The organism is Lactobacillus sp. B4007 (assembly GCF_026535895.1).
Classification (GTDB): Bacteria; Bacillota; Bacilli; order Lactobacillales; family Lactobacillaceae; genus Lactobacillus; species Lactobacillus panisapium.
This window is the reverse complement of record NZ_JAFNPA010000004.1, coordinates 1-115,343: the sequence shown is the minus strand read 5'-3', so window position 1 is coordinate 115,343 and position 115,343 is coordinate 1. Positions and strand designations below refer to the sequence as shown.

The 115,343-nt window shown below is 37.0% G+C and carries 104 protein-coding genes, 3 tRNA genes, 4 pseudogenes, 1 CRISPR repeat array, 2 riboswitches and 1 other annotated feature (1 of these 115 running past the window's edge); of the genes and pseudogenes, 45 read left to right on the top strand and 66 right to left on the bottom strand.

Features of this window, described 5'->3' with window-relative positions; all coding sequences use genetic code 11:
- From J3U54_RS07445 to J3U54_RS07420, 6 genes are all read right to left on the bottom strand, one after another.
- A protein-coding gene (locus tag J3U54_RS07445) for an ABC transporter substrate-binding protein (protein WP_164715402.1) crosses the window boundary here: on the bottom strand, window positions 1-978 show its 5' portion. 225 nt of this gene lie to the left of the window's left edge; only the first 978 of its 1,203 coding nucleotides appear in the window; it begins with the start codon at window positions 976-978; its stop codon lies off the left edge, out of view.
- Between the two features lie 441 nt (window positions 979-1,419).
- The gene (locus J3U54_RS07440; protein WP_267385618.1) at window positions 1,420-3,213 is read right to left on the bottom strand and encodes an FtsX-like permease family protein; all 1,794 of its coding nucleotides are present in this window, start codon (window positions 3,211-3,213) and stop codon (window positions 1,420-1,422) included.
- Between the two features lie 62 nt (window positions 3,214-3,275).
- Entirely contained in the window at window positions 3,276-5,078 is a 1,803-nt protein-coding gene (locus J3U54_RS07435; RefSeq protein ID WP_267385617.1) for an FtsX-like permease family protein, read from the bottom strand.
- Between the two features lie 10 nt (window positions 5,079-5,088).
- Window positions 5,089-5,838, bottom strand: coding sequence for an ABC transporter ATP-binding protein (locus J3U54_RS07430; RefSeq protein WP_220232662.1), 750 nt, complete (start codon window positions 5,836-5,838; stop codon window positions 5,089-5,091).
- A gap of 132 nt (window positions 5,839-5,970) precedes the next feature.
- On the bottom strand, window positions 5,971-6,585 hold the full coding sequence (locus J3U54_RS07425) for an ECF transporter S component (RefSeq protein ID WP_220220600.1): 615 nt from the start codon (window positions 6,583-6,585) through the stop codon (window positions 5,971-5,973).
- A gap of 135 nt (window positions 6,586-6,720) precedes the next feature.
- Entirely contained in the window at window positions 6,721-7,512 is a 792-nt protein-coding gene (locus J3U54_RS07420) for a DUF4931 domain-containing protein (protein ID WP_220235073.1), read from the bottom strand.
- Between the two features lie 110 nt (window positions 7,513-7,622).
- Here J3U54_RS07420 and J3U54_RS07415 point away from each other — a divergent pair, with 110 nt between their 5' ends.
- On the top strand, window positions 7,623-8,834 hold the full coding sequence (locus J3U54_RS07415) for a L,D-transpeptidase family protein (protein ID WP_220220598.1): 1,212 nt from the start codon (window positions 7,623-7,625) through the stop codon (window positions 8,832-8,834).
- Between the two features lie 136 nt (window positions 8,835-8,970).
- On the opposite strand, the gene J3U54_RS07410 is transcribed toward J3U54_RS07415, so the two are convergent.
- Together J3U54_RS07410 and J3U54_RS07405 are read right to left on the bottom strand one after the other, a co-directional pair.
- Window positions 8,971-9,855 carry a zinc ribbon domain-containing protein gene (locus tag J3U54_RS07410; RefSeq protein ID WP_103752799.1) on the bottom strand — a complete coding sequence of 295 codons (885 nt, stop codon included), beginning with the start codon at window positions 9,853-9,855 and terminating at the stop codon, window positions 8,971-8,973.
- Window positions 9,856-10,119: 264 nt separating this feature from the next.
- A complete protein-coding gene (locus J3U54_RS07405) occupies window positions 10,120-12,663 on the bottom strand; it encodes a M1 family metallopeptidase (protein ID WP_267385616.1) in 2,544 nt (847 codons plus the stop codon).
- Between the two features lie 159 nt (window positions 12,664-12,822).
- Here J3U54_RS07405 and J3U54_RS07400 point away from each other — a divergent pair, with 159 nt between their 5' ends.
- Window positions 12,823-13,188, top strand: a complete 366-nt coding sequence (locus J3U54_RS07400; RefSeq protein ID WP_374106529.1) for an aggregation promoting factor surface protein — start codon at window positions 12,823-12,825, stop codon at window positions 13,186-13,188.
- Window positions 13,189-13,433: 245 nt separating this feature from the next.
- Here J3U54_RS07400 and J3U54_RS07395 read toward each other — a convergent pair whose 3' ends face one another.
- From J3U54_RS07395 to J3U54_RS07325, 15 genes and pseudogenes are all read right to left on the bottom strand, one after another.
- Window positions 13,434-13,934 (bottom strand): PTS system mannose/fructose/N-acetylgalactosamine-transporter subunit IIB, encoded by a 501-nt coding sequence (locus J3U54_RS07395; protein WP_103752796.1) that lies wholly within the window; start codon window positions 13,932-13,934, stop codon window positions 13,434-13,436.
- Between the two features lie 94 nt (window positions 13,935-14,028).
- A complete protein-coding gene (locus tag J3U54_RS07390; RefSeq protein ID WP_220235072.1) occupies window positions 14,029-14,943 on the bottom strand; it encodes a serine hydrolase domain-containing protein in 915 nt (304 codons plus the stop codon).
- A 14-nt stretch (window positions 14,944-14,957) separates the two neighbouring features.
- Window positions 14,958-15,785 (bottom strand): PTS system mannose/fructose/sorbose family transporter subunit IID, encoded by an 828-nt coding sequence (locus tag J3U54_RS07385; RefSeq protein WP_174683353.1) that lies wholly within the window; start codon window positions 15,783-15,785, stop codon window positions 14,958-14,960.
- Window positions 15,772-16,539, bottom strand: a complete 768-nt coding sequence (locus J3U54_RS07380) for a PTS mannose/fructose/sorbose/N-acetylgalactosamine transporter subunit IIC (protein ID WP_103752793.1) — start codon at window positions 16,537-16,539, stop codon at window positions 15,772-15,774. The genes J3U54_RS07385 and J3U54_RS07380 overlap by 14 nt, the downstream gene beginning before the upstream one ends.
- 11 nt (window positions 16,540-16,550) lie before the next feature.
- Window positions 16,551-17,015, bottom strand: coding sequence for a PTS sugar transporter subunit IIB (locus J3U54_RS07375; protein ID WP_103752792.1), 465 nt, complete (start codon window positions 17,013-17,015; stop codon window positions 16,551-16,553).
- A gap of 13 nt (window positions 17,016-17,028) precedes the next feature.
- Window positions 17,029-17,436, bottom strand: coding sequence for a PTS sugar transporter subunit IIA (locus J3U54_RS07370; RefSeq protein ID WP_267385611.1), 408 nt, complete (start codon window positions 17,434-17,436; stop codon window positions 17,029-17,031).
- A 200-nt stretch (window positions 17,437-17,636) separates the two neighbouring features.
- A complete protein-coding gene (locus J3U54_RS07365) occupies window positions 17,637-19,343 on the bottom strand; it encodes a PRD domain-containing protein (RefSeq protein ID WP_416381982.1) in 1,707 nt (568 codons plus the stop codon).
- Window positions 19,344-19,535: 192 nt separating this feature from the next.
- Window positions 19,536-20,179: pseudogene (locus J3U54_RS07360) on the bottom strand (sigma 54-interacting transcriptional regulator); the annotation flags it as partial.
- A gap of 209 nt (window positions 20,180-20,388) precedes the next feature.
- Window positions 20,389-20,643: a hypothetical protein gene (locus tag J3U54_RS07355; protein ID WP_103752789.1), complete on the bottom strand. Its 255-nt coding sequence runs from the start codon at window positions 20,641-20,643 to the stop codon at window positions 20,389-20,391.
- A 169-nt stretch (window positions 20,644-20,812) separates the two neighbouring features.
- Window positions 20,813-21,631: an alpha/beta hydrolase gene (locus J3U54_RS07350; protein WP_267385609.1), complete on the bottom strand. Its 819-nt coding sequence runs from the start codon at window positions 21,629-21,631 to the stop codon at window positions 20,813-20,815.
- Window positions 21,628-22,389: a YibE/F family protein gene (locus J3U54_RS07345; RefSeq protein WP_220220592.1), complete on the bottom strand. Its 762-nt coding sequence runs from the start codon at window positions 22,387-22,389 to the stop codon at window positions 21,628-21,630. Before J3U54_RS07345 ends, J3U54_RS07350 begins: the two co-directional genes overlap by 4 nt.
- Entirely contained in the window at window positions 22,386-23,510 is a 1,125-nt protein-coding gene (locus J3U54_RS07340; RefSeq protein ID WP_416381981.1) for a YibE/F family protein, read from the bottom strand. The genes J3U54_RS07345 and J3U54_RS07340 overlap by 4 nt, the downstream gene beginning before the upstream one ends.
- A gap of 121 nt (window positions 23,511-23,631) precedes the next feature.
- Window positions 23,632-24,390, bottom strand: a complete 759-nt coding sequence (locus tag J3U54_RS07335; protein WP_267385606.1) for a transcriptional regulator — start codon at window positions 24,388-24,390, stop codon at window positions 23,632-23,634.
- Window positions 24,391-24,416: 26 nt separating this feature from the next.
- Window positions 24,417-25,502, bottom strand: coding sequence for a D-alanine--D-alanine ligase family protein (locus J3U54_RS07330; protein WP_267385605.1), 1,086 nt, complete (start codon window positions 25,500-25,502; stop codon window positions 24,417-24,419).
- A gap of 235 nt (window positions 25,503-25,737) precedes the next feature.
- Window positions 25,738-26,790 (bottom strand): helveticin J family class III bacteriocin, encoded by a 1,053-nt coding sequence (locus J3U54_RS07325; protein WP_103752783.1) that lies wholly within the window; start codon window positions 26,788-26,790, stop codon window positions 25,738-25,740.
- Between the two features lie 108 nt (window positions 26,791-26,898).
- On the opposite strand from J3U54_RS07325, the gene J3U54_RS07320 reads away from it, so the two are divergent.
- Window positions 26,899-27,885, top strand: a complete 987-nt coding sequence (locus tag J3U54_RS07320; RefSeq protein WP_103752782.1) for a CAP domain-containing protein — start codon at window positions 26,899-26,901, stop codon at window positions 27,883-27,885.
- Window positions 27,886-27,934: 49 nt separating this feature from the next.
- Here the strand turns inward: J3U54_RS07320 and J3U54_RS07315 are convergent, their stop codons facing one another.
- From J3U54_RS07315 to J3U54_RS07290, 6 genes are all read right to left on the bottom strand, one after another.
- Complete coding sequence (locus tag J3U54_RS07315) at window positions 27,935-28,411, bottom strand: nucleoside 2-deoxyribosyltransferase (protein WP_267385604.1); 477 nt, start codon at window positions 28,409-28,411, stop codon at window positions 27,935-27,937.
- A 103-nt stretch (window positions 28,412-28,514) separates the two neighbouring features.
- Window positions 28,515-29,342: a hypothetical protein gene (locus J3U54_RS07310; protein ID WP_220235065.1), complete on the bottom strand. Its 828-nt coding sequence runs from the start codon at window positions 29,340-29,342 to the stop codon at window positions 28,515-28,517.
- Between the two features lie 11 nt (window positions 29,343-29,353).
- A complete protein-coding gene (locus J3U54_RS07305) occupies window positions 29,354-30,037 on the bottom strand; it encodes a TetR/AcrR family transcriptional regulator (RefSeq protein ID WP_103752779.1) in 684 nt (227 codons plus the stop codon).
- Between the two features lie 139 nt (window positions 30,038-30,176).
- The gene (locus tag J3U54_RS07300; protein WP_103752778.1) at window positions 30,177-31,157 is read right to left on the bottom strand and encodes a ribose-phosphate diphosphokinase; all 981 of its coding nucleotides are present in this window, start codon (window positions 31,155-31,157) and stop codon (window positions 30,177-30,179) included.
- Between the two features lie 128 nt (window positions 31,158-31,285).
- Window positions 31,286-31,942 (bottom strand): alpha/beta fold hydrolase, encoded by a 657-nt coding sequence (locus tag J3U54_RS07295; protein WP_103752777.1) that lies wholly within the window; start codon window positions 31,940-31,942, stop codon window positions 31,286-31,288.
- Entirely contained in the window at window positions 31,939-32,784 is an 846-nt protein-coding gene (locus J3U54_RS07290) for a glycosyltransferase family A protein (protein ID WP_103752776.1), read from the bottom strand. Before J3U54_RS07290 ends, J3U54_RS07295 begins: the two co-directional genes overlap by 4 nt.
- A gap of 141 nt (window positions 32,785-32,925) precedes the next feature.
- Here J3U54_RS07290 and J3U54_RS07285 point away from each other — a divergent pair, with 141 nt between their 5' ends.
- Window positions 32,926-33,897: a DUF1002 domain-containing protein gene (locus J3U54_RS07285; RefSeq protein WP_103752775.1), complete on the top strand. Its 972-nt coding sequence runs from the start codon at window positions 32,926-32,928 to the stop codon at window positions 33,895-33,897.
- Here the strand turns inward: J3U54_RS07285 and J3U54_RS07280 are convergent, their stop codons facing one another.
- Entirely contained in the window at window positions 33,898-34,689 is a 792-nt protein-coding gene (locus tag J3U54_RS07280; protein ID WP_103752774.1) for a ribonuclease H family protein, read from the bottom strand. It lies immediately after the preceding gene.
- 70 nt (window positions 34,690-34,759) lie between these two features.
- Between J3U54_RS07280 and J3U54_RS07275 the strand changes: the two genes are divergently transcribed.
- Together J3U54_RS07275 and cls are read left to right on the top strand one after the other, a co-directional pair.
- Complete coding sequence (locus J3U54_RS07275; RefSeq protein ID WP_103752773.1) at window positions 34,760-35,692, top strand: alpha/beta hydrolase; 933 nt, start codon at window positions 34,760-34,762, stop codon at window positions 35,690-35,692.
- Window positions 35,693-35,715: 23 nt separating this feature from the next.
- Window positions 35,716-37,173 (top strand): cardiolipin synthase, encoded by a 1,458-nt coding sequence (gene cls, locus J3U54_RS07270; RefSeq protein WP_103752772.1) that lies wholly within the window; start codon window positions 35,716-35,718, stop codon window positions 37,171-37,173.
- A 109-nt stretch (window positions 37,174-37,282) separates the two neighbouring features.
- On the opposite strand, the gene J3U54_RS07265 is transcribed toward cls, so the two are convergent.
- Window positions 37,283-37,924, bottom strand: a complete 642-nt coding sequence (locus J3U54_RS07265; RefSeq protein ID WP_267385603.1) for a nitroreductase family protein — start codon at window positions 37,922-37,924, stop codon at window positions 37,283-37,285.
- A 140-nt stretch (window positions 37,925-38,064) separates the two neighbouring features.
- Window positions 38,065-38,541, bottom strand: a complete 477-nt coding sequence (locus tag J3U54_RS07260) for a hypothetical protein (RefSeq protein ID WP_103752770.1) — start codon at window positions 38,539-38,541, stop codon at window positions 38,065-38,067.
- 134 nt (window positions 38,542-38,675) lie between these two features.
- Window positions 38,676-38,916: a binding site (T-box leader), on the top strand.
- A 58-nt stretch (window positions 38,917-38,974) separates the two neighbouring features.
- Here J3U54_RS07260 and asnA point away from each other — a divergent pair.
- The 3 genes from asnA (at window position 38,975) to J3U54_RS07245 (ending at window position 41,714) form a co-directional block, all read left to right on the top strand.
- Entirely contained in the window at window positions 38,975-39,988 is a 1,014-nt protein-coding gene (gene asnA / locus J3U54_RS07255) for an aspartate--ammonia ligase (RefSeq protein WP_103752769.1), read from the top strand.
- 129 nt (window positions 39,989-40,117) lie between these two features.
- Window positions 40,118-40,822, top strand: coding sequence for an NAD-dependent protein deacylase (locus J3U54_RS07250; protein WP_103752768.1), 705 nt, complete (start codon window positions 40,118-40,120; stop codon window positions 40,820-40,822).
- 112 nt (window positions 40,823-40,934) lie between these two features.
- Window positions 40,935-41,714, top strand: a complete 780-nt coding sequence (locus tag J3U54_RS07245) for a TerC family protein (RefSeq protein WP_103752767.1) — start codon at window positions 40,935-40,937, stop codon at window positions 41,712-41,714.
- Window positions 41,715-41,820: 106 nt separating this feature from the next.
- Here J3U54_RS07245 and J3U54_RS07240 read toward each other — a convergent pair whose 3' ends face one another.
- Window positions 41,821-42,195, bottom strand: a complete 375-nt coding sequence (locus tag J3U54_RS07240; RefSeq protein ID WP_267385602.1) for a DUF488 domain-containing protein — start codon at window positions 42,193-42,195, stop codon at window positions 41,821-41,823.
- A gap of 43 nt (window positions 42,196-42,238) precedes the next feature.
- On the opposite strand from J3U54_RS07240, the gene J3U54_RS07235 reads away from it, so the two are divergent.
- The 3 genes from J3U54_RS07235 (at window position 42,239) to J3U54_RS07225 (ending at window position 45,617) form a co-directional block, all read left to right on the top strand.
- Window positions 42,239-42,871, top strand: a complete 633-nt coding sequence (locus tag J3U54_RS07235) for a DNA-3-methyladenine glycosylase (protein ID WP_267385601.1) — start codon at window positions 42,239-42,241, stop codon at window positions 42,869-42,871.
- A gap of 83 nt (window positions 42,872-42,954) precedes the next feature.
- Window positions 42,955-43,131, top strand: a riboswitch (Lysine riboswitch).
- Window positions 43,132-43,242: 111 nt separating this feature from the next.
- Window positions 43,243-44,868: an ABC transporter substrate-binding protein/permease gene (locus J3U54_RS07230; RefSeq protein WP_220220575.1), complete on the top strand. Its 1,626-nt coding sequence runs from the start codon at window positions 43,243-43,245 to the stop codon at window positions 44,866-44,868.
- Window positions 44,868-45,617 (top strand): amino acid ABC transporter ATP-binding protein, encoded by a 750-nt coding sequence (locus tag J3U54_RS07225; RefSeq protein WP_220232641.1) that lies wholly within the window; start codon window positions 44,868-44,870, stop codon window positions 45,615-45,617. The genes J3U54_RS07230 and J3U54_RS07225 overlap by 1 nt, the downstream gene beginning before the upstream one ends.
- A 68-nt stretch (window positions 45,618-45,685) precedes the next feature.
- On the opposite strand, the gene J3U54_RS07220 is transcribed toward J3U54_RS07225, so the two are convergent.
- Together J3U54_RS07220 and J3U54_RS07215 are read right to left on the bottom strand one after the other, a co-directional pair.
- Window positions 45,686-47,005, bottom strand: coding sequence for a replication-associated recombination protein A (locus tag J3U54_RS07220; RefSeq protein ID WP_267385600.1), 1,320 nt, complete (start codon window positions 47,003-47,005; stop codon window positions 45,686-45,688).
- A 143-nt stretch (window positions 47,006-47,148) separates the two neighbouring features.
- The gene (locus J3U54_RS07215; RefSeq protein ID WP_267385599.1) at window positions 47,149-47,832 is read right to left on the bottom strand and encodes a dihydrofolate reductase family protein; all 684 of its coding nucleotides are present in this window, start codon (window positions 47,830-47,832) and stop codon (window positions 47,149-47,151) included.
- 162 nt (window positions 47,833-47,994) lie between these two features.
- Between J3U54_RS07215 and J3U54_RS07210 the strand changes: the two genes are divergently transcribed.
- Window positions 47,995-49,500: an SLAP domain-containing protein gene (locus J3U54_RS07210; protein WP_267385598.1), complete on the top strand. Its 1,506-nt coding sequence runs from the start codon at window positions 47,995-47,997 to the stop codon at window positions 49,498-49,500.
- Between the two features lie 63 nt (window positions 49,501-49,563).
- Here the strand turns inward: J3U54_RS07210 and J3U54_RS07205 are convergent, their stop codons facing one another.
- Window positions 49,564-51,693, bottom strand: coding sequence for a BspA family leucine-rich repeat surface protein (locus J3U54_RS07205; protein WP_267385597.1), 2,130 nt, complete (start codon window positions 51,691-51,693; stop codon window positions 49,564-49,566).
- 176 nt (window positions 51,694-51,869) lie between these two features.
- Here J3U54_RS07205 and J3U54_RS07200 point away from each other — a divergent pair, with 176 nt between their 5' ends.
- Window positions 51,870-53,360 carry an SLAP domain-containing protein gene (locus tag J3U54_RS07200; protein ID WP_103752758.1) on the top strand — a complete coding sequence of 497 codons (1,491 nt, stop codon included), beginning with the start codon at window positions 51,870-51,872 and terminating at the stop codon, window positions 53,358-53,360.
- A gap of 65 nt (window positions 53,361-53,425) precedes the next feature.
- Here the strand turns inward: J3U54_RS07200 and J3U54_RS07195 are convergent, their stop codons facing one another.
- Window positions 53,426-55,267, bottom strand: coding sequence for a BspA family leucine-rich repeat surface protein (locus J3U54_RS07195; RefSeq protein WP_267385596.1), 1,842 nt, complete (start codon window positions 55,265-55,267; stop codon window positions 53,426-53,428).
- Between the two features lie 198 nt (window positions 55,268-55,465).
- On the opposite strand from J3U54_RS07195, the gene J3U54_RS07190 reads away from it, so the two are divergent.
- Window positions 55,466-57,004 carry an SLAP domain-containing protein gene (locus J3U54_RS07190; protein ID WP_267385595.1) on the top strand — a complete coding sequence of 513 codons (1,539 nt, stop codon included), beginning with the start codon at window positions 55,466-55,468 and terminating at the stop codon, window positions 57,002-57,004.
- Window positions 57,005-57,392: 388 nt separating this feature from the next.
- Entirely contained in the window at window positions 57,393-57,680 is a 288-nt protein-coding gene (locus J3U54_RS07185; RefSeq protein WP_220235055.1) for a hypothetical protein, read from the top strand.
- Window positions 57,681-57,804: 124 nt separating this feature from the next.
- Here the strand turns inward: J3U54_RS07185 and J3U54_RS07180 are convergent, their stop codons facing one another.
- The 7 genes from J3U54_RS07180 to J3U54_RS07150 all read right to left on the bottom strand — a co-directional run bounded on the left by J3U54_RS07180 (window position 57,805) and on the right by J3U54_RS07150 (window position 64,059).
- Window positions 57,805-58,989, bottom strand: coding sequence for an MFS transporter (locus tag J3U54_RS07180; protein ID WP_267385594.1), 1,185 nt, complete (start codon window positions 58,987-58,989; stop codon window positions 57,805-57,807).
- 104 nt (window positions 58,990-59,093) lie between these two features.
- Window positions 59,094-60,014 carry an HNH endonuclease gene (locus J3U54_RS07175; RefSeq protein WP_103752753.1) on the bottom strand — a complete coding sequence of 307 codons (921 nt, stop codon included), beginning with the start codon at window positions 60,012-60,014 and terminating at the stop codon, window positions 59,094-59,096.
- Between the two features lie 115 nt (window positions 60,015-60,129).
- The gene (locus J3U54_RS07170; RefSeq protein WP_090094091.1) at window positions 60,130-60,270 is read right to left on the bottom strand and encodes a hypothetical protein; all 141 of its coding nucleotides are present in this window, start codon (window positions 60,268-60,270) and stop codon (window positions 60,130-60,132) included.
- Between the two features lie 149 nt (window positions 60,271-60,419).
- A complete protein-coding gene (locus J3U54_RS07165) occupies window positions 60,420-61,067 on the bottom strand; it encodes an ABC transporter ATP-binding protein (protein WP_267385593.1) in 648 nt (215 codons plus the stop codon).
- Window positions 61,064-63,163 (bottom strand): hypothetical protein, encoded by a 2,100-nt coding sequence (locus J3U54_RS07160; protein ID WP_267385592.1) that lies wholly within the window; start codon window positions 63,161-63,163, stop codon window positions 61,064-61,066. Before J3U54_RS07160 ends, J3U54_RS07165 begins: the two co-directional genes overlap by 4 nt.
- A gap of 122 nt (window positions 63,164-63,285) precedes the next feature.
- Window positions 63,286-63,420 (bottom strand): hypothetical protein, encoded by a 135-nt coding sequence (locus J3U54_RS07155; RefSeq protein ID WP_258562412.1) that lies wholly within the window; start codon window positions 63,418-63,420, stop codon window positions 63,286-63,288.
- 282 nt (window positions 63,421-63,702) lie between these two features.
- Window positions 63,703-64,059: an iron-sulfur cluster biosynthesis family protein gene (locus tag J3U54_RS07150; RefSeq protein ID WP_267385591.1), complete on the bottom strand. Its 357-nt coding sequence runs from the start codon at window positions 64,057-64,059 to the stop codon at window positions 63,703-63,705.
- A 211-nt stretch (window positions 64,060-64,270) separates the two neighbouring features.
- On the opposite strand from J3U54_RS07150, the gene J3U54_RS07145 reads away from it, so the two are divergent.
- From J3U54_RS07145 to htpX, 3 genes are all read left to right on the top strand, one after another.
- Window positions 64,271-65,371 carry an SLC13 family permease gene (locus tag J3U54_RS07145; protein ID WP_267385590.1) on the top strand — a complete coding sequence of 367 codons (1,101 nt, stop codon included), beginning with the start codon at window positions 64,271-64,273 and terminating at the stop codon, window positions 65,369-65,371.
- A 107-nt stretch (window positions 65,372-65,478) separates the two neighbouring features.
- A complete protein-coding gene (locus tag J3U54_RS07140) occupies window positions 65,479-66,048 on the top strand; it encodes a LemA family protein (protein ID WP_103752750.1) in 570 nt (189 codons plus the stop codon).
- A 16-nt stretch (window positions 66,049-66,064) separates the two neighbouring features.
- A complete protein-coding gene (gene htpX / locus J3U54_RS07135) occupies window positions 66,065-66,961 on the top strand; it encodes a zinc metalloprotease HtpX (RefSeq protein WP_220220556.1) in 897 nt (298 codons plus the stop codon).
- A 57-nt stretch (window positions 66,962-67,018) separates the two neighbouring features.
- On the opposite strand, the gene J3U54_RS07130 is transcribed toward htpX, so the two are convergent.
- Window positions 67,019-67,957 (bottom strand): AraC family transcriptional regulator, encoded by a 939-nt coding sequence (locus J3U54_RS07130; protein WP_267385589.1) that lies wholly within the window; start codon window positions 67,955-67,957, stop codon window positions 67,019-67,021.
- Between the two features lie 167 nt (window positions 67,958-68,124).
- Window positions 68,125-68,215, top strand: a riboswitch (TPP riboswitch).
- A gap of 36 nt (window positions 68,216-68,251) precedes the next feature.
- On the opposite strand from J3U54_RS07130, the gene J3U54_RS07125 reads away from it, so the two are divergent.
- Together J3U54_RS07125 and J3U54_RS07120 are read left to right on the top strand one after the other, a co-directional pair.
- Window positions 68,252-69,619, top strand: a complete 1,368-nt coding sequence (locus J3U54_RS07125; RefSeq protein WP_267385588.1) for an ATP-binding cassette domain-containing protein — start codon at window positions 68,252-68,254, stop codon at window positions 69,617-69,619.
- An 8-nt stretch (window positions 69,620-69,627) separates the two neighbouring features.
- A complete protein-coding gene (locus J3U54_RS07120; RefSeq protein WP_267385587.1) occupies window positions 69,628-70,281 on the top strand; it encodes an energy-coupling factor transporter transmembrane component T family protein in 654 nt (217 codons plus the stop codon).
- Between the two features lie 54 nt (window positions 70,282-70,335).
- On the opposite strand, the gene J3U54_RS07115 is transcribed toward J3U54_RS07120, so the two are convergent.
- The 9 genes from J3U54_RS07115 to yycF form a co-directional block, all read right to left on the bottom strand.
- Window positions 70,336-71,745, bottom strand: a complete 1,410-nt coding sequence (locus tag J3U54_RS07115) for a glycoside hydrolase family 32 protein (protein WP_267385586.1) — start codon at window positions 71,743-71,745, stop codon at window positions 70,336-70,338.
- Between the two features lie 301 nt (window positions 71,746-72,046).
- Window positions 72,047-72,283, bottom strand: coding sequence for a LacI family DNA-binding transcriptional regulator (locus J3U54_RS07110; RefSeq protein ID WP_228706351.1), 237 nt, complete (start codon window positions 72,281-72,283; stop codon window positions 72,047-72,049).
- 84 nt (window positions 72,284-72,367) lie between these two features.
- Complete coding sequence (gene rlmH / locus J3U54_RS07105; protein ID WP_267385585.1) at window positions 72,368-72,847, bottom strand: 23S rRNA (pseudouridine(1915)-N(3))-methyltransferase RlmH; 480 nt, start codon at window positions 72,845-72,847, stop codon at window positions 72,368-72,370.
- A 491-nt stretch (window positions 72,848-73,338) separates the two neighbouring features.
- Entirely contained in the window at window positions 73,339-74,550 is a 1,212-nt protein-coding gene (locus J3U54_RS07100) for a S1C family serine protease (protein WP_103752744.1), read from the bottom strand.
- A 57-nt stretch (window positions 74,551-74,607) separates the two neighbouring features.
- Window positions 74,608-75,405 (bottom strand): MBL fold metallo-hydrolase, encoded by a 798-nt coding sequence (locus tag J3U54_RS07095; RefSeq protein WP_103752743.1) that lies wholly within the window; start codon window positions 75,403-75,405, stop codon window positions 74,608-74,610.
- A 15-nt stretch (window positions 75,406-75,420) separates the two neighbouring features.
- Window positions 75,421-76,242, bottom strand: coding sequence for a two-component system regulatory protein YycI (locus J3U54_RS07090; protein WP_267385584.1), 822 nt, complete (start codon window positions 76,240-76,242; stop codon window positions 75,421-75,423).
- 2 nt (window positions 76,243-76,244) lie between these two features.
- Complete coding sequence (locus J3U54_RS07085; protein WP_267385690.1) at window positions 76,245-77,579, bottom strand: hypothetical protein; 1,335 nt, start codon at window positions 77,577-77,579, stop codon at window positions 76,245-76,247.
- Window positions 77,560-79,416, bottom strand: a complete 1,857-nt coding sequence (gene walK / locus J3U54_RS07080; RefSeq protein WP_103752740.1) for a cell wall metabolism sensor histidine kinase WalK — start codon at window positions 79,414-79,416, stop codon at window positions 77,560-77,562. The genes J3U54_RS07085 and walK overlap by 20 nt, the downstream gene beginning before the upstream one ends.
- 63 nt (window positions 79,417-79,479) lie before the next feature.
- Window positions 79,480-80,196 carry a response regulator YycF gene (gene yycF / locus J3U54_RS07075; protein ID WP_267385583.1) on the bottom strand — a complete coding sequence of 239 codons (717 nt, stop codon included), beginning with the start codon at window positions 80,194-80,196 and terminating at the stop codon, window positions 79,480-79,482.
- Between the two features lie 138 nt (window positions 80,197-80,334).
- Here yycF and J3U54_RS07070 point away from each other — a divergent pair.
- The 8 genes from J3U54_RS07070 (at window position 80,335) to J3U54_RS07035 (ending at window position 87,293) form a co-directional block, all read left to right on the top strand.
- Window positions 80,335-80,407, top strand: a tRNA-Lys gene (locus J3U54_RS07070).
- 410 nt (window positions 80,408-80,817) lie between these two features.
- Window positions 80,818-80,893: transfer RNA gene (locus J3U54_RS07065), tRNA-Lys, on the top strand.
- Between the two features lie 302 nt (window positions 80,894-81,195).
- The gene (locus J3U54_RS07060) at window positions 81,196-82,086 is read left to right on the top strand and encodes an alpha/beta hydrolase (RefSeq protein ID WP_267385582.1); all 891 of its coding nucleotides are present in this window, start codon (window positions 81,196-81,198) and stop codon (window positions 82,084-82,086) included.
- A 125-nt stretch (window positions 82,087-82,211) separates the two neighbouring features.
- Window positions 82,212-83,297 carry a DUF4097 family beta strand repeat-containing protein gene (locus J3U54_RS07055; protein WP_103752737.1) on the top strand — a complete coding sequence of 362 codons (1,086 nt, stop codon included), beginning with the start codon at window positions 82,212-82,214 and terminating at the stop codon, window positions 83,295-83,297.
- A gap of 144 nt (window positions 83,298-83,441) precedes the next feature.
- Window positions 83,442-83,756 carry a PadR family transcriptional regulator gene (locus J3U54_RS07050; protein WP_103752736.1) on the top strand — a complete coding sequence of 105 codons (315 nt, stop codon included), beginning with the start codon at window positions 83,442-83,444 and terminating at the stop codon, window positions 83,754-83,756.
- Window positions 83,749-84,387 carry a DUF1700 domain-containing protein gene (locus J3U54_RS07045; protein ID WP_103752735.1) on the top strand — a complete coding sequence of 213 codons (639 nt, stop codon included), beginning with the start codon at window positions 83,749-83,751 and terminating at the stop codon, window positions 84,385-84,387. Before J3U54_RS07050 ends, J3U54_RS07045 begins: the two co-directional genes overlap by 8 nt.
- Before the next feature lie 2 nt (window positions 84,388-84,389).
- Window positions 84,390-85,358 carry a DUF4097 family beta strand repeat-containing protein gene (locus tag J3U54_RS07040; protein ID WP_103752734.1) on the top strand — a complete coding sequence of 323 codons (969 nt, stop codon included), beginning with the start codon at window positions 84,390-84,392 and terminating at the stop codon, window positions 85,356-85,358.
- A 309-nt stretch (window positions 85,359-85,667) separates the two neighbouring features.
- Window positions 85,668-85,967: direct repeats of the CRISPR family, unit length 36 nt; unit sequence GTTCTAGTCATCACTGATTTAACAACCATCTAAAAC.
- 597 nt (window positions 85,968-86,564) lie between these two features.
- Window positions 86,565-87,293: a DUF4097 family beta strand repeat-containing protein gene (locus tag J3U54_RS07035; RefSeq protein ID WP_267385577.1), complete on the top strand. Its 729-nt coding sequence runs from the start codon at window positions 86,565-86,567 to the stop codon at window positions 87,291-87,293.
- Between the two features lie 178 nt (window positions 87,294-87,471).
- Here J3U54_RS07035 and J3U54_RS07030 read toward each other — a convergent pair whose 3' ends face one another.
- Complete coding sequence (locus J3U54_RS07030) at window positions 87,472-88,191, bottom strand: GntR family transcriptional regulator (protein WP_103752732.1); 720 nt, start codon at window positions 88,189-88,191, stop codon at window positions 87,472-87,474.
- 113 nt (window positions 88,192-88,304) lie between these two features.
- Window positions 88,305-89,012, bottom strand: a complete 708-nt coding sequence (gene deoC / locus J3U54_RS07025) for a deoxyribose-phosphate aldolase (RefSeq protein ID WP_220220539.1) — start codon at window positions 89,010-89,012, stop codon at window positions 88,305-88,307.
- Between the two features lie 164 nt (window positions 89,013-89,176).
- Here deoC and J3U54_RS07020 point away from each other — a divergent pair, with 164 nt between their 5' ends.
- The 13 genes and pseudogenes from J3U54_RS07020 to J3U54_RS06960 all read left to right on the top strand — a co-directional run bounded on the left by J3U54_RS07020 (window position 89,177) and on the right by J3U54_RS06960 (window position 99,293).
- Window positions 89,177-89,587 (top strand): PTS sugar transporter subunit IIA, encoded by a 411-nt coding sequence (locus J3U54_RS07020; protein WP_220220538.1) that lies wholly within the window; start codon window positions 89,177-89,179, stop codon window positions 89,585-89,587.
- 23 nt (window positions 89,588-89,610) lie between these two features.
- A complete protein-coding gene (locus J3U54_RS07015; protein WP_103752729.1) occupies window positions 89,611-90,105 on the top strand; it encodes a PTS system mannose/fructose/N-acetylgalactosamine-transporter subunit IIB in 495 nt (164 codons plus the stop codon).
- A gap of 21 nt (window positions 90,106-90,126) precedes the next feature.
- Window positions 90,127-90,970 (top strand): annotated as a pseudogene (locus tag J3U54_RS07010) (PTS mannose/fructose/sorbose/N-acetylgalactosamine transporter subunit IIC).
- A 17-nt stretch (window positions 90,971-90,987) separates the two neighbouring features.
- Window positions 90,988-91,660 (top strand): annotated as a pseudogene (locus J3U54_RS07005) (PTS system mannose/fructose/sorbose family transporter subunit IID).
- 152 nt (window positions 91,661-91,812) lie between these two features.
- Complete coding sequence (locus J3U54_RS07000; protein WP_103752728.1) at window positions 91,813-92,574, top strand: lysophospholipid acyltransferase family protein; 762 nt, start codon at window positions 91,813-91,815, stop codon at window positions 92,572-92,574.
- Between the two features lie 15 nt (window positions 92,575-92,589).
- A complete protein-coding gene (locus J3U54_RS06995; protein ID WP_103752727.1) occupies window positions 92,590-93,429 on the top strand; it encodes a glycosyltransferase in 840 nt (279 codons plus the stop codon).
- A 25-nt stretch (window positions 93,430-93,454) separates the two neighbouring features.
- Entirely contained in the window at window positions 93,455-94,402 is a 948-nt protein-coding gene (locus J3U54_RS06990; RefSeq protein WP_103752726.1) for a glycosyltransferase family 8 protein, read from the top strand.
- Complete coding sequence (locus J3U54_RS06985; protein WP_103752725.1) at window positions 94,399-95,277, top strand: lysophospholipid acyltransferase family protein; 879 nt, start codon at window positions 94,399-94,401, stop codon at window positions 95,275-95,277. Before J3U54_RS06990 ends, J3U54_RS06985 begins: the two co-directional genes overlap by 4 nt.
- Window positions 95,278-95,361: 84 nt before the next feature.
- Entirely contained in the window at window positions 95,362-95,592 is a 231-nt protein-coding gene (locus J3U54_RS06980) for a cytochrome b5 domain-containing protein (protein ID WP_103752724.1), read from the top strand.
- Between the two features lie 368 nt (window positions 95,593-95,960).
- Window positions 95,961-96,155 carry a hypothetical protein gene (locus J3U54_RS06975; protein WP_220235039.1) on the top strand — a complete coding sequence of 65 codons (195 nt, stop codon included), beginning with the start codon at window positions 95,961-95,963 and terminating at the stop codon, window positions 96,153-96,155.
- Window positions 96,156-96,343: 188 nt separating this feature from the next.
- The gene (locus J3U54_RS06970) at window positions 96,344-96,964 is read left to right on the top strand and encodes an ABC transporter ATP-binding protein (protein ID WP_267385575.1); all 621 of its coding nucleotides are present in this window, start codon (window positions 96,344-96,346) and stop codon (window positions 96,962-96,964) included.
- Entirely contained in the window at window positions 96,964-98,130 is a 1,167-nt protein-coding gene (locus J3U54_RS06965; protein ID WP_267385574.1) for a hypothetical protein, read from the top strand. Before J3U54_RS06970 ends, J3U54_RS06965 begins: the two co-directional genes overlap by 1 nt.
- Window positions 98,130-99,293 (top strand): hypothetical protein, encoded by a 1,164-nt coding sequence (locus tag J3U54_RS06960; RefSeq protein WP_267385573.1) that lies wholly within the window; start codon window positions 98,130-98,132, stop codon window positions 99,291-99,293. The genes J3U54_RS06965 and J3U54_RS06960 overlap by 1 nt, the downstream gene beginning before the upstream one ends.
- Before the next feature lie 193 nt (window positions 99,294-99,486).
- Here J3U54_RS06960 and J3U54_RS06955 read toward each other — a convergent pair.
- The 8 genes and pseudogenes from J3U54_RS06955 to J3U54_RS06925 all read right to left on the bottom strand — a co-directional run.
- A pseudogene (locus J3U54_RS06955) lies at window positions 99,487-100,416 on the bottom strand (hypothetical protein); the annotation flags it as partial.
- A gap of 21 nt (window positions 100,417-100,437) precedes the next feature.
- Window positions 100,438-100,626: a hypothetical protein gene (locus J3U54_RS09095; RefSeq protein ID WP_323807538.1), complete on the bottom strand. Its 189-nt coding sequence runs from the start codon at window positions 100,624-100,626 to the stop codon at window positions 100,438-100,440.
- 1,222 nt (window positions 100,627-101,848) lie between these two features.
- Window positions 101,849-102,604, bottom strand: a complete 756-nt coding sequence (aroD, locus tag J3U54_RS06950) for a type I 3-dehydroquinate dehydratase (RefSeq protein ID WP_220235034.1) — start codon at window positions 102,602-102,604, stop codon at window positions 101,849-101,851.
- Between the two features lie 14 nt (window positions 102,605-102,618).
- A complete protein-coding gene (locus J3U54_RS06945; protein WP_220235033.1) occupies window positions 102,619-103,533 on the bottom strand; it encodes a shikimate dehydrogenase in 915 nt (304 codons plus the stop codon).
- Between the two features lie 43 nt (window positions 103,534-103,576).
- Complete coding sequence (locus J3U54_RS06940; protein ID WP_267385572.1) at window positions 103,577-105,346, bottom strand: FAD-dependent oxidoreductase; 1,770 nt, start codon at window positions 105,344-105,346, stop codon at window positions 103,577-103,579.
- Between the two features lie 166 nt (window positions 105,347-105,512).
- Entirely contained in the window at window positions 105,513-106,976 is a 1,464-nt protein-coding gene (locus J3U54_RS06935; protein ID WP_103752714.1) for an SLC13 family permease, read from the bottom strand.
- Between the two features lie 12 nt (window positions 106,977-106,988).
- Complete coding sequence (locus J3U54_RS06930) at window positions 106,989-108,248, bottom strand: FAD-dependent oxidoreductase (RefSeq protein WP_103752713.1); 1,260 nt, start codon at window positions 108,246-108,248, stop codon at window positions 106,989-106,991.
- 201 nt (window positions 108,249-108,449) lie between these two features.
- Window positions 108,450-109,364 carry a LysR family transcriptional regulator gene (locus J3U54_RS06925; protein WP_267385570.1) on the bottom strand — a complete coding sequence of 305 codons (915 nt, stop codon included), beginning with the start codon at window positions 109,362-109,364 and terminating at the stop codon, window positions 108,450-108,452.
- 279 nt (window positions 109,365-109,643) lie between these two features.
- Here J3U54_RS06925 and J3U54_RS06920 point away from each other — a divergent pair, with 279 nt between their 5' ends.
- Both J3U54_RS06920 and citG read left to right on the top strand, forming a co-directional pair.
- On the top strand, window positions 109,644-110,849 hold the full coding sequence (locus J3U54_RS06920; RefSeq protein ID WP_267385569.1) for an MFS transporter: 1,206 nt from the start codon (window positions 109,644-109,646) through the stop codon (window positions 110,847-110,849).
- A gap of 314 nt (window positions 110,850-111,163) precedes the next feature.
- Complete coding sequence (gene citG / locus J3U54_RS06915; RefSeq protein WP_267385568.1) at window positions 111,164-111,985, top strand: triphosphoribosyl-dephospho-CoA synthase CitG; 822 nt, start codon at window positions 111,164-111,166, stop codon at window positions 111,983-111,985.
- A 73-nt stretch (window positions 111,986-112,058) separates the two neighbouring features.
- On the opposite strand, the gene J3U54_RS06910 is transcribed toward citG, so the two are convergent.
- Entirely contained in the window at window positions 112,059-113,939 is a 1,881-nt protein-coding gene (locus tag J3U54_RS06910; RefSeq protein ID WP_267385688.1) for a flavocytochrome c, read from the bottom strand.
- Between the two features lie 298 nt (window positions 113,940-114,237).
- On the opposite strand from J3U54_RS06910, the gene J3U54_RS06905 reads away from it, so the two are divergent.
- On the top strand, window positions 114,238-115,164 hold the full coding sequence (locus J3U54_RS06905) for a LysR family transcriptional regulator (protein WP_103752709.1): 927 nt from the start codon (window positions 114,238-114,240) through the stop codon (window positions 115,162-115,164).
- 95 nt (window positions 115,165-115,259) lie between these two features.
- Here J3U54_RS06905 and J3U54_RS06900 read toward each other — a convergent pair.
- Window positions 115,260-115,332 (bottom strand) — tRNA-Asn (locus J3U54_RS06900).
- Window positions 115,333-115,343 lie beyond the last annotated feature (11 nt).

Genomic DNA, 115,343 nt, shown 5'->3' with positions numbered 1-115,343 from the left:
AGGTGCATCTGCATGATAGCGGTCTTTAAAAGCTTTTAAAAATTTGGAAGCAACCGGATCTTGAGCAGCAACGCGAGTTGAAAATGGTGTGGTGTAGAAAATCTTAGTGGCATTTTTGGCACCAGCAATCTGAACCAGTTTTGAGTCACACATCCCGTCACCACCAACGATTGGCACCTTAATGCCCATTTGACGAGCTTGCTTGATGATTAAGCCGATTTCCGTATAGTAACCAGGAACATAAATTACGTCAGCGTTTTTAGCTTTAAACGATGTCAAAACTGCATTGAAGTCCTTATCTCCGGCCGAGTAAGTCTGATTATCAACAATCTTGCCTTTAAAGGTCTTCTTAAACGCCTTAGCCAAGCCCGTACCGTAGTCACTAGAATTGTCAGCATAAATCGCTACGCGCTTTGCCTTCAGCTTGTCCATGACAAATTTGGCTGCACTCTCACCTTGAATATTGTTTTGGAAACATGCCCGGAATACGTATTGCTGTACCTTACCGTCTTTTTGCAAAGTGAATTTTGGATCAGTTGCAGACGGGCTGACAAATGGTACGGCAGCCTTGGTAATGTTTGGAATTTGTGCTGTTCCCGCATTAGTCGTAGCAGGTCCCACCACTGCGGCAACTTTATCCTTAGTCGTCAATTGCGCTGCTACAGAAGCCGATGTAGCGATTGACGATTTATTATCGCGCATGATTAACTTGATCTTTTTCTTATGACCATTGACGTTAATTCCACCTGCTTTATTAATTTCACTGACGGCTAACTGGATTCCTTGCTTTTCGGCGTTACCGTAACCTGCAACGGTTCCGGAAAGCTCCATGTTGACACCAATTTTAACTGTATCCTTGTCTTGCTTGGTGCCGGCACCGCTACCACCATTTTTGGCAACTGAACATCCCGCTAGCATCAATACTGCTGTGCCTGCTGTCAGGACACCCAATACCTTTTTAGTAAACCTTTTCATCATCTTCTCCTTTTATCTCATGCCTACAAAAAGCCTCATTCAAGTTAATGAATGAGGCTTCAGGCTAATTGTTAGTTAAGCCTCATTCATCAAGACGTAAACAAGGGCTTAACTTGGGTGAATTACCATTAGTAATTCTCGTTTGCTAAGTCCTTCTCGACAACAAGGCAATAATAATTTCTTGAGCAGCAGCTATTTTAATGTGCAATTGCGCGTTAATTTGTTCGTTGTTCATTAAAATAGCCTCCTCAAAATTTAATTTAATACTTAGAATTATAGGCACAGTAAATTAAGATGTCAATAAAAAATATTAAAATTATTTTATAAATATCCAAATAATTTTTATTAATTCGTTTACTATTTATTGCAAGGCGCTTTTCTTGCAACCAAATTTTACCGTAAAAAAAAGCTGTGAACTAATAATTCACAGCTAAATACGAGCTACTACTTAAACTTTAAGACGATTTTTTCATATAACTTAACCGTCAATAAATAATAAAAGAGGTAAAGAATGATAAAAATGGTGAATGGTAATATTAGGCCACTGTAAGGATTTTCTAGCAGTGTCCTAAATAGCTTAAGCCCAAAGAGAACATCAATTATGCCTAAAATGCCGGGCAGTGCGAACAATGCACCAATTTCCATCATGATTGAGCGTCTGAGCAATTTGATTCTCACACCCATTTTGGCCAGCATTTGGTAGCGCAAGCGATCATTGTAAGCGCCGCTGAGTACCTTAAACATTAAGGTTGAAGCAAGCATGGTTAAGAAGGCTAGCCCGAGAAAGAAACCCATGAATTCAAAGCCGCTGACATAGCCGACTACCATTTGATAGGCATTAGCTTTACTAGTATTGGTTACATTAGCTGCAGCTGCGTTTTCTTTTACCTCCATGTGCTCTATTTTTAAAATGCGCGGGTAGTCGTGAACGAAGTCTTTCGTCCTAATCAAGGTAATTGCTTTCGGCTTCTGCTTCAATTGCCGGTACTTTTCTTTTGTTACCAGTTGCACTTCCTTACCAGTATTGGGAAAGAAATTGCTAAGAATTGGCGCAAGACTATCCTTAGGCACGGTTACAACGCGCATTTTTATCATGCCGGTTGAAGTACTTGAGTCAACTAATTCTTTATTTTTAAGTGGTTTATTGGTCAGTTCGGCACTTTGAAAATAGGCTTTTTGGCGATCCTCTTTATAATGGTATGTCTGCTGGCTTTTTAATGTCAGCTTTGCCAGTTCCTTTTTAACAGGCTTAGAATCGCTACAAATACTTGCATCATAGTAATATCCTTGGGCAACTGTCTCTTTAAGAGAATTAAAATTAAGGCCAACCGTGATTGCACCTAATGCCAAGGCAAAAAGAAGTGAAATCATGGTTAAAATGCGAGTATAGCTATGCAAGCGAAACTTCAGCTGCCCCAAGGTAAACATGCGAATACCACGGTAGGAAATTTTTTTATTCTTTAAAAGCAGGTTAATAATCGACGTGAAGACCGCATTGAAAACAAAGTATGAACCAACAACAATTGTTATCAGAGCTGTGGGAATAATCTTGAAGATATTATTGGGGTTCAGGGTCATCACATAATAACCGCAAGCAAGCAGGCCAATGCCGGCTATTCCTTCAACTAGCAGTAATAGTGGATGCCGCTTCAACTTAACGGGTGTTTGATCTTCGTGCAGCAGGCTGATTACTTGGGTTTTTGTTAACTTGCGCGCATTAAAAAGCGCACCGAAGAAAAAGATAATAATAAAGAAAAGAATCGTGCCTAAAATAGCTCGAGGTAAAATTACCTGAAAGTGGTTAATTGCTAGGCCCAGCTTGCTGACTAGCAGCCGAGAAACAAGTGCGGTTAAGCCTAAGCCTAAAATAATCCCCACAATTACCGCGATTACCCCGGTCAATAAGGTTTCGCAGAAAATCAGAAGACCAATCCGCATGCTTTTTGCCCCGAGCATCATATACATCCCATAATCATGTTTACGCATGCTTAACAAGAAGGTATTGGCATAGAGCAGGTAAAAGAATGTAATAATCATCAACAATACGATGCCGAAAGTAAAAATATAGTTGACGTAATTCGGGTGGTTAACCGGAAGATTCTTAGCAAGAAAAGCGGGGTTAATGGCAATTGTCAAGAACATGTAAAAGATCATGCTGGCAACAATTAAGCCGGAAAAAAGCACGACATAATCTTTCATTCTGTTTTTGATTCCGGTTAACGATAATTTCCAAATCATAATTTTTCTCCTAGCGCAAAAGTATTAAAAAATCTAAGCGATAGATTAGTTTTTTCATTTGCTTATTTTTCCTGTGGTAAGACGACTTTCTGGTAGAGCTTGACCGTGATTGCATAGTAGATAAAGTACAGAACAATAAAAATTGTAAACGGGATCCATAAGTGATGGTACGGATTAGGCAAAAGAATCCTAAATAGTTTCAATCCAAATAAAACATCTAGTATTCCTAATACCGCAGGCAGCAAGAATAATGTACCCAGTTCACTTTTAACTGCTGAACTTAAAACTCTTCTTCCCGCACCAATTTGATAAAGCATCTGGTAACGAATACGGTCCCTAGCTGCCCCGCTTAGTACCTTAAACATCAAGGTAGAAGCCAGCATGGTCAGGAAAGCGAGTCCTAGGAAAAAGCCCATAAATTCAAAACCGCCACTGAAATTGCTAATTAATTGATAGAAAACCGGTTTGCTCTCATTAAATTGGTTAAGGTAATGCGGATTTTCTTTTAATTGCAATTGCTGAATCTTTAATAAAGTTGGGTAATCCTGTTCGAAATTTTTAACTAACATTAGCGACAAGAAATGAGGCTTACCGGGTAAGTTCTGCCAGTCAGAATGGGACACCAGTTTAATTTTCTTAGTCGTCCCTAGTAGTGAACTAAAGGCATTGTTTGCATGTGTATCACTTTTAGCAAGGTCACTAAGTGCTAAATTGACAGTTTTATATTTTGGTTCATGACCTGCTAAATAGGCTTCTTTGTCTTTGACCGGCTGCTTTTTTAACTCATCCCGCATTAAAAATAAATTCTTGCGATTTTCTTTATAATGGTAGGTTTGCTCAGTAGAAATATGTAATTTGGCAACTTCGGTTTTAACGGCGGGCGATGCGCTGACAACAATATTGTCGTAATAGATGCTTTCTTTGCCCAAATCTTTAAGAGTAGTGAAGTTAAGTCCCACAGTGATTGCACCCAATGCCAAAGCAAACAGCAGTGAAATAATAGTTAAGATTTTAGTTAAGTCATGCAGGCGAAACTTCAATTGGCCCAAGATGAAAACGCGCAATCTGCGATAAGAAAGAGATCTTTTTCTAATTAAGAAATTAATGACGCCAACACACGCGGCATCAAAAATAAAATACGTTCCTGCAACAATTGTTATGAGTGCACCTGGAATAATTAGTAAAAACATATTTAAAGGCAGACCCAAGATATGGTAACCAGCCGCTAATAGTAGCAGACCCAAAACAGCTTCAACTGCAAGCTTAATCGGATGATTACCTAGTTTAGCAGGTTTTTGATCCTCCTTGAGTAAGCTAATAATTGGCGTGTGCGTTAATTTTCGCACATTATGAATAGCGCCCCAAAAGAACATGAAAATGAAGAAAATGAGTGTCCAGCCAATTGCTGGCGGATAAATCACAGCAAAGTGAGTAATCTGTAAATTTAATTTTGTAATGAGTAATTGTGACACAATAGCAGTTAAGCCAAAGCCCAAGACAATACCTGCAATTGTAGCCAATATCCCAGTAATTAAGGTTTCGATAAAAATCAATAGCCCGATGCGGCTGCTTTTGGCTCCTAGCGACATAAACATACCGTAATCATGCTTGCGCATACTGAGCAAAAGCGAATTGGCATTAATTAAGTAAACAAAAGTAATCAGGACTAATAAAACGATCCCAAAGGCAAAGGTGAAATTTAGATAATCCGTTGAGGCATTGACATCATGACTAATAAAAGAAGGATTAATAGCAATCGTTAAGAACATGTAAAAGATCATGCTAGCAACTATTAAGCCTGAAAAAAGAACAAGATAGTCTTTAAGTCGGCTTTTGATGCCCGTTAAAAAAAGTTTCCAAATCATGATTTTCACCCTATTCTTCAGTACCTAAGTGTTCAAGCAATTGGTGATAAAACTTTTGTCTCGGTAAATCTTGCTTGAGTAGTTGCTCACCTATTTTTCCATCTTTAATAAACAAAATACGGCTAGCGAAACTGGCGGCAAGTGGATCATGCGTAACCATTAGGGTTGTAATACCATCGTTTGTATTTAAGTCGCTCATTGTATCTAACAGTTCACGCGCACTCTTTGAATCAAGAGCTCCAGTGGGTTCATCAGCTAATAAAATTGCTGGTTCATGTACTAAAGCCCTAGCTGCGGCAACTCTTTGCTTCTGCCCGCCAGAAACTTCAGCCGGATATTTATTAATAATCTGACCAATACTTAACCTAGCAGCAATACGGTCAACTAACGGATCAATTCGACTAGACTTTACCCCTTGAAGTGTCAACGGTAAGGCAATATTTTCGCGGTTAGTCAAGTTTTCCAGTAAATTAAAATCTTGAAAAATAAAACCAATTTGCTTACTCCTGAAGTCTGCTAACTGGTTGGCATTAAGCGTGCTGTTGTCTTGGTGATTAATAAAAACGTGGCCCGTTGTCGGTTTATCAAGTGTAGAAAGAATATTAAGCAAAGTAGTTTTACCTGAGCCAGAAGCACCCATGATGGCAACGAATTCACCTGAATTAACGGCGAAATTAATCCCCTTAAGTGCCTGATATTGCTTCTCTCCTCGTTTACCGTAGGTTTTAGTAACTTGATCTACTCGTAAAATTTCAGTCATAATTCAACCTCACTGTCATTTCTCTGTATTATTTAACTAATACACTATTCCATTATTTTGAACTTGTCAAACAAAAAAAAGCCATTTGCAAAGCAAATGACTTTTAAATTTAATTATTTATCTAAAAACGGACTATCTAGCTCTACTCATCACCGTTTTTAACGGGGTAACAATAATTGGCGTAACGATAGCAGTAAAGATTGCTTCAATCAGTCCATTCATGCCAAGCGCAATAATCAGTGCTTGGATCAAAGGTGTTCCCGTGGCAAAATTGCCCATATACCCCATTAGCCTAGAGGAATTCCCCATAAAAATGAGACTAGTCAAAAGAATGACTAAAACAGTATTCGTTAATGACGTAACTGCACCAGCAACGATATAGCTGCCCTCTTTAACGCCTCTACTCTTATTTTGACTGGCCTTACCAATTAGCCCTGGGAAAAGGCCCGCACAAATACTTGGGATAAATGAAATAAAAATATTCTGGAATAGGATTAAGCTGACCATATCTCCAGGCTGGGTATATGCTAGGATCACCCGCAGCAGTCCCCAGAAAATGCCAAAACAAGTTCCGGCAACCGGTCCCATTAACAGTGAATAAACAGCAACTGTCAACGGCGCTGTAGTAATTGCAGGCAAGCCAGGCAAAATACGGATATAACCAATATTAGGGACGAAAGTCTGCAGTAAAAAAATTGCAATAAATAAGGCAGTAATTGCCAAGTTTCTAGTTTGTTCTCTACGCATCTGATTTCTCCTTAAATAACACGTTGTCATTATATTGCTAAACCAAATAAGCCGCAAATAATCGTGCTTAAGATTATTAAAAATTATAATAATGGCATAAAGAAAAACTATCAATGCTGTCTGCAGCAAGTTTAATTATTTATTAGCGGTGATAGCAAAAAATTGCCGTAATTTTTGGGCCTCGTCCTGTAATTTCTCTTCGTTATCTACTTGGGATAGTTTGTAGCCAACAAAATATGGTGGCGCAGCAAAACGCGCAATCAGCTTAGCACAAATCACATTATTTTTTCGCGGATAAAAAAAGAGGTTATACGAATCACACCGGCCATTCGAAAGAACCGTCAACATATATTTTGCCCCGCATTGAATCCAATCTGCCCACAAGTCTATACCGGCGCTATTATGCAAATTGATATTAATTTCAATATAGCCTTGAACCGGAAAACGAGCAATATTGACTTCCACGTTTTCCTGGTTAAACAAAGTAACCCCATTAAAATTCTTTTCTGACAAATAATGGTAGCCGTCTTGCTTTTTCAGGCCAACAATCTGCATATGAGGATGAATGAGTGATCCACCCGATTGCGGGCCAAAATTTTTATACCACAAGGTTGACCGAAACTCTTCTTGCTTTCGCATTTTATTAAAGCATGCTAAAGAAAAACGCATTAACGCCCGGTTTTGTTTAGTAGAATAGGTGGTAATATCGCCTTGATGATCGCTCGACTCAATTAGAACAGTTTGAACCGTATCACGCAACGTAGGATATTTGTTGCGCAGCCAGATCATATCGCCGTTACGGTCATAAATGTTGCTCAATTCATCTGGTGCGCAAAAGGGACAGCCTGACTTATTCTTGGTTTTCCGGTATGAATTGGGCTTTTCTTTGGCAATATTAACATCAAAAATTAACGGATCATTTTCCATGCGAACCTCCTAAACAAGTTTTTTAACTATTGTATTTTACTAGAGCCACAATAGATGATAAACTGGAACCGCAATTATTTTTAAAAAATTATTTACAGTGGGTAAAAATTATGGAATCGAGAAAAAACTTAAAAAAATACAATAATCGCAACAATCTTTACCTAATCATTATTGGAATTGTTTTAATTTTAGCGGTCGTTTTCGGCGTAGTTTTATATAACCACCATGTCGAGTCACAAAGACAGGCAAGAGAATTTGCCACCAACCATTTTAACCCTAATGTAAGTATTTATGGTGTTAAAGTGGGTAATTTAACTGTTGCCAAGGCAACGGCCAAAATTAACCGCCAGGCCAACAATATTGTGACCCTTGAAAAAGGTAAAGTCGCAATCGAGCGTGATCCCAGCATTAACACAATTGATCGGCAAACTGTGCGTGATTATTTTGCTAAACAACACACAACCATGCCCAACAAGAAAAATTACGAGTACTACTATACTGATTTAGAAAGTGCCAACAGCAAATTAACATCAGTTAGTCGTGCCAGTGTTACCTACAAAGTTGCTGGTAAGTCCTATAAATTAAAGGCAAATGAACTCCTTAACAAAGTCATTTTTAAACAAGGTACATTCTCGTTTATTAATTCGGAGAATCTAACAGCGAAATTAAATAAGATCGACCAAGAAGTTTCGACAATTCATAAAAGCTACCAGTTTAAAGTACCGGTTAAAAATAAGCTTAATAGTAAAGCAATTACCGTCAAAAATGAGAGCTACGGCTGGGGCGTTAACGTCAAAAAAGCGCAAAAAGCAGTTGAAGAGGCTTTTTTAAAAGGTACAACCAGCTTAAATGGCGAAGATTACATCTATGGTTTAGGCTACAGTACTTATGGTCTAGGCTATAACAAGTCCAATCATGGAATCGGAAATGATTATGTTGTTGTTTCTCTCAAGAAACAAGAATTATGGATTGTCAGAAAAGGCAAATTAGCCGTCCACTTAAACGATGTTGTTACTGGAACTGAAAATGGCGGCAAAGGAAACCGTACCCCTACTGGCGTATGGTATATTCAGTATAAAGAGTCGCCTGCTGTTTTACGCGGCCGCAACAATGACGGTTCAAAGTATGCCTCTCCGGTAAAATACTGGATGCCGTTTACTCTTAGCGGTTGCGGATTGCATGATGCCAGTTGGCGCGGCGATTGGAGTAAAAAGGCATACTTGCGGGGCGGTTCTCACGGTTGCGTCAATATTAAGCCAGGTGAAATCAAGCATGTTTGGCATAATGTTGTTAAACATGAAGCAGTCATCGTCTATGACTAACTAGTGAATACTCTAAGTTAATAATAATTAAAAAGGCATGTTGCAATTTACAGCAGCATGCCCTTTTAATTTACTCGCGCATTTGTTAATAAGGGAAAAAGGCAAAATACCGGCTTCCCCATTTGAAATTTCGTAATTAATTTAAAGTTGAAAAGATTTGGTTTAAGATTGATTGATACATTGAATTGTATAGTATCGAAAAGAGAATAGCGATTGCTACTAGTATTATCAGATAAGAAATAATATAACCATACATTTTATCTCGAATAGGCTGTCTATTTTCACCAAGCGCAGTTACCTGGAAGCTCATGTAAAAGAGCGAAAAGATGATAAATAATACTACAGAAACAAATGAGCCATTATTTGGACCCATTACTAAAATAACGAAGACTAATAATGATAATATCAAATTAAGGTTGCTGGCGTGAACGCCCCGATTAACGAAAGCGATTAAGCCATCAGTTTTACCATAAATAAAATAATGTCCTGCATAGTAGCCACCAATGATAATTGCTTCAAACAAAAGTGTGAACAGCAGTAAACTGATGACGCCGCTAAAGGCAAAACCAGAAACTATTCGACCTACACCATAGCCATTAGCCATAGACTTCAAGCAAAAATAAAAGCCTAAAATAACCAGCAAGTCGTCTAATAGAATCGTAGCCCAGCCATACCAGCTTTCTCCAATCAGCGCTGAAAATGGATGCTGCCATGAATCAACGCACCATTGCCAGTAATTTTGAATGACATTATTTGGTCTTTCTGAATTAGCTTCTTGCGTATTAGCTGAAGTCGGTGCTTGCTTTTCTTGCGCTTGTTCATTATTAGCAGCATCTGGCTTTGCCTGATTTTGCTCAAAGTTTTCTCCACTATTTGATTGACCTTTTATTTGGTGTGAATCCTCTGACTTAGCAATAGCCTCTTGGGGACTATTATCTATCTGCCGCAGATCGGCCCCACATTTAGTACAAAAATTGACATTTGATTTCATCAATGCGCCACAATTTGGACATTTTTTCATTTGCTAACCCCCTTTTTATTCCCTTAATTATTTTACTAAATAACTATCAAATAGCAATTCACTAAGGAGTTAAATCTTAATTTAGCTGGTAGAATAAAAGTGCCTATTCTGCTACGTCATTTACTATTACCATTAATAAATTACAATTAATTACTTAAAGTGTTATTTTGCACCAATGAAAAAACACCAAGCTAAATGTTTAGCTTAGTGTTTTAAGTCTATCAATATTAACTTAACGATACGAATTTGATAAGTGTTAGATTCCTACTTATCCTGCGACAAAATTGCCTTGATTGCTTCATTAACTTGAGCTTTTTCATTTGCAACTAAAGCAGCTTTTGTTGCAATTACGCGTGTATCCATCTTAATTTCACGATCAAGTCCTGGTTGATTGATTTTTGGCTCAAAGAATTCCTTGAATTCCGTTAATCTTTGTGCAGTATCGAAAACTTTCGCAGTTACAGTGATATAACTAGTGAATTCCATATCGCCACCGATTGTCTTTTCAAGCCATAACCAGTCTTGACGTAACCAATCCCATGCTAATTGTTGACCATTCTGGTTAAGTAAAATGGAGCGGTACCAAGCACGAAGATCTTGGGGTTTGATAATATCAGCATTTTCAAAATTATCCACAATCTTCTCTAATTCATTCTTGTCAGTGGTCATAGTAATAGCTGCTAACAAGTCTTGCTTAAAGTATGGGTCCACTGCTTCTTGGTACTGCTTAATTAAGTCGGCAACAAGACCAGGTTGATGATAATTTCTAACTTCATTTACCAAAACATGAGGTCGTACTGATGCCTCAATGGCTGCTAAGTTGTCTTTATTTGCTGTAAAAATCTGGTGACCTGCTGCATAAATAGAAGAATTTTCTGCATATAACGCAGCCATTAAAACGATTGGTCGAATCAGTTTATCATCTGAAGTATCAGTCTCTTTGGCTTGCCAGCCTAAGCGGGTTACATTTTCGGCAGATAATTTATTGCAAAATGCCTTCAGCGCTTTTTCGTCAGCCGATCCAGGAGTAACAAATTTCCGCAATTGATCAACAATATTGAATAAAATATTAATGACAATATTAGATTTAGATGCAGCAAACTTCGGTAATAGCGGAATGATCTGCGCATAAGAAATTTGGTTACCCGCAGCAAGCAAGGACAAGTCTTGCAGGAGTTGTAATTGGTCAACTGGCTGTAATTGATCAACTTCGGTCATAATATCATTCATCAATGTTTCGTCATAGTTAACAATAAAGTGCGAACTATTACCAACATTAATGCGTAATGCATGACCGGCTTTTGCACGCAGGTCTTGATAATCACCAAGATCAAGTTCACGCTCTGACATAATTTGTGTCGCAGCAAAATTGGCGTTAAGTGGAATTGCCCATTTACGGTTAGCATCTTTGCCTTCACCAATAAAGAATTGCTTTTGGCTCAAAACCAAATGATTTTCTGCATTAACTTTAGCCGTGACAGCTGGATAACCAGGTTGATCCAGCCACGTGTGCATTATTTTACCAATATCTAAGTCAGTTGCAGTAGACAATGCATTCCACAGATCGTCACCGGTTGCATTGCCAAACTGATGTTGATCAAAGTAATACTTCAACCCTTTGCGCAATGCTTTGTCGCCCAATAAAGCGCGAACCATTACTAACATTCTTGAGCCCTTAGCGTAAACTATCGCACTATCAAAAATTGCATCAATGTCGGCAGGATGTTCAACTTCAACGTGGACTGGTTGGACACCGTCAGTAGCATCACGATTTAAAGCAGCAGGAACTTCTGATATTTGGTAAACATTATCCCAAACATGCCATTCAGGCTCTAAAGCGTCAATTGAGACATATTCCATCATGTTGGCAAAACTTTCGTTTAACCATAAATCGTCCCACCACTTCATCGTTACCAAATCACCAAACCATTGGTGAGCAAGTTCATGGGCAATAACTGTTGCCACATAAGCTTTTTGCTCAGGAGTAGCATTGTCTGGATCCAATAAAATTGCGGCTTCACGGTAAGTAACCAAGCCCCAGTTTTCCATTGCTCCGGCAGAAAAGTCAGGTAGCGCTAATTGCCAAGAATGTGGTAATGGGTACTTAGTTTGATAGAATTCCTCATAAAATTCAATTGCCCGCTTGGCGATATCAAGCGCAAGGTTTAGCTCCTTAGCTTGATGCGCTTTGGTCGCAAACACGCCTACTTTGACGCCGTCTTTGGTTTCTGTCATCTTAGATTGCAATTCACCGAACGCAAACGCAATCAAGTAACTGGACATTCTAACTGTTTTTTCAAAATAGTGAACACCATTTTCAACCTTGATTTCCGGCATATTAGCAATTGTCGTTTCGCCTTCGTGTTCGTCATATTTAAGGGCTAACAAAAAAGTTGCCTTTGCTTCAGGTTCATCAACGCATGGGAAAGCCTGACGAGCTGAGGTAGTTTCAAATTGTGTTCCAATAATCTGTTTTTTAACGCCATTCACTTTGTAATATGAAGGATAAATTCCCATCATAGTATCAGTTAGTGGTGCGGAATAAGTAATCTCAACTGTAACTTTGCCAGTTTTGCCTACCGCAATTTTTATTGCTTCTTCCTCATCATCAACGGTGAAAGGAACCTCAGTACCATCGCACACGACTTTCGTAATAGTCATATATTTTTGGTTAATTAAAATTGTATCTTCGATTGCCTCACCAGTAATTGTTGAAGTACCGGTAATTGTTTTTTGTTCACGGTTAACATCAATAAACAAGTCATAATGATCAGGATGAAAAGTTTCATAAAAATGCTTTACAGTCATAATCTACCTCCTATAATAGTTTCCTCTAAATTCTACCAAAACTATGCAGAAATAACATTAAAACTTGATTGTAAGAGTCGCGTGTTGATTCTGTAACAACTATGAAATATTGCTTGTGTATACTGCTTTATAGTAAATAAGTGATCTTTTTTATGGGGAATGAAGAAATTGAATAAAAATAAAAGTTTGTTAACTAAGTTAATTGTAGCTTTAGTGCTATCTTTTAGCTTTATAGCTACTACACAAATAACTAATACTAATTCAACTATACAAACTGTTCAAGCTGCCAGAAAATTATCTAAACGTGAGCGTGCTGCCAAGAATTGGATCGCAATGAGAGAATCTGGTGGTAACTACTATGCTAGAAATGGTGTGTGTTATGGTAAGTATCAATTAAATATTAATTACCTTCACGGTAACTATTCTCCTAAAAATCAAGAGAGAGTTGCTAATAATTATGTTTACGGTCGTTATGGCTCTTGGGTTAATGCCAAGAGATTTTGGTTAAGTCATCACTGGTATTAAAAAATAATAAATTTCATTTTTCCTAATAAAAACAGTTTAATGATTAGTTAAACTGTTTTTTATTTTTTCTTATTAATAATTTACTCCAAGCAAAAACACTTTTTAAAGAAATTAAAATAATTTCTGTGCGAATATTCTTTAGTTAAAGTAACTATCAATTAATTACTAACTTTATAAAATCGGATAATCTATAAAAATACTAAAACAAAAATATACTTAACTAACCTTTTAATAATTAAATATTATTATTTATAAATAATATTTAGTTTTTTTAAATCCTTTTTTGAAGAATTTGGCGTTAGCTGAGAGACAAATTTAAAGGGTAAAGCGGCAAGTTTTCTAATATATTTAAGGTCACTATTATCCACTTTAACACAAGTATCAAGCTGCATCTTTTTTTTATCATGCTTATTTAATGACAATAGTCCATAATTACCAACGTTTATCACACCAATTTGCTCGACATTTTGAGCAATAGTTAATGCATCTTTAAAATTTTTAACGACAATCATGATTGCTAAGGACTGCTGTTTAAAGTGATTGAGAAATTTTATTGACTTATCAATGCTATATAAATCAAATTTGATATTAGAAGGAACGGCAAGTTTCATCGACATTTTCTGAAACTCATTTGTAGCTGTGTAATCGTTTGCCACCAAAATGCTGTTTATACACAGTGCTTTTGACCAAACCATTGCGACTTGTCCGTGAATTAAACGCTCATCAATCCTCAACATTTTAATCATTCTGATCACGCTTTCTTTTTTATCTTTTAAAATTATACCGCTTAAACTGAAAAAACTTCTAATACTAGTAAATAACTTAGTATTAGAAGTTTTTTTAGATATTTTTCATTGCAATTAAAGGCTGAACTAAATTATTCCAAACTTCTTTAAATAGCTTCTTTTGCTCTAATGACTGAACAGTCACCACCAAATTATTTTTGGGTACTACTATAATAAATTGCCCTAATTTGCCATCAGCTCTATATGACTGATAATCAGGATTAATCCAGTATTGATAACCATAACCAAATTTTGTTCTGCCTTTTGCGTTAGAAACTTGATTCTTTGTCGCGTCTTCTAAATACTTAGTATTAATGATTTGTTTCCCATGCCAATTACCTTTGTGCAATAAAAGTAATCCAATTTTGGACATTTCATCAATAGTCAGCATAAGAGAATGGGCGCCCATTGTATGACCCATCGGACAGGAGAGCCAATCCGGATTTCCAATTCCGATAGGTTCAAAAAATCTTGGTGTCATATAATTAACAAGAGTAGCACCACTGACCGCTTCCACAATACAGCTAAGGATATAGCTGTTAAAAGTAGAATACAGAAAGTTAGTGCCAGGCTCATAAACAAATTTACCATTAGTAAAGTAATATCTTATCCAATCTTTTACTTGGTAGCGCTCTAAATCGTCAGCAAAAAATAGCGGATTTTCGAGACCTGTAGTCATAGTCAACAAATTTAAAACTGTAACTTTTTTGATCCTCGAATCAAGCGTAGTAAAGTCAATTTGAGGGAAAAAATGAAAAATTGGATCAGATAGTTTTAAAAGCCCTTCTTGACAGGCAAGGCCAACTCCAATCGACGTAATGCTTTTAGAAACTGAATAAACATTAAGCCGCGTAATCGGATCAACTTCCTTTTTTTCATCTACAAGTTTATCATTTTGATAAATCTGTATATTATTAATATTAAAATGTTTTTCTAAACTGTAATCCACAAAATTACTGAGAATTGTCATTTAACATACCTTCTTTATGCTTGTAAAATCCCCAAAAATGCTGCAATAATACTAATGATAATAATCCAAAGCAAAATTGTGTTAACTTTATAACCCTTCTTAATTGCCCAATAAACTATTCCTGTGGCAATCACACCTAGCATATCGGGCATGATTCCATCTAAAACTGACATTAGACTAATTGCTGACTTACCTGAGCCAATTGTTAAACCAGTTTTGACAGTAACCATTGTTGCAATCATTGCACCAATAACTAACAGACCTAAAGTTGCTGCACCTTGGAAAACTTTATCTGTAATACCTAATTTTTCGAATCTGTTTAAGGCTTTCATACCTGAGTCGTAACCCCAGTGTACTCCATAATATCTAACTAAAATATTGGGAATATTAAAAATCAACAAGAATAAAATCGGTGCAAACAGATTACCCGTTAATGCCAGCGAACAAGCTATGCCTCCTGCAAGTGGCCGCAAAGTTCCCCAAAATACCGAATCTCCGATACCAGCAAGTGGTCCCATCAGCGAAGCTTTTACCGAATTGATTGAAGCTTCATCAAAATTCGGATCGTTGGCATTTTCTTCTTCCATAGCTGCCGTAATACCAAAAACAAAGGGACCAAGCATTGGTGTAGTGTTAAAAAACTCAGCATGCCGTTTTAAAGCATCAGCTAAGCGTTCTTTTTCTGGATAAAGTTTCTTAAGTGCTGGGCCTAAAGCATATTGTACGCCCTGACTCATTTGCCGTTCATAGTTAAATGAAGCATTTATTGTGAAAGAACGCCAGAAAATTTTATTTATATCATGTTTAGTTAATTTCTTTTTATTTATATCAGAAGTCATCATCATTATCCTCCATTTCAACTGAATCCAGTTGAGGTTTATCATTATTTACTATACTTAAAGCTACAATTACTATTCCAATTAAAGCAACGCCTAATACAGGAACTTTTAAATATGCTGCTAAGACAAAGCCTAGTAATAAGTATGGTGCCACTTTTTTATTTATAAGCATGCTAGTCAATAGTGCAAAGCCTAGTGCGGGTAAAATACCAGCGGCAATATTCATACCATCTATGATAAATTTAGGGATAATTGCTAAAAATGACTTAACTACGCTGCTTCCCGAGTAAAAACAAACTGCCAAAATTAACGACATTAGTATGTCGTATGATAAAAAGCTAATCAAATGCATTCTGTCTACACCAGCTACATCACCCTTTGCTGCATAGTTATCTGACTTATGTAAAAAGAAAACACGCACAGTTAAGTAATAAAAATTTTTCAATAACAGAGCAACTGTCGCAATTGGAATAGCGAGTGCCAGTGCAGCTGCTGCCCCAGATCCTGTCTTAATAGCAAATGCTGTTCCCAAAATACCACCAGCAGTAATTTCTGGTGGCAATGCGGCACCAATTGTAATGTTGCCCATAAAGGCAAGCTCCAAAGTAGCTCCAACAATTAGGCCGGTATGTAAATCCCCTAAAACAAGTCCTACTAGCGGTCCCATAACTATTGGTCGCTGAATCATAGAATTGCCTAATCCACATTCTAAAAAGCCAATAAATGCTACTACAAAAATTAAAAACGCTTGCAACATTATTTTTCCTCCTACTTATATAAAATTTTTTTAGGATCACTTGGCACGGCCTGAATGTTAACTTCTTTACCCAAAGCCGCAACTTCTTTGAGCAATTGTTCATCTTTATCTGTCACGTTTACCATCTTAGACAGCGCATGTGTTTGGGATGTAGCCTTAGTTCCTCCTAAATTGATTGCTTTAATTTGACTAACATTCTTGGCAAGAATCGCTGCTGTTTCAACAGTTGGTACTACAATCATCAAACGGTATTTATCAGTTTTTCCCGAATTAATTGCTCCAATTGAGTCCTTCACACTTTTAAAAACAAGTTTTACACCTTGTGGTTTGCCCAAACGTAAAGTCGACTTACGCAAATCGTCTTTAGCTACGTTATCATCAGCAATCAAAATACAATTTGGCTGCAACTGTGAACTCCACGAAAAAACCACTTGACCGTGTAATAAACGATGATCTACTCGTAATAACAAAATCATTTTTTCTCTCCTTCTAAAAGTCTTCTTCAACTGCATTCTTACTATTCACAGTATTCGGCAACAGCATTTTCACCGTATCTTTACTAACTTCTACCGTTTGCTTAATTTGCTCAATACTAACTTCACTGTCAAGCAAAACTAGGCTTAAAACTAGGGCCACATTCATCCCGCTAATCAAATAAACATCCTTAAATGCTAACTTTTCAAGAGCTAATCGATTAACACTCCCCCCCAGCAAGTCAGTTACTACGATAAAGGGAGAATGTTCATTCGCCAGTTTCTGTATGAATTCTAATAAATCTGGCCCATTCTCCAAATATGAATCAAATGCAATTAAGTTAGACTGCTTGCCAGCAAGCAATTCAATTGTACTTTTCATTCCACTTGCTAGTTTTCCGTGACTTAATAAATAAATCTTCACTTACATTTCTCCTTATTCAAAACATTAAATTACAACATCTGTAAGAATTTTTAATAAGAACTTATTTAGCACGCTTTATTACCTCCTTTTAAGTCTTACTTATTCAATTTATAATTAGCAAATATTGTGCCAAGTTATACCATTCAACAAAAATCGGCAACAAAAAAATAGTGCTTAAAAATTTTTTAAGCACTTCTTTACTATAAATAATCTTCTAGTAGTTCAAAAATTAATGATATTTCGAAATTATTTATTTTAATATTATATTTCATCTCAATTGGTTTAAAAATGGTATTTGAAATTAAGGCAAATTCTTTTTCAATGTCATTTTTAAAAAAAATTTGGTTATTTTTATCCTTGTTTTCACTCAAAAGGATACGTTCAATCATTAAAGAAAGATGCATATATAGATTCAGCTTTATTTTTCCACTAAAAGTTACACCATAATATTTTTGGTATTTAGCAGCTACAGCTTGCACTTCATCAATGACCGTATTTGGATTAAGAAATTGCAACCTTTCTTTTATTCCCTGAATAGTCAAAAATTTTAAAAATTTTTCAAGCAGATTATCCACATTTTTACTCTCTTCTCCTGAATCCAGGAGATAAGTTTTTAGTTCATTAAACCACTTCTGATCCAAAATATTGTAAATATTGATAATAGGTATATCTAATTTAATTTTAAAGTCAGTAGTTGTAATAATTAACTGAGTGTTTTTAAAGAAACTACTGTCATTATTGTCTAAAAGTTCACGAAGCTTACGGTAATCCATTGTAATTATCTGTTTCTTGGTTGAAAGTGTGCCTTCAATGATATCCTTAATTGCCTGAGATAGGCCCGCACCTGATAAACAGGAAATAATAATATTATCTTGATCTGAAAGCCCTTCAAAATATTGTACACCTATATACTTACCGTAATTTTTAGCCTTTTCAGTAATGTCACTAAAAGATTCATCCCGTTGTACGCGAATAGCTATGTCCAGAGCGGAAGCGGTTGTTAAATTATTGATTACAAGTAATTTCTTATTTGAAGCGTGCTTGATTTTCGTAAACATTTGATTTAATGAGCCCATATCAAACAACAAAATAATTCCATGATCATGTGCTTTTTGGGTTTGTAAATAATTCTGGACACACACGTTTATGTCGTCAACTGTCGCATCTATTGGCATATCAAATGCTTCAAAAACGTAACTTTTTGCCAAATTATTAACTATTTTCTGAATACTGGTAGCTGTTGATTCTCCATGAGCAAGTAAAATGCAAGTATAACGAATTTCTTCTATTGGATTGATTAAATCTGAAAATAATAAAATAAACCACAAATAAAAATTAGCATAATTTTTAGGTTTAAAATAATTTAAAAATTGCCGATAAATATAAAAAGAACGCGGATAGTTCTGCTCGAATAATTTAACCAGTTCCTTAGAATGTGCCAATGGCTTTTCCTGAATAAAACTTAAATTAAATGCAAGCACAAACAACTCGAATTCATTTTGATGTAGATTAAGTCTCAATCCATATTTATCACCTAAAACACTTTTAATTGCCTGTTTAATATTTCTACCAAATAATTGAGTTGGGATTGAATTAGCTATACGTGAAAGCGAGCGTAGTGAACGCAAGATGATTAACTTGCAATCGCTTATTGATGAACCTTTAGAAAAAGAAGCAATCAATTCATTTTGAATGTTTTGAAAACGCTCAAAGACGTAATCAGTTAATTCAGTTACTTCACTCCAATTAAAATCTGAATCAATTATAGCAAACCCGCTGTCAGCTGCTGAACCAATTTGAATAATTTGAGCATTTGGATACATGGTGTATCCCTTTGAACATAATATTTTTACTTTATTACCTAAAGTACCTATATTTCCAAGATAATTTCGATTGGCTAAATCCATAAGCAAAGTTTTTGAAACTGAAAACTTTTTCTTTGTTTCGGTTGCTTCATGTTTAAAACACTGTGCCACTATAGCAACTCGTTCGGTCAACGGACGATCAATAAACTTAGGCAGATTTATGTGAAGAGGTATTCGCCGTAAAAAAGTCTTTAATAAGCAATTATCTAAATTTTCCGTAGTTGCAAATATTAATCGAACATTTACTTTATGCGGATGACTGACCTCCCCTAATGGATAAAAAGTACAATTATCCAAAAGAGAAAATAGCTTTTCCTGATCGGATTTTGACAAACGATGTACCTCATCTAAAAAAAGGTAACCATTATTGCTTTATCAAGCAATCCTATAGTATCTTCATCAGCACCAGTAAATGCTCCTTTTTTATAGCCAAATAGAACTGATGATAGCAACTCAGGATTGTTAGCATAATCTGCAGTATTTAGAGTAACAAATCTGCCATTTTTTTGAATTTCATCTAATTCTAGCGCCCTTTGATACATGAGTTTGGCCAAAAGACTTTTACCAGTGCCGCTTGCACCTGTAATTATTACGGGTAGACCATGTGGTGGATACAAAATCGCCTGAGTTAAAGCTCGAACGTGGTATTTAAGACTTCCATCAGACCCAATAATCTGATCAAATACTGATGATTCAGCTTTAACAATCCAATATACTGGACGCGTACCATGCTTTTCTACCAGATTTTGTTTAAACAGTTTAGCTAAATAGCCGCTTACTGCACTTCGACTAAGACCGGCTATTTGGGCAATTTCTTTAGTTGTCAATAATTTATTTTCTTTCTGAAGTAAACGATATAAGTGCTCAATTGCTTTCATATTTTTCCTTTTTAGACATTAACTTAAATTATAAACACTACTTAAAGCGCTTTTTCTATTTTTAATGCTTATTATAAAGAATTATATTTAGATATGTACTTAAGCAATCAAGATTTATTTTTATTTAAATTATTAACTAATTTAAGTGTACTATTAAAAAAACAGCACTTTAATAATAAAGTGCTGTTTTTTAAATATAAAGTTCTGAGTCATAACAAATGAGCTTTTGCTGGTTCACTTTTTAGCCAACTGGCAAGGAAGGCAAATCCAAAAATAATTACGGCAATTATTGCTGTAAAGATGAATAAACCATTCCCACTATTAAGGGCAATTGTTTGCTCATCATCTAAAAGGCGACTTGACTCATTAACTTGATTACACAATCCAAAGAATAACATGATTAGACTGCTCAAAGTTAGTACGCCATTAATTGCTGTTAAAATTTTTATTTTCGTTAACTTCAAAAAATCATGTCCTTTCTTTTGATTTAAATATGTGAAATTATATACCTTTTAGAAATAAATGCAATACTTTTGTTTAAAAAATTCGCATTTATTAATTTTTATATTAATACCCTTTCTAGTAAGTCTAAATACGTCAAATAACCCACAAAGAAACAGTCACACTGCTTGTTTATGACCATTCACTGGCCAACCATTCTTGAGCTAACTTAAACCAGTGGGCCGCATGCGGATTTTCCTGCCACTCGCGTCCTTTTATCACCATATCCTTACGGGCTAATGAAAAGCCGTGACCACCACGATTGAAAATATGAATCTCACATGGCACATTTTTGGTATGTAAAGCAGCAATATATTCCATGGTATTTGTCACTAATACAACGGGATCATCCCACGCATGAAAAATAAAGGTTGCAGGCGTTTTTGCAGTTACACCCAATGCACTATTTTTAACAAACTCATCTGTCGGTACCTTGCCCTCCTCTTCAGCGGGGACATCAAAGCCAATTTTAGCTAAGTTAATTAACGGATACCCTAAAATAGTCTTAGATGGCAAAACGATACTGCTGGTAAAAGAAAATTCTTTTTGATATTTAGGAGAGTTAGCCATGCTATTGGCAAAGCTGGCCACGTGACCGCCAGCTGAAAAACCAACAGTAACAATTTTCGCTGGATCAATATTGTATTCACGCGCGTGATCACGAAAGTACTTAACCGTAGTCAATACATCTAGCCCCGCATCCGGATAGATATCACCTTCATCTTGAACCAAGTTATATTCCATTACAACGCTGTTGAAGCCGCAGTTATTAAAGGCAAGTGCTACCGGCTCGCCTTCTCGTAAAGACAAGTGGTCAAAACTGCCACCTGGAATAATAATGGCAAGCGGATGCTTAGGAGTCACTAAGTCACCAATTGAATCTAGAGTATAAGTATGAACTTTAAACTCCCGCTTGTTAAAGTTAGTTAACGTTAAATCATTTACTTTCATTTTTTCACCTCACGTTTAGCCATCTTTTTTGCTAAAAAAGCAGTCGATAATGGCACAGTTAGTAATACACCAATCAATGAATACATAATAATAAGCGTTTCATTGACAAATAATTTTTCATTTAAAATTTCACCTAATGTGTAATTGAGCCTAATATACCACAAAAATAGGGAAAGAAAGCTACCAAACATGCCAAATAAAATGGTATTCATCGCTGTTCCTAAAACATCGTTGCCGATTTTTGCCCCACTATTCAGTAGTTCTTCATGGGTAATCTCGGGATTGTGCTTTTTAATTTCTAATAATCCAGAACTCATTGCAACCGCCGCTTCCGCAACCGCTCCAAGCGTTGAAAAAATCGCAACAGCTACGGCAATTAGCGGATAACTTAGCCCCGGCATTTGTGATAAACCAACGAGAATCTCTCCTGCTTCTGGGCCTAGACCAGCAGCTTGTGCCAGCCATTCGAATCCTAAAATCAAACAACTGACAACTAAACACACAATTAGAGCAGAATAAAATGAGTTTTTCGCTACTTGATAGTCATGCGTTCCCAAAAAGATTATTGTCACTAATTTGAGTGGAATAAAAATCAAAATTAACACGGGAATGCTGATGCCCCATGAAATCAGAATTGCCAGCAAAATTAACAATAAGGTGTTAATTAGCACACTGAAAAAACTACGAATGCCAGTTTCACCGCCAATAACCGTCATTAATATTGCCAAAACGATTATCAATGCCATTAATGTGTTCACTTTTTATTCCACTCCTTCCATTTTTGACCTTCTAAGAAGAACAAACTGCAGCCAGTCGCGAAAACGACCGTTAAAACAATTCCGATTGCGGAGATAACGCTTTGCGTTACTCCTAAAGATAAGGTGAAGCCAAAGGTGGAACTTAAAGTGTTGTTGTCACGTAAATAAATAATTGTTAGCGGCAACGCTTCAGACATGAAAATCAGCACTAACACATTAATCAGTGGTCCCATAATCTCTTGGCCCATTGTTCGGCCACTTTCAATCAGCTGTTTGGCAGTCAGATCTTTTTTAGTCTGAATTAACTCATATAAGCTTGAGATAATATCCGTTGCTTCATCCATCACCGCTCCTAAAATGCCGAGCAAGGTCTGCGCTAGAAAAATGCCGCGGGGATCTTGGGTAGCGTAATCGCCAGTTTCATATTTGATTTCGGACTCTCCCGTAAGGCGCATAATTAAGTAGCACAAAGCAAACGAAACAAAGACTCCTAACAGCGTCGCGGCCCAGGTCGCCAGCATTTTTTTATTAGGTCCTTGAACAAGCAATAAGCTGAAAAAGGAAAAGACGATGTCAGCAAAGCCAAAGAGCAGCACAATATACGAGCCGTTCAGTTTAATATCGGTCATAATTACGAGGTAAAACAAGAGCCAGCTCAAAGCCATGGACGCAATCAGTCCCAGCGTGTTTTTACCAGAAACGGCCACCATTAGTGTCGCCATAACTGTCAGTGCTAAAACCAACACCCAATCGCGTTTGGGCGTTTGAATAGCCGGATCATTATGTTTAATATTGACAAAAATCCGCTGACCAGCCCGGTATTTTTGCGTAATCAATTGCGATGGGTAATAATAATTGACCGTTCGGTAAGTTTGGTTCTTATGCTTGCCAGATAAAACTTTGAGGTGAAGCACCTGTTTTCTAGTTTCGTCCTTGTTGTTATACACATCCGTACTTTTTTCAACTAAAGTGTCCTTAATCGTGCGGTCCGTAATTACTGCTACATCATGCTTAGTGTAGATGTCAGTGGCAAAATAAGTACACGCCGTCAAGGCCAGTCCAATAATAGCTACAACTAGCGCCAACACATAGCGCTGCTTAGTTTTTTTCAATGTAATCATCCTTAATCTATACTTGTCTACTGTACCTCAAAAGCGGATATCATAATTAAAAGTTTAACTTAAGTTTGCTAAATTTGGCATTAATAAAAACGGCTTTTTTTAAAAGTCGTTTTTACTTAATCTACATATCAATAAATTTTTGCCACCAGTGCTTTTTTTCCGGTTTTACTTGCATATCTGACAATGTCCGGTGCGCATTAACCGTACTTTTTTGAGCGTTTTCCTGTGCTTTTGACAAAATTTCATCATGCACTTCTTTGCTTGATTTTTGTTCATCATTAGCAACCTGCGCCCGCTTTTCAGCAGGTGTCAGTGGTTTATTTTCTTCAGCAAAAATTGGTGCAGTTGCCAGATCATCGGTTACAATTCCTGAAATATCAGGTAAGCTAGCAAAATCGGCTTCTTTGGCAGATGAATTTTCTAACTCCTTCTGTCTTGTTAGTAGATCTTTATTCTGCTTTTCAATTCGATTTAACTGCTTTTGTAATTTCGCAAGCGCTGAATTTTGTTGTCCAATAGTCTGTTGCAAGGCATTAAGAAGTTTCATTACCTGCGGTGTGCTCATCACTTCATTGTTAGGTTCGTCCACGGCATTTGATTCTTTTGCGCTTTTATCACTCACAGCAAAAATCTGCTGTGCCGCTTCTTGCAAAGTAAGGCCATTTTCCTGTGCTAACTTATGAAAATCCTTTAAGTCTTGAACATCCTTTTTACTATATAACCGGGCATTTTGTTTGGTTCTAGCGTAATAATCAGGCTTACCGGCAACTTTTTCAACTATTAAGGAATATTTGCGCAAAGTGGCAACACTAATCTGCAATTCCTTAGCTGTTGCTGCAGGGGCGGTCAATTCTTCAAAATCATGCTTATCTTTAGTCATAAAATATTACTCCCAGCACAATCTAATTAACCGATTTTATGTAGCAACGTCTTTTTATGCTCATAACGTTCTTGGCCGATTTCAATTAACCGTGTGATTAATTCGGAATAAGGAATACCCGCTTCTTCGAACAGTTTTGGATACATACTAATGTTAGTAAAACCTGGTAATGCATTGACTTCAGTCAAAACAATCTTCTGGTCACTTTCACGTAAAGTAGAGTCAACCCGAGCCAAACCACTACATTCAGTTGCTTGGTAAACTTTTAAAGCATTAACCCGAATTTTTTCAACAATTTCTGCTGGTAATTCGGCTGGAATCTGCAGCGTTGTGGTGGAATCATCATCATATTTATTTTCATAACTATAGAAGGTTCCCGCAGCGTTAATAATTTGACCTACCCCAGAAACAAGCGGCTTGTCATTGCCTAAAACAGCAACTTCAACTTCAGTACCATGAATCGTTTCTTCTACTAAAACTTTATCATCATACCTAAAGGCATCGGCTAAAGCTTCACGATATTCTTTCTCGCTTGTAACATGGTGAACCCCAACAGATGAGCCTTGATTGGATGGCTTAACAAACAAGTCGCCACCCAATTTTTCGCTTACTTTTGTGTAATCACATTTAGCATTATTTTCTTCGTCATATTCAAAGCGTTTAATTGCAATCCAGTCGGCAACTGGAACACCAGCTCGTTGCGCCAAAATCTTGGTAAATTCCTTATCCATTGTTACTGCAGCGGATAGAACATCGTCACCTACAAATGGTTTATCCAAAATTCTAAATAAGCCTTGCAGGCTGCCATCCTCGCCTAAGTTACCGTGGACAATTGGGAAGAAAACATCGATTTCAGGTAAATTAGCTAACTCAATTAGATTAGAAATATTAGCGACTTTGTGCGGATTTTGCACCGTATAGTGTGGATCTTTAAGTACCTTAAAAGAGTCTGCTTCACTAGCTAAGTACCCGTCATTGGTAATCCAAATCGGGTGAACATCAAACTTATCTTGATCAATTGCATTATAAATATTGTGGCCTGACATAATTGAGACTTCATATTCGGATGAATTGCCACCAAAAATTAGGCCAACCTGTGTTTTCCTAGTCATTTTATTTTTACCTCTTAATTAATGTTCTAACTTTTTAATTATACGGCAATGTAAGCCTAAAAAAGCACAAATTAGCCGAATTTTAGAAATATTTTTTTAATCCGAACCTAAATCTTAAAAAACATGAGTAATTTTTCAATTAGTTAATAGTCCGCTTTTTTTTATTGTGAAAATTCGTTTTGCTCTTAATCATTTTGGCTTTTAGTCCAATATTTTTTCCGAACATTATTGTTGGCTATAAAAGTCCCCAAGTTACTTGGTAAATTTTATTAATTTTAGTGGGATGCTTAGTTGGATTAGCAAAATCGTGCAGTTGGTGGTAGGCAACCGTCACCAAAACATTGTTATTACTTACACCCTGAATGCCTTCAACTTCCGTATAATAGCCTGGAATTGCCAATTCTGTTGCAGTTGTCAAATCAACTAATTCCCAACCGGCAGCGTTAATTTCGCCCCACGGAATTTTAACAATTTTACGATCAAAGCCAGCTGTATCAGTAGACGGCTGGCTAGAAAGATAAAGATTAAACTGGTCGTTATGATTAACAACATAATGATCAAGGGCAAATCCTTGCAAAGACCCTACCTGTCCTTGATTACCAGATAAAGTTGGAATTTTAAAAGCGGCAAGGCATTGTACAGTTGTTATATCAACATATTTGCTGGCAGTTGTGGCATGATCCAAGGCATCATTAATTGCACTCAGGCGGTATAGTGCAAAGTAACCATTATGATCGTTATCTCCGTATGCAATCAGAAAATATTGACCATCAGGTGAAACGGCCGCCTCGACGCGGGCAAATTGGTCACCCGCACAACCAACACCAAAGTCGCTACCTGCATGATTCAAGTTAGCTAGCCGAGGTTGCACGCTTGTATTAGAACGATATTTTTGTGCGTGCCACAGGGAAACCCGGGCAATCTGCTTTGACCAACTCGACCACGTACTGCTCATATTAAGGTCATTTGGCTTAGTTCCCACAAAATATTGACCAAATTTATTCGCACATTCAAATGTTTGAGTATGCCCTGCAGCAGTTCCCGTCATGAACAACACCGGCTTATTTTTATTAAAGTTAACATTTTGACCATTGTGGCCGCGATAAACAAAAGTATCACCAGCAACATGTTGCAAGGCATAAGTATAATTCTTGCCGATCGTCGCTTTTTGAACAACGACTTGACGCAAATCACGGTTAACCGGTCCAGTAACGCCGTCCCAATCATTAAGATTACTAACTAATTTCAGCTTAACATTTCTTGCTCGTGGTATGTTTGGGTTAATCATATTTAATAAACGCTCTTTTCTACCAGCTTTTCTTAAATTTTTGTTTTGTAGCTATCTAAAGGGCATTTTTGCCTTATAATATTTCATAGTCAGGAGGCGTCTTAAAAGATGTTACGCAAATTATCTATTATACTTACCAGCTTACTTTTCATTTTTCCATTTAGCGCTGCAACTAGTCACGCGGCTAATTTCACGCCAAGTGAAGCAAACCAAATAAAGCAATTGCAGCAAGAATATGCTGCTTTAGATAAAACTCCTTTTAACGAGGATAACCTCTATATAAATAAGCCGCAGCTCAATCGCAAATTTAAAGAAGGTGTGCTAACCCCGACTTATCTTAGTGATCAATTAGCTTACATTAATTATTATCGCGGACTTTTCGGCTTAACACCAATAACTGAGGACAAACAAGATAGTCTTGATGCACAAAAAACGGCCGCCGTTTTGGCAACCTTAAATGCCAATCCGTTAATTAACCAGCACAACCTTCCTTATGAAAAAAGGCCGCACAACGTTAGCAAAGCGATTTGGCAAATCGCCCGCTCCACTTCCAATTCTGCTAATCTTAACTTTAATACTCATGACCAAACTGCAGGCGATGTAATCACCGATTTAATTACTGATCGCTATAATTTATCCGGGCCAGACACAGGACACCGTGCCTGGTTACTCTCAACTAGACTGACTACAACCGGAATCGGAGCCGCCTACGGAAAAAACGGTTACCGCTATTCTGTTCAAAAAGTTCTTAATTCAGCTGACGTCTTTCGCAAGCCAAGTCAACAGCAAGTTATCTATCCTGGTTCAGGCGTTTTTCCGCTCGAATTAGTCCAAGGACAAAACATTGCTTGGTCTTTTTATAGCTCCGATCAGGTAATTAAAGAAATTCCGCAAATTACTATTACCGATGAGGATACGCAAACAACTTATCAAGCTCAAGAAGTTCACAATTATCATAATTCCGGCTATGGCAATTTTACAACCATTATTACTTATTCTCCGGGAGCTACTCCCTTAGTTAATGGACATGAATACCGGGTTGATATTGCGGAAATTCTTTCTTATCATTTCAAGCTCTTTCGACTAAGCAACTAATTTATGACAGAAAAAGCCACGGAAATTTTACTTCCGTGGCTTTATTTTGCTATTTTAAATACTTTGCAACTGCCTGTAATAAATCAGGTTCATTATTAACAATTGTCCCATTTAGCTTAATTAGTCCCGTTGTATAAAGGTTTATGTAGTGAAATTGATTTTCAGCGATTTCACTTAGTGCAGCTAATTTTTGCTTATTATTACTGCCCTTTTGTCGTGTATCCGTGTACAGACCAATAATTGGAATTTCTTTAGCGTAGGCAATACCGATTTCGCTTGCTACCCCATTATCAATACTGAGACCATCAAGAACGGCAACCATTAAATCACTTTGAAGGAGCTTATCAGTATCGGCCTGAGCAATCATTTCTGAATCGGCATACGCTTCTTTATCATTAATTGCAGCATTTTCCTGCGGTAAATATAGATCAATTGCAGGATCTAGTTGACGAATTTTAGCTGCTAATTGGGCATTATAATTGATTTCTGCCTGAGAAAACAGAGCATTTGCAAAGTAGATTTTCATTATTAACTCCTTATTTTCGTAATCTTCTGGCAAGACAAGCCTACCTAAAAAACTTTCTAGTAGTCAAGTACTGATTTAAGCGAACTAACGCTAAATTAACTAGCTAATTTCCTGGTGCTGTAAATTCCCATAAAATAGCACTTAAAATGTAGAGAGCAACCCCCACAATTACAAAATCCAAGAATATGCTGCTGCTAATTTCTAAAACATAGCCAAAAACAGCAATTTCTCTGACATTAAAAACTGTTGGAACAAGTGCAATGATTCCTGCAATCAACATTAACCAAAAACTTGCCCACATAACTGCACCCATAATAGTATGGGTTAATTTTTTCGAAGTCATTTCTGTGCGCAGGTCACCAATAAGCGAGCGCAAGCTAATAGCAGCCATAATTAACACAATAATGTTAAGCAGCAGTAATGCCGTTGCAACATTACTGCCCACCATTACAGTATTTAAACTAAACGCATCAACTACTTCATATGATGCATTACTACCTTGCTCTTTTAATTTTTCTTGAACCAATTGTGCATCACTTGATGTTCCCTGGTCAATATTTAAATTAATGTCGAACAAAATTTGGTTAGCTAAATTTAGATTATTAAACTTAAAAAAAGTACCTAAAGTATAATCAATAATATGATCAGCAATCGGTTGCGTTTGCTTAATAGTCAAAAGATTAGCACTTCCGTTTTTATTGGCACCAATCTCGTTAGCAAGTGTATCAAAGTGCTTGTTAACTTGCCTAACAATGATGGCTTCATTATTGTTAGTTCTAATCTGATTCTTCATGAAAAAAGGATTGAGAAAAGTAAGCGTAACCATAATAAGCGCCATAATTAAATAAATAATAAAGGACAGTACTTTTGGATGTTGGTCATTCTGTTTACGAGATACTCTATGCAGATCATCTCGTGCGCCATTTGCCATATTTTTCCTTCCTAACAGACGATCTCTTTTTCCCCATCAAACATCGTGTCAATTGCGTGGTGAATTGCTTCAATATCAGTTGATTTAATGATCTCATGACCAATTTCAAGAGCACGGTTAACCTGTTCTGGCGTACAATGCAGGAAACTATACATTAATGAACTAGTAGCGTAATCGGCCAGCTGCTCGGCAGACAAACTAAATCTTTTACTGTCGTGGTATAGGCGACCAACACCAGTTACTACAAATGCAATGCCATACTCTACTTCATTTAAATCAAAAGCATCTTCATCAAAGATTTGGTTATCTTTTACCCAGCTATTAAGCATTTGACTCCATTTATCAAGAGTTTCATTACTACTGAAAACTTCAGAAATAATCCGCTTAAGTCCCTTATCAAAGATTCCCAGCATCGCAATCGTATAAATAAAAGCCTTAGTTCGGGCACAAATGTTGCCTTCCTTAGCATGGTTGAATTTTCTTACCTGTTTATCTAAGGTATTAAGAATATTGCGAATCACGTCATCTGTTAATTTTGCTTTATGAGGATAATATGATTGGAGAAGAGATTTTGAAATCCCTGATTTTTCTGCAATCATTTGAAATGACACATTGTCCATGCCGTTTTCCCTAATTAAATTGAAGGTATTACTTAAAATAATTCGTCTTCTTTTATAATTTTTCTTTCGTGCCATAATGGATTCTCCGTTCCTACGCATTTTGTTTTTTATTATACCAATGTTATAAAATAAATAAACAAAAATACATCATGGTACTAAAAATATTGAAGCAGCAGGATTTATAAGTATTAAAAAATAAATAAAAATTATTAAATTATTTCAAGTCACTTTCACTTAACAAATGCATTGAGCGATCATTATATACATAATTAATTCCACGAGCCAAAAGCAAATCGACAGAAATCCGAACCATTCTGTCTGGATAGTGGCTGTGCTTAATTGTGTCAGTTACCACTATTTGTTCAATTGGCAATTCATTAAGCGTTTCCAGTGCATTTTGTGAAAGAAGTGCATGCGTAGCTGCAACATAAACTTTTTTAGCGCCAGCTGCTAAAACTGATTTAGTTGAAGAAGAAATGCGTGAACCTGTGTCAATCAAATCATCGACAATAATACATTTCTTGTCCTTAACGTCACCAATCATGTCATGCACATCAGTATCATAACGTTCACGACGCTGGTCAACAATTGCAATTGGCGCATCAAAGAACTGCCCAAAGTTCCGCGCTAATTTTGCTCCTGAATGATCAGGTGAAACAACAACAATATCGTCTTCTTCTTTAGTCGCAATTCCATTATCAAGGAAGTATTGCGCTAACAGCGGCATTGCGTGCAGATGGTCAACCGGAACATTATAAAAGCCTTGAATTTGCGAAGCATGTAAATCTAAAGCAATTAAATGGTCTAAGCCGGTAATCTGCAATAAATTAGCAACCAGTTTAGCTGTAATTGGTTCACGGGAACGTGTTTTAGTATCAGAACGCGAATATGCCAAGTAAGGCACAACAACGTTAATTCGGTGCGCAGAAGCGCGGTGCAATGCATCCAAGACAATTTCTAACTCCATAAAGTTTTCGTTGACTGGATCTTGAATTGACTGGATAACAAAAACGTCACATCCTCTGACGCTTTCACCAATATTAACCTGAATTTCGCCATCGCTAAAATGCTGCACAGCAGTTTCAATTAGCGGTTTTTTCAAAATCGTGGCGATCTTTTCGTTTAAAGCAGGATTACCACTTAACCCAATTAACTTCATTGGATGCATTAACTGAAGAAGTTCTTCTTTGTTCATAGCTACCTCTTTATTTAAAATACTATCTTTGCAAGTCTATTATAACCAAAAAAAGTCCCTAGTGCCTAGAAAAGGTAAAAATCAAAACAAAACGCCGAAAACTTTTTCGACGTTTTGTTAAAAAATATTTATTTAAAAAAATCTTCCATTAAATTAAGAAGTTTAAAACTTTTCACAGCATAACTTTCATGTTTCTGTCTCGGCATTACAAGAAGCTGGCCCTGCGGAATAATCTGACTGTACCAGCGAACGTGTTCTACCTTGACCCAGTCTTTTTCGCCAACAACACAATACGTTGGAATTGAGATTGCCTTTAGGCTATCAACGGACATAAAGCTTTCGGTCAATTCTACTTCACTGTCACGATTACGCCTCAAAAAGCGCAAAATTCCCTCAGTTAAGTAATGATATGGTCTAATGCCATTGCCATTGACAAATACACCGGCAACCATCAACTTTTTAAAAGCCTTTTGGTCTTGGCTTGCAAGCATCATTGCAACTAAGCCACCAGCATCAAAGCCAAAACAATAACAGCCCCGAATGCCAACCTGATCAATAAAATCAGCGACATCTTTAACTTCAGTCTGATAATGTTGCGCTATTTCGCCTTCACTTAAGCCGTGTCCGCGCATATCAAGGACATAAACTGTGTAATAAAGTCCAAGCGGGGCAATAATCTGGTCAAACATCCCACCATCTAAGTGATGACCGTGCAATAAAAGAAGTGGTTCTCCCTTACCCAGTTTGCTGTAATATAATTCGTTACCGTTAACTTTTTCTCTCATCGCTGATCCCTTTCACTAGCCTCAAGCAGCTCTTGCTCAGAACCTTTTTCCTTTTTGTGCTCTTGCCACAAACTACGTATCATCGTTTTAAGGATAATATAATTTGCCCGAAAGTTATCAGGAATCATCTTTAAATTGAAGTTATGGACCATACTGTCTTTGCGCTGCCAATAATGGTATAGCGGCGTGCTGTCACAATAAAAGCCATCTGTTTTAGCTAAATACTGCACATTGAAAATCTGGTCTTCCATAAATGCCAAGTTGCCCATAAAGCGCAAGTGATTTTGCCGAACAACGGAAAGCTTATAACCCTTATTCCATGTGTAGCCTTTAACTGGTGTTGCTAAGAAGTGATTGTCAAATAATGATCCCAGCGGATTGCAGATAAGCTGATAACTGCGCAATTTTTCTTTCATCCCGTTTACTTTCTTCTTAGTTGCTGGCACGGAACCTTCCTTATTTTCGTAATCAAGCCAAAAGCCGCAAGAAACCATTGCTGCTTCGGGATACTCATGAAAAGCTCGGACAAAAAAGTCGGTATAACCAGAATCTACCCAATCATCACCATCGTGAAAGGTAAAATACGGCGTATCAACGTTGTCGATTCCAACATTGCGGGCATCAGACAAACCGCCATTAGGTTTATTTATAATTTTTAAGTCGTGAAAATCATTCCGGTAACTTTCCGCAATTTTTCTCGTATTATCAGTTGAACCATCATTGACAATCAACAATTTGAAATTCGGGTTGCTCTGTTTAGCCAAGTGTTCTAGTGCTCGCGGCAAATATTTTTCAACATTGTAGACCGGCATTATGACAGTTAATTCAGGTTGCTGAATCATCGCTACCTCCCTCATTGTTTTTTATTATACCATCTAAAATATTAAAAATATCGTAAACCGGATGGTCTAAAAAGCTATTTTAAACTTTTGTAATCAGCATTTAGTATAATTAATAGCAATAAACAAGGAGTTGATTATTTTATGAAAAAAGCAACAACTATTATTACTACTATTTTAACGTTATTAATCGGAACGTTGGGACTATCTCTGCCCCAGCAAACAGTCACAGTCAAGGCAGATGATCTTCCCGTTGTTTGTCTAGGAACTTCTTTATCGGATGGTCAGCGCAGCGGAACAGTTAAAACGCTTAGTGAGCCGTTAAACGGCAATAGTTACCAAACCATTACCATCACAGGAAGCGACTTAGTTAAATATCTTAATCCTTCGGGGGCTAACTTCACCACTAATTCTGGCGTTTGGTCCAGTGCAATGATTCAAAAGACTGCTCAAGGCAGCGGCATTAATGTCAAAATCTTGGATTATCAAGGTAAAAACAATATCACGACTATTACCGCCGATCAGTATAAAAATGCCGCACTAACGGCCGGAATTGCTGACGCAAATATCTATGTGACTAGTGCCGTACCAATCGATGGCTCTGGTGCTTTAGCTGGTGTCTATGCTGCTTACCACAAAACCGGTGAAAGCCTCAATCAAAGCCAGGTTAACGCCGCCCAAGACGAAATGGGAACTTTAAGTAAAATTACCAAGGAAAACAAGAGTAAAGATGGTTACAGTGACGCTCAATTAAACAACGCCGTTGCCGGTGCCAAACAAGAAATGGGTAAAATTGGCAACAACATTTCTGACAGCCAAATTCGTGACATCGTTAACAACCAAATTAATATTAACCACTTGGGTGATGTCATTAACAATAACCAAAAACAGCAGATTATTAATGTTTTAATTGAAATCCGCAATTCTGGAGCCTTAAAAGACAACAAGTTTAAAGATCAAGCTGGAGCTTTATCCGATAACATCAAAAAAGATGCTAAGGGCATTTTTGACAAAGTCAATACCCCTGAAAACCGCAACTGGCTAGAACAAGCTTGGCAAAATGTAACTAATTTCTTTAGTCACTTATTTGGCGGTACAATCGTCGTCTTTAACTAATCACATTTGGTCCATAAACTTATTTAACGTATGGTCGACAAATTCATTGCCGCGGTTATTATTATGGCCCTTAGTCCATTCGAATTGGGCGCTAGGAAATTGCTCTAGCAACCGGTCCATTTCCTGCCAGCATTCTAAATTGGCAATTGCACCCGGTGTGCTCTTTTTCCAGCCCCGTTTTTTCCAACCCTTGAGCCAGCCTTTAGTGATTGGATTTAACACGTACTGAGAATCGAGGACAAACAATAATGGCTGCTGATTAAAGCCCAGTTGCAGCAACTTTTTCAAAGCTTCAATTAAGGCGGTTAGCTCCATCTTATTATTAGTGGCACCAAATTCACCATTCGAGTCATATGCCGTTTGTTTTTGATTATGGTCATACCACTCAATTAGATAAGCCCAGGCCGCCTTGTCGGTTGCCTTCACGTGGCCGCCTTTGAAGTTGCCTGTATTGCGGGTTCCACCGTCAGTATAAATCGTGGCAAAATAGTCGCCACTAGTCTCATTTTCTGTTGCAGCAAGTGTCTTTTTCTGTTTAGGCATTTGCTGCTTTTTTTTAACTGTCTGACTAGCCCGCTGTATTTTGGCAATTGCTTGCTCTAAGGAGTCTTCGTCTTTTTGAAAAACCTGCTTAATTGTTGGCTGATCCCAATCCAAGTAGTCCGTTGCATCCGTAACTTTGCTAAAGGACTTATATTCGGCGTTAGGAAAACCATCAACTTGTTTTTTGGCTGCATCCCATGTGCGATAAACACCTGGTGTACGGCCTTTTTTTACGGCGTAAAATTTCATATGTACCTCTGTCACTATATTTTCGTAGTCAATGTTAAAATGTAGGTAGCTCTATTTTTAAGGTGGTATTATGTTCTTCAATACAAAAAAATATAAAGAAGAAGCTGAGAAGAACCGTAAGCACAATTTATCAAAAGAACCTAGTCGGTTCAACATGATTTCCTTAGCTATTTTAGCAACAATTGCACCAATGCGCATTTTTTTACGCCTACATAAAAGACGGATTGAAGATAATGCTACTGTTGAAAGCAAAACCGGTGACTTTGAGCAAATACCGATTATTTATTTCCACGGCTTCCGCGGCGGTGACTACACCACCAATATTATGGTTAAGCAAGCCTTAAAAGATAAAAATAATGCTAAATTTCTCAAGGTAACCGCTGATTTGCTTGGTAACTTTAAGCTTGAAGGAACATGGACGGGGGATCAAAATCCTATTGTGCAGGTAGTTTTTCGGCAGAGAATTGTCGGTGTCTACGCAATTGATTATTATCTAAGATTTATCCTGCCATTTTTGGCTAACAGGTATCATTTTAAGCATTACCGTGCTGTGGCTCATTCCTTAGCTTGTCCTTGTATTGTGCGAACCGAAATGCGGACGTACCACAGGAAAAATTTCCCGCGGTTAACAATGTGCGCGTTCATTGCCGGTCCATTTGACGGTGTTACCTATATGGGCGATATTCCCAACGTTAACGGCCTCAATCGCAACGGTCGACCAGCGGTAATTAATTTGCACTATCTTTATTTATTATTTAGGCGTAAAAGGTTCAATCCCGATATTTCGGTTTTAAATATTTATGGTAATGTACTTGATAACACAAATAGCGATAAATTTATTTCTGTTATCTCGGCTAAGAGCATTCGCTATATTCTGGCACCACATGCCAAATCCTATCATGAGGTCGAAATTCGGGGTAAAAAATACGCCGAGCACAGCTGGATGCATGATAATCCGCTGGTAATCAGTATTATTGATAAATTTATTGGACTTAAAAAATAATCTTTTGTTTTTGGAGGAACTACGTGATTCTACTCCGCGATATTATTCGCATTATCATTATTACTAACACTATTTTAGCTTTCTATATCGTCTTTCACCGCCGGCGCTCGGTCTCAACAACTTGGGCTTGGCTAATTATCTTACTAGTTTTCCCTGTTATTGGCATTATCTTGTACGGCTTTTTTGGACGAGGTATTTCGCAGGAAAATATTTTTGCCATTAATAAGCAGCACCATATCGGACTGCGCAATGTGCAAAAGTCAATTACCAAGGCGCCGAGAAAGACCAGTCCTTCAGACACCTCAGGAAAAGCGAGCATGGTTGTCCGCTTTTTTGACCGTAATAGCGAATCGCCGCTCAGCAAAAACAATCACGTTCAGCTCTATACTGATGGTGTACCAATGTTTCGCGACATGATGCGCGATATTGAAAATGCTAAACAGACTGTCAATATTGAATTCTACACTTTTTATAATGATCAAATCGGTAACGAAATTCTTGATTTACTAATTAAAAAAGCTAAACAGGGTGTTCGGGTGCGATTACTCTATGATGCTTGGGGTTCAATGGGTGCAACCAAAACTTGGTTTGACCAGCTGCGTAAGGCCGGGGGCGAGGTTCTGCCTTTCATTACTTCACGCAATATGATTACCCGTTACCGCATCAACTACCATCTCCACCGCAAAATTGTTGTCGTTGACGGAAAAACTTCTTGGACTGGCGGGTTCAACATCGGTGATCAGTATTTGAGTCGCAAGAAAAAGTTCGGCTACTGGCGCGACAGTCAGGTGCGAATTGTCGGATCCGCGTCATTGCTTTTGCAAGAACGTTTCGTCATGGACTGGAATGCCTCAATTCAGCAAGAGGATCAGATTATTACTTTTAACACGATGCTCTTCCCTAACTTGGATGAAAATGAAATTCATCCCGGTGATGTAGCCACCCAAATTATTTCTGATGGGCCCGACCGTTACAACGCTAATATGCGTAACGGTATTATCCGGCTCATGTTTCAAGCTGAAAAACGCTTGTGGATTCAAACACCTTACCTAATTCCAGATGACGCGATGTTTGCCACGCTGCAAACAATTGCCATGTCTGGTGTTGATTTGCGCATCATGATTCCGTGCAAGCCGGATCATCCCTTCATTTACCGGGCAACGCAGTGGTATGCGAACGAATTATCTCGCTACGGCATTAAGGTTTATATTTACAATAACGGCTTTATCCATGCCAAAACCATTGTCGTTGATGACGATTTCGCAACTGTGGGCTCAATGAACCAAGATTATCGTTCTTATGACCTAAACTTTGAGGACGTGGCCGTTTTCTATGATAAAAACTTCACTAAGGAAGTTGCCAAATCATTTGAGGACGACATGCAAGTTTCTACTTTACTGACACCAGAGATGATTGAGCAGCAAGGTCGTTGGTTACGAACTCTTCAAAGTTTTTCACGGATGTTGTCACCAATTTTATAAAAAAGATTAGCTGTTAATAATACTAAAGATAAAAAGGTAGCCAATTTGGCTGCCTTTTTATCTCTTTAACTTGAACAAGGTCTCATTTAGGCAATTTTTATTATGCTCACTAATCCGCAAAGTGATAGACGTCTTCAACTGGATAGCGAATGGTTTTAATTTGCTCTTTCTCAGACTCATTACTTTTACCGATAGCAATCGCCATCACTGGCAGATAGATTTTCGGGTCAAGGTTGAAAGTTCTGGCAATCTTGGATTCATCGTAACCAGCAATCGGGTTAGTGTCGTAACCATGGTGGCGTGCCACGAGCATAAACTGCATTGCAGCAAGTGAGCAGGACCTAATTGCATCTGTTGCACACATATCATAGGTGCCATTTTCGTATAGGGGAAGAAAAGTCCGCAAAACTTCATCTAACTTCTCTTTGGTTATGTGACCCTCTTCATAAGTTTTGTTCCACATTTCCCGGTATTTCTTGTAAGCATCAACACGAGCAAACATTTGAACAATCGCAGAGCAGGTATTCAGTTGCGGATCGTTAAACTTCATCATGTACTTTTTTATTTTAGCGAGACTCTCAGGTGTATCAGCAACTTCAAAGTACCAGCCCTGCAGATTGCAGCCTGAAGGAGCGGTAATAGTTTCTTCGAACATTTGCTTGAATTCCTCGCGCGGAATTTTAACGTTCTTGTCAAAATTTCGAACAGAATGGCGGTTTTGAACAACATCATTAAAATCATTATTAAGCATCAGTTTCACGCTTTCTAATTTAAAAACACCAATTATAGTATAGTTTACAACATTTTGTGATATTTTTCACTTTTATTAGTAATAAAAAAGACTAGTTCTGCTTATCAGCTAAAACTGGTCTCTTGCTTGCTAAATTATTTTTATAATAAATCCTGAATTTCAATTCTAATACTGCGATGCGCGTAGCTCTTAATCGTCTCCACGATCTGAGCAACTCCCGTTGAAAATTGGAGATAATATTGCCGATTTTTCTGCGTCGTTAAAATACAAATCACAGCTTTCTTTTTCGGATTAGGCACTCTGATTAATGTTACCAACGCAATTTCTGAATACGGTACAGTTCGGCGAAAGTAGCCCGACACAACTGCTTTTTTAGGTGCAAACCCGGTAAAACCGTCAATAATGCTCATCACTAACAGGATCGCTAAAAAAACAGACAGGCCAGGATCACTTTTTTCAATCAGTTGCCAAGCAAAGCCAATCCAAATAAAAATTATCGCCCAAATAATTGATGAGGACCGATAATGTCCCTTTAAGTTGATGTTGGCCTGCCAGTACCAGCTATAGCAAGTATAGCCAAGCAGCAAGGCATCCAAAATAAGATAAAAACTTGCCATAAAATTTCCTCTCAATAAATATTCCTATCCATTATAACAGAACAAGGCTTTTTAGATTGCCAAACCGTTTTTTATTATTTTATATTAATTTTTACTTGCATTTTAATTAAAATAGTTGTTAAATTACTATTAACTTAAATGCAGTGATGAAGACGAGTAAATAATCTATCTCTTAAAGTGAACCGGTGATAGTGGAAAATCGGCAGACCCTGGATTATCGAAAAACACTTCTAGCAGCACACTGAACTAGTAATTAAAGTAGGTGGTGCCGTCTCCAGTACGTTATCAAACTGGTGAAGCATGATTGTGTTTCATGAGTGGCCCAAAGTTTGGGCAATCTAGGTGGTACCGCGGAAAAAGCCTTTCGTCCTTATTTTTATTATTATGGGACAAAGGGCTTTTTCTTTGGCTCAAAAATTTGGAGGTAACTACCATGTCTTTAATTTTGCCAGAAGATTATCAACCAACTTTAACAATTCGTGACACTGAGGCAGCAATTGTCTTTATCAGAGAAAGATTCCAAGAAATATTGGGTCAAAAGCTAAACTTGCAAAGAATGTCAGCACCGCTTTTTGTCGAAAAAAGCACTGGGTTAAACGACAATTTAAATGGGGTTGAACGTCCAGTCGCCTTTGATGCCAAGGATTTGCCTGAAGATGATACAATTGAAATCGTTCATTCACTTGCTAAATGGAAACGACTGGCCCTGAAAAAATATGGCTTTGGCATGCACGAAGGTTTGTATACCAACATGAACGCTATCCGCCGCGACGAAGATCTCGATAATTTCCACTCAATTTACGTTGACCAGTGGGATTGGGAAAAGATTATTGCTAAAAAAGAGCGGACAGAAGATACTCTAAAAGAAACGGTAACTAAGATTTTTGCGGCAATTAAACAAATCGAAGCAGAATGTGCGGCTCGCTATCCTGCCTCAACTTACCGTTTACCCGAAAAGGTGCACTTCGTTACGACCCAAGAACTAGAAGACATGTGGCCAGATTTAAGTCCCGAAGAACGTGAAGATAAAATTGCCCAAAAAGAAAAAGCTGTCTTTATTATGAAAATCGGTGACAAACTAAAACGCAGCGGTGAGCCTCATGATGGCCGCGCCCCTGACTATGATGATTGGCAATTAAACGGTGACTTGATTTTCTGGTATGAACCGCTCGACCAGAAAATCGAAATCTCCTCAATGGGTATTCGTGTCAGTCCTGAAAGTTTGCACGAACAGCTGAAAAAGGCTGACTGCCTAGACCGGGAAAAATTGGCATTTCACAAGATGCTTTTAGATGGCAAGCTTCCTTACACTATTGGTGGCGGTATTGGTCAATCCCGTTTATGCATGCTTTTACTTGCTAAGGCACACATTGGCGAAGTGCAAGCAAGTGTTTGGCCCCAAGAAATGATTGAGCAATGTCAAAAGCATCAGATGCAAATTTTGTAATTATGTTTAAATTCACACGTTAAGTTACTATCGTGTGAATTTTTATTTACTAAATAAACCTGGTTTAAAGTAAAAATCTTGTAGTAAACTATCACATAGTAATAATTTTGAGAAAGGTCGAAACATTTTATGATTGATTCACAGCAACTTACTGAACTCAAGGCAGATATTAACGCGGCCAAGCATATCACTTTCTTGACTGGTGCAGGCGTATCAACTCATTCTGGTATTCCGGATTACCGCTCCAAAAACGGTATCTACGACGGCGTGAGTGAGAGCCCCGAGACAATTTTAAGTGCAGACACGCTCTACAATCGACCTGAATTTTTTTATCGGTTCGTTATGGACAACATGTATTTTCCAGAAGCTAAGCCTAACAAAATCCACCAAAAAATTGCCGAAATCTGTAATCAAAAAGGTGAATTAATTACCCAAAATGTTGATGGCTTAGATAAAAAGGCTGGCAATAAGCACGTAACCGAATTTCACGGTAGCTTATACGAAATTTATTGCACCAAATGCCACAAATCAGTTACTTATGCGGAATATGCTGACTCTTTTCGTCACAAAGAGTGTGGCGGCATTATTCGCCCCGGAATCGTTTTATACGGAGAAGCAATTAATGGTGATCGGTTAGCTCAGGCAGTTAATGCCATGCAGAGTTCTGATCTTGTCATTATTTCCGGTACTAGCTTTGTCGTTTATCCATTCGCTCAACTACTAACATACCGCCAAGCAGGCGCAAAAGTTTGGGCAATTAATAAAACCGCTATCCCGGCAAATGATATATCCGCAATTATTGGCGATGCTCTTGATGTTTTTAGCGCCTTATAAGGTTTTAGCCTAACTAGCTTAGGCTCTTGCAATCAGTAAAACAGTTTACTTATGCTAAAATAGCAAAGCAACGTGACTATCACTTGATTAAACTAGAAAAGAGAACTTTTAAATGGCAATTTTAAAATTGTATGCCCCATTCTTTAGCGCTAATAACTGGCTGCATGTTTTAACTAGCGGTAAAGACTGGCTAATTATTTTAACCTTAATTCTCATGGAATGTCTGCTTTCCGTTGATAATGCCGTTGTTTTGGCAGCACAAACTAAGGTTTTGCCAGATAAGAAGCAACAAGAAAAATCATTATTTTACGGCATGTGGGGTGCCTACATTTTCCGTTTCATTGTAATTGGAATTGGTACATACTTAATTAATTTTTGGGAAATCAAATTGGCTGGTAGTCTCTATCTTTTCTACCTCGCCATTAAGTATTTTTATGATCAGCACCATCCACAAAAAGCCGCAGCCGAAGAAAAGGCTGAAGAAGCCAAAATTGCTAGTCATCGCCCAAAAAAAGGCAAACATTTCCTATCCCTATTTTGGCGGACAGTTATTTCAATTGAAGCGATGGATATCGTCTTTTCAATTGATTCGGTTCTAGCAGCCTTAGCCGTCTCCAGTAATCCGGTCGTCGTTTTAATTGGTGGCATGATTGGGATCTTATGCATGCGAGGTGTAGCTGAGATTATCATCAAATTAATGGATATTATCCCAGAATTGCAGCCAATGGCATATGTTCTTATTGGGATTATTGCTCTAAAACTGCTGGTTTCATTGCCACCTCTGCACTATGAATTACCTAATACCGTCTTTGCAATAATCGTTTTTGGCGTCTTGCTGTTAACAATTGCGTTTCACTTTATCCGGATTAAAAAGCACGGCCGCAAGCTATAAATTTGCTAAGGGCAAAACTACAAGATAAAAAAGTTAAGCTGCTTTAATGGGCTTAACTTTTTTATTGGCTTTTTTAAGTAAAACAAGGCTGTTATTACTTCATTGTCTACTTGTGCAAATTAACTATTTGCCCTTCAACGTATTCTTTTAAAATCACAGCTTGATTATGCAGTGGGTCCTTTGCTCCGTATAAAAATAAAACATCCTGTTCTTGCAGCTTGTTTTCAACAGTTTTAACAAACTCGGCCCCTGCCGGATTTTCCGCCAATTCTACCAGGTACTTTTGCCTAAACTCAGAAAATTTATTATCATCATGATTGAACCATTTACGCAAAGCAGTTGTCGGTCCAATTTCTTTTGCCCAATAATCAAGGTGCAACACACTTTTACTCTTGCCTCTTGGCCACAAACGGTCTACCAAAATGCGGTAGCCCTCCGGCTGATCTTGAGCATATACACGGACTAGCTTTATTTTTGTCATTACATTCACCTCAATTATTATTAGTGTACTACTTTAGGAAAAAATGAATTACACAACTTATTTTACTAATCAATCAACCGAAACCATCAGTGCTGACTTAATCGGCCGGCCATTAACTTACCGCAGCAATAACCAGGTACTTGGCGGCTATATTGTCGAAACCGAAGCTTATTTGGGTGTTAAAGATCGTGCGGCACATTCATATGGCGGTCATCGCAGTCCGGCAAATGAAGGACTATATGGCCCCGGTGGAACAATCTATATTTATGCTCAGCGACAATATTTCTTTTTTGACGTAGCAACCAGACAAAAAGATGAACCGCAAGGCGTTTTAATTAGAGCAATTGAACCTGCTTGGGGTCTTGAACAGATGATTGCCAACCGCTCAGGTAAAAGTGGCATTGCTTTAACCAGCGGACCGGCAAAAATGATGCAGGCATTTGGTATTCATGATAAAAAATGGGATTTACATTTTCTTAGTGATTCCCCTTTTACTATTGACTTAAACGATCGTCACCGCAAAAATGCCCAGAAAATCGCAACTAGTCCACGCATTGGTGTCAACCAATCGGAACGCGAATGGGCTAACAAAAAATTGCGCTTTTATGTGGCTGGAAATCCATATGTTTCCCGCATGAAAAAGCGTGACTATCGCTCAGATCATGGTTGGAAATGAGATAATGATAAAATAATCTTTAAATGAAAAGATTGACAAGCCTTTGTTTTTAGCCTATTATTTTTCATAAGTTAAATAATTTCCAATGCAATAGAGGTCGCGACCATTACAAAATTATCTTGAGTGAACGAACACAAAGAAAGATAACGTAAGAATTGTCGCCGAAACAAAAAGATTTTCGTTTTGATGTTTTTGTTGGGCTGCAAAGAGAATATCTTGCAGACTGTCCTGGTTAATTCCCAGGGAGCGCTATATGATTTGTCTAAAGATGATTAATTATAACCTCGTTGTTTTGAAGAGCAACGAGGTTTTTGTTTACGCTTTTTATTGTATTGGCTTTATTTGAAACAAGATTTTCGGAGGTTTTCAAAATGAAGTCAAGAAATAAGTGGATTACCGTTCTGCTTTCTGTGCTGCTCAGTTTCATTATCGGCAGCAACTTCGACTTTTCTCAAGTTGAAGCAAAAAGTAATAGCGGTGAACTCAAAGTAGCTATGGAGGCCAATTACCAACCATACAATTGGACCCAAACTACTAACGCTAATGGTGCTGTTCCGATCGAGGGGTCAAACGAATACGCCAACGGTTACGATGTGAAGATTGCCAAAATTATTGGTAAACAGCTGCACCGCAAAGTCGTAGTTGTCAAAACTGAGTGGGATGGACTGCTGCCAGCTTTAACTAGTGGCAAGGCCGACCTAATTATTGCTGGGATGAGCCCAACGGCTGAACGGGCCAAGGCAATAAATTTCTCCAATGCTTACAGAAACAGCACTTTTGTTGTTATCACCAAGATTAATAGCAAATACGCTAACGCTAAAACATTAAATGATTTTAAGGGTGCAAAATTAACCGCCCAACAAGGTACTTCACATTATGCTTTGATTAAGCAATTAAAGGGCGCTAAAAGACAACCAGCAATGCGCGACTTTGCGGCAATGCGCCAAAGTTTAATTTCAGGAACGATTGATGGCTACGTTGCCGAAGATACCGAATCAACTTCCTTTAAGATGGTTGATCCTGACATTAAGGCGATTCCAATTAGCGAAATGGCCGGGTTCAAGGTTTCCAAGGAAGATTCAACTACTGCTATCGGAATTGCTAAGCCAAACAAGCAGCTGCTAAAAGAAGTCAACCACGTTTTAGGTACAATTCCAAATTCCCAGCGAACAAAGTTAATGACCACGGCCATTAAGCAGCAGCCAAAAACTGATGATAAGAAAAAGGGTAAAAACGGGAAGTCCGAGCCGTGGCTAGTTTCAATGTGGAAGCAGTACGGCGGCATGATTTTAAACGGGATTGGCATGACCCTGCTCTTAGCCTTAGTGGGCACCATCGCCGGCTTCTTTATCGGCCTGTTTGTCGGTATCATCAGAACTATTCCGACTCCAACCAGCCAGGGTAAAAAATGGCTCTTAAAAATTGTCAATTGGCTCTTAGCCGTTTACATTGAGATCTTCCGGGGCACGCCAATGATGGTACAGGCCGCTGTAATTTACTATGGCATAGCCCAATTCTGGCACATTAATATCGACCGGACAATTGCTGCGTTAGTTATTGTTTCGATTAATACTGGTGCCTATTTAGCCGAAATTATCCGAGGTGGGATTATTTCAACACCCGAAGGTCAGTTTGAAGCAGCTAGTGCTTTGGGAATGACACATAATCAAAGAATGTGGCACATTATTTTGCCACAAGCAATCAAGAACTGTTTGCCATCAATTACTAACGAATTTATCGTCAATATTAAGGATACTTCCGTTTTGAGCATCATTTCCGTTTCTGAACTATTCTTTGTCGGAACGACGGTTGCCAGTCAAACCTTCAAGTTCTTCCCGACTTACTTAACCATTTCCGCAATTTACCTGTTGTTAACGTTCACGACTACCAGAATCTTCAATTTAATTGAAAAGCACCTGCAGGGTAGCAAAAACTACAACTTAATGGCAAACCAGGTTCAAGTAGGAGCAACAAAAGACACGGAGGCTAATAAATAATGACTGAAACAAATGAAACTATTTTAAGCTTAAAGCACATTCAAAAGGCTTTTGGTGAACATCAAGTTCTGCGTGACATCTCTCTTGATATTAATAAAGGTGAAATTGCTACGATTATTGGACCTTCTGGTGGTGGTAAATCGACTACTTTACGGTGTATCAATTTACTAGAAGAACCAACCGCCGGCGAAGTTATTTTTCACGGTGAAAATGTCCTAGAGCCAAACTATAATCGGAACATTTACCGGGCCAAGGTCGGCATGGTCTTTCAACAATTCGATTTATTCGAAAATAAAAATGTCCTGGCTAACTGCATGGTCGGCCAAGAACTTGTTTTGAAGCGTTCAAAAGAAGAGGCTCGCCAAGTTGCCCTCGCAAACCTTAAAAAAGTTGGCATGGAGCAATACATTAATGCCCGCCCTAGCCAACTTTCAGGCGGTCAGCAGCAGCGGGTTGCAATTGCACGGGCGATTAGCATGGACCCAGAGATCTTGCTATTTGACGAACCAACTAGTGCACTTGACCCAGAAATGGTCGGCGAAGTTTTGAGCGTTATGCAAAATTTGGCCACTACTGGTTTAACGATGATTATCGTTACCCATGAAATGGCTTTTGCCCGTGATATTTCCGATCAGATTTTCTTTATCAGTGATGGTGTAATTGCTGAACAAGGCAATCCTGACCAATTGTTTAATCATCCGCAAAATGAAAAGACAGCGAAGTTCTTAAGTAACTTCCAGAATAATTAAAATCGGCAAGAAAAAAACCGCCTTGAACACTGTTTCAAGGCGGTTTTAATATGCTGTTAAATATCTACTTAATCGTGTTCTTGGTGCCACTTTTTAATCTGCTGCAGACGCTTTTTAAACCGGTCTTCATGCCCTTGCTCAGTTGGCAAATAGTACTCGTGCCCCTCTAAATTAGGCGGCATGGTCTTCATCGTTGTCAGTTTATCTTGGGTCTGATGAGCGTATTCATAGCCCTTACCGTAATCCAAGTCCTTCATCAATTTAGTTGGGGCATTGCGAATTTGGAGCGGAACCGGCTCATCAATTGTTTTTTTAACGTCTTTTTCGGCCGCAAGTCGTGCCTTGTAAACAGCGTTTGACTTTGGTGCTAGCGACAGATAAATCACGGCTTCCGTTAAATGAACATCGCACTCCGGCATCCCTAGGAACTGACAGGCTTGAAAAACATTGATTGCCACGTTGAGTGCGTTGGTGTCGGCTAACCCAATATCTTCACTGGCAAAGCGCACGAGCCGCCGCGCAATGTAGAGCGGGTCTTCCCCGCCCTCTAGCATGCGCGACAGCCAATAAATTGCGGCGTCAACATCACTGTTACGCATCGACTTATGCAAGGCGGAAATAATGTTGTAGTGTTCTTCCCCATTTTTATCATATAAAACCGACTTCTGCGTAATCAGCTGTTTTAAGCTAGCCATTGTCACACTAATCGTGTCACCATTTTTTACACCATTCAAAACAGCCATTTCCAAGGTGTTGAGCGCAGTCCGCGCGTCGCCATTCGCGAACTTAGCAATTGCCTTAATCTCTTGCTCGTCAATGTTAACTTTAACCTTACCAAAACCGTTAGGGTTATTAATGGCATTTTTGAGCAATTTAATAATGTCGGTAACTTCAAGTGCCTTTAAAACAAAAACTTTGCAACGTGACAGCAAGGCTGAATTAACTTCAAAGGAAGGATTCTCGGTGGTTGCGCCAATTAAAGTAATACTGCCACGCTCAACATACGGCAAAAAAGCATCCTGCTGCGCCTTGTTAAAGCGATGAATTTCGTCAATGAAAACTAACGTCTTCTGTCCTAACTGGCTTTCTTCTTCGGCTTGCTTCATAATTTTGCGAATTTTCGCAATACTACTATCAACGGCACTAAAACTGTAAAAACCCGCCTGACTTTGCCGTGCAATAATCTCGGCCAGAGTAGTCTTACCCACTCCAGGCGGGCCCCAAAAAATCATGGAGGAAACCTGATCATGATCAATCATTTCCCGCAAAATCTTACCCGGGCCAAGCAATTGTTCTTGACCAACGAATTCAGTTAAATTTTGCGGCCTGACCCGATTCGCTAGTGGCTCACTAGCTGCATTATTTGCAAATAATGATTCTTGTTTCATAGCTCTATCTTCTCTACTAATTGTAACCAGTTATCTTCATTATACATGGCAGTAGTAGTTTTGCTAATAAAAGATCATTATGAATCCTTTTTACATAAAAAAAGCCCACATAAGATGCAAGCTAATCTTTTACTCAATTATTTTCAGTTATCTTTTTTAAAAAGTAAATGAATGCCGCCGTCAGGTAGCTTTTTTACCATGTCAGTCTTGAAGCGGTCGTCGATGCGCGTGGCTGTTTCAAAAGCCGCCTTAATCTCTTTGTCCCCATTAACATAGGGCGAAATCACAAGCGAAATTTCATCAACGACATGTTGCTCCAAAAAGACGCCATTAATTCTGGCTCCACCACAAACAGCTAGTGTCTCAATACCAAAATGCTGCTTTAACTTGACCAGTACTTCCGCTAAATTAAAGTTCTCATCGCCAGAAATAATGTAGGGAATATTGAGTGACCGTAAAAAAGCAAGATATTCTTTTTTAGCCTGCCGCGTAACCACCTCAATTGCGTGCATGCAGTGTTGATTATACAAGAAATAATTTTGATTCCAGCCACATTTGCCCTTGCGGTCAAACGCAACTGACCAAGTGTCTGACTTAATGTCAGGTAACCAATCCTGATCGTCAATACCTTCAGGACTGTATTTCGTCAAGTTAATTGTGTCTGGTGCAGCGTACATTTGGATTGTGCGCCGGCCGTTACCGTCAGCGTTACTTAAAACAAATAATTCATCACTATAATATTGACCGGATTCAGGACTCTCGGTCTTCCCGTCAATTTTGCCATCAATTGTCACATACATGTGAACAACGACTTTTGCTCTTTGCATCTTTTTGCCTCCTTATTTATTCAGAGCTTAGCACTTCAAGTATTCTTTAAGTCAAGCAGATATTTTTGCCAAGTTATAAAGAACCTACCTTTTTTATTTTGAACACTGACCGACAAGCTTAATGCGCTATAATACTATATAAAGTAACAATTATGAGGTGAAATGATGAAATTAATCAAAAAAATTTGCATTGGACTGACAGCTTCCGTCCTAGCACTTAGTCCGCTTCTATCTAGCTCGAACAACATGCAGACCGTTCAAGCCTCCAAGAAAAGTACGAACAGCAAAAAAAGAATCTTTTTAATTTACGACGCATACGTTTACAACAAGTTGGGACATAAAATCAAGGGAAATACGACCAAAAGCTTCCCTTATATTGAGCTTGACCCTAATAACTACATGCGCATTTTGTCATTTAATGACAACATTTTTTATAATCACGGTACAAAGAAAATTCACGGCCAAACATATTATAATATCGGCCACGGACATTATTTAAATGCTGGCGATGTGTATAAAGCAAACGGTAAAAACACTAAGAAGGGCAAACTGGTGTTAAATCACCAGTCGACTGTTTATACCAAAAATGGGAAAAAGACAGGACAAACTTTAGCTAAAAAAGCAGTCGTTAAATACCGCGGAAAAGTCAAGATTGCCAAGTCCAATTTTGCGCCAAAGTATTATTATCTCAATCGCTCAAGAAAAACCTGTTACCTGCCAACTACAGACATCAAAGGTAAACAATATTACTCAATCGGGCGTAATCGCTATATTAGAGCTTATAATGTCGGAAGCATTAACGGTTGTTATGCAGTTTACAGGGGAACTACATATGCAAAAATGCTGACTAAGACGACAACTACCATGGTTTCTGGGGTAAAAACGAAGCATAAATTGAAAAAAGGGCAAAAAGTCAAAGTAGATTTAATGGTAATTCCACCATATGACGACTTTGAGGGATATTACTTACGGCTTCATGATTATCCTAATGAATACATTAACGAATATGACGTTAACTTAAGAAATTACCTGCCCAACATTGACTATCACGATGCTGCGTTTACTTATGTTAAACCGGTAACCAGTGAGAATATTAAACTTTATAATTTTGCTGGTCAGCGAATTGCGCGCAATATTGAGAATAAGCAAAAAGAAATTACCGTTGATGGGCTATTTTATTTATGGCTTCCTGAAGAAAAGAAAGCCGAGCCATTTTACCACTATTTAGACTTTGATTCTGGCTTCATTAACAACGACGGAAGTGTGCCAACCTTAACTTTAGTTGACCCTCAAACAAAGAAAGAAAAAATTGATACGGAAGAATTAATTCTTGAAAAAAACAGTTTTATTAGAGCTAGCGACGTCAACTACACCCACGGAATTAAATTAAAGCCCGTGATTACTGCTAAACAAGCTAAACTTGACCAGAGCATCGCCACTAATGCTGATAAAAAGAAACTACAAACTCTATTTTTAGAAGGACAAAAAAACGAGAACATGTCAGTTCAAATTAATTATCGGCTGCGAAACTATAGTGCTGCTATCATTATCGCGTCTAAAGTCTTGCAATCTAATTCGGCTACGATTGCACAGGTAAAAGAAGCAGTCTGGCTATTGGAAACAACTAAGCTGCAACTAACTGCTTTCGCTTTCCCAGAAAGCGACTAATAAGGACAAAACAGGATTATCCCACAATTAATGAGGACTAATCCTGTTTTATTTTTTGTAAAGTTATTTGATTTTAATCCATTTTGGTATGACCGGCTTTTTGCCGTTATACATTACGTAGGTCTCTTTAGGACACTTTTTAGCAGAACGACTATACAGTTTTAGCAATTGTTTTTCAGTATACTTTTTACCTTTAGGAGCTAGGATAGTGCCCTTGCCAACAGCACGAATATGTTTATAGCCATGTCCAATGCCTGAATCCCTAGCTAAACGATAATGCCCCAGCTTTACAGCTAGACCTTTTGGATTGCCAGCATTTTGCAATATTCGGCTATTATTTTTGTTAAAACCGCTCAAATCAACGCTAGCAAGTTGATAATCACCGGCAAACATGCGAATTGCACCAAAAGAAATTGAATTCAATAAACGCCAGCCGTGAAAATTAACATTAACCAGCTTTGGACAGTTCATAAACATTTCATCTAAATGCCTGACTTTTCGTGTGTTCCACTTATGCAGATCGACCGTTTTCAAATTAGCAGCACCTTTGAACATGCCGAAGACATTAGTTAAACGCTTGGTTTTAAAGTGACTCAAATCAATTTTTACCAAACCTGTATTGTTAAACATTTGGCTCATATTCCCGACCTGATTGGTATTCCATCCCATTAAATTCAGATCCGTTAGAGCCGTATCCCCTGAAAACATACTACTCATGTCAGTTACTTTCTTGGTCTTAAAATGACTAAGATCCAAACTGTTAATCTGTGGTAGATTCGCAAACATGCCGGCAAAAGATGTTACTTTGCTGGTATCAAAATGGCCAATGTCAAAATCAAGCAGGCCTTGGCAACCATTAAACATTCGGCTCATATTAGTCACATTTTTAGTATCAAATCCGCTTAAATTCAGTTTTGTTAACGCAGCATCATCTGAAAACATTTCACTCATGTTGGTGACGCTGCTCGTATTCAAATTACCCAAATCTAAACTGGTTATGCCCATTTTGCTAAACATACCGTTCATTGCGGTCACTTTACTGGTATCAAAGTTAGACAAATCCAGATCTTTTAATCCGCTTCCTGCAAACATAGAAGCCATATTGGTAACATTCTTAGTGTTAAAACTGCTTAAGTCTAAACTCGCAGTATTTACCCCTTTAAACATACTAGCCATATCAGTCACTTTGCTAGTATTAAAATGAGACAGGTTCAACTGTTTTACCTTGCTACCTGAAAACATCTCACTCATATTAGTGACACTGCTCGTGTTCAGGCCACTTAAATCCAGATTATCGGTATCAATTCCACTAAGCATGTCACTCATATTGGTCACTTTACCAGTATTGAAGTTCGACAAGTCAAGCTTTTCTGCTTTACAAGAAGCAAACATGTGACTCATGTCAGTCACGTTGCTAGTGTCAAAGTTTGAGAAATCAATTTGTTTAGCCTTACATGCCCTGAACATACCGCTCATTGTGGTCACATTTTTGGTAGTTAACTTGGACAGATTTAGTCTTTCGGTATCCAAATTGCTGAACATGTCAGACATGTTAGTTACTTTTTGGGTGTTTAAGCCTGCTAAATCTAGGTTGGTAATTTTTGCACCTAAAAACATGCCACTCATATTAGTCACGTTTTCAGTTTTAAACCCGTGAAGGTCAAGTTTTGCCAGATTAGTTTGCGAAAACATTTTACTCATGTTAGTCACACTACTAGTATTAAAATGACTTAAGTCTAGCCCAGACAACGCACCATCCCCCATGAACAACTCTGACATATTGGTTACGTCGCTTGTATCAACTAAATCCAATCCCCTGAAATCTTCCAAGCTACTTAGCCCAAGAAATTTTTTGCTTGAATTAGCTGGAAGCTTCACCGGCGAGCTAAAGACAATGTGTCTAATATTTTGATGCCAGGCAAGTGCTTGATAAAGCGGTTGGGACGACATGCTATTACCCTCTTTAGTTGCACTGATGGTCAATGTCCAAGTGCCAACATCATAGCTCCATTCACAGTCGCCGTCCTTACCTGTCCAGTAGCCCAAATTGTTCATAGTATCCCTTGTATCAGCCAAAACTTTGGTGGTAGGTTGAACAGTGAGTGCTACTGCACTGATTAAACAGGATAAACTAAGTATTGCAACGATTCTTGCAGCTATCTTTTTATTTTTTGTAAACAAATGCTGTTTCATTTCATGACCTCTTTTCTCTTATTTTTATTATAAGCTGTTTTCGCGCTTAAATCGGCACCAGATAATAAATCAGCAAATTTTTTATCTTTTTACAGATAGCAGGGTCTTCAGATGTTATATTAAAAGCTTAGCAATTGAGCTATAATACTAAGTAAAGTAGTAATTTGCGAGATAAAATGATGAAATTAACCAAAAAAATCTGCATTGGGCTGATGGCAACTGTTCTGGTATTCAGCCCAATCTTACTAAGCTTCAATCCAGTACAAACCATACAAGCAGCTAAGAAACCAGCTAAGGCAAAGGGCTCGCTTACTTATATTGAGCCAAGCTATGTTTATAATAAATTCGGCCAACGAATTAAACGTAAAAATTCCAACTTTAATGGCGATTTTATTCTTGATCCACAAGGATATGTCCAGACCTTTACCTATGAAGAAGATAATTACGACTATTTTGCAATCAGAACAATAAATGGTCAAAAATATTATAAGGTAGATAACGGATTTTATGTCAATGAAGCCGTCGTGAAGGACGTGAACGGCAAGGACACCAAAAAAGGCAAACTTGTTCTAAAGCATAAGGCTGCTGTTTATACTAAAAAAGGTAAACGAACTACGCAAACTTTGCCTAAAAACTCTATTCTGAAGTATAAGGATAAAGTTAAATCTGTTACTGCTATGCCAAAATACTTTTTCTACGAAAATGATTTTGGTTGGCATTTAGATAAACTAATACGGTACCTGCCTATTCATAATATTAAGGGGCAGCAATTTTATGCTTTAAGCAACAATCGCTATATTAAGGCAGCGAATGTTGACAGTATTAATGGTCATATTGTCCGTTATAATGGTGTAGCTTCCGCAACTGTTTTGACAAAAACTAAGACTGAAACAGTAATGAGCAGGCCAACTTCGCACACACTTAAAAAGGGCCAAAAAATTAAGGTTGATTTGACGGTAATACCTTGGCAAGATGATAGCTTTGAAGGATATATGTATAGACTGCACGACTATCCAGACGAGTTCGTTGATGAGAGCGTAATATTGCTTAAAAAGAACTTGCCAATCAAATTGTATACAGACTTAGTCTTCAGCTATGTGGCTTCTAAAAACACCGGTAACATTCAGCTTTATGACTTTAACGGCAAACCCATTAATCAGAGTATCAAAACGGGTGACAATGACCAAGTTAAAGTTGATGGACTATTTTACATATGGCTACCAAGTGAGAATAAAGCAGAACTGTTTTATCACTACTTAAACCAAGACGACAAAGACGTTGTAAATAGTGATGGTACGAAAGTTGTAGTAGATGACACCAATAATTTGGGCAAGCCGGTAGCACGACTGCTTTATGGCAACAACTTTATTAAGGCAAGTGACGTCAATTTCACTGGTGGTATTGAGCTAAAACCAGTCAATACTGCACAAGATGCAAAAGAAGATCAGCAAATCGCTACAATAGCTGACAAGAAAGAGTTGCAAGACCTCTTTAACGAGAGTAAAGTTGATTCAATTGGTAGTCATAATTACGACAGCGCGCTAACCAACGCTTCGGCAGTACTACGCTCGGATAAAGCAACGGTTGCTGAGGTAAAAGAATCTATGTGGTACCTCAAAACAACCAAGATCCAACTGACTTCAATGAATTTTCCACGAGGAGATTAAGATCATTAAAAAACAGGATTGATTCATGCGACAACATGAACTAATCCTGTTTTTGTTTTACAAAATTATTTAATCGATAATCCTTTAGGAAAATGTGGCTTTTTACCGTTATACATTACGTAAACTTCCATTGGGCTCTTTTTGGCCGAATGATTATAAAGTTTAAGCAGTCGTTTTTCAGTATATTTTTTGCCTTTTGGCTTTCTGGCTGTGCCCTTACCAACTGCCTGAATATGCTTAAAACCATGACCAACGCCACAGCTCTTGCGCAGACGGTAATGGCCTAGCTTAACGGCAAAACCCGCGGGATTTCCGGCCTCTGCAAGTATTTGGCTATTATGAATATTAAAATGACTCAAATCAACAAGAGCAAGTTTGCGATCATTGTAAAACATTTGGGTTGAATTCCCCAGATTCGACATTTGCCAACCATGTAAATCAACATAAGTAAGCTCAGGACAGTCCTTAAACATTCTAGCAGTAGCTATAGTCTTTTGCGTCTTCCACCCGCACAGGTCAACTTTCTGCAGTTCTACATCGTTTCTAAACATATTATCCATGCTTTTGACATTTTTAGTATTTAATGATCTCAACTTAAAGCTAACTAAATTCTTGTCATTCCTAAACATGTTCGCCATATCTTCCAGACGCTTTGGGTTCCAGCCCTTCAAATTAACTTCTTCTAAAGCGGTATCACCCTTAAACATACCAAATGTACGTATTACTTTTCGGACATCAAAATAACTAACATCAATCTTTTTAACTTCTTTGATATTTTCAAACATGCCAATCATATAACCTACGTTTCGCGTATCCAGTTTACTCAGATCTAATTGATCAAGGTGCGTAAACCCCGAAAACATGTAAGACATATCTGTTACATTACAGGTATTCAAATTACCTAAATCAAACTCTGTCAGAGCAGTTGCATTGTAAAACATATCCGAAGTATCTTTTAAGCTGTTCGTGTCCCAGCCGGCATTGTTTACCTTAGTTAATGCTTTCGAATTAGCAAACATAAAGCTCATAGTAATGACATTTTTGGTATCGAAATTGCTTAAATCAAGGTTGGTCACATTTTTTAGTTCTTCAAACATACCATTCATCTTGGTTACGTTGCGTGTATCAAAATTGCTTACATCTAGACTAGCAAAGCTATTATTTCTAAACATGCCGTTCATATCGGTAACCTTTTTAGTATTAAAGTTTTTCAGATCAAGCTGGGCCAACTTCGTATAACTAAACATGCTTGCCATATTGGTAACGCTACTTGTATCAAAATTACTCAAGTCGAGCTGTTCTATTGCAGTAGAATAGAACATTTTTGACATATCAGTAACCTTGGCAGTATTAAAATTCTTCAAATCAAGCTGCTTAAATTTAGAGTCTTCAAACATACCACTCATATCGGTCACTTTGCCAGTGTCAAAATGACTGACATCAAGACTAGTCAAATTCGGGTCATCAGCAAAAAGTCTTGCCATGCTAGTTACCATACTGGTATCCACCTGATTTAAGCCCTTAATATCTTGCAGACTTCTTAAATCTGCAAATTTTGCGCTTGAATCAGAGGCGAGACTAACTGGTGTTTCAAAGACAATGTGTTCAATAATGTCATACCAGTTAAATTCCTTTTTAAAAGGCGTGCTTGACAGCTGACTTGTTTTCACCGGTGCACTGATTGTGAGCGTCCTGGTGACTAGATCAAATTTCCAATCACAGTCACCATCTTTACCCGTCCATAAGCCAATATCGGCTGAAGAATTAGTTTCATTACTTAGTGACGTGCCAGCTGGCGTATCGGCTTTAGTCGTCGCCGTGAAGCTAATCAGGCACAGCAAACTGAGCAAGAGTGCAATAACTGCAATTTTGCTTTTTTTCAATTTATTCATGCTATTCGATTTCATAACATAACCTCTTTTCTCATACCCTCATTATAGACCGGCTTGCTGGTTAAATTGGTTAAAAGATAAAATTTACAAGAAGAAAAAAGACCGTTTTTTAAAAATAGCTTTATGTTGAACTCAGATTTATATATATGGTTATTAAAAAGTGTTCTATAATAGATATGATTATGAGGTTTAAGATAATTTACGAGGTAAAAAATGAAATTAATAAAAAAGATTAGAATTGGGCTAACAGCAACAGTATTAGCAATCACTCCATTATCGACAGTTTTAGCTCAAGTACAACCAGTTTTGGCTGCTAAGAAGAGCGTTAAAAAAGCAAAAGGAACAGTTCAACTGCTAGAAGATGACTACGTTTATAACCAATTTGGTAATAAAATCAAAATTAAGCAAGACCCAACTTCAAAGGCCTATTTGATACCTACAGACTTTAGGGTCGACAAAAAAGGCTTTGCCATGACAGATGTTAACAGCGTGAGGGATACTGGAGAAAATTATGGTACCTATCCTTATTATGGCACTAAGAAAATTAATGGTCGTACTTATTATCAGCTTGCCAACAACTATTACCTTGATGCAGCCGTCGTTATAAATCAAAATGGCAAAAACACAAAGAAAAACAAACTGATTTTAAATCACAATTCGTTTGTTTATAACAAAAATGGTCGTACCACAGGCAAAAAACTATTTAAAAAAGATATTGTGAGCTACCAAGGCAAAATTAAATCTGCAACTGAAGCTCCAACATACTTTTTTTATGAAGATGATTCCGCACGACATTTAAAAATTGAATACTTGCCAACAGCTAAAATAAAAGGTAAAAACTTTTATTCATTGGGTCAAGGTCACTATATTAAAGCTGCTAATGTCGGCTATATTGATGGCCATGCGCAACGGTATAACGGCGTTGCCACCGCAACAGTGTTAACTGAGTCATCAACAACTACAGTCAACTATTCTTCTATTAAACGTACTCTTAAAAAGGGTCAGAAAATCAAAGTTGATCTAGCTGTGATTCCATATGCCAATGATGGTTTTGAAGGATATATTTTTAGACTACACGACCATCCAGATGAATATATTGATCAAAGTAATGTTTCTTTAAAGGTAAACTTGCCAATTATAAATTATGAAGATTTAACTTACACCTTTGTTCAGCCACTTTCTGGTGACACCGTCCAGCTTTACGATACTACTGGCAAATCAATCGGTAAAAGCATTAAAAAGCAAAAGTACAGGGACCTCACGGTTGATGGTCTAATGTATCTTTGGGTACCCGAGGAAAAGAAGGCCGAGTTATTTTATCACTGCCTAAATTATGAAAATTCCAGCGTTATCGATGCTAATAATTCAACGACAACAAATTCTAGTCCCGCTCACCCTGTTGAAAAGCAAAAATTAAATTATGGCAACAACTTTATCAAGGCAAGTGATGTCAAATATATTAGCGGTATTAAATTAAACCCAATAAATACCGCTGCTCAGGCTGAAAGCGATCAAAAAACTGCTTCAGAAACTGATAAACAGGAACTGGCTAAACTAATCGATCAAGAAAAAGATAGAAAAATAAATAGTGCATACACAAACTTAAAAGCAAACTATGACAGTGCATTAACAAACGCTATTCTTATTCAAAAATCTGATAAAGCAACTGTTGCCGAAGTAAAGGAAGCTGTTTGGTATCTTAAAACAGCAATCACGCAACTCACTACAATGTCTTATCCACTTGGTGACTAATTGGTTTATTGAAAATCAAAATATTAATAGTGCTAGTGCTGTGACAAGAAAGTGTGCATTATGATCACAGTGCAATTGCGTGGCTTTTAAAAGCAAGACTTTTTTAAAAAACAACTAAATAGTTAAAAAATCAATAGCAAAAACTATTGATTTTTTGTTTCCCATAGAAATTAAACGTATTTCTCCTATCTTTATTCAAATTATAATGGTAAGATTATGAAAATTATTAAGGTGGCAAGAGCGGCTTTTGGAACCCTCAATGTAACTTGCACTAATAATATCACTATTCCTAACGTAGGCAGTCACGGATATGTAGTTCACATTTATCAACGTCCGCTGTTGTTTTTTAGCTTACTGCTGCATTTCAAATAGAAAGAGCTGACTAAGAATGGATGAGGTCAATCGAGATAACCTAATTTTGCTTTTAAAACAGGGCATTAAAGATCTATATGAGTACAAATGTGAAAAGTCAATAAATGGCGCATTGTATATAGCAGTCTATTCTTTTGACGACTTTATGGATATGGTAAATATACTTGCCGCTATAGGAGCATATTTTAATGTTGATAAGAGAGAAAGTTTTGACGGCGTCCACGAATATGAATATGGCTTTACTATCAATGACTGCAAAGAAGATTTGAGCAAATATGTCTATAAGCCAAATAAGAAGCGTTAAAGCACATGAGCGTCCTAACTATTGGCAAAGTTAGTTTATTTAAGCGTCAGGTTACTATGTAACTTGGTGCTTTTTTATGATTAATTATGGCTAGAAATAAATGGAGATGTAGTTTCTACTTACATTAATCTAGGCGTGACAATTTGCTGGTAAAAGTCATGGCGACCGACACGACCATGCAAAAAATTGCAATCACAAAAATTGAATGCACTTCATATCTTATTAGCACACCACTAAAGATTGACATAATCGGTCCAATTAGTCTTGTTAAAGATGTTGCGATTGAAGTTATTGTCCCCTTATAACGATTCGGTGTCTTAGACTGAATAACGGTAAAAAAGTTTGCCTGTGACCAAACACTACCAAATGAAACAATCGCATAGCCACAAGTTACCATGATAAATGACTTAACATTCAACATTAATACAAAGCCAAGAGCAATCATAATGCCAATTAATACAAGCTGCAAACCCAACTTTATTTTCTTGTTTAAGCGTAGATAGATAAAATTGCCGATAATACTAGCTATGGCTGCAATCGAAAAGAACACGCTAATCATGTTCACAGAAGTTTTCATTACTTGTCTTAGTAAAAACGTAAGCATTGGAACCACCGCTTGAAAACCAATATTGGCCACAAAAAAGCTTATAATAATCCACTTAATAATGGGCTGCGAAAACAAAAAAGTCCAACCGTTCTTTGCGCTGCTTTTAAAAGATCGCTTATTTTCAAAATAGCCTGGTTCTCTATTTAAGGGTTCGTAATCTTTGACAACATAAGTTAAATAGCCGAAACTGAGTGCGTCTAGCAGAAAGCCTCCTGCATAATTAACTAAATTGATTATAATCGCCGCTATTCCCGGTCCAAAGGTTTTCTGAATAGCAGAAATTAGTCCTACTTGTCCAGATACTGTTGACAGTTCATTATTGTCGACAGATTCTGCAATAAAAACTTGATAGCCTGTCCACGTAATTAAATCAAAAGTTCCAAATAGAAACACAGCTACTAAAATCCAAAAAATAGGGATATCTTTGATAATCAACAAGGGGGCACACACGACAAGGATTGCTTGCATGAGTAATGATATCAACATTACTTTTTTTCTTGGCCAAATATCAAATATTGGTCCAATAGTGAGACCAAACAATGCTGTAGGTAAATATTCCATTGCCGTTAAGAGCCCCATAATAATTGACGAATGAGTTTTTGATAGTAGTAGTAGCGGGATAGCGAAAATATAGAATTGATCACCTAAACCAGAAATAGCGTAACCAATTAACAATCTAGATTTTTGTGATCTTTTCTTCATTTTAGATTTACATATCTTTTCTATGAAACGCTGATTTTCAATCAACGCTATTCAAAGTTATTAGAATTAATTTGCTTAATTCACAACTATTCCAATAATCAAATTTAAATAATATCTTCTTTTTTATTCTCAAGCATTAATTTCCAGCCTGTCATGAAGTGCTGCTCACGCAAAGAACGCAAGTCTTTATAATCACTTTCCAGACTATCAATTGCGTCTTGTAATTTTTTATTTTGTTTACGCATTTGATTTAGTTCCGGATCATTAACCACGCCCTTGAGGTGCATAGTAGCTGCTAACTCACGGCGCTTTTGGTCGAACTCGCCTTTAAGCGTGGCCAGCGCATTTTCATACTTAACCAATTTTTGGTTAATTTTAGGAATTTGATCATTTAACTGAACAAACAATTCATAGGGCATGTTTGATTTAATGCGATTGCATTCTTGGCAAGATAAGATCAAGTTGTCAAAATCGTTATTATGCGATAACGATACTGGGTCCTTATGATCGACACTGCGACCACGCCGACCACAGTATTGACAGCGATAATGATACTTAGCCCGAATGCGCTCACGATCAATGTAGTCAACTTCATTTAGTTTAAAATCAACGTTTAGACCAAGTTTTTGCAAGTTTTCGGCAAAAGTTAGTTCCATACTAGGAACAAACTCAAGGCTGCCTTTCTCACTGTCAATTACTGCTTGATTAAAGTCTGGTCGTGGCAATTGCTGCTGAGCTAAGTCGTTGCCATCATAATCCTGGATAAAAGCTTCGTAGCGCTTGCGGTTTTCTTTTTTAGTAACGAAAAAGGGTGCAGATTGAACATTGTCATCGCTTAGGCCAATAAAAGTATAGAGTAAGCCCTGCGCAAAAATATTAACGGCAACATTGGCAAAATCGGCTGGTTGTTCTCCACGTTGAATACAGAGATCGCAAATACTGGTTAATTGCGGATTAACTAGTCCTTCTTGTTTAAAATGTCTGGAATTTATCCGTAATCCGCATGCACTGCACTGAAATTTCACTTAAAACAGCTCCTTTTGCCCTTAACTCATGTTTATGTTAATTTTACTCAAATTTAGATAATAAAAAAAGACGGATCACTTACATGATCTGTCTTTTTAATTCTTTACTAGCAGATTATTTGTTTTCGTCTGCTTTGGCCTTGTTCAAGAAAGCAACAACTGCTGCTACGTGAGCAACGCGCTTTTTACCGTTTTTCTTGTTCTTAGGTCTTTGGTTTGGTTCACAACCAGTGTTGTAATTTTCACCTTTACGCATAGTACTATACTTCCTTTCAGATTTTCGAAAATCTTATTCAGTTTAACACGTCAGACATAATGAGGCAAGTGACCGTTCATCAGCAGCTAATATTGGGAATCAAACAAAGAATTGTCATTGCAATTCAATATAAATAAGGCTAGCAATGATTAACTCTTGATATTGCTCTTCAATTTAATTATTCGATTACATTTCTGTGCAACCTGCTCATCGTGAGTAACTATCAAGACAGTCTTGCCCGCTTGGTTGAGTTCTAATAACAGTTGAAGGATTTCATCACGATTTTTACTATCTAAAGAACCAGTTGGCTCATCTGCTAAGACTAACTTACTAGGCTTAATTAGGGCGCGTGCCACTGCTATTCTTTGCTGCTGTCCTCCAGAAAGCTCATATATTTTATTTTGCTCATATTCAGCTAATCCAACTTTTTTGAGTGTTGCCTTAATTACATCCAACTTCTCTACTTTTTTCTGGTGAACATATTTTAATGCCAGCATTAAATTTTGCTCAACTGTTTCTTCTTCAATTAAGGCAAAGTTTTGAAAAAGATAACTGATTTTTTCTCTGATAATTTTTTGCGCCAAATTACTATTTGGTCTGACATTAGTATTTTCTTCAAACCTGTATTTGCCATTGTCAATATTATCAATTAGGCCGATAATATTTAATAAAGTGCTTTTGCCTGACCCACTGGGCCCGATAATTGCCACCATTTCTCCTTTATCAATTTGCAAATTAAAGTGATCAAATATTTTCTTAGTTCCAAAAGCTTTACAAACATTTTCCAGTTCAATCATGCTAGTCCTCCTTTAAGCAGAAATGACAAGTCCCGTGTTTCAATTAATCGTACTACTAAGTCAAATACTAATAAATCGATTAAAACTAACAAAGCTGCTAATAACAGTGAGATAATTGTTGCCTTTAAATAAACTAAAACCAAAATTTCGCTAATACCGAGACAAGAAATCAACAAAATTTCTATTTGATAGCGATCAACTTTGCGATAACCTAATAAACGTTCAACAGCTAGTTTCTTTTGCTTACTTGAGATGATGTATAACATTAGAAAAGTTGTCGTAAATAAATTAATAATAAAAATAGCGATTAAGCCTATTAAGAGTGCTTGTAATCCGCGATATGAAGAATCTAAACTAGTTGTTAGTATTTCGCTTACGGTCACAAACTTTAGCCCTAGCTGCTTAACTTGCGCATTTTGCACTGATTTTTCTAATACTCTTTTAGTCTGCTGATTATTTTCAATTTTAATTGGACTATTTTTATCGGTATTACTCAAGAATAAAGACTGTCCGTCTGTTATTCGCGATTCTTCCATGACTTCGATAATGGGATTAACAAATCGCTTTTTTAACCTTACATTGTAAGTAATTGGGCTGATTTTTTCATCGTAATATTTAATCTTTATTTTTACTTGCTCAGGTTTTAATTTTTCTTGTTGTTTACTAGCTAAATCGTTGTACCGATAGCACTGCAAAAGATACCTAATTTGCGAGTCAGCCCTGCGATACTTAATTGGTACTAAAAAAATGTGGGAAGTAGAATCTAAATATTTCTTTACTCGTGGTAACTTGGCATTGATAAAATTACGATTAACAGTCATCATAGCGTATTTGGCTGTTGGATTATGAATCGTGGCTTTTTCGGGTAAGATAGCCTTTGCAGTTGATATTTCGCTATCTACATAATAAACTCCCTTATTTTTAGCTATTGCCTTGAACCAATTGCTCATGATTTTTTCTGCTTGCTTTTCGTTAGTCTGAAAAAAAGAGCTAACAGAATTGACTGTTAGTAACTTGCCTTCTTTACTCCAATCCTGTTGCAACTGGTAGTCTGACCTTACAGAAGTAATTGCATTTGAGACATTAACTAGTAAAACTGTCGAAGTAATCGTCATCATGACTTTTAAAATAAAGGCTAATTTAATGCCAAAACCAAAGTGAAAACTCCCCTTAAGCATATCTGCAATTGATAAGTGCTTAATAATAATATAAGTAAAAATATTAACTAATGTATACAAACACAGAATTATTATCTGGCTTAATATACAGCAAAGTAAAAAGCCTTGCGGTTGATAAGAAAAAAGCACGAAAGAAATTAAATCAAGGCCAGTAGCAACAATAAGGATCGTCAAGATACCAAATTTGATCATATCAAATAAAATATCCCTATTATTCCAGCCATTTAACTTTTTAATGCCAATTGTACTTGATTGAGTAATCGGGTAATAGGTATTAACTAAAAGAAAGACTAAAATAGTCAACACCAAGAGAAATCCTAGAATAAGAATGTTCTTCGTAAAATATTCAAACTTATTCCCAATAGTTGGCTTTAGTAACTGCGCCCGGGAAACACCATAAAAACGAGTCAACTTCTTAAGAACAGCTTTTTTACTTGATTTTCCAGGGATAATGGTATACACGCCATCAACTATTTGCTTTTTTTGAAAATACCTATCCATACTTTGTAAAATTACTTTATTGTTTTTAGCAAAAACAGGAATTGTACCCTTTTGTGTCAATTTTTTTGTATTATAACTAGCATAAAAGCTCTTCTTGTCGGCCAAATCTATTTGCTTGAGCCGAAAGGAAGTTTTGGGAAAAGAATGTGGATTGACAATGACAGATTTTTCAACTACGTTATTCAGACTATTTGTTGTTAAAATAATTGATACGCCATCTTGCTTGGCCAAGTTTTTAAAAAAGGCCAGTTGATCACTAGGAGTTATTTGGCTGTCTTTTAGATAAATTTGGTATGAAGATTTTGTCTGTCCCATCCGAACTATTTGGTCATAATCTTTTACTTGATAAAAGCTAATAATCATCAGGTAAGTGAGGACTGTGACAACCATTAAACAGCCAGAAACTATCTTTTTCATCAGGAACCTCCTATAAAAAATAGGTGCAGTTAATAACCAACTACACCTATCAGGGTTAATATGAAGTTACGTATAAAATTTAATAAGTATTCCACCAATAAGACAAGCCTGTTGGAGGTATCTTATGGTATTCTGCATATGCAGTTTTTCGCTGTACTACGATATTTGTTCCCCTTATAAGAAACTGGCCCTACTGCTAATAAAGCGGCAGACATAGTTACAGCAGAAATGACTTTATTCAATTTCTTTTTATTCATAGCTTTCTTCTCCTTTGCTCTAAATATAAATTTAAAATAATTGAGGATTAGAAGCCCATGAATAACATGAATCTTAGCATAAATCATTTTATAACATCGCCATATTTTTATAATACATTATATATTATTTTTAGCAAGCGCTTTCTATATTTTTTATAAATATTTTATATTAATGTATATAAAATATTAGCTGATCTAATTAACTAAAGAATTTTCTCCAAAAAAAAGACAATCAAAACTGATTGTCTCCAACAATGGATTTAAATACTATAACTATACTTTTTAATGTTTATTTATTGTCATTGCGCCGTCAATAACACCACTATCATCTGACAAGCTCATTGCTGCATTTTTCACATCAACAACTAGGTCATTGCCAAGATATTGCATTTCAGCAGGACTAGTGTAAATCTTAAGACCAGCATTGTTTTCAACTTCAATTGAGAAATCAGGATCCTGTTTATCCAAAATTACAAATTGGAAACGTGAGCCAGCAGCACAAGAACCGCCAACATCAGAGTACTTGTTTGAACCATCATTCAAAGATAGCAAAACAATTTGACCGTCTTCAACTTGGTTTTTTACTTTATCTGCAGCAGCAGATTTAATATTAACATTAACTGTTTCTGAATTACTCATAATAAAAATTCCTCCTAATCAATGCCTGTTTCCTCAAGTATAGGGTGGAACAAGTTCAGAAGTCAAAAGTTATGTTTATGGGCCCCTTTTATCCGCTATTTATTTTATGGTTTTTTTTCTATCCAAATATTTATATTGCGTATACAGGAAAAAAAGCTCAAAATGGATATAGCAACTATAGATGATTGTAACTTGTGAAAGGGGACATTTTATGACCGTCTTAAAAAAGATCTTTAGTGATAAAATTCTGCAAATTACCGTTGTGGTGACGGTAATCAGTCTTTTCTTTGCTAGACCTCGGCTGGCGGATATTAACTTACACACAATCTTTTCTGTCGCCGCGATGTTAATTATTATTCAAATTTATGCTTACCTGCATGTTCTCGATGTACTAGCTTACAAATTAACTAGTATTGCCGATAACATGCGCAAGCTCAATATCCTGTTTACGCTACTGGCGATTATTTCTGGGATGTTTTTGGGTAATGACATAACAGCGCTTACATTAATTCCCTTGTACTTAAACATTGCTAAAAGATGCGATTTACCGCAAATTCTACCAGTTACCTTAATCGGAATGGGAGCCAATATCGGGGCCGCATTTACTCCGTGGGGTAACCCACATAACATTTTTCTTGTTAGCAAATATTCCGTCACTGCATTAGAATTTTTCTCATGGTCACTGCCATACCTGCTTGCAGCTGTCGTGATTACTTTCATCATTTTTCACTTTATCCCACAGAAAAAAATTCCCGTTCAGGATATCAAACAGATTAATATCAGCATACGCCCAACTGTGATCACTACCGCAGTTTTTGCTTTATTCTTTTTGGGTGTTTTCAAAGTTATTAACGTTGCAATCCCAATGATTGTAGCAGCTATCTTAGCTTTAATAATTAATCCGCGCATTTTGTTAAAAATCGACTATGCCTTGCTGCTAACCTTTACTTGCTTCTTTATCTTTATTAGCGATATCCAGCAGATTCCAATGATTGTTACCCTGATTCACACCATGGTCAACTCTGAGACATCTACCTACTTTACTTCTATTATCTCTAGTCAAATCATTAGCAACGTTCCAGCAACCATTTTAGTCGGTAAGTTTACTACATTTGCCAAAGCCCTCTTTTTGGGATCAAATATCGGTGGCTTCGGTTCACCAATTGGTTCTATGGCCAATATGCTTGTTTTAAAAACTTTTACTCAAAATGCAACTGTTTCCCGCAGTGAATTTTTCAAAAAATGGCTATTAATGCAATACGCCGGTTTAATCATCTTGACACTAATTGGCTGGGCATTGATACTACTATAAAACTTAATAATTATTAAAGCTTTACCTGCAAATGCTGCTAAAGCTTTTTTTAATACTCAAGTTTAACTTTATCAGTTATAATTGAATAAACATAAGGAGGAAAAATTATGTCAAATTCAACTTGGTTAATAATAATTATTGCGATTATTGTTATCCTGCTCATCGCAATTTATATTGCAATCTATAACGGCTTACAAAAAGCTAAAGTTTACACTGACGAATCTTGGAGCCAGATTGATGTGCAATTAAAACGGCGCAATGATTTGATTCCTAATTTAGTTGAAACTACTAAGGGTTATGCCAAGCATGAAAGTGAAACTCTGGAAAGAGTTGTTCAATTGCGGAACCAGTTGACTGCTATTCCAAGTGATGATCATGCCCAAACGCTAAAGGTTTCTAACCAAATTTCTGATACTTTGAGATCAATCTTTGCTTTATCGGAAAATTATCCTGATTTAAAAGCTAACCAGAACTTTGCTCAACTGCAGGAAGAATTAACCAACACTGAAAATAAAATTGCTTATTCACGGCAACTTTACAATTCATCTGCAGCTCTTTACGATCAAAAGTTGTTAACTTTTCCTTCCAATATCGTTGCTAATATCCACGGATTCCGCAAAGTTGATTACTTACAAACGAGTGAAGCTGAAAAAGAAGTACCTAAAGTTAAATTTTAAGCAATAGGTCAATTTTATGTTATTTCAACAAATTGCCAGCAACAAACGCAAAACTACTGGCATCTTGATTTTATTCGTCATTATTCTCGCCTTAGTTGGTGCCGGATTAGGTTTTATCTGGGGCAATCGACCTTTATTAGGAGTAATTATTGCGCTTATTTTTAGTGCAATTTACATGTTAATTGTCTTGCCTAATCCCGCTAATATGGTTATGAGTCTAAATCATGCCCAAGAAATTCATGAACAAGATAACCCCGTTTTATGGCACGTTGTTCAAGATATGGCGCTAGTCGGCAAAGTACCAATGCCACGCGTTTTTATTATCAATGATCCTAGTCCTAATGCTTTTGCAACCGGCCGGGATCCAAACCATTCTGCAGTTGCCGTCACCCAGGGCTTACTTGACATGATGAATCGCGAGGAACTTGAGGGCGTTTTAGGTCACGAAATCTCACATATTAGAAATTATGACATCTTGGTTTCCACTATTGCAGCCGTACTGGTTGGCGTCATTTCATATTTATCAGGCATTGCTAGTCGCTATATTTGGTGGATTGATGATGATCGCGACAGTGATAACGATAATGGCAATACTATTGTCGTTATTTTCAAAATCGTGGCGATCATTTTTGTACTTATTTTAGGCCCTATTTGTGCCAGTCTTGCTCAGATGGCTTTATCACGCAACCGTGAATATTTAGCAGATGCTTCTTCAGTTGAGTTGACCCGTAATCCTCACGGTTTGATTTCTGCTTTGACAAAAATTGACGGTTCTGACCCCATGAAAGCTGCTGATCCAAGTAGTGCTGGCATGTATATCGAAGATCCGCTACGTAAGCGGCATGGTCTTACCCACTTATTCGACAGTCACCCGCCTACAAGTGACCGAATTAAACGTTTGGAAAAAATGTAACTTAAAAAGGAGCGCTCTGCAAAATAGTCCGCTCCTTTTTTGATAAAAATATTGCTCTTACTTTAAATTGATATTGGCCTGTCTAAACAGTTCTGCACGCATTTGTACCGGCGTTTCATGGTAATATTCATTAAATTTTTTGTAAAAGAACGATTTACCGTTATAACCGACCCGCGCAATGATTTCTTTAACCGAAATGTCAGGTCGAGCAAGCAAATTGCGTGCCTCCTGCATCCGGCGTTCATCAACATGTTCAACAAAGCTCTTACCAGTTTTTTGCTTAACTAAACTGGAAAAGTAATTCGGGTTGAGTCCAAAGTGTTCTGCTGTTTCATTTAAAGTAATATCAGTATAGTTTGCATCAATGTAACGTTCTAACGCCGTTTGCGCAAACTTATGTTGATTAGCTGGCGCTGTTTCCAAGTCTTGATTTCTAATTGCCGTAATCACAAGTATTCGCAATTCTGCGGCAATAATACTGCGCGTAAAAAGATTGTGGTTTAAATATTCATCAATAACTTTTTTCATTAACTGACTCGGGCGCGACATTTGTGAGCAGCGCAAACTTAATAGTCTCTTAGTTTTGAGGATCTGAACAAGCTGTTCGGCTACTTTTTGTTCACGTGAATTGAGCGTTGTTTTTTCTCCCAAAAAATCAGCGCAATTAACCTTTGAACTAAATTCTAATTTGACCAAAAGATCATTTTTCCCTTGTTTTTCGACCTCATAGCCACATTTTTCTTGCAAAAACAGCAAATTACCCGCTTTTAAAGTTAAGTTTTGTCCGTTAATTTTAGTTTTTGCCATGCCTTCAGCTTCGTACAAAATTGTGGGATTGCTGGTTTGGTACCGGTGAATGCCCGTATTATGATTTTCAAGGTAAACCCTAAACAGGTTAAAGGCCTTGTTTCCGGGCTTTAGCCGGACTTCATTCGTATCCACATTAGTTGAATCCAATACACTTGCCAAATATTGTTCTAGCTTAACTGCTGCCATGATGTCACCTTCTAATTAGTAATTTATTTTCATAATTTTATTATATAGCAAAAAGCGCCGCTATTTATATGTTTTTAATATCTGTGATAGAAGTTGAGCCTTAAGTGCTATTAACGACGCCTAATTTGCCGCAACTAGACAAGAAAATTGCTTTTATGTATAATTGACCTGAAATATTGGGGTGCCATCTTGGCTGAGAATATACCCACTGAACCTGCTATGGATAATGCCAGCGAAGGGAAAAGCATCGAATTTTAACGTCGCCTGGCATTATGCCATGGCGACTTTTTTAGATTGGTTAAAAAATTGCTGAAAACTAAAAACCTTACTTTTTCATACGATGAAAAAAAGCCTATTTTGCAAGATGTTAATCTTAATATCCCGACGGGCAAATTTTCCTTATTAATCGGGCCAACAGGTTGCGGTAAATCGACGCTATTAAAAATTTTAGCTGGCCTTTATCCTAAATATGCTGGTAAAGTTAGTGGAACTATCGATCTTAATGGGCTTAAGAGTGCAATGATGTTTCAAAATGCTGGCGAGCAATTCACAATGGCAACACCGCGTGAAGAGATCATTTTTGCACTTGAAAACCTGGAAATTGACCGTGAGCACTACTCAAAACGATTGCAAAAAGCAACTTCTTTTGCCCAGATCGACCAGCTGCTTGATCAAAAAATCAATACTATGTCTGGCGGTGAGCAGCAACGAGTAGCTCTTGCTGTTTTAATTGCAATGGATGTCGATCTTTTTCTGCTTGATGAGCCTTTTGCAAGTTGCGACCCTGCTGCCCGCCAATTTTTAATTAAAAAGTTGGCTCATCTTCGTGACTTAGGAAAAACAATTATTCTAAGCGACCATGTTCTAGCCGATTATGAGGGTATTTGTGACTGTTTGTTTAAATTTACCGGTCACCAGGTTACTGCCTTAAGCACTGCCGAAAAAAAGCAGCTTCTTCGGCAAAATGACCACCACGAGCATTATTCTTTTGCCCTACCAACTAATGAAACAAGCTGCTTTGAACTTACTAATACCTTAATTAAGCAGAACCGGTTACTGCTAAAACAGGAGCACCTAAAGATTGTGGCAGGCAAAGCCACCCTAATCACTGGCCCTAATGGCGTGGGGAAAACATCGCTTTTCAATGCGCTAACCAAAATGCTCACATACACTGGTAGCTTGACTTACCGCCAAAAAGAAATTCGCAACTTACGCATGCGAAAATATTTGCGTCAAGTCGGGCAGATATTTCAAAGTGCAAGTGATCAATTTATTAACGTTTCCGTTGAAGATGAGCTTAACCTAAGTAAAAAAATGCGCACCAGCAACTTTTATTCTGATCAAAAAATTGCAAAAGAGGTGAAAGACCTTGATCTTGACCAGACACTAGACCAAGTCGTCTACTCACTTTCGGGCGGTCAACAAAAGAAATTACAAATTTTATTAATGCTAATTGCTGATCAAGACGTTTTATTAATTGATGAACCCTTAAGCGGCTTAGATCACGAATCGGCACAAAAAGTAATGGGTCTGTTGCGCGAAAGCCAGGAAAAAAGAGGGCAGACACTTCTGATTATCAGCCATGAACTAACTAATTTGGCAGATTGGTGCGATTACCACCTTGTATTTGACCAGCAACAATTAACATACGTAGACAAGTGAGGCTAGTTATGAATCCCAGTTTTAAATTCTTTGTCGCTTTAATTATTTCGGTTGAAATATCTTTTAAAACCAGTCTAATTACCAATGTGCTAATTATCGGCTTTTGCACGTGCTATTTACTTTACTGCCACATGAAAGTTAAAAATCTCCTATTAACTTTTACCGTGCCGTTAATTGCGGCCTTTACCGTGTTTGCCACACTCTACTGGTTTGCACCTCAGCCCAATTTAACCAACGCTTTAAGTCTTTCTAGCAGAATCTACGTCTATACGCTGACAATCTGCTGTGTCGCCCAAAAAACTAGTGCCGAAGAATTGGCACGTTCATTTGAACAGAATTTTCATTTACCTAGCAAATTCGCATACGGGGTCCTAGCAGCACTCAACATTATTCCACGCATGCAAACTGCCGTTAAACAAATTCGCACAGCGGCAATGATGCGTGGTGTTTATCTTAGTTTTTGGTCTCCCATTCTCTATTTTAAGGCTATCCTAGTCGCGCTTAATTCGGCCGAAAACTTGGCACAGGGAATGGAATCGCACGGCTTTCGCGAAGATGCCAAGCGCTCTGTCATCGTAGCTGTTCCCGTTAAACGCAGCGATTGGCTATGGGCTGCTGGTCTTTTATTAGCCACTAACGTTGCCTTATTTACATTAAAATAATAAAAGAGCAGCAGTGATGTTTTAACCACCACTGCTGCTCTTTTTAGCTAGAGTTTATTGCGCCAAAGTATAACCTTCGACTTTTGCCTTAATTCCTTTATCAGTGCTAAAGAAGATTTGCGGTTGATTCTCGGTATAATAACGCTCTGAAAAGACCAATTCACCATCATTTAAGAAGAACTCAATCGAACTCGTATCAATGAAGATATGCAGTTTTAAGCTTGCGCTAGTCTGGAGATTACCATAGCGTTTATCATCCCCATCAGGTTTATCAGCGCGGATAACCGTTACTTGCCCAGTTTTTTTATTCCAAGTTAATGAAACCAAATCTTGCTGTTTGCTCTCGAGCGTAAAACTAATTTCATTACCCGACCAAGATGACGTATTGGCTTCAAAAAGCAGTTCACAATGCTGCGGATCCGGCGTCGTGACCTCAAGGGATGTTACCACTCCCTCTTCAGCCATAATTTTTTCAGTTCGCAAACTCATTAATTCAGCAATCGGCTTCATATACAAATGACCAGAAGCATAACTTAATTCCCGCGGAACTGTCAGCGCACCCGACCAGCCGTCGGCTTGTTCCGGGAAGTTGGCATTCCACATATCCATCCAGCCAATTAAAATCCGCCGATGATCTGGAGCAAGCATTGTTTGGGCTGCATAAAAATCATGTCCATGGTCTAATTCTGTAAACGCCCCGTGAGCAAATTTGTTCTGCTGATAATCCATTTTGCCACTAAAATAGCCTGTTTGAAACTCGTTTAAAAAGCGTAAACCATCGGGTTCGATGCCTTGCGGCGAACACAATAAAATGTCGTGGTCTCCTAGTGTAAATAAATCGGGGCACTCCCACATAAAGCCCTCTTGCGCACTAGTTTGTGCATTAGCAATTGGTCCCAAATATTCCCAGTCGAATAAATTTTCAGAGCGGTAATTTAACGCCCGTCCTAAGCCATTTGCCGCCTGACTGCCTAAAATCATGTAATAGTACTTGCCTTGGCGCCATACCTTCGGATCACGGAAATGCTGCGTATTATCAGCCGGAGCAGCAGCAATGATTGGATTATGAGCATCTTTTTTAAAGTGAATGCCATCATCGCTATATGCAATATTTTGCGTTTCAGTAAACTGCGTATGATCATTCAGGTCATGATATTGGTGCCCTGTATAAATCAAATACAGCCGACCATCTTTTTCAATCGCGCTACCTGAAAAACAAACATTTTGCTCGTCATCTGGTGCTAGAGCAATTGGTAATTCTTCCCAGTGCACTAAATCGCGACTGCGATAATGTCCCCAGTGCATCGGCCCTTTTTGTGCGGAATAGGGATAATACTGGTAAAAAAGGTGGTAATAGCCTTTAAAAAACGAAAAACCATTTGGGTCATTCATCCATCCCCCCGGCGTAGAAACATGATACTTGAGGCGATAGCGCTCATTGGTAACTTTAACAGCTTCAGCCATTGCAAATTCCTTTCTAATCTAGCGGAATATCTTAATCACTGTCATTAAAACAAACTTTTTCATGTGATACAAACAATACAAAAGAGGCGCAGAAAAACTGTCCTCTTTTTGCTTAAGAATTATTTGTTTAATTTAATCATCAAGTTCCTGTGGCTTACCTCGGTTGCCGTATTTTTCCAAAATTTCGGTCAATTGCTATTTCAATTGCTATTATAGACAATTTCTTTTTCCAGATTATTTAGACTATTACACAATAAAACTTTATACCTCTAATTTGACAGTAAATATTCAATGTCCTGAATCAATTCCGTCTGGAACGGGTGCACATTTGACGGAAAATTAGGCCAACCGTATATGTTCTTTTCTTATCTAAGGCTCTTGCTAAGTCATTGGGATGATATTCCAGCTTTTTCATTGCCGCCTGCACCTTATCCCGCGTTTCTTGGCTAATATATCCCCGATTATTTAAGACCCGGGATACTGTTGCAGTAGAAATATTAGCCTCCTGCGCGATTTCACGAATTCCGACTTTTTTCATACTAAAACTCATCTTAATTTAAATTTTGACTTTTTTCGGTAAATTATCGAGCCTGAAAAATTAGCTTTTTGGCCCCAGTTTGTCTTATTTATGGTATGGGCTGCCACTATTAATCATAAAGCAGCGGTAAATTTGTTCAATTAGAACCACTCGCATTAGTTGATGGGGCATTGTTAGCTTTCCAAAGCTTAATAATTCATCCGCACGCTTATTCACAGCCTGGCTTGTACCAAGACTGCCACCAATGACAAAAGCTACGTCAGAGTGGCCGTAAGTAGCCAAATCCTTTAATTCCTGTGCAAATGTTTCACTAGTTCTTTCTTTGCCCTTAATTGCAGTGACATAAACATATTCCTTGTCCTTTATTTTATTAAGAATACGCTGACCTTCAAGTTCTTTAACCTTTTCTTGTTCAGCAGCACTGAGTTTTTCTGGTGCTTTTTCATCAGGTACTTGCACTAACTCAACTTTAGCAAAACGACTGAGCCGCTTTTGATACTCGACAATCGCGTCTTTAAAATATTTTTCTTTTAACTTACCTACACAGACGATTTTGATATTCATGTTTTCTATTTTATCCCCTAATTCTCATTGTTTCCACCTTGTTTTTCCACAGTTGTGCACAAGCAAAAACTACATTTTGTGGTCATTTTTGTAAACAGGCGGATAATTTGTGTTTGTAAAAAATATTTCTAAAAAACCCGCTGAAATTACCCACATGTACACTTTTCACAGTTAACATTCACAAACTTTACCCGTAAAACACTGATTTGACGCATTGAACAATTGTTTGAATTATCAACTTTTTACTAGTATTTACACACAAGTCACAGGTTTTCCACAATAAAGCGAAAGCACTTTACCCCAATTTATGCACAATCCACAAAGTTTTCCACAATTATCAACAAGAAAAAAGCAAGTCTTTTTTTCTTGACAGACATAAAAGACGAACTATTTAATGTTTCTCATCATTTTTATTAGCAAAAAGGCCATACTTGTAGCTAAAATCGCCAAGTATAGCCTTTTTTATCTTCAATTAATGAATATTATCAAGATTAATTTGCTTCAAGTTTTGCATGTAAATTAATTTCTTTTCCACCGCGGTTAACCGTTAAAGTCACCGTATCACCGATTTTATGATTATACAAAATGGTGTGTAACGATGCAACATCTGTAATAACCTTATTGTCAACTTTTATTATTACATCGCCAACTTTAACTCCTGCATTAGCTGCCGCACTATTTTTATTCACACCCGCAATGTAAATGCCACTCTTCAAGTTGGACTTAATATTGAGGTGTTTACGGTAGCTTGAAGGAATTCCTTGCAATGCAATTACTTTGATTCCAAGCTGCGGCCGGACAATTTTACCCTTCTTTACCAGTTGGTTAACAATGTTCACAACCTCATTAGACGGAATTGCAAAGCCCATTCCTTCAACGGAAGTTCCATCACTTGATTGCGATAGTTTCATCGAGTTGATTCCAATAACCTGACCAGCGGAGTTAACCAGTGCCCCACCGGAATTACCCGGATTGATTGCGGCATCAGTCTGAATAACTGTTTGCTGGTTAGCCGATGAAGAGGTGATACTACGCGCTGGTGCCGAAATAATCCCCTGGGTGACTGTGGATGCATATTCGCTTCCTAATGGTGAGCCAACCGCAATAACTGTTTGCCCGGCTTGCAGACTCTTGGAATCTCCAAATTCAGCCGTTTGCGTTACGTATTGCCCATCAATTGCTAAAACAGCTAAGTCAGTCGTAGCATCAGTCCCGACAATTCTAGCGTTCACAGTTTTACCGTTTGATAACATAACCTGAACTTTATCACTGCCAGAAACAACGTGATTATTAGTAACGATGTAGCCCTTGTTATTTGACTTCATGTAGATAACGCCTGAGCCTTCGCTGTATGTTTGCAGCCGGCCCTTACCTCTAGCATTATCATCTTTGTCATCACCGAAAATATCAAAGATCGAATTGCTGCTACTGCTTGATTGCCGTTTCAAATTAATAACGGAAACAACAGCACCCTTCACGTCATTATATGCCGGCGTCATTACACCACTAGTTTTTGCACTATTTTTCGATGTTTTTGCACTATTAGAACTAATAGTCGTCTGTGCATTATTATTCAGATTTGCATTGTTAATTTGATCAAGGGCAACATAGGAAGCGCCGCCCCCAATTAAACCTGCGACAACACCAACAATGGCAGTTTTAACCAGACCATTTTGCTTGCGTCCAGAATTTCGATTGTCCATTTGTAATCTCCTTTACATATCTTTGTTTAGTATACTGAAAAACATGTGCTTATTTTTTTAAATTTGTTCTAAATTAGTCGGCTCGTCTGGATCCGTTAACATAATTTTAACATCACTTGGTAAATTAGCATCGCCATTGACTAGGATTTGCTTAGCGGCATCGTAGGCTAGCTTAGCTGTATTATTGTGCTGACTGCGGTGTGCTAAAAAAATATGTTTTGTTTTATTAGAAACCACATCAAGTAGTGCTTGCCCCGCATCCTCATTGGATAAGTGGCCGACATCAGACAAAATTCGCTGTTTTAAAGACCATGAATACGGACCATTACGGAGCATCATATCATCATAATTAAATTCCATCATATAAGCATCAGCATCTTCAATTACCGCTTTGACTTTTTGCGATACATAACCTGTATCCGTCAAAAAGGCCATCCTTTTGCCAGCACTAGAAAAGACGTAATACTGCGGTTCCGCAGCGTCATGGCTAGTGGCAAAAGCAGTTACGTCAAGATCACCAAAAGTCTTCGTTTGTCCGGGTTCAATAATATTCATTTGCTGGACGGGAATTTGACCAATTTTGTGCGACTCACTTAAATATTCCCATGTTCCACTATTGGCAAATGCCGCAATTCTCGGATAGCGGCGCATTAATACCCCAAGTCCTTTACTGTGATCAGAATGATCATGGCTTAAAAAGGCCATATCAATATCGTTAATATCAACTCCTACTTCTCCTAATAACGTTTTGATTTTCTTACCAGATAAGCCAGCATCCATCAGGATTTTATGCTGGCCAGTTTCAATCAAACTGGTATTACCAGTCGATCCACTAGCTAAAACAGAAACCCGCACACCAATTTTCCCTTTCTAATTTTTCTGGACATTATACGAGCCACTCTGCAAAATTTGCGCTGTAAAAGCATTAACCCGTTTAACCGTAATATTTTTGGTTGCTTTGCTTTCGACTAAAATCAACCAGGTAGGAAGCATTATGGTGCTGCCACGTACTTCAGTCAACTTAGAATAGCCCAATTTTACTTGAATTACCCGCGAGTTATTACTGATTTCACGGTCAGTATACATGGCCTTCACCGCATGCCACGGGCTAATAATTAGTTGCGATTCACGCACAGAACTAATCGGTCCCATGTAAGAAAGCGTGTAATTAGTAATCTGATTATTATGCACATTAATCGTCAATTGTGCATCACCATCATAAATTTGACCATAAGACGTCTTTTGCACATAGCAGTAAGTATCATCCCCCGACATACTTTGGTCGTACACAAACTTTTTCCCATAAGGAACATTTTCCGGGTCATTTTTAAAATCTTCTAGCTGCTGCAAGATTTTTTTCCGATTACCATTGAGTAGTACTACAGCCTTCGGCGTACCCGTTAAAGAATTGTCCGCTTTTGAATAATGGGTTGTCACTTGCGTTAAGCCATTAGTTTTACGGGAAAGATAGTCCCGATTTTTTGCTGCTAAATAATAGCCTGACTGCTGCTTATGTGACAGATGCAGGGGCAGGTCAATTCCATCTGCCCGCATTTCCGCTCTAATACTGGTGGAAGTCGTTCCTGCAGTCGAACTTAGATTAATCGGTGAGCGCCAGATTTCGATTCCTAGGTAAAGGTCAATTAATAGGAAAACAACGAAAAATAGCCATTCAATTCTTTTTCTATCCATAATTACTTACCTTCTCCCTTACTTTTCACCGCTAGCTTATTAAAATCTTGCTTTTCCCATTCTTGCGCACTCTTCCACTGGTCGTAGGCTTTAATGTAATATGTTGGAATCAAGTTGACCAAGCTATCATGACTATGGTCTTTTTCAATTCGATATGCCACAATTATTCGCTGAATTTCCGTCTTTTTTAAACCGGCATTAACCAGACGCTGGATCACCGTGCCAGTAGCAGGCAGTGTCCGTGTTTGCCCATCAAATGGAATGGGAATTTGCAATTCTAAATTACTAAAGGCAACTTCTTCGGTATCTTGCGTCAATTTCGTGCTGACCTGAGGACTGTGTTTCCCCATGAAAACAGGCATGCCTTCAATGTAATTGCTATAGCTTAGCTTGTCTTTAGTTGTATCAAAATAGCGCAGATCCTGCTCACTTAGTCCTAATTTATGCACATACTCGACGCTATCAATCAAGCGGTCATTTTCACTTAAATTTTTCTGCTTTTCATAACGGGTATAGAGCATGTCATGCCGGCCGGCTTTAGCATCGGGCACCCGCAATTTGGTATAATAATTGAGTGAATAGGTGGTCCACCCTTTTTTATTATTGCTCGAGGTAACATTTGCCGTACCTAATAAGCGCGAGACAAAATAAGAATCAGTCTGGGTGTTGGTCAAGTAACTATAAACCCGCCAGTTTTCAGGTTGATCATAAAAAGTTTCATAACTATTTTTCATCCGTACAAATTTAACCGGTTTTTTAGCTCGTGCCTTAGCGGCATATTCGCGCAAGCGATTAAAGTTGGCATTAGCTATCTCAACGCAATAGATCGTTGTCGTTTTGTCATTGCCAAGATAAAGCACATCATTACTTGGCGAAATAAATGAGCGTCGGAATGTTTGATCCGTACTTTTTAAATTTTTCTTCGTAAACAAATTCACACTAACTTCATTAGGAAAAGTCAACTGTAAATATTTAGGGTCATTGAGCATCGCTTCATATTCTTCTTGATTGGAACTAACTTCTCTAATATTTTTATATTTCACCTCTTTTAGGTCTTTAATATATTCAAGTGGTAAATTCTTTTTGGTCTCATATAAGCGATATGGCTGCCCGTTTTTAAAGCCGTAAGCACTGGTTGGCAGATAAAGGTTATAGATGATCTGGTTTCGGCGACTACGCGAATTTTGACTAATATTATTAGTTTGGTCAATTCGGCTAAAATACTGATCATTCGTCATAATAAAGATCCACAAGAAGATCGAAAGAGCGAAAACAATAAAAGTACCAACTGATAATAATATGTCGCTAAACTTAAGCCTAGACTTCATCCCAATCATCCCCTTCATTCATCGGTTCATATGGCAAAGCAATATAGAAGGTTGAGCCTTTGCCTTCGCTACTATTAGCCCAAATCTTACCGTGGTGTTCTTCCACAATTTCTTTTGCAATGGCTAACCCTAAACCAGTACCGCCCTGTTCACGGGAACGCGCCTTGTCAACCCGGTAGAAACGATCAAAAATTTTAGAAAGATCTTCCCGCGGAATTCCCAAGCCTTGATCAGCAATGCTTAAAATGATCTGTTGCCGTTCTTGGCGCAATTTAATCGTAATCACACCACCATCCGGCGAATACTTGATTGCATTATTCATAATATTATCAATGACTTGGGCAAACTTATCAGTATCAATTTCAACCCATAACGCCTGCGAGCTTAGGATCCGCTTAATGGTATATTTCTTTTTGCCTTCTTTAGCGTCTGTTTTTACAATCATGTCGAAGCGGTCAAGAATATGAGACACGAAGTCATTAAAGTTGACCCATTCAACGTCTACTTTTGATACCCCACGATCCATGCGAGACAAGCTCAAAAGTTCATTAATCATCCGGATCATTCGCTCAGTTTCTTCTTGGGTAACCTGTAAGAATTGTGGCGCAATCTTAGGATCCTTCCATGCTCCCTCATTCAGGGTTTCAATATAGGCGTGCAGGCTCGTAAGCGGCGTACGCAATTCATGCGAAACATTGGATACGAATTGCTTTTGGGAATTTTCATTCTTTTGCTGCTCAGTAATATCGTGTAAAACACAAACACTACCAGAAACAAAGCCCGTCACTCTTTTAATCAGTGAAAAACTAGCATGTAAAATCACTTCATCGCGTGTGCCCTGATTAACAGTTAAAACAATACCTTTTTGACTGGCTATTAAGTCCTGCGAGGTTTCATCTAAGCCCAGAACGGAGGCGATTGGCTTATTAATAATTTGGTCCTCGGTGGTATTCAAAAAACTAAGTGCCATTTGGTTAACAACATTAACATTACCGTGTCGATCAGTCGCTAAAACCCCGTCACTCATGTGAGACAAGACGCTATCCAACCTTCGCTGTTCACTTTCAGACTCTTCTTGTGAGCGCTCGATTCTGACAGACAATGTATTAAAAGCTTGCCCCAATTGTCCTAATTCATCATTAGAATATATTTTTACCTGACTAGAATAATCACCGTCAGCAATATTTAGTGCTTGGCTCTGCATCTCTTCAATTGGCTTAGTAATCGCATGCGACACGACTAAAGACAAGATGGCACCCATCACAGCAGCAATCAAAGAAGTGACCAAAAACATTAATGAAATGTTGCGTAGGTCATTAAAAACGCCCTGCATTGATGCTCGAACGTAAATTGCACCGACAGTATTAGCAGAACCGTTACCGGCAGTAAGCGGTGTTACCTGAATCATAAAATCGCCGTGGTCATTAATTACCTTAGTGGCTTGCCTGCCCGTTGAGGTAACCTGCTTGACCAACGTATTATTGACCCGCTGTCCAATGCGCTTTTTATCATTTAGATTAGACACAGCCCGAATAATATCTTTATTATCAACAACAATAATTTCACTAATTGTGCCGATTCCATTGCTATAATCGCCAACAATCCGGTTTAAATTGCTGTTTGTATGCCGGTCGTCTTTTAAGAGCTGTGCGGACAACTGATTGCTGACAATAGGAAGCACTTGAATTGAAGATTGAAAGTTTTCAATACTATTTTGCTCTAATTGGCGTGTAAAATAAGCCCCAATTACTTCAATTGTGGCAATGATCATCGCCATAAAGACAATGGCTAAAGTTGTGTTAATCGAAATTGTTAAATGTTTAAACTTATTTTTTAGTTTCTTCATCTTTTTAATCAAATCAATATAAAAAGAAAGCTCGCATCGTGTTAGTTCTGCGGGCTTTCTTCATTATTCTTCAGTAGGCTGCTTTACATAATAGCCAACGCCACGGCGAGTCACTAAAATCTGCGGCTGAATTGGATTGTCCTCAATTTTTTCACGTAAACGGTGAACCGTTACGTCAACAGTCCGGACATCACCGAAGTAGTCATATCCCCAAACTGTCTGCAGTAAGTGCTCCCGGGTCATTACTTGATCCATATGCTGAGCTAGATAATAGAGTAACTCAAACTCACGGTGAGTCAACTCGATTTTTTTGCCTTCTTTTTCTACAATGTACGCGTCAGGCATAATTACCAAATTGCCAATGGCAATATTTTTAGTTGAAGTATCTTCGTTGGCACTTTCAATCTTTTTAACTATGCTGCGCCGACGCAAATTAGCCTTAACTCTGGCAACCAATTCACGGTTGGAGAAAGGTTTAGTAACATAGTCATCAGCCCCCATTTCAAGGCCCAATACTTTATCAATTTCTGTATCTTTGGCAGTTACCATAATGATCGGCATATCATGTGTCTGCCGCACTTCGCGGGCAACATCCAAGCCGTCCTTTTTTGGCAACATTAAGTCCAAAATCATCAAATCGGGATTATATTCATCAACTTTTTTGATGGCTTCTTCGCCATCATAGGCAGTGTCGACGTCGAAGCCTTCCTTAGTCAGGTTAAATTTTATTATATCTGAAATCGGTTTTTCGTCATCGACTACGAGAATTTTCTTTGGCATCGAAAGCCCCCTTTGCTTAACATTATACTGTTTTTTGCAACTTTAGCCAAAAAAGTCACGAAAATTTAATAAAAAACCTTGCTTTTTACTTGAAATAATAGCATAATAGTTCTCGTTGACCGTTAGTTCAGCAAGTTTGGGTGGCTAGCTCAGTTGGTAGAGCAACGGACTCTTAATCCGTGGGTCCAGGGTTCGAGCCCCTGGCCACCCATTATCTTTATGAAAGACAGCAATAGATTATCTATTGCTGTCTTTTGTTTCAACAAGTGCAAATATTTTAGCACGTTCTACCTGGATGTCAATCAGTTCACTAATCACTAATTTTGATTTACTACCTATAATTATGCGGATGATTTTTAATAGCTGACTAGTACTGAAATGGTTTTAGTGCTTTAATAAGTTCCTTAAAGTCATTTTTACATCTGCTTCTTCATTCAAAGAACTCAGAAAATAGTTTCCATTATCTAGCCATGTAAGCTCTACTTATTTTTCTTTATTTGGCCAGTTTTGAGTCAAAGTGGGAACTTTTTCTACAAAAAACAAAATTCTGCTAATTATTTTGCACAAAAACCTTGTCAAATGGTTTAATAATTGATATTATATTTAACGGTCAACAGAAACGGGTGGCTAGCTCAGTTGGCAGAGCAACGGACTCTTAATCCGTGGGTCCAGGGTTCGAGCCCCTGGCCACCCACCATAATGAAAATGGCACTGCAAGAAGTCGGTGCTTTTTTTATTGCCTATTTTTGAAAGCGCTTATTAATCCGTCTACTTAATATTAGTCAACACTTCTTTGACACGCTGCTTTAGTGAAGTGCTCGTCACCTTACGCTCAATGCCGGCAAGAAAATCATTTTTCCCTCTTTTCTTTTTTGAGTTTACAACTCACGCCGTTCATTGCCAACTTATTATCAACCTAAAAGCACTATGAGTTGCTTATTATGCCATTCACTTTTATATTGATAGTAACTAATCTCGGCAGAAGGGAGCAAATTAATTATGGGTAAAAAAACTTCTCGCTGGCTATTTGGAATATTATTATTGCTATTAATCGGAATAGGCTTATTTTCTTGGCGCCAAAAGCAACAAAAGGTTGCCGTGTCATCTTCTACAGCAATAACGCAAAACCAGCAAAAAACTGCCGCACACCAAGACACCATTCCAACAATCTATTTGCATGGTTATGGTGCAGGCGCACGGTCAACTAACAGCATGATTACTTACGCTGAAGAGCATGACAATGCGCATCGAGTTTTGACAGCCACAATTTCACGAAGTGGCCAAGTTAAGCTCTCTGGTTCCTGGCCCAAGAATACTAAAAGGCCACTAATTCAAGTTGTGTTAAAAGATAATACCAACAACGACTACTTTGTAACCCGTGAATGGATTCATAATTTGCTCTTACTGCTTAAGCGTAAATATCACATCAGTCGCTATAATACTGTTGCTCATTCAATGGGCAATTTAACGTTTTTATTTTATCAAATAAAGTATGGGCAAAATAATGCGTTGCCGAAACTCAAAAAGCAAGTTAATTTAGGCGCACCTTTTAACGGGATTATTGGCATGGATGACCAGCCTAATCGTAACCGCCTTGAAAAAACGGGCAAGCCGAAATATTCTTTTTCCACCTACCAATACTTATTAGAGCATCGCAAGGACTATCCAAGAGGAGTAGACATTTTAAATATTTTTGGCAATAAAGAAGATGGCACAAATTCAGATGATGCGGTTAGCGTCACCTCTGCCCGTTCTTTACGCTACTTAGTAGAAACAAGAGCCGCTAGCTATCATGAAATTGAAGTTAAGGGCCCTGGTGGTCAGCATAGCAAATTACACGAGAATAAAGCAGTCGCTAAGAAGATTGACCAATTTTTGTGGCATAACTAATTGAATAATTTAGGCAAAAAGGATTATTCATAAATATTTAATAAATAATGGCGTATACTTATATATAGTTGAGAAATTTCCCTATTAAAACTAGTGACTTCAAATTTTTAGAATAGGAGAAAAAGATGACTCAAATAATCGATGACTACATTGCTAGTCTAGCTACCCAATTAAATGCGTTATCCGCAGCCCAAAAAGAGGATGCACTCAATTTTTATCGTGCATTTTTAAGAAATGGCGATTGCCAAAGCAAAGAAGAGATTTTAATGGAGCTTGGTACTCCCGCCGCTCTTGCCAAAAAAATCAAGGCTGATTATAAGCAGATTACCCAAATAGCAGCACCACCGACTGACGAGAAAAAAACAAGTGATGGTTATTTCTTAAATTTTCACGCTAAAAAGACCCCACTGCAAAAAAGGACAATGCAACCCGGTGAGTTCTCAATAATTAGGCTCAAAGTCCGGAATAGTAAAATATTTATTCATCCGGGCCAACAGTTTGAAATTAATGTGGCTGATTATAGCAATTGTGCAATTGATATCCAGCTTAAAAATCATGTGTTACTAATCAAGGAGAAGGAAAATAGACCTGAAAATCGGCGAATTATACTTAACCGCCGTTTTCCTAGCTGCTCGGTTGAAGTCACCGTTCCCTCCCCTGACTCACTTACTTCAATTAGTGGTAGCAACCAAGATGGCAGCATTATTTTGCAAAATCTACACCTGCAAAATTGTTCACTACAAAAACAAGATGGAAAACTGTTTTTTAACAATTTAACAATAGCTCAAGAACTAACTGTTTCTTCAAAAGATGGCAGCACTATCATCACTCAATCGCAAATTACCAATTTTGTTTTACAAACCAGGAATGGTAATTTTGATTTCAAACGTAGTATTTGCAGTCAACTAGAGCTACAATTAAAAGACGGGAATATTAATATTAAACAATGCCATCTTAACCTTAAAATTACTGCTAAAGATGGCAATTTACGAATCATTCAAAGCCAGCTGATTAATGGCAACTTTATCCAAGTTGTAGACGGGGCATTACGGTTAAAGCAATTGAACCATGACCTAAATTTAAAAATAACGACCAAAAAGGGCAACATTACTTACCGCGGTTCTAGTATCGGCAGTCGTTTTAACAGTAAAAGTAAGGACAAGGATTCCTTGCGCGTGATTGCTAAAAATGGTGACGTCATCATGGCATGAATTCAAACTTTTTGTTCACAAAATGGTTCAGAAAAAGCAGAGCTTTGATGCCCTGTTTTTTTCGTCAAAAGTAATTTAATCTTGTCAATTTGAAGATTCTAACTTAGAATGCTATATAACATATAATATTAGGGGAGGGGAGCCATGGCTATTCAAATACCTACTCGTTTATTGGACGGTGCGGTTTTAGCTTTTTTAAAGCACGAAGATTTATACGGATATGCATTAACGCAAAACGTGCAAAAGGTTTTTGACATCTCCGAATCGACAATCTATCCGGTTTTGCGCCGATTGAAGAAAAATAATTATTTAACCACTCACGATGAACCATTTCAGGGCCGTAACCGGCGCTATTACCACATTACTGAAGACGGTCTAGCATTATTGGCAACCATTCAAGATGAGTGGCAGGACTTTAACAATAAAGTAGATCAAGTGTTGGGAGAAGAAAATGACTAAAGTAATTGATGACTATATCTTTGAGTTAGAACAAAATCTAACTGATTTGCCAGAAAAAGAAAGTCAAGATATCCTTGAGTTTTACCGCGAATACTTACTTGATGGCGATTTTGTTAGACGGTCAACTATTGAGCAGGAATTTGGAACTCCTAAACAATTAGCAATTAAAATTTTAGCTGATTATTCGACCAACAATAATACTTCTCCAATTAAAGCCAAGGCTCCACGGTCAAATCTAAAGGCTATTTGGTATATTCTGCTTGGTCTATGCGCTGCCCCGATTGGGATCCCACTAATTTTGGCCATCTTTTTGTTCTTGTTTGTATTCATTGCTATTTGTGCGGCCATCTTTGTTGCCTTTATTACGGTTTTATTAAGCCTATTCATAGTCGGTGGCTTTACTTTCTTTAAGTCAATCGCTCTGTTATTTACCAGCAACTGGGCAACTGGCTGCTATTATCTGGGGATTGTCCTTATTTGCCTTGGAGGTTTTCTTCTCATCTCGCCATTTATTGCCAAAGTAATCAACTTTTTGATTGCGGAATGTGCCAAACTGATGCAATTTATGGGGAAAAAGTTCTTCAAGAAAAATTATTATCAAACCAATTCTAACCAGAAGAAGGAGAATTAATCGTGAAAAAGTTTTTTCAAATAAGTGGCGCGATCCTAATTATTGGCTTTATTTTATTATTTATCGGTAAGCTCAATCACGGTGATCAAAATATTGCACGCACACACACAGGCATTTTCAATACTCTTAATTGGCAGCACAAAACCCAACATAAAGACGACGACGATGATGACTATGACGATGACGACGAAGATTACGATGATGAAGATGATGACGACGACGATGATGATGACGATTCATCACGACAATTTCATGAAAGTCAAACTTATAATGTGGCAAGCTTTGATAAAATCAAGCTTAAGGCTGGCAGACCAGACATCCGTATTTCATTAGGCAACAGTTTTCAAGTAAAAGTCAGCGGCAAAAATATTAAGACGATTAATACTGGTGTAAAAAGTGGTATCTTAACCGTTGAAGATCACGACACCCAAGAGAAAAATGATGGCAACTACGAAGTCGCAATTACCGTCCCAAACGCAAACGCGGTTAAGTCAATTACTGGTACATGTGCTGATGGTAATTTTGCGTTGAGTAATTTAAATGTCGCTAGCCTTGATTTAAGGGTTAACAACGGTGATTTTAATTTAGCTAAGGTTAAAGCCAAAACCGCTGATTTACACATAGGCCCAGGAGATTTAAAGATTGCTAATTCGAGAATAGCAAACAGCAACCTTTACTTAGATGTTGGCGATGTAGAAATTAATAGTAGCCAAATTAAGACCACTGCCTCGTTAAATGACAGCGATATTGAAATCAAGAATTCAAAACTGCTTGGAAATAGCACTTTTAAATTAAACGACGGTGATTTTGAATCATATCAGATGACTAATATCAGTTATGATTTATCAACTACTTCCGACAGTGATATCGAAGTTAAAGGGCGTGAGCAGCGAAAGCATTATAAGAAAATGTATCACGGGGCTCCTTTACTCAAAATAATTAGTAAAAGCGGTGATATCGAAATCAACTAGATTCAAATCATCTGACAAGCTAACACCTTTTGGCTAGGAACTTGATTAACAAGCAAGTATTTTAAAATTAAAAAGCCTTATTAAATAAACCGTTATTTAATAGGGCTTTTGTTTTGGATAAAACTAGCAAAATTAACTAAATAATTAAGCAAGTAATGGAAAGTATTGGGTTAAACACCCCATTGAATTACTACTAAAGACTGTGAATTCGCCACTTTCTAAAATTTACGTCCATAATTAGTATAAAAAGCTAGCTGCTTAAGCTTGATGCTGAAGTTAACTTAATTCAATTTTTATTACGGCTATTTTATTCTAGTTATCACTGATCTAACAACCATCTAAAACATAGTCAGAGCCATGATAGCCAACTACTCTGTTCTAGTCATCACTTATCTAACAACCATCTAAAACACATCTTTTTGCTTGTTTTTTAATTCAGCGGTTCTAGTCATCACTGATTTAACAACCATCTAAAACCAAAGATTTGTCAGAATTACATGCAAAATTGTTCTAGTCATCACTGATTTAACAACCATCTAAAACAGCAAGTCTTTCAAAGTATAAAACAATTGAGTTCTAGTCATCACTGATTTAACAACCATCTAAAACCGATATTTTATCATCAAATTTTAATGTAGCAGTTAATACCAGTCGACTAAACCTTCAATAACGTTATAAAAATAGGTATCCCCGGGAACAACCAAAAAATCCGAAGATGTGAATTCAATTAGTACTAATTCCTGCTTATCAAAATAACTGTTTTCAAGTTACAGTTTTGATGAATCTATAGAACTGTTTCAATTATAGCATATGATTCACTCAATATATTCTCAGCTAGATACAAATCAGCCCTTTGAATAGCTTTTTCTAGTCTTCATCAAAGCTAATTGCTAGCGGTAAATCTGCCATCAAATAATGCTGCTAAAAACGCATAATATCTTATTCTGTGCGACTTTATCCAGGCTATTAATACCCTGTTCCTACCATGTCAAAAGCTTTTTCAAATAAAAATATGAAGTAGTTCCATGCAGCAATTGCTACGCAATCAGTTTTATTTACCAAATTTAACCGCTTAAACAATTTTTACTGCCAGTTATGCAAAAAGAATTGCATTAGTTTTTAAAAGTATTTTAATTAAATCATCAATAAAAACTAAGAAATAGCAAAACTTCATCACAAAAAACTAGTCACAACAAGAGGTTAATTATGGGAAACTTTTTTAAACATATTTTCGCTGAACAAGAAAACAACAGCACAAACTTAAATTCACGTCAAATTGATTTACCACAGTTTACTGAAATAGATGCTGAAACATACACTTTTACTATTAATATTCAGGGTGGGAAAAATTATCAGGCTATTATTTCTAGTCAGGCTAACGAAAATGTAAACATTACTGTGGTTGGAAAAAAGCTACTAATTCGGGAGAAAAAGCCCCGGGCTAAGAAAAATCTAATTTATACTAAACAGGCACTCATCAATATTACATTGCCGCTAGATTGTGAGCTTTTACAAACAAAAATTAAGGCTTATGCAGGCAACGTCACGTTACTTCATCTAACCATGCAGAATTTAGACTTAGAATTGCTTGCGGGTTCGGCTAAATTAACTGACTTAATTGTTCACGGCGCAGCTAAAATTAATCTTTCTGCCGGCAGCCTTAAACTTCTGAACTGCAAGATGAATTTGAAGGCTGATCTCGCTGCTGGTTCAGCTAATATCAAGCAGCTGCAGGGACAAAGCAGCTTTATACTTGCAGCAGGCTCACTAACCATAATCGAAAATAAAAACGACACTACAGGTTATGACCTTAAAACCAGTGTTGGTCTAATTAGGTACCATCAAGAAAACCATCATCATCATTTTTATCGTAAATTTTCTGGACCAAATAGTTTAGTAGCCAAAGCACTTGCAGGTTCAATTATAGTCAAATGACAGAGCAATTGACTTGACATAATAAGTTTAATGAATTTCAACTGCGAACTGATTTCCGCGATTCCGCGTAAATCAGTTTTTTAGTTGCCCATCTTTCAGATTATTCTGGTACCCAAAAACCCCATAATTAGTCGTCCTAATCATGGGGTTTTCTGCAAATTAATAGCAAACATAGCTGTTAACGCTGAACATCAATCACAAAAGAATTGATATCACCACGATATTCAGCGATTGAATACTCAATCGGCTGCTCATCAGAAGTTAGTCCTTGAGTATGAAAGTAAAAAATCGGTTTATTAGCCGCAATATTTAAAAGATTGGCAGTCGTCTCGTCTGCTTCCATAACCTCTAGTTTTCTAATGACATGCGTCACCTTTAACTGATACTTCTCCAACGTGCTATATAAAGAAGCCGTGGAAAAATCGTAGTCGGCTAACTTGGGCACCCTTTTTTTAGGTACATAAGTTGTCACTAAAACAGTTGGTTGCTCATTGGCATAGCGCAAGCGGACCATCTTAAAAACCGGTTCTTGCACTTCGAGTTGTAAGTTTTTACTCACTTCTGGATTAGCTTTTTCTTCGCCAAAATAAAGTAAGTTCGTTTTAGGGTAAATCCCCTTAGAACTCATTTCCTCACTGTAGCTTTCAATCAGGTGCGTAAATTCCTGTTCAATTTTTACCTTTTTTACTAAAGTCCCACGCTTACGGCGGCGTTCCAAATATCCTTGATTAACTAAAAGTGAAATTGCTTGGCGAACGGTCGGCCGACTTACTTGGTAAGTGCTTGCTAATTCTACTTCAGGCGGAATGATTGTGTTTTGTGCATAAACACCAGTCTGAATTTTGTTTAAAAGATCGTTAGCAATTACGCGATATTTCGGAAGATCTGTTTCAGCCAATTAAACCCACTGCTTTCTTTTTATTTATTTTATATCATTATATTAATAGTATAACATTAAAAAAGCCAGTATTAAAGCAGTTTTTTATCTTGCTACGGCCATTTCTAGCGAATTTAAAGATCAATTGCAGTAACATTATCCGCAGCAAACCGCTTTTTTAATGCAGCAATAATTTTGACGCCTGAACTAGTACCAATTCTTTGCGCACCAGCCGCAATCATTGCCAAAAAGTCATCTGTATTCCGTATTCCGCCAGCTGCCTTAACCTTAACTTTTGTGCCAACCGTGTCTTTCATCAACTTAACATCTTCGACTTTAGCTCCTGAGGTACCAAACCCAGTTGAGGTTTTGATAAAATCCGGTTCGACTTTTTTAGCAATCAGCGCCAGCTGCTTAATCTCGTCTTTGGTCAAGTAGCAATTTTCAAAAATTACTTTGCACGGAACATGCTGGTTGTGGCAAGCTGCTACCATCTTTGTCATTTCTTCCTCAATATATGACCAATTATGCGCTTTGACCTGGGTCAAATTTACGACATAATCAATTTCATTTGCCCCATTTGCCAATGCATCTTTAGTTTCTGCCACCTTAGAAGTAATTGTTGTTTGGCCCAACGGAAAACTAATCGCGGCTCCTGTATCGATATCCGTTCCGGCAAGTTGAGCGGAACAAAATTTGGCTTGCACTTGGTTAATGGCAACCATTTTAAAATGGTACTGTTTAGCCTCATCACAAAGTTTTTTCATATCTGCTTCAGTTGCATCAGCATGCAGATTCGTATGATCAATCAGCTGGGCAAAATCATCAATCGTATATTTCATAATTCCTTTCTCCTTTTTGTAATTACATAATTAAATTGTAGCTATTACTGAAACCGTTGTCAATAACTAAAAAACAGTGTAAAAATATTAATTGACTTGTGGAAATCGATTACATATAATGTTGGTTGTAAAGATTATGTAATTACAAAAAAGAGGCGATAACAGTGCAAATCTTATTAACTTCACATGGTCACCTAGCAAGTGGTATCAAATCAAGCTTTGAATTTATTGCGGGTAAATCTAGTCATTTAATGACTATCGAACTAGATCAGGATGGTATCGGTTCGTTTCAAACGCGGCTAAAAAAATTATTAGAACCAAGAACAGAGCCCATCTTAATTTTAGCTGATCTGAAAGGTGGAACACCGTATAACGAGGCTTTTAAACTTTACTTAATGCGACCGCAAACCATTCGGGTAGTCAGTGGCTTGAATTTACCTATGCTACTTGAATTAGTGCCGCAATTAACTGAGCAATTGACTTTAGATGAGGCTGTAGCAATTGCCCTTAATGCCGGAAAAGCTGGAATTGACGTTGCACACGATGAACCAGATGATGATGAACTTGAATTCTGATTATTTGAAAAAGGAGTAGAAAAATGAGTATTTCAGTTGTACGAATTGACGATCGCGTTATTCACGGCCAGACAATGACTAGATGGACAAAAGCACGTCCTGTCGATGGTATTTTGGTAGTTGGCGACAATATTGCACATGATAAATTGCGCCGAAAAGTTTTAAAGGCTGCAGCTAACGAATTAAAGGTTGGCATTTATACCGTAGCTGAAGCCGGGGATAAAATTGCCAAGGGAATTGCATCAAAGAAAAAATTTTTCTTAATTAGTGATTCCCCTAAAACTTTTGCGCAGCTTGCAGACATGGGGATTGATTTTGGCAAAGTACTAAATGTTGGTCCCATGAATACCCGACCAGGAACCAAGGTTTTAGGGCGAACAGTCGCATTAGACCAAGCTGATTACGATGCTTTCGAGGATATTGCTAATCATGGAATTGAAATCCAATTTCAACTATTACCAGATGATGAAATTAAGCCTTGGTCAACCATGAAAAAGAAATTTGATTCAATGTCTTAACTATCTTTGGAGGCAATAATTATGAATAATTTGTTTTTTCCAGCTTTACTGACTGGCATCTTTTGTTACCTTGGTGCGATTGAATCGCCTTGGCTATTTGGCATGTCAGGTGGATTTTACATCGTCGGCCGACCGCTGGTAGCCGGACTGCTAGTTGGGCTCACTTTTGGGGATGTTAAAAACGGTATCCTATGCTGCTTAGCCGTCCAAGCCGTCTTCATTGCCAACTTGTCAAAAGGTGGCGCAACTAATAGTGAAATAACCTACGCAGCCTATGGTGGGATTGGCTTAGCCATGGCTACTACCAAAAATCCCGCAATTGCCGTTACACTGGCCATTTTCATCGGGCAAACCTTCGGTCTAATTTTCTATAATGGCCGAATGGCACTTTACTCGTTTTGGAACACGCGCGCAGAAAAAGCGGCCCATAACAATGACGACCGCCAGATTGTGCTAAACCACTTAGTTTATCCGCAAATTACCACTTTTCTCTTACGTGCTGTTCCCGTTTTTTTTAGCAATTTTCTATGGTAAAGGCTTAGTTAATTGGCTGATCAACAGCATTCCAGCAATTGTTACGCACATTATTCAAGTTTTGGGCGGTGTCCTGCCAGCCTTAGGAATCGCAATGCTCATGAGTATTGTTATTAAAAATAAAGCACATTTCATCTTCTTTTTTGCCGGTTTCGTACTGCTGGCTTTTGCCAAACTAAGTATGATTGCCATTGTATTTATTGCTGCGTTGGTAGCTTACCTTTATTATGTCGCTACAGCAAAAAACAATCAGCCTGCTGCTAGTTCAGCCGATAGTGGGCCTGAGGCAGTCGATACGGATGATACCTATGAAGATGAAGACTTATTTTAAAGAAAGGACGAACAAGGATGGCTACTAAAAATACCCAAGAACCGCAAAAATTGCTGTCAAATCATGAACTTAATCAAATTTGGTACAGATGGGGTTTTACCCACCTCAGCTCAATGAGTTATGAAAAACTGCAGGGCCATGCCTGGGCTTACTCTTATTTACCCTTTGCCCGTAAATATTAAGGCCACTCTGATGGGTCCGCTGGCTGGCATTGGAGATTCGCTTATTCAAGGAATAATTGTTCCGATTTTACTATCAATCGCAATGAGCTTAGCCAAAGGCGGCAGCCCAGTCGGACCACTCTTTTATATCATCGCCTATGGCATTATTGGGCCAACGATTTCTTACGTTGCATTTCATAGTGGTTATCGCCTTGGTGTTGGTGCAATTGATACAATCGTTGGTGAAAACTCGAAAAGAATTACTGATGCATTCAATATCTTAGGTGTAATGGTTGTCGGTGCACTGGCAGCTAACACGATTGTTTTAAAAACTGTTGCCAAAATTCCTTTAGGAGGTAAATTTCAACCTTTACAAACCGTTCTTGACGGCATTTTCCCTGGTTTGCTTCCTTTAGCCATGGTTATTTTGGGCTGGTGGCTAGTCTCAAGTAAGCAGTTAACCGCCACTAAAGTAATTATTATCATGGTCGTAATTGTTACAATTTGCTGCTTGATTGGTTTATTTTAAACAAGCAAATAATCCTATTTTCGGCTAATGATTTTAAAGCACACATTAATTATGTGCTTTTTTTGTTTTCAAGTGTAAAAATATGACGCCCTTTTTCTTATTGTGCAATTCATGATAAAATTACCTAATACTGTTATTGAAAGAAGGGTTTCATGGGCAAGCATCAATACTATTACCATCTCTTAACTGACGATTTAGTAGATAGTCACCAACAAGATTATCAGTTGCCTGACGATTATTCGCTTTTTCCCCCATCACGCTGTGGCAAGATCTGGGCAAAAATAGTTCGCCCACTGGGACATTTAATTAGTTTTGTCTATATTCACCTAATTTTGCACGTTCATTTAATTGGAAAAGAAAAGTTAGCTAAAGTACGTAATCAAGGATACTTTATTTATGGTAATCACACCCAAGCTTTTGGTGATGTTGTTTTACCACTTAGTATTATTCCTGTTCAAAATTATTATGCAATTGGGGCACAAGCCAACTGGGGCATCCCCATTTTAGGCAAATTGGTATTACCATACTTTGGTCTTCCTATCGGCAACGATCTTGCACAGTCTGGTAAACTAATTAAGGCTGTTTCAACTGTAATTAAGGCAGGCAAAACGGTCGTCATTTATCCTGAGGCTCATGTCTGGCCGTATTACACTAAGATTCGGCCGTTTCCTAAAACCAGTATGCACTTTCCGGTGGCATTGAATGCGCCTAGTTTTACCATGACCACAACGTATACCAAGCCAAAATGGGGTAAACGACCACGAATAACTGTTTTTATTGACGGCCCTTTTTATCCCGCTACCCAGCTTAGTAAAAAGCAGCAACAAGAAAAATTGCACGAGCAAATTATTGCAGCAATGCAAAAACGTGCAAATTGCAGTAACTATGAATATTGCACTTACCAAAAAATTTAATTTAAGGAGTTCAAAATGAATATTCTTTTTTGCGGTGATTCAAACGCTGAAAATGGCATTCTTATCGCTATTCTTTCTTTGCTTAAAAATAGCGGATCCGAAGAACTCCATATTTACATCCTAACGATGTACACCCAAAGTTTTAAAAAGAAATTTAGTCCCTTTAGTAAACACGCGGCTGATTACCTCAAATCGCTTTTGGTTGAGCAAAATCCTAAAAGTACGTTAAAATTAATGGATTGTACTGGCTTATTTGTCCGCGAACCGTTAGTGGCCAATATGAGTACCCACTTTACGCCTTATGCAATGCTACGGCTTTATGCCGACCAGATTCCCCAGCTGCCAGATAAGATTTTGTATCTTGACGCTGATGTGATTATCCGTCGCAGCCTAGTTGATTTTTACCAGCAAGATCTTACGGAAACAGAATTCGTCGGTGTGCTTGATTACTGGGGACGATTTTTCTTCCATAATTTGCATGAGCACAAGGTCTTTGACTACGTTAATTCAGGCGTGTTATTACTAAATTTGCCAGAAATCAGAAAGACTAACTTATTTGTTAAAATTAGGCACCTTTTGCAAACACGAACTGTTCCAATGCCGGATCAATCGGCGCTCAATCACTTTGCGACTAAAAAGAAAATTGCACCGCGCCGCTATAATGAGCAGTACAAATTGCAATCTGATACCGTGATTCAGCACTTTACGACCAGCTTTCGTTTTTGGCCAATCTTTCATACTTTGACCGTCAAGCCATGGCAAGTTGAGCGTGTTCATGAGATTTTGAAATTGCACGAATACGATGATATCTTAACGCAGTACCTTGATTTAAAAGATAACTTAGTTCAAAATTAATATTTAATTTGGAGATATATATACTATGACTATTCCTATTTTTTATGCTATTAGTGATGATTTTACTAAATATGCAGCTGTTTCATTAAATTCATTAGTTAAGCATGCTGATCCAAGTAAAGACTACACTGTTTACTTTTTAAGTCAGGATCTGGCAGACGAGCACAAGCAAGATTTAGTCGACTTGGGCTCCGACAATGTTCACGTTAAATTCTTTAAGATAAATGATGAAATTGTTGCTCCGATTGAAAACCGGCAGGAAAACTATTTACGGGCAGACTTCTTTACAATGTCTATTTTCTACCGTCTATTCATTCCTGACCTTTTCCCGCAATATGATAAAGCAATCTATATTGATAGCGATACCATTATTAATGATGACATTGGCAAACTATACGAAACCGAACTTGGCAATCACTTATTTGGTGCATGCACGGATTCATCAATTCAGTTTGTCCCAGAAATGCTGGCATATATCAAAGATGTTTTAGCCCTAGAGCCTAAAAAGTATATCAACTCCGGTATGCTAGTATTAAACTGCAAAGCATTCCGCGACGAAAAGTTCATTGATCACTTTATGGATTTGCTGGAAACTTATCATTTCGACTGCATTGCGCCTGACCAAGACTATTTAAATGAAATTGGTGACAAGCGCATTTTGCACCTCGATCCTAAGTGGGATGCAATGCCCAACGAAAATACCGAGCCACTTGCATCACCAAGCTTAATTCATTACAACTTGTTCTTTAAGCCGTGGCATTTTACTGCAATCCAATATGAAAAGTACTTCTGGGCTAGTGCTAAGGAGACCAAGTTCTACCCTGAATTAAAGGCAGAACTTGAAAACTATACTGATGAGCAACGTGAACAAGACCGTGGCAAGCTCAATCATATGCTTGCAAAAGAAGATAAGGTAGTCAACGACCCTAATAGCTGGGCGCAGGTTAAGAAGCGGGGTTCAGTCAGTTTATGATTATTGGCGACAATCGTGAAAAAGTAATCGAAAATATTAAAGCGGCTGTAAGCCGGGAAGATTGGAATGCAAAAGTTGAACTTGGCGATCCGGTTCTATCATTAAAAGAACGTAAAAGCTTGGTTAACAGTTTTTGGTCAGAGCAAGACACAATTAAGGGTAAGGTCAATAATAAAATCGGCCATTTATTCTTTAACGCGTTAACAGGCTTGTTTACTTCTACCACTAAATTTGTGGGGCTTGAAAACTTAGAAAACCTGCCTAAAGGCGGCGCAATTATTACAGCTAATCATTTCAATCAGCTGGATTCATTGCCAATCAAGCATTTAGCCAATAAAACTCATCACAATTTAGCTATTGCCATTGAGGACACTAACCTAAAATTGCCAGGTTTTCTATGCTATTTAATGAATTATGTTGGCACAATTCCCTTAATCAAAACCCCTAGTTATGTTGGTACGGAATTCCCCCAGCACCTTCACGATGTACTTGAAGACGATAATTGGGTTCTAATCTACCCTGAACAGGAAATGTGGTGGAATTACCGGAAGCCGCGGCAGTTTCAACGTGGTGCGTACTATTTTGCCGCTAAACAAAATGTACCAGTCATTTCTACTTTTATTGAGCTTCAAACAACCGATAAATTGGAAAAAGACCACCCTAATTTTTATCAAAATAAGTATGTGGTCCGTGTTCTACCGACTATTTATCCAGATGTAAAACTGAGCGCTAACGAAAACTCGAAGCGAATGCTGAAACAAGATTATCAGCAAAAAGTGGCCGCTTTCGAACAAGCCTACCATCGTAAGCTAGATTACGATTTTACCCCGTGGGATATCGCAGGCTGGCGCTACAATTATCAAAATAAAAAATAATTCGATAGACTTAACCGTTCTTATCGACTATGATAATAGTGGAGTTATTTTATTTTATATATATTAAGAAAAGGGGTTTCTTGGATGGAGAAATTTACAAAAGAATCTTTGGCAAAATACGATGGTAAGAACGGTAATCCCGCTTACGTTGCAATTAATGGCGACGTTTACGATGTTACTGGTAACCCACACTGGGCTGAAGGTGAACACCACGGCAACTTGGCAGGACAAGATTTGACAATTGCAATCGGTCAAGCACCTCACGGCACAAGTGTTTTGGGCAAATTAAACAAAGTTGGTACCTACGAAGACTAATCTAAGTTAACAATTAAACTGAGGACTAATTCTCGATATTCAATCGGGGATTAGTCCTTTTAGTTTTGCATTGACTTTTTGACTGCTGTTTCTAGTTCAGTTATTTTCTTTAACTTCACTTCGAAAAACTTAACCCTTCACAGGAGCGAGCAATTATGTATAAAGCATTATTCTGTTTAGTGCCAAATTATAAGCACTATCTTTAGTCATTTGATTCAAGCTATTTGAGCAATTTTTTAGTTCACAAAATTACGTAGCATACTTAATCCTGAACTAGATTCCGTTAAATATTAAAATATATTTATATATAAATTAAATAAGTATTGATATTAATTAAAAATAAGTTATAATAATCTTTGTAAGAGAAAATGAAAAAGCTTTTAATGTCATTACTAGCAGTATCTTCATTAGCTGTAGCAGGTGTTGCAACCGTTCAGGCAGATGCACAAGACAATCCAACATTTGAAACATTTGGAGCTAAAAAACTGCAGTTAAATCTTTCCACTTTGATAAAAACACTATTACTGGTGAAGAGTCAAACTTTAATAGTTATAGATATGTAGTAATCCCAGCAAAATCCAAACAAACTGGCTATACTAATCAGCAAATTGGTGGAGCATGGAATTATAAGAGATATTTACATACCAATTTTTACCAAGGCGGCTATTAATTATCAATAAAAAGTAAAAATGGTAGGGCTTAGTACCCTATCATTTTTATTAACATTACTTTACTTATCAAGGAGACAGCTATGCTTGAAGTTAATAATCAGGCCATTAAGACCCGGCAACCAATTCTGCATGATTTTAATTATCAATTTTTGCCAGGTCAATTTTATCAAATTGCTGCAGAAAATGGCTTAGGCAAAACTAGTTTTTTGCGCGCAATTACAGATTTAATTCCTATAGCTACAGGAAAAATCCTTTTAGATGGTAAATCATATTCTCAAAATAAAGAAAAAGTTTTTTTCTTTGAGAGTAGTGACTGGCTTAATCCGAATCTCAATAGTTTAGACTACTTGAAATTTGTCAAGAAAATGTGGAACTCAAGTGCTAGCTTAACAGCAGAAATGGAATTTTTAGGTGTACAAGATTATGCAAAAGTTCCTATAAAAAAATATTCATTGGGTATGAAGCAAAAATTGCTTGTAGCTATGTATTTTGTTAGTGATGCAGAATATTATTTAATGGATGAAATAACAAATGGCTTGGATGAAGAAAGTCGCAATCAACTATACGACCGTCTATCTAAAGAAGTTATTAAGAAAAATAAATGTATCATTATGACCTCTCATTATAGTAGTGAGCTAAGGATTGTAAATTCCCATCACTTAGTTTTAGATAAGCAAATGATGCGTGAGGTACCAGAATAATGGCATACTTTAGTTTTCAATTAAAAAAAGTCATCAAATCCAATTTATCAGTAATTACCTTATGTATTTTAATAATTATCTCCTTTGGCGTTCTGTATCTTAATGTAATGCAAGTTAATAATGGTACTTCAATAAAAGGTGATGCACAAGGCAATATTGCAATGCAGCAAAATGTTATTGCTCAAGATAAGCAGGCATTAAAAAAGTATTCGCCATCTAGCGAAAGTTATCGAAGAACTGAAACTGCACTTAAGCAAGCCGAGAAGCAGTTACAAGTAAATCAAGCTATAGTTAAACATATTAACAATAATCAATGGATTCCAGTTTATCAAATAAAAATCAATGACATCAAAAAAATTAAAACTAGTAATTTAAGTGATAATGAGCGTAATTTTATTATTGGAGCAAAGAAACGATATCAGTATCTAATTAACCATCCAATGCCCTACGAAAGCGATGCAGCTATTACTGGTAATCAACTTTTATTGGATTTAAACCAATCTTATTGGCCAATCTTATTTACGTTAGTAATTATTGTTATTCTAACGTATCTATATACTGAAAATTATAAAAATGGCTTGGATATTACATCTGTCCTGCCAATAAATAAATTTAACAATCTACTAATTAGTTGCTCAACCGGAGTTGTAATTAGTTGCATAATGTTTTTTCTACTAAGCCTATTAGTCTTTACTGGATCTTCTTTAATCTTTGGGACTGGAAGTTTACAATATCCCACGATCATCCATCATTTAGTTAGTGGTCATCAAATAGTTGATCTAGTTCCATTAGCCTCACTAATCCCCCAATTTTTGATTTTGCAAATTCTGGAATTTGTCTTTTTAGCCCTATTTATTCAATTATTAGCCAAACTATTACACAACCAACTATCAACACTATTATTAGCGGTACTCATAGTAATTGGTATGGAATTGTCAATAAATGTTATTGTTCCTTTCACCAAAATTGCTCAGTGGATTCCTAGCACATATCTTAACTCATTCAAAGTTGTTTCAGGTGAAATTGCTTATAACCTGAATAATTATCAAATTAATTTTACAAACGGATTAATTACTTTACTTATTGGGACACTCATATTATCCATATTAATTTGTTTGCTAGATAAAGTTAGGGCCCATTATTTTAAAAGTGTAGAGGAACAATAATGGAATATCTTTTATTTGAATTAAAAAAAGTTATCAAAAACAAGTTAGCTCTAATTAGTATTTCTATCCTAATTATAATTTCAGGTATCGTTTTATTCATGAACCTGCATGCCGAATCAGAATTTACTTTACAGGCAGGTGCAAAAAAAGAAATCACATACTACCAAGCAGAAAATGCTAAGCTAAAAAAGAAACTTTTGCAGCAAAAGAAGAATAGCGATCTTTATAGAGAAACCAAGTATGCTATCAAGATCAATGAAAAAATCTCTTCACAAGATTATCAAATACAACAAGCTGCTCAAGCCAATAAATGGCATCGTGCCTATACACTTATGTGGGAAAAAAAGAAAAAAGAAAAAAAGTATTTAGAAGCAATTGACTCTAATCAAATTAATCAAGCGCAAGTAAAAGAGCTAAATACTAAACTGGATTTCTTTACTTATTTAAAACTAAAACCTCTAGCCTATGAAAGTCAAGATATGCCAGTAACAGGTATCCAATTTTGGTTACACCTTAATAAGCAATATTTGCCTTATTTATTTACCCTAGTGGCCTTATTTATTTTAACCCTACTATTCACAGAAAATTACAAACAAAAGCTCAACCCTACAAAGCTTATTCCTATTAGCAAATTACGCTTAACCTCAACAGAAATTACCGCTGGCTTAATTTTAATTGGTGGAAGCTTTTTAGTAATAAATTTATTGATGTTCATTGCTGCTACATTCTGTGCAGGTTCAGGAAACCTAGAATTTCCATATTTGACCCATAGTTTTGTTAACGGTAAGGTAACTAATAACTTTGTGGCAAGTGGAAAACTGATTTTACCAATTATTACCTTACAAATTTTGGGCATATTATTTCTAGTAGTTTTAGTTAGACTTTTTGCAAAAATTTTTCGCACACAGCTCCCTACATTATTATTTACTCTTTTATTAGTTCTAGGAGTAAACATTGCAGAAATAGCTGTTCCAATATTTAAACAAATCAGTGCTTGGTTGCCAATGACTTATTTGAATGCAGTTGATTCAGCTTCAGGCTATTTAGGATTAATATATCAAAATTCTCATTTAAATTTTGCTTCCGGAATAATCGTTTTACTTTTTAGTACAATAGTTATTCTGGGCTTGACCTTTATAATTGAAAGCTTGCAAAAATTTTAATCAAACTATTTGAAGCCTAATAATGCAGTGATTGCTACCCTCATGTTTAGACAATTTTTTAAATTTTTGGGTAAAATACAATAGTAAGAACTGGACTCATGCTTATGTTGCAATCAAAAACCGCTTTTGCTTATGGCAAAGCGGTTTTTTGTTACTCTTTTGAACTTTAATAATTGTTTAAACCAGGCTAACTTTACAATAGTTTCAAGAAAACAGAGGCAATAATAATTGATGCAACAGAAACAGTAGCAAAGCCACCTACCAACATCTTAGGCATCATGTTTTCCATCAGATAAGCCTCTTCTTCCTTATTATTAGCTACTTCATGCGAAACTTCACTCGTAATTACATAATCGGCTGGAAAACCGCACAAAGATGTTAATGAGCAAGCATAGGCCATTTGCCAAGTCATTTTAAATGGTTTTGCCAAAAGACTAGAGGCAATAAACATACCTAGTAAGCCAAGCATGATCAAAACGATGATATGCACAATGATCGTGCCCATTTGGTGTGGCGTAGTAAGGCTCAATTGAGCAAAAATATACGCTAACAAACCATACATTAACCAGTTATAAACACCAGCTTTAGTTAAGACATCGGATTCCAAGAACCCTACTTGATGGGCCAAAACACCAAAAATTAGACAAATGACATTTGAATTAAGATCAATGTGCAGGTAAGTTTTTAATGCAATAGACAGACCACTGCTAAGAGCGGCAATTAAGGCCACTTTGACCAAAATAAATGCAGAAGTTTGGTATTTAGCAGGCATTTTCTTAAAAAGATTATTTTCATTCGAATCATTATCTAACCCAGTTGGTACCGTTTGCTTAACAGGCTGTTTCTGATATTCATTTACCAGGCGACCGCCTTCTTTTTTCAATAACCAAGAAATTAACGGATAGCCAAATAATGAGTGAAAAATAAACATTGATACAGGTAAAGCAACTAGAGTTTGTATTCCCTGAGCTTTTAATCCATCTGTCATCAAAAGAGCCGAGACTAATCCACCTGTTAATGGCGGAATTGCCGCAACAACAGTGTGCCAGTCAAAAATCAGCGTACCAATCGTTAAAGTTAAAATTAGCGTACCGCAAACGCCTAAAAGAGCGAAAGCCATAGACAATAGGTAGCCTTCAAGTGTTTATATAAATAACCGACGCACATTCCACCCAGCAATAGCTGAGCGGCAGCCCATTAATCTGGTACGCTCATCTTCTTGAAGGAAAGTACCAATTAAGCTAATTGCAAGTAGATTTGCTAAACCGATACCAATACCCAGAACACCACGCGAAATTAATACAATAATATATGAATTTGAAAACTCTAGAATAATAGAACTAACGGCAGCTATTGTAATCCCTAATAGTGCTGTTTGCTTTTGATCAATTTTTTAACAATTACTCCACTTACCAAAACAAACACAGTACAAACATTGAAAAAATTATTATTATCATTTCTACATTAGTTAAAGAAACATTACTAAAAGTTTTGGCCATTATTGGAATAGTTGCAGTTATTACGCTTGCAGCTTGTTCAACAATATTTAAGAATAATAATGTAATAATCAGCATTATCTTTTTAGTTTTAATCATTTTTTTAAACTTTAAAAAAAAACAAATAACCTCCGTGCACTAAGATTATGAGTTAACTATAATTAAAATGATAAACAAATACTTTATCAATATTATTTTTTATAAAATATCACTATAAAAAATGCGTTTTACAAATGAATAACTTATATTATTTACTAGAGCATTTCAGTACTTCTATTAAACTGCCAATATTTTTGTTTGATAAAAACAAGAATATCGTTCATAAATTTCAAAATAGCTTAATTTCCAACTTTCCCAAGTCATATCTCAAATACATTAATGAAATTTACTAAAAACGCAATTTATTTGTATATAACTTAAAAAAGATAGTTTTAGTGTGATTTATCTTTCTCATGCTAAAATCATATAGTTGTCTTATGGTATAGCTTACATAACTTAAACAATTTGCAGTCTTATATTTTAGGCTCTTCCAAAAACCGCATCATCATTCAAACTGATCATGGCAATATTTTAAAGAACAACTAATAATAAACTTTTTAAAACTAGGAAATGTCAAACTGTTTGAAAATCAATTAAATTATTTTATTGACAGTGGCTCGCCTGAAAAATGGTTAGCGACAATTGACTTACGTGAGAAAAAAGATCTTCTAATTGTTTCAATTACGCTTTTTACCAGAGCGGCAAATCAGGGTGGCATATGACCTGAAGCAGCCTATAATTTGAATGATCTTTGCATCCAAAAAATAAACTAACATTGGAAAACTTTTTAAGCAGTATACGAAATTATCGCCAAAACAATACCGCAGTAATTTTCAAGTCTGAGACTTTACCCGATCAACAATTTACACTATTAAAAAACTTCATAATATTTAGATGATTTAGTCTAAATACTATTGAGTAATTTTATTGTACTTGTTTTCTAGTACTGAGCTATTTGTAAGCCCTTTAGTTTAGAAATTGCCAGCTTATTTGATGCAGACGTCAGATAAATTTGGCTTTTTATAGCGCCAAGTATTTTTCGGCATTACGCAAATCCTCAATTGACAGCTGTCCTGGTGCAGAAGTTTGTCCAACCGCGCCAAAAGATAAGCTTGAACCAAAAACTTGCCCAGCAATCCTAGTTACCTTGCCAATGTCACCCATTGCCATTGTAATTAACGGATTAGTAATTGCCGCATGTGTTTCAGTTGTCGCCTGCAAAAGAGTTAAAACGTCACTGGCACTATGAGGCATACAAGCAAGCTTGGGCACATCGGCACCAAGCTCTGCCATTTTTTTCAGCCGAAATTCAATAACATCTTTAGCGGGAACTTTTTCAAAATCATGATTGCTCATAATTACGACAAGATTGTAATCATGTGCAAGATTAACCAGATTCTGAACCCGTTTTTCATCATGGAATAATTCAATATCCACGGCATCTCCAAGGCGATTAGTAATTACTGTTTCTATCAGCTTGAGGTAATCATCTTCAGTTAAATCACAGACGCCACCCTCATTTTTAGTACGAAAAGTAACTAAAATTGGCAACTCGCCAACCGCTTTGCGCAGTTTCTTAGCCGTAGTAATTAATTGTTCATGATCATTAATCCCAACAGAATAATAGTCAATGCGCCATTCCATTAAGTCAGGCCGAGCTGCTAAGATTTCCGTCGCTGAATTAATAATTTCGTCTTCATTTGAGCCAACGTTAGGAACCGCAATCTTGGGCAAACCTTCACCTAAAACAATATTTCTAATTTTTACTGTTGCCATTGGTTTAACCTCAATTATTTATTGTCGTCAGAAAACATAATCTCACGAATATAATCGGTTGGCATATCTTTTCCGGTCCATAGCTTAAATGATGCGGCTCCCTGATCAATCATCATGCCGATTCCATCATAAACATGTTCAACGCCAGCTTCTTGTGCAACCTTCATTAGCTTAGTAGTTCTTGGCGAATAAACAGTATCAAAGACAACCATATCCTTGTGGAACCATGATGGATCTGAAACCAAAGTTTTATCTTCTAATGGCTTCATACCAATACTGGTAGCATCACAGTAAATATCACTTTCAGCAATTGAATTTTTAAATGCTTCTTGGTCTGAAAGCTCAGTTAACGAAACTTTACAATCTGTTTTTTCTTGAATAGTTTTTACATTCTTTTCAGCTTGTGCCCACTTATCATCCTTAATATTAAATATTCTAATTTCTTTGGCACCATCAAGTGCAGATTGAACAGCAATTGGTGTAGCAGCGCCACCGGCCCCAGTCATGGTCATAACCTTACCCTTAATTGAAATGCCTTCGTCCTTAAGGGCCTGCACAAAGCCAATCCCATCAGTCGTGTAACCCGTTAAAACGCCATTGTCATTAACAATTGTATTTACCGCATCACACATTTCCGAAGCAGGAGATAATTTATCAAGATACTTAATAACTTCTTTTTTATTAGGCATTGAAACATTTGAGCCCCGCATATCTAATGTCCTAATTGCATCTACAGCTTTTTCCAACTTATCATTACCTATCTCAAAACAAAGGTAAGTGTAGTTTAAACCTAATTTAGCAAAAGCATTGTTATGCATTGTTGGCGACATCGAATGCCGAATCGGATATGCCATTAAACCAATTAGATAAGTATGTCCATCTAACCAACCAGTAATCGGACCATTAATTCCCGTAATTTTATTAGCCATTTTAAAACTCTTCTTTCTTAAAAATAAATCCTTATTTAATATTCTATTTAGCTGAGGCACCAGATACAGTATCTGCTTTTTCTGCCGGTGTCGATAAAATTCGCTGGCAATTCGCATTATCTGCTGCTTCTGTGCCAGCAACAAATCCAGATGCATAACTCCATGAATTCATCATACTTGGCATTGAATCATGACCATTAGCTCCCCCAACTATTTCACCGGAAGCATAAAAATTAGCAACAGGATTGAATTCCTGATCAAGCAGCTGCATTTGCTTATTAGTTTCATAGCCACCTAAGGTCGTACAAAAACGGAGCTTTTGCTCAATCACGTAATAAGTAGATCCTTCATATTCGTGCATAAATTTAGCTGGACGGTTAAATTCATGATCCTTGCCGGCTTTAACTTCATCAGCATAATCTGTTAATGTTTTCTGCAAATTAGTGTAGTTAATACCGGCTTTTTGCGCGACTGTTTGTAGATCACCTTTGACTAAAATTGGACTCTTTTTGCCGTCAAGATCAAAAAAGCCCTGAACTTCATCTGCCGTAAAACCATATTTCAGCAATAATTCGTAAAACCTGTCCCAAGTTCGCTGATCCATAACAACAAAGGCAATTTTATCTTTTTGAGCAGCGATTGCATCCCTAAAATGAGTATAAGGTGCCGATTCATTTACAATTCGCTTACCACCGGTATTAACAAAAATAGCCCCCATATCAGTAGCTTCTTTAGTTGAATATGTCGTCAATTTTGCAATCCCCGGTTCTACTTCTAGACCGTGTGGGTAAACCTTATACCAGTCAAGATTGCGTGCTACTAAATTCATATTTTGAGCAAAGTCAAAATAATCACCAGTTGAAGTCATTGGCCCATAGTATGGAATTTTAGTTTTATGCTCGCGATAATCACGTGCACCCCAGCCACCAGCTGCCATTACAAGTGATTTAAAATTAACTTTTACCGTTTCGTGCTTGCCTTCAGCAACCAGTGAAACTAGCTTACCTTGATCATCTTTATTTAGTTGTTCAACCCTAGTTTCAAGTAGAATTTTTCCGCCTTTTTTCGTAAAAGCTTCTGCGACTTTTGAAACTAATTCATAGGAACTTTCTGATGGCATCTCAATTTGGCGGTCGACTGAATGCTCAATTGTTTGCGTTTCAGCTTTTTGATAGGTAAGATTGGCAAACTCTGTGATGAAGTCCACGGCTTTACCAATATTATTAGCTAAAAGCTGCGATAGTTCTGTGTAATTGGTTCCACGACTTTCACGAGTGATGTCTTTTACAAGTAATGCTGGAGAATCTTTTTGTGCTTCTTCACCAAATAAATTAGCAGAAACTTTTGATCCGGTGCCAACGACATTTGACCCATTAAGAATGGTTGCACCGCCAATATAACCGTTTTTTTCAAGCACAAGGACATTTTTTCCGAGCGCCAGGGCGCGCGCAGCAGCCATTAAACCTGCCATTCCTGAACCAATAACTGCAACATCGACATCTAAAGTTACATCGCGGTGCTCTGGTTTTGATAATTTAGACTGAATGGCAATACCGTTTTCCTTAAGCGCCTTACTACCAGAGTCTAGCATTGCCTGGGTCATAATTGATGCACCAGAAACGGCATCAACAGCAAAACTTTGATTTTTAATGACGTTTTCTTTGAGCTTGCCAACTACTTGTTTAAAAATACCAGGCGTTTCCGAACTTTTAGTTACTTTGATATCTTCAATCCGATCATTGGCCACAGCAATATCAAAATCAATTTGGCCATTACGTCCCATTGCCTGGGCTTTAATTATTTTTTCTGACATAATTACTTTTATCCTTTATTTTTTTAACCGCTTTCAGTATATAAAATTAATAATCTATAAAAAATAAATTTATTCTTTAAAATTAATAGAAATAATTTATTAAAAATTGTCGTAGAAAAAATTTGGTTGTTTAAAACATAGCTTGATAATTATTATTTGTACCAAACTATAGTAATAATTTGGCTATAGGATATCCTATAAACGTCATAATTATAATTGAAATAATTGCAAAAATTGCTCCCCAAACTAGCATATCTCTAGCAGATGTATATTCTGTTCCAATTGCAACAGGATTTACCCCTGCTTGACCTGCTGGAGTCATATTGCAGACAGCTGCCCCAAATCCAATTAATATAATAATTGCTGCCAAATTGATCCCATTAGTAGCCCCATTTAAAGAGCTAATTACTGAAATTGCTACTGACGAAACAATAGTTGTAGTCACAATATTTGAAGAGAAATTTGTTTCAATCACACACCATACAACAAAGAAAAGAACTAATAGTATTTCAGGTAATCCCTTAGCAATAGGACTCATTAAATTGGTTAGACAAGACTCTATTCCCATCTGCTTAGCGGTTAAAACTGTCCCCACTTCACTAGCTACTCCAACCATTAAAACTGAAGGCCATGATATTCCTTTAGTTACAACTTCGTTAAAATTTAAAATACTTTTACCATTAATATTAATAACCATTAGAATAATACAACCAAAAAGTGGAGGAAAAGCTGTTGTCCAACTATTTATTGTTGTATAAACTGTTGGAAAAATTCCTTTGATAAAACTAGGAACTACCCATAGAATTACGACTAAAGACATTGTAGCTAAGATGATTTTTTCCTGATTATCTGCACGTTTAACGGTTCCTTTTAATTTTTCAACTTCACTTAGATTAATTTTATTAATATCATTAGGACGGTAAATAAAGCGAAAGATTAATAGCATTCCAGCAATAATTAAGATACCTACAGGAATACCAACCATCATGTATTGTAGTTGTGAAATTTCCTTACCTGTTGCTCCTTTATAAAAACCAAGTGCTAATGTAGGCCAAACATGTGCAATTGCTGTCATTCCTGAAGATAAGTTAACACAGAAAGTTGTACCCATCGTAATCATACTGCCAACTTTACTGCCCTTTTTTATATGAAGTACTTTAAATATGTCAATAAGAAATGGTGTAAAAGTAACCATTAAAACAGTAGGGGATATAAAAAGGCCTAAAAAAGTAACAGCTGTGAACAAGAAAATCACAAATTTCCACGGACTTTTTTTCGCAAATCTATTAGTAATCAGAGCAATAGTACATCTTCTTATAAAATTAGTTTGAGATAGAGGATACACTAATGCAAAAGTAAAAATTAAAAATGCAACGGTTGCATTGCCAAAAGTGCCAATAAAGGCTTGTTGATAACCCACACTAGGTAACAAACCTATTAAAAACAAAACTATTAAACTTGGCCAAGAAATAGAAATTGTTGTCCACATAACTAAAGCTGCTATAAAGATTCCTAAAGCCCATAATCCTTGTTTAGTAACTCCATTTGCAGCCGGTATTACACAACCAAAGAGCAAAACTATTAAAAAAGAAATTAATAAAGATAAATATGTCTTTTTTTGCTTATTCATTGTATTGTCCTTTTATAACAAGGCTTTCTGCGATAAAAGTTCTTGTTGAACCTTTCCAACGTCTACACTTCCGAAAATGCTTTGAATGCCTGCGGCCACACCTGCAGCCTGCCCAGTAATATAGCAAGTACCCATTACTCTAATAGATGCCTGTGCAATGTGATCAACTGAAATTAAGCGACCTGCTCCCCATAAATTATCTATATTCGCTGCCCTTAAGGAGCCAAATGGTATGCTCGCATAATCATTATCAGGCATATGTTTATATTCAAGCCGATTATCTGCATGATGTATTTCGGGACTCCATGCAGCGCGACCAATTGAATCAGTTCGTTTAACAGTATTTAAAATATCTTTGCCTATTAAAGTTACCTCTCCCACCATACGCCTTGACTCACGAATTCCTAATTTTGGCCCAGAGTTAATTAAGGTTGCTTTTGCACATCCATCAATATATTTTTTAATGACCAAAAAATAACTGTAAACTTGCTTTCTAAGACTAATTTCCGCTTTTGTTAAAGCTTGTCCACTTAATGATTCTAAATCTACACTTGGCAAAGTTAAAAAACCATTCGTATCTTTATCATTTTTAATAAATACTCCCTTTTCCTTATTTAAATATGGAATATGATCTTTTTTGCCCTTTTTGATAGCGTTCTCTATTTCTGTCATCGAAATTTCTCTGGCTGGAATATTATCTATCCTGAAAACTAGTGAAGCTTGCTGAACAAGATGTGTATTTTCATCACCCCAATTAGTTTTAAGTCCTGCCAACTTAATTAAGTTGCCATTACCACTAGCATCAATAAAAGTCTTAGCTCTAATCTCCAAAAGTCCTTCATCATCGCTACAAATTAAGCTTTTAAGATGCCTTTTTTCTTTTTTAACTTCAACTACGCTGGTGTGCAAAAGAAGCTGCACATTACTTTGCACAAACATATCATCAAAAATGGTTTTCATTATTTCCGGATCAAATTTTATAGATACATTACCAGTTGAAGATGATGGGTGTGGTGTAATATCCATACCTGCTTTACTCATTTTATTTAAAATCAAATCCCCGATTCCCCCAACTACTTTTTCTGGTTTTTTGCCTCGGGTATAAAAGCCACAGTATGCAGCTACTTGTGAATTAACACCCTGACCACCTAGTGCGGATTCACGTTCAACTAAAATTGTTTTTGCACCAGTATCTGAAGAACTTAGAGCAGCAGCAATGCCAGCCGCTCCACCACCGACCACTGCTACATCATATATTAATGTTCTATACATAAAATTATTCCTCCCTCCATTATATAAACCGCTTTCATTATCTATAAATTAAGTCTCACATAAAACAAAGTGTAAAAAAATAAAAAAGAGTAGCTAAATTCATAGATTTTTCTAATTAATTCAGCATACTCTTTCTTCTTATTTAGTTTATACAACTTAAAATTACATATCTTTTATGGTTATTCAAAACGTAATCAAGTTTTATATTAATCTATTTTTAGCAAGATAATTTTTTTGACAATATTGCTTAGCATAATTTTGAAATCGATTAGTTGCTGGCGCTAAAAAATGGCTACTTTTTGTAATTATATAAAGTTGATGATTTGTAATTTTATTTTTAATATTAAGTAATTTAACAGCATCATTACTCAACTGTGGCAAATTAGGGACTATTGCTACTCCAAATCCCCAATGTACAAAGCCAATAATAGTATGATCTTCAATAGCTTCAATTTCAAACTTAGGATGAAAATTAGTCGTATCAAAAATTTCATTAATTCTTGGTCTTAAGCCACTTTTATCTGAATACATAATAAAGGGATAGGGTTTTAATTCGCTCAGATAAACACTATTCTTACTAGTGAGAGCGTTAGTTAATGGAACTGCTATTTTCATTTCCTGATCAACCAAATGATGAATAATTAACTGCTCATTTTTCTGCTTAGGCTTAGAACTAAAAACTAAATCTAACTCATCATTCAAAAGTGAATCAATTAGATGTTCAGTAGTATCCTGTTTAAAAGAAAATTTTACTTCATTGTTAAATTTTTGCTCTTTAAATCCACTCACTAAACGTGGAATTAAATCTTGACCTAATGTATAGGTAAAACCCAAATTAATATGCCCACGTTTAACGTCAACTAGTTCAGAAATATAATTAGCACCTAAATCTAATTCATTCAAACATTTTTGAACATATTTTAAATATATTTTTCCATAATTTGTCAACCTAATATTACGTCCATCTTTTTCAAATAGTGGTACTCCTAGTTCTTTTTCGATATTATCAATGGCATAGGATAAAGAAGGTTGAGAAATATTTAGATTTTCAGCAGCTTTTTCCATGTGTTCCGTATGTGCTAATTCTACAAAAAATTTTAGATGTCGTAAGTTCATATAATTCCTTTAGTTTTAATATATCACATGTAAATCATAAAATAATTCTATTAATAAAGCAAACTAGCCTTATTTATCCATCATTTGTAAGCGATAACATAATAATGGAAAAGAAAATATTTTAGTTGGAAGAAGAAAAATTTTTAACTAGCAAATAAATTACCATTTATGTAAACTAACATATTTATTTGCTTAATAAGGATATGTCAACTATTGATTATCGCAAGTTTTTTTAATAACACCAACTAGTTAAATTCTAATCTTTAAAAGGAGTAAAATATGAAAAATAAATATACACCAACTGCAATAGCCCTTTACTTTAATTACTTTGTTCATGGTATGGGCGTCATTATACTTTCACAAAATGCTGCAGCTCTAGCTAAACAATGGGGGACCACTCAAACAGCAGCTTTAGCAGTTGTTTCAGCCTTAGGAGTTGGAAGAATTATTAATCTTCTTATTTCAGGCATTTTATCAGATAAGTTTGGTCGCAAACCATTTGTTCAAGTTGGCATTATAACCTACTTTGTTTTTTTCATAGGAATTCTAATTTCTCCTAACACTTTTGTCGCTTATATCTTAGGCATCTTGGCTGGAATGGCTAACTCATTTTTAGATACAGGTACTTATCCAGGATTAATGGAAATTTATCCCAATTCAAAAGGTACTTCTAATGTGGTACTAAAAGCATTCATTTCTGCAGGGCAATTTCTTCTTCCTTTTATTGTCAGTGGTTTGGCTACTGCACACATGTGGTATGGATGGTCATTCTTAATTCCTTCTGCAATTTTGCTAATTAACTTTGTGTTCTTTTTATTTGGTGGTGCTTTCCCTGACTCTAAAGAAGTTGCTAAAGCTGACGAATCTAAAGTAAGCAAAGTTAAAGAAAAAACTGACACTACTGTTAAAAGTAACTTATTGATTGACGGTACTTTATTCATAATTTATGGATATATTTCTCAAGCAACATTTTACTTAGTTAGTCAGATGCTAACTCAATACGGTCAACAAGTCGGCGGAATGGCTCAAGGAGCTGCTCATTCCTTGGTTTCATGGTATTCACTTGGCTCTATTGTTTGCGTACTTTTAACTGCATTTTTAGGGAGAAAATTTAGTGAAATTCAATTTGTTCCCATTTATACTTTAGGAGCGTTTTTATCTATTTTATTAATGTGGCTATTTCCAACTAATGCAGGCTTGATGTGTATTTTATCATTTTTAGTTGGTTTCTTTGCAGCTGGAGGAGTTATGCAATTAGCATTAACTGTTATGGCTGAATTCTTCCCTGCTGGAAAGGGTACAGTTACTGGTTTCTTTTATACTGCTGGCTCTATTGCGTCATTTACTATTCCATTATTTATTGGGTGGATTGGTAATATGAAAAATATTATGTTTCTAGATGTCGTTATTGCTTTTATAGGTTTTATTGATACTTTTTTAATTGCAATTCGTTATAAAAAATTGTTTGGTAAACTAGGAAAATAATTATTTAACAGTTAATTTTTTAATAAACTCAAACATAAAGTTAGTCCTTTGTTTGGATCATAATCTAAGCAAAGGATTTTGCTATTTTCAAACCGATTGTTAAACAACCACCACAAGTATTTAATTAATTATACAAAGTTAGAGCTTTCCTCATACTTATTTAAATAATTAAAATTATAAAAACCAATTTTTGTTATAAAAAGCAAGCATAATATGCGGTATACTGAGTTTATGAATGATACTAATCGCATTTTTACAAATAGAAAAATCCAAAAAATTAGTAGCCAAATAAGGAATAGTTAAAAAATATATTTATGACTGATTCAATTACCCAAAATGCCACTCGAGCTCTTTTATATGAAGTTGTCACCCTTCCTAAGCCTGGTCTTGTCGACCCGCTAAGTCCAGGACCGCATCAGGATATGAATATCTATACTTTCATTGATAGCAGCTTGAGTTTAACTAACTACTTTACTGCTGCGTTTAATATTGGTCATGATTTTAAAGCAGCAGACTTAACAGAAATGTTTTTTAAATTGCGGCAAAAAGGAATGGCTGCTGAAAAAGACATGTTTCAGGCTACTAATGGTATTAATACGCATAAAGGTGCAATTTTTGCTTTAGGAATTTTTGTCTGTGCTGAAAGTTATTGCAAAAAAAATCAAACTGAAATTTTTACTACGATTAAAAAAATGTGTACCGGCTTAGTTGAACACGACTTAAAACTACATAATCAGTTAAAAACTGCAGGAGAAAAAGAATTTCAGCAATATGGTGCGGGCGGTGCACGTGAGCAAGCTGAACTGGGCTATCCAATTGTCCGCGATGTAGCTCTACCGTTCTTAAAAAAGCGGACAGGGAGTCTTCAAACCAGATTGTTAGATACCCTAATGAAAATCGCTACGGTAACTGTTGATAGCAATTTAATCAAGCGAGCTGGCAACTACGAAATTATTAATTGGCTTCAAAATAAGGCCACTAGTTACTTAAAGCTAGGCGGCTACAATTCTGCCGCTGGGAAAAAATACCTACAAGAACTTAACCAAGAATGCCTAGAAAAAAATTACAGCTTGGGTGGTTGTGCAGACTTATTAATTGTGACTATTTTTATGGCACTTGAACGGGATTACTTGTAATTTGAAATAAAAAAATAATAGTTAGCCTAATTGGTTAACTATTATTTATTTTTGTCAGAAAAGTTGATTGCAATTAATGCTGTGAAGCGCCTGTAGCCACATCAGTGTCTTTTATTTCACCACATGCCGTATCGGCTGCAATTCGACCAAACGTAAAGATATCTGCTAACGAATTACCGCCTAGACGATTACCAGCATGTAAGCCACCTGCAACTTCACCCGCAGCATACAACCCATCAACTACTTGCCCGTCTTTATTAATAACTTGTGCTTTCGGATTGATCTTTAAACCACCCATTGTGTGATGAATAGCGGGTTTACGCGGTGTAGCATAAAATGGCGCTACTTCACATTTAAGGTTGAACGCACTCTTGCCGAATTCGGGATCCTCGCCTGAATCTACGTAAGAATTATACTTTTTAATAGTATTAACTAAAGTATCTGGATCCATACCGGCTTTTTGTGCTAATTCTTCAAGCGTATCGGCTTTCAATAAAGTTCCGGCTTTTACTTGTGCCTCTAAAGATTCTTCGGTTGTGTTATAAGCGGTTTTCTTAATCTTTTCATCAGCAATTAAGTAGAAAAGCGTTCCATTGGCAATTGCGGCTTTAGCCAAGGTGTCACGCTCCGCAAATTCATTTACAAAACGTTCACCCTTTTGGTTAACCATAATAAAGTTTTCTGGCGGTGTTTGGATACCGGTAAATAATTCACCCGTTTTTGGATCGGAAACTGGCATTAATTGAATAAAGCCCATGCCTACTAAATCAACGTTAGCTTCTTGCCCCAAAGCAATGCCATCACCAGTAATAGCAGGAGAATTAGTTGTGGCAATATCGTCATCAATATGCTCCCAATAAGTATTGTATTTTTGTACCATCTTAGTATTAGCACCAAAGCCACCAGAAGTTAAAATTACTTTTTGAGCATGAATTGTTACTTTGCTGCCATCATTACTTTTAGCAATTACACCAGTGACGCGATTATTTTCAGTAATTAAATGAGTTGCCCGCGTTTCGGTCAAGATTGTAGCACCGTGCTCTTCAATCCATTTACCCAATACACTAATAAAAGCATAGCCCATTGGCTCAACTGGCTTATGGCCTCTGCGCCATAAAGCGCCTACGGGCATGGTTACCTCACTGCGGTCAAATTTAACTCCCAAATCAGTCAGCCAATTGACAGAATCGAGTACATTGTTAACTAATTCAGTTACTAAAGCGTAATTACCGTGAATTTCATTTCCGTTTAAATCAGTCCGCTTACCACCCAAATAAGTTTGAATTTCGTGAAGCAATACTGAATCAAATAAGTAATCTTTCCCCGACTCAACGTAATCATTAATTTGTTTTTGCAGCTTCTTGAAGTCTTCTTGGTATTCTGGGTCAATTTCATCAATTGGCATTGCTGCTAATTTTTCTAGGCTTTCTTTTTCACCGGCTAAAGCTTTAAATTGATTTTGCCATTCTGGTTCCGCTGCATTAAGTGGACCACCCGCACGAGTTGTATTGCCACCAATCTGAGGATACTTTTCAAGCACAACAACCTTTTTTCCGTTTTGAATTGTTCTAGCAGCTGCAGCAAGCCCTGCACCACCTGCACCAATTACAACGATATCTGTATCCAGTACCTGATCTTGTCCACCAATAACGGCTGGCTTAGCACGGTCTTTCCATTCTTGCGCATCACCACCGGCTTCATTAATTGCCTGAGCAACACCATCAACAACACCATGACTGGAAATTGTTGCGCCACTCACCGCATCAACATTCAAAGTTTGATTGGCAATAATTTCTTTGGGCAAACGCTTAAAAACTTCATCGGCGACACCCTTAGTTTCACCGCTAGAATCGATACTAATATCTTTAATGCTATCTTCCGAAAGTGTGACTTTCATTGGCATAAAGCTTGAACCATGACCTTTTGCTTTCACATCATATGTACCTGGTTTCATCATGCTTTGCTTCCTCCTTATTGAATACTTAGTAATTAAATTTTACTAAGTTTCATACGCAAGGTGAAATAGTTTTATAGCAAGCAAGCCATAACAAAAATGCTATTGGCAAAAGAAGCCAACTGGTACTTCTATCCCTTTGATCGTTTATACTACCAACTGTTAGTTTCAAACTTAAATTAATTATGAACTTGCTTTGATGATTGGTCTCTTATTTTTAGTGAGTAAAGTAATATTAAGTTGCCCAAGTTGTTAAGCCACGAGTAAGATATAATTGAGATATTAATGGAGGAAATAGATGAAAGATCCAGAAATATTACAGCATTATATCGATGTCTTGTTAAAAGAAAGCAACTTTACCCGAGCTGCACACGAGTTATACATTTCTCAGCCATATCTAACACAACTAATTAAGAGGCTAGAGCGCAAATTAGGGGCCAAAATAATTAATCGTGAAACAATACCGTTTACATTAACTGAAGCTGGCATTATTTATTACCAATATCTCGAAACGGCTATTTCTAACAATCAGACTTTAATTGAGCAATTAACCCCATTTTCCATGCCTAATAAGGAAGTAATTCGAATTGGTGTATTAGAAAGCTTAGGAACTTTTCTTTTGCCAGCACTTCTACCAGATTTTTTAGCCAAAAATCCCAACATCAAAATTCAATTGTCTGAAACTTATCCTCGTAAAAATGAAACCAAACTTTTAAATGAAGAAATTGATTGTTATCTAGGACAAACACCAGAATCACTCAATCATGGAATAGATTTTTACGTCAATGGTGGCGAAAATTATTACGTCATCATATCGCCAAAGTCGCCTTATTTTAAAAAGGGGCGCTTTATTTTAGAACCTAACGAATATGATATTAAAGATATTCTCCAGGAGCCGTTCGTTGTTAGTTCTGCCAATTCAGCAATTAGACGGCAAGTAAATGGGGCCTTTCAAAAATTTCACGTTAAACCAAACATTGTCTTAGAAAGCAGCAGCATTTTAACAACCACTAACTTAGCAATCAAAGGTGTAGGATTAACAATTTCTGCGGCCAGTATTATTAAGCGAATGGCCCAAACCCCCATTAATCTACTTCCGCTTGACAATAACTTAATTCAAATTAAATATTTTATTGCCGTTAAGCATAGATCTCATCAAACTGAGGGATTGCAAAGATTAATTACGGCATTTACCGATCTTAAAATTCAACCCAGCATCAAGTAGACGATAAAAATTACTAGAAATCACTTTGGTACAAATAGTTTAATTATAAAACCGCACAAAAAAAGAGGACTATCATTAGTCCTCTTTCTTACTTGCTCCGGCTGTCAGACTCGAACTGACGACATCTTGATTAACAGTCAAGCGCTCTACCAACTGAGCTAAGCCGGAATATTAAAAAA

Coding starts and splice junctions, on each gene's coding strand:
- J3U54_RS07285 (WP_103752775.1), top strand. CDS start 32,926: ATGAAAAAAGCAACAACTATTATTACTACTATTTTAACGTTATTAATC.
- htpX (WP_220220556.1), top strand. CDS start 66,065: ATGTTATTTCAACAAATTGCCAGCAACAAACGCAAAACTACTGGCATC.
- J3U54_RS07380 (WP_103752793.1), bottom strand. CDS start 16,539: ATGTTGCAAGCGTTTTTAATTTTTGTAGTAGCATTTATTGGCTTTTTA.
- J3U54_RS07060 (WP_267385582.1), top strand. CDS start 81,196: ATGGGTAAAAAAACTTCTCGCTGGCTATTTGGAATATTATTATTGCTA.
- J3U54_RS07115 (WP_267385586.1), bottom strand. CDS start 71,745: ATGGCTGAAGCTGTTAAAGTTACCAATGAGCGCTATCGCCTCAAGTAT.
- J3U54_RS07350 (WP_267385609.1), bottom strand. CDS start 21,631: ATGAAAGTAAATGATTTAACGTTAACTAACTTTAACAAGCGGGAGTTT.
- J3U54_RS07035 (WP_267385577.1), top strand. CDS start 86,565: ATGGGAAACTTTTTTAAACATATTTTCGCTGAACAAGAAAACAACAGC.
- J3U54_RS07185 (WP_220235055.1), top strand. CDS start 57,393: ATGGATGAGGTCAATCGAGATAACCTAATTTTGCTTTTAAAACAGGGC.
- J3U54_RS07100 (WP_103752744.1), bottom strand. CDS start 74,550: ATGGACAATCGAAATTCTGGACGCAAGCAAAATGGTCTGGTTAAAACT.
- J3U54_RS07160 (WP_267385592.1), bottom strand. CDS start 63,163: ATGAAAAAGATAGTTTCTGGCTGTTTAATGGTTGTCACAGTCCTCACT.
- J3U54_RS07280 (WP_103752774.1), bottom strand. CDS start 34,689: ATGAAATTTTACGCCGTAAAAAAAGGCCGTACACCAGGTGTTTATCGC.
- J3U54_RS07250 (WP_103752768.1), top strand. CDS start 40,118: ATGATTGATTCACAGCAACTTACTGAACTCAAGGCAGATATTAACGCG.
- J3U54_RS06980 (WP_103752724.1), top strand. CDS start 95,362: ATGGAGAAATTTACAAAAGAATCTTTGGCAAAATACGATGGTAAGAAC.
- J3U54_RS07050 (WP_103752736.1), top strand. CDS start 83,442: ATGGCTATTCAAATACCTACTCGTTTATTGGACGGTGCGGTTTTAGCT.
- J3U54_RS07340 (WP_416381981.1), bottom strand. CDS start 23,510: ATGATTACATTGAAAAAAACTAAGCAGCGCTATGTGTTGGCGCTAGTT.
- J3U54_RS07195 (WP_267385596.1), bottom strand. CDS start 55,267: ATGAAATCGAATAGCATGAATAAATTGAAAAAAAGCAAAATTGCAGTT.
- asnA (WP_103752769.1), top strand. CDS start 38,975: ATGTCTTTAATTTTGCCAGAAGATTATCAACCAACTTTAACAATTCGT.
- J3U54_RS07180 (WP_267385594.1), bottom strand. CDS start 58,989: ATGAAGAAAAGATCACAAAAATCTAGATTGTTAATTGGTTACGCTATT.
- rlmH (WP_267385585.1), bottom strand. CDS start 72,847: ATGAATATCAAAATCGTCTGTGTAGGTAAGTTAAAAGAAAAATATTTT.
- J3U54_RS07155 (WP_258562412.1), bottom strand. CDS start 63,420: ATGAATAAAAAGAAATTGAATAAAGTCATTTCTGCTGTAACTATGTCT.
- J3U54_RS06940 (WP_267385572.1), bottom strand. CDS start 105,346: ATGTCAGAAAAAATAATTAAAGCCCAGGCAATGGGACGTAATGGCCAA.
- J3U54_RS07245 (WP_103752767.1), top strand. CDS start 40,935: ATGGCAATTTTAAAATTGTATGCCCCATTCTTTAGCGCTAATAACTGG.
- aroD (WP_220235034.1), bottom strand. CDS start 102,604: ATGGCAACAGTAAAAATTAGAAATATTGTTTTAGGTGAAGGTTTGCCC.
- J3U54_RS07405 (WP_267385616.1), bottom strand. CDS start 12,663: ATGACTGTAAAGCATTTTTATGAAACTTTTCATCCTGATCATTATGAC.
- J3U54_RS07335 (WP_267385606.1), bottom strand. CDS start 24,390: ATGACTAAAGATAAGCATGATTTTGAAGAATTGACCGCCCCTGCAGCA.
- J3U54_RS06935 (WP_103752714.1), bottom strand. CDS start 106,976: ATGAATAAGCAAAAAAAGACATATTTATCTTTATTAATTTCTTTTTTA.
- J3U54_RS07145 (WP_267385590.1), top strand. CDS start 64,271: ATGACCGTCTTAAAAAAGATCTTTAGTGATAAAATTCTGCAAATTACC.
- yycF (WP_267385583.1), bottom strand. CDS start 80,196: ATGCCAAAGAAAATTCTCGTAGTCGATGACGAAAAACCGATTTCAGAT.
- J3U54_RS06970 (WP_267385575.1), top strand. CDS start 96,344: ATGCTTGAAGTTAATAATCAGGCCATTAAGACCCGGCAACCAATTCTG.
- J3U54_RS07385 (WP_174683353.1), bottom strand. CDS start 15,785: ATGATGACTTCTGATATAAATAAAAAGAAATTAACTAAACATGATATA.
- J3U54_RS07165 (WP_267385593.1), bottom strand. CDS start 61,067: ATGATTGAACTGGAAAATGTTTGTAAAGCTTTTGGAACTAAGAAAATA.
- J3U54_RS07130 (WP_267385589.1), bottom strand. CDS start 67,957: ATGGCAGCAGTTAAGCTAGAACAATATTTGGCAAGTGTATTGGATTCA.
- J3U54_RS07415 (WP_220220598.1), top strand. CDS start 7,623: ATGGAATCGAGAAAAAACTTAAAAAAATACAATAATCGCAACAATCTT.
- J3U54_RS07365 (WP_416381982.1), bottom strand. CDS start 19,343: ATGGATTTAGCCAATCGAAATTATCTTGGAAATATAGGTACTTTAGGT.
- J3U54_RS07390 (WP_220235072.1), bottom strand. CDS start 14,943: ATGACAATTCTCAGTAATTTTGTGGATTACAGTTTAGAAAAACATTTT.
- J3U54_RS07235 (WP_267385601.1), top strand. CDS start 42,239: ATGAATTACACAACTTATTTTACTAATCAATCAACCGAAACCATCAGT.
- J3U54_RS07310 (WP_220235065.1), bottom strand. CDS start 29,342: ATGGCAAATGGCGCACGAGATGATCTGCATAGAGTATCTCGTAAACAG.
- J3U54_RS07420 (WP_220235073.1), bottom strand. CDS start 7,512: ATGGAAAATGATCCGTTAATTTTTGATGTTAATATTGCCAAAGAAAAG.
- J3U54_RS07440 (WP_267385618.1), bottom strand. CDS start 3,213: ATGATTTGGAAATTATCGTTAACCGGAATCAAAAACAGAATGAAAGAT.
- J3U54_RS06975 (WP_220235039.1), top strand. CDS start 95,961: ATGAAAAAGCTTTTAATGTCATTACTAGCAGTATCTTCATTAGCTGTA.
- J3U54_RS07275 (WP_103752773.1), top strand. CDS start 34,760: ATGTTCTTCAATACAAAAAAATATAAAGAAGAAGCTGAGAAGAACCGT.
- J3U54_RS07150 (WP_267385591.1), bottom strand. CDS start 64,059: ATGAGTAATTCAGAAACAGTTAATGTTAATATTAAATCTGCTGCTGCA.
- J3U54_RS06990 (WP_103752726.1), top strand. CDS start 93,455: ATGACTATTCCTATTTTTTATGCTATTAGTGATGATTTTACTAAATAT.
- J3U54_RS06965 (WP_267385574.1), top strand. CDS start 96,964: ATGGCATACTTTAGTTTTCAATTAAAAAAAGTCATCAAATCCAATTTA.
- J3U54_RS07000 (WP_103752728.1), top strand. CDS start 91,813: ATGGGCAAGCATCAATACTATTACCATCTCTTAACTGACGATTTAGTA.
- deoC (WP_220220539.1), bottom strand. CDS start 89,012: ATGAAATATACGATTGATGATTTTGCCCAGCTGATTGATCATACGAAT.
- J3U54_RS07300 (WP_103752778.1), bottom strand. CDS start 31,157: ATGAACAAAGAAGAACTTCTTCAGTTAATGCATCCAATGAAGTTAATT.
- J3U54_RS07085 (WP_267385690.1), bottom strand. CDS start 77,579: ATGATTGGGATGAAGTCTAGGCTTAAGTTTAGCGACATATTATTATCA.
- J3U54_RS06930 (WP_103752713.1), bottom strand. CDS start 108,248: ATGTATAGAACATTAATATATGATGTAGCAGTGGTCGGTGGTGGAGCG.
- J3U54_RS07410 (WP_103752799.1), bottom strand. CDS start 9,855: ATGAAAAAATGTCCAAATTGTGGCGCATTGATGAAATCAAATGTCAAT.
- J3U54_RS07120 (WP_267385587.1), top strand. CDS start 69,628: ATGAATCCCAGTTTTAAATTCTTTGTCGCTTTAATTATTTCGGTTGAA.
- walK (WP_103752740.1), bottom strand. CDS start 79,416: ATGAAGAAACTAAAAAATAAGTTTAAACATTTAACAATTTCGATTAAC.
- J3U54_RS06985 (WP_103752725.1), top strand. CDS start 94,399: ATGATTATTGGCGACAATCGTGAAAAAGTAATCGAAAATATTAAAGCG.
- J3U54_RS07055 (WP_103752737.1), top strand. CDS start 82,212: ATGACTCAAATAATCGATGACTACATTGCTAGTCTAGCTACCCAATTA.
- J3U54_RS06920 (WP_267385569.1), top strand. CDS start 109,644: ATGAAAAATAAATATACACCAACTGCAATAGCCCTTTACTTTAATTAC.
- J3U54_RS07015 (WP_103752729.1), top strand. CDS start 89,611: ATGAGTATTTCAGTTGTACGAATTGACGATCGCGTTATTCACGGCCAG.
- J3U54_RS07315 (WP_267385604.1), bottom strand. CDS start 28,411: ATGAAAATCTACTTTGCAAATGCTCTGTTTTCTCAGGCAGAAATCAAT.
- J3U54_RS07260 (WP_103752770.1), bottom strand. CDS start 38,541: ATGGCAAGTTTTTATCTTATTTTGGATGCCTTGCTGCTTGGCTATACT.
- J3U54_RS06960 (WP_267385573.1), top strand. CDS start 98,130: ATGGAATATCTTTTATTTGAATTAAAAAAAGTTATCAAAAACAAGTTA.
- J3U54_RS07140 (WP_103752750.1), top strand. CDS start 65,479: ATGTCAAATTCAACTTGGTTAATAATAATTATTGCGATTATTGTTATC.
- J3U54_RS07375 (WP_103752792.1), bottom strand. CDS start 17,015: ATGATTTTGTTATTACGAGTAGATCATCGTTTATTACACGGTCAAGTG.
- J3U54_RS07395 (WP_103752796.1), bottom strand. CDS start 13,934: ATGATTAAAATGTTGAGGATTGATGAGCGTTTAATTCACGGACAAGTC.
- J3U54_RS07210 (WP_267385598.1), top strand. CDS start 47,995: ATGATGAAATTAATCAAAAAAATTTGCATTGGACTGACAGCTTCCGTC.
- J3U54_RS07200 (WP_103752758.1), top strand. CDS start 51,870: ATGATGAAATTAACCAAAAAAATCTGCATTGGGCTGATGGCAACTGTT.
- J3U54_RS07230 (WP_220220575.1), top strand. CDS start 43,243: ATGAAGTCAAGAAATAAGTGGATTACCGTTCTGCTTTCTGTGCTGCTC.
- J3U54_RS07305 (WP_103752779.1), bottom strand. CDS start 30,037: ATGGCACGAAAGAAAAATTATAAAAGAAGACGAATTATTTTAAGTAAT.
- J3U54_RS07190 (WP_267385595.1), top strand. CDS start 55,466: ATGAAATTAATAAAAAAGATTAGAATTGGGCTAACAGCAACAGTATTA.
- J3U54_RS06910 (WP_267385688.1), bottom strand. CDS start 113,939: ATGAAACCAGGTACATATGATGTGAAAGCAAAAGGTCATGGTTCAAGC.
- J3U54_RS07435 (WP_267385617.1), bottom strand. CDS start 5,078: ATGATTTGGAAACTTTTTTTAACGGGCATCAAAAGCCGACTTAAAGAC.
- J3U54_RS07265 (WP_267385603.1), bottom strand. CDS start 37,924: ATGCTTAATAATGATTTTAATGATGTTGTTCAAAACCGCCATTCTGTT.
- J3U54_RS07240 (WP_267385602.1), bottom strand. CDS start 42,195: ATGACAAAAATAAAGCTAGTCCGTGTATATGCTCAAGATCAGCCGGAG.
- J3U54_RS07400 (WP_374106529.1), top strand. CDS start 12,823: ATGAAGAAATTGAATAAAAATAAAAGTTTGTTAACTAAGTTAATTGTA.
- J3U54_RS06925 (WP_267385570.1), bottom strand. CDS start 109,364: ATGAACTTACGACATCTAAAATTTTTTGTAGAATTAGCACATACGGAA.
- J3U54_RS06905 (WP_103752709.1), top strand. CDS start 114,238: ATGAAAGATCCAGAAATATTACAGCATTATATCGATGTCTTGTTAAAA.
- J3U54_RS07090 (WP_267385584.1), bottom strand. CDS start 76,242: ATGGATAGAAAAAGAATTGAATGGCTATTTTTCGTTGTTTTCCTATTA.
- J3U54_RS07330 (WP_267385605.1), bottom strand. CDS start 25,502: ATGACTAGGAAAACACAGGTTGGCCTAATTTTTGGTGGCAATTCATCC.
- J3U54_RS07170 (WP_090094091.1), bottom strand. CDS start 60,270: ATGCGTAAAGGTGAAAATTACAACACTGGTTGTGAACCAAACCAAAGA.
- J3U54_RS07430 (WP_220232662.1), bottom strand. CDS start 5,838: ATGACTGAAATTTTACGAGTAGATCAAGTTACTAAAACCTACGGTAAA.
- J3U54_RS07290 (WP_103752776.1), bottom strand. CDS start 32,784: ATGATTCAGCAACCTGAATTAACTGTCATAATGCCGGTCTACAATGTT.
- citG (WP_267385568.1), top strand. CDS start 111,164: ATGACTGATTCAATTACCCAAAATGCCACTCGAGCTCTTTTATATGAA.
- J3U54_RS06995 (WP_103752727.1), top strand. CDS start 92,590: ATGAATATTCTTTTTTGCGGTGATTCAAACGCTGAAAATGGCATTCTT.
- J3U54_RS07295 (WP_103752777.1), bottom strand. CDS start 31,942: ATGAGAGAAAAAGTTAACGGTAACGAATTATATTACAGCAAACTGGGT.
- J3U54_RS07425 (WP_220220600.1), bottom strand. CDS start 6,585: ATGCGTAGAGAACAAACTAGAAACTTGGCAATTACTGCCTTATTTATT.
- J3U54_RS07205 (WP_267385597.1), bottom strand. CDS start 51,693: ATGAAACAGCATTTGTTTACAAAAAATAAAAAGATAGCTGCAAGAATC.
- J3U54_RS07320 (WP_103752782.1), top strand. CDS start 26,899: ATGTTACGCAAATTATCTATTATACTTACCAGCTTACTTTTCATTTTT.
- J3U54_RS07215 (WP_267385599.1), bottom strand. CDS start 47,832: ATGCAAAGAGCAAAAGTCGTTGTTCACATGTATGTGACAATTGATGGC.
- J3U54_RS07225 (WP_220232641.1), top strand. CDS start 44,868: ATGACTGAAACAAATGAAACTATTTTAAGCTTAAAGCACATTCAAAAG.
- J3U54_RS07220 (WP_267385600.1), bottom strand. CDS start 47,005: ATGAAACAAGAATCATTATTTGCAAATAATGCAGCTAGTGAGCCACTA.
- J3U54_RS07045 (WP_103752735.1), top strand. CDS start 83,749: ATGACTAAAGTAATTGATGACTATATCTTTGAGTTAGAACAAAATCTA.
- J3U54_RS06945 (WP_220235033.1), bottom strand. CDS start 103,533: ATGGCTAATAAAATTACGGGAATTAATGGTCCGATTACTGGTTGGTTA.
- J3U54_RS07325 (WP_103752783.1), bottom strand. CDS start 26,790: ATGATTAACCCAAACATACCACGAGCAAGAAATGTTAAGCTGAAATTA.
- J3U54_RS07110 (WP_228706351.1), bottom strand. CDS start 72,283: ATGAAAAAAGTCGGAATTCGTGAAATCGCGCAGGAGGCTAATATTTCT.